General features: G+C 42.5%; 96 protein-coding genes (1 of these 96 cut by a window edge). 41 read left to right on the top strand and 55 right to left on the bottom strand.

Annotated features, from left to right (window positions below; all coding sequences use genetic code 11):
- Positions 1-96, bottom strand: the 5' end (the start) of a protein-coding gene (locus IEE83_RS18695) for a glycoside hydrolase family 125 protein (protein ID WP_194122035.1). The gene continues 1,320 nt to the left of window position 1, outside the view; the window shows 96 of its 1,416 coding nt (coding positions 1-96); the start codon lies at positions 94-96; its stop codon lies beyond the left edge, outside the window.
- 313 nt (positions 97-409) lie between these two features.
- On the opposite strand from IEE83_RS18695, the gene IEE83_RS18690 reads away from it, so the two are divergent.
- Both IEE83_RS18690 and IEE83_RS18685 read left to right on the top strand, forming a co-directional pair.
- On the top strand, positions 410-598 hold the full coding sequence (locus IEE83_RS18690) for a type II toxin-antitoxin system ParD family antitoxin (RefSeq protein WP_194122034.1): 189 nt from the start codon (positions 410-412) through the stop codon (positions 596-598).
- Between the two features lies 1 nt (position 599).
- Entirely contained in the window at positions 600-1,613 is a 1,014-nt protein-coding gene (locus IEE83_RS18685) for a DUF2341 domain-containing protein (protein ID WP_194122033.1), read from the top strand.
- Positions 1,614-1,698: 85 nt separating this feature from the next.
- On the opposite strand, the gene IEE83_RS18680 is transcribed toward IEE83_RS18685, so the two are convergent.
- Complete coding sequence (locus IEE83_RS18680; RefSeq protein WP_194122032.1) at positions 1,699-3,165, bottom strand: Gfo/Idh/MocA family protein; 1,467 nt, start codon at positions 3,163-3,165, stop codon at positions 1,699-1,701.
- 310 nt (positions 3,166-3,475) lie between these two features.
- Here IEE83_RS18680 and IEE83_RS18675 point away from each other — a divergent pair, with 310 nt between their 5' ends.
- The 3 genes from IEE83_RS18675 (at position 3,476) to IEE83_RS18665 (ending at position 7,730) form a co-directional block, all read left to right on the top strand.
- Positions 3,476-3,961: a cytidine deaminase gene (locus IEE83_RS18675; RefSeq protein ID WP_194122031.1), complete on the top strand. Its 486-nt coding sequence runs from the start codon at positions 3,476-3,478 to the stop codon at positions 3,959-3,961.
- Positions 3,962-4,122: 161 nt separating this feature from the next.
- The gene (locus IEE83_RS18670) at positions 4,123-6,483 is read left to right on the top strand and encodes an ABC transporter permease (protein WP_194122030.1); all 2,361 of its coding nucleotides are present in this window, start codon (positions 4,123-4,125) and stop codon (positions 6,481-6,483) included.
- Between the two features lie 377 nt (positions 6,484-6,860).
- The gene (locus IEE83_RS18665; protein ID WP_194122029.1) at positions 6,861-7,730 is read left to right on the top strand and encodes an exonuclease/endonuclease/phosphatase family protein; all 870 of its coding nucleotides are present in this window, start codon (positions 6,861-6,863) and stop codon (positions 7,728-7,730) included.
- Positions 7,731-7,770: 40 nt separating this feature from the next.
- Here the strand turns inward: IEE83_RS18665 and IEE83_RS18660 are convergent, their stop codons facing one another.
- The 6 genes from IEE83_RS18660 to metN all read right to left on the bottom strand — a co-directional run bounded on the left by IEE83_RS18660 (position 7,771) and on the right by metN (position 15,728).
- On the bottom strand, positions 7,771-9,915 hold the full coding sequence (locus tag IEE83_RS18660) for a hypothetical protein (RefSeq protein ID WP_194122028.1): 2,145 nt from the start codon (positions 9,913-9,915) through the stop codon (positions 7,771-7,773).
- A gap of 78 nt (positions 9,916-9,993) precedes the next feature.
- Positions 9,994-10,362 (bottom strand): nuclear transport factor 2 family protein, encoded by a 369-nt coding sequence (locus IEE83_RS18655; RefSeq protein WP_194122027.1) that lies wholly within the window; start codon positions 10,360-10,362, stop codon positions 9,994-9,996.
- Positions 10,363-10,456: 94 nt separating this feature from the next.
- Complete coding sequence (locus tag IEE83_RS18650; protein WP_228101873.1) at positions 10,457-12,907, bottom strand: PIG-L family deacetylase; 2,451 nt, start codon at positions 12,905-12,907, stop codon at positions 10,457-10,459.
- Between the two features lie 270 nt (positions 12,908-13,177).
- Positions 13,178-13,999, bottom strand: coding sequence for a methionine ABC transporter substrate-binding lipoprotein MetQ (gene metQ, locus IEE83_RS18645; RefSeq protein ID WP_194122025.1), 822 nt, complete (start codon positions 13,997-13,999; stop codon positions 13,178-13,180).
- 51 nt (positions 14,000-14,050) lie between these two features.
- Positions 14,051-14,704, bottom strand: coding sequence for a methionine ABC transporter permease MetI (gene metI, locus IEE83_RS18640; protein ID WP_194122024.1), 654 nt, complete (start codon positions 14,702-14,704; stop codon positions 14,051-14,053).
- On the bottom strand, positions 14,697-15,728 hold the full coding sequence (metN, locus tag IEE83_RS18635; protein ID WP_194122023.1) for a methionine ABC transporter ATP-binding protein MetN: 1,032 nt from the start codon (positions 15,726-15,728) through the stop codon (positions 14,697-14,699). Before metN ends, metI begins: the two co-directional genes overlap by 8 nt.
- Positions 15,729-16,145: 417 nt before the next feature.
- Between metN and IEE83_RS18630 the strand changes: the two genes are divergently transcribed.
- Positions 16,146-17,414: a dipeptidase gene (locus tag IEE83_RS18630; protein ID WP_194122022.1), complete on the top strand. Its 1,269-nt coding sequence runs from the start codon at positions 16,146-16,148 to the stop codon at positions 17,412-17,414.
- A gap of 37 nt (positions 17,415-17,451) precedes the next feature.
- Positions 17,452-17,694 (top strand): hypothetical protein, encoded by a 243-nt coding sequence (locus tag IEE83_RS18625; RefSeq protein ID WP_194122021.1) that lies wholly within the window; start codon positions 17,452-17,454, stop codon positions 17,692-17,694.
- A 24-nt stretch (positions 17,695-17,718) separates the two neighbouring features.
- Here the strand turns inward: IEE83_RS18625 and IEE83_RS18620 are convergent, their stop codons facing one another.
- From IEE83_RS18620 to IEE83_RS18610, 3 genes are all read right to left on the bottom strand, one after another.
- Positions 17,719-18,924 carry an MFS transporter gene (locus IEE83_RS18620; RefSeq protein WP_194122020.1) on the bottom strand — a complete coding sequence of 402 codons (1,206 nt, stop codon included), beginning with the start codon at positions 18,922-18,924 and terminating at the stop codon, positions 17,719-17,721.
- A complete protein-coding gene (locus IEE83_RS18615; RefSeq protein ID WP_194123464.1) occupies positions 18,921-19,292 on the bottom strand; it encodes a DMT family protein in 372 nt (123 codons plus the stop codon). Before IEE83_RS18615 ends, IEE83_RS18620 begins: the two co-directional genes overlap by 4 nt.
- 136 nt (positions 19,293-19,428) lie before the next feature.
- A complete protein-coding gene (locus tag IEE83_RS18610) occupies positions 19,429-21,861 on the bottom strand; it encodes a TonB-dependent receptor (RefSeq protein ID WP_194122019.1) in 2,433 nt (810 codons plus the stop codon).
- Positions 21,862-21,881: 20 nt separating this feature from the next.
- Between IEE83_RS18610 and IEE83_RS18605 the strand changes: the two genes are divergently transcribed.
- Both IEE83_RS18605 and IEE83_RS18600 read left to right on the top strand, forming a co-directional pair.
- Positions 21,882-22,406, top strand: a complete 525-nt coding sequence (locus IEE83_RS18605) for an EamA family transporter (RefSeq protein ID WP_228101872.1) — start codon at positions 21,882-21,884, stop codon at positions 22,404-22,406.
- Between the two features lie 106 nt (positions 22,407-22,512).
- Positions 22,513-23,037: a PPC domain-containing DNA-binding protein gene (locus IEE83_RS18600; protein ID WP_194122017.1), complete on the top strand. Its 525-nt coding sequence runs from the start codon at positions 22,513-22,515 to the stop codon at positions 23,035-23,037.
- Positions 23,038-23,133: 96 nt separating this feature from the next.
- Here the strand turns inward: IEE83_RS18600 and IEE83_RS18595 are convergent, their stop codons facing one another.
- Positions 23,134-24,513 carry a porin family protein gene (locus tag IEE83_RS18595; RefSeq protein WP_194122016.1) on the bottom strand — a complete coding sequence of 460 codons (1,380 nt, stop codon included), beginning with the start codon at positions 24,511-24,513 and terminating at the stop codon, positions 23,134-23,136.
- Positions 24,506-25,153, bottom strand: coding sequence for an RNA polymerase sigma factor (locus IEE83_RS18590; protein WP_228101871.1), 648 nt, complete (start codon positions 25,151-25,153; stop codon positions 24,506-24,508). The genes IEE83_RS18595 and IEE83_RS18590 overlap by 8 nt, the downstream gene beginning before the upstream one ends.
- Positions 25,154-25,363: 210 nt before the next feature.
- Here IEE83_RS18590 and IEE83_RS18585 point away from each other — a divergent pair, with 210 nt between their 5' ends.
- From IEE83_RS18585 to IEE83_RS18515, 15 genes are all read left to right on the top strand, one after another.
- Positions 25,364-26,509, top strand: coding sequence for a glycosyltransferase family 87 protein (locus IEE83_RS18585; RefSeq protein WP_194122015.1), 1,146 nt, complete (start codon positions 25,364-25,366; stop codon positions 26,507-26,509).
- Complete coding sequence (locus IEE83_RS18580) at positions 26,496-27,236, top strand: glycosyltransferase family 2 protein (RefSeq protein WP_194122014.1); 741 nt, start codon at positions 26,496-26,498, stop codon at positions 27,234-27,236. The genes IEE83_RS18585 and IEE83_RS18580 overlap by 14 nt, the downstream gene beginning before the upstream one ends.
- Before the next feature lie 155 nt (positions 27,237-27,391).
- Positions 27,392-27,982, top strand: coding sequence for a TetR/AcrR family transcriptional regulator (locus IEE83_RS18575; protein ID WP_194122013.1), 591 nt, complete (start codon positions 27,392-27,394; stop codon positions 27,980-27,982).
- A 68-nt stretch (positions 27,983-28,050) separates the two neighbouring features.
- Positions 28,051-29,106: an aldo/keto reductase gene (locus tag IEE83_RS18570; protein WP_194122012.1), complete on the top strand. Its 1,056-nt coding sequence runs from the start codon at positions 28,051-28,053 to the stop codon at positions 29,104-29,106.
- 42 nt (positions 29,107-29,148) lie between these two features.
- A complete protein-coding gene (locus IEE83_RS18565; protein ID WP_194122011.1) occupies positions 29,149-30,018 on the top strand; it encodes an SDR family oxidoreductase in 870 nt (289 codons plus the stop codon).
- A gap of 467 nt (positions 30,019-30,485) precedes the next feature.
- Complete coding sequence (locus tag IEE83_RS18560) at positions 30,486-32,807, top strand: arylsulfatase (RefSeq protein WP_194122010.1); 2,322 nt, start codon at positions 30,486-30,488, stop codon at positions 32,805-32,807.
- Positions 32,808-32,810: 3 nt separating this feature from the next.
- Positions 32,811-34,088 (top strand): FG-GAP repeat domain-containing protein, encoded by a 1,278-nt coding sequence (locus IEE83_RS18555; protein ID WP_194122009.1) that lies wholly within the window; start codon positions 32,811-32,813, stop codon positions 34,086-34,088.
- Positions 34,089-34,100: 12 nt separating this feature from the next.
- Positions 34,101-35,495: a sulfatase family protein gene (locus IEE83_RS18550; protein WP_228101870.1), complete on the top strand. Its 1,395-nt coding sequence runs from the start codon at positions 34,101-34,103 to the stop codon at positions 35,493-35,495.
- A gap of 242 nt (positions 35,496-35,737) precedes the next feature.
- Entirely contained in the window at positions 35,738-36,127 is a 390-nt protein-coding gene (locus IEE83_RS18545; RefSeq protein ID WP_194122007.1) for a hypothetical protein, read from the top strand.
- A 418-nt stretch (positions 36,128-36,545) separates the two neighbouring features.
- Positions 36,546-37,466: a family 2A encapsulin nanocompartment shell protein gene (locus IEE83_RS18540; RefSeq protein ID WP_194122006.1), complete on the top strand. Its 921-nt coding sequence runs from the start codon at positions 36,546-36,548 to the stop codon at positions 37,464-37,466.
- A complete protein-coding gene (locus tag IEE83_RS18535) occupies positions 37,450-39,504 on the top strand; it encodes a family 2A encapsulin nanocompartment cargo protein cysteine desulfurase (protein WP_194122005.1) in 2,055 nt (684 codons plus the stop codon). Before IEE83_RS18540 ends, IEE83_RS18535 begins: the two co-directional genes overlap by 17 nt.
- 113 nt (positions 39,505-39,617) lie before the next feature.
- Positions 39,618-40,463: a serine O-acetyltransferase gene (locus IEE83_RS18530; protein WP_194122004.1), complete on the top strand. Its 846-nt coding sequence runs from the start codon at positions 39,618-39,620 to the stop codon at positions 40,461-40,463.
- A gap of 65 nt (positions 40,464-40,528) precedes the next feature.
- Positions 40,529-40,789 (top strand): hypothetical protein, encoded by a 261-nt coding sequence (locus IEE83_RS18525; protein WP_228101869.1) that lies wholly within the window; start codon positions 40,529-40,531, stop codon positions 40,787-40,789.
- A 139-nt stretch (positions 40,790-40,928) separates the two neighbouring features.
- Positions 40,929-41,774 carry an oxidoreductase gene (locus tag IEE83_RS18520; protein ID WP_194122003.1) on the top strand — a complete coding sequence of 282 codons (846 nt, stop codon included), beginning with the start codon at positions 40,929-40,931 and terminating at the stop codon, positions 41,772-41,774.
- 144 nt (positions 41,775-41,918) lie between these two features.
- Positions 41,919-42,638 carry an alpha/beta hydrolase gene (locus IEE83_RS18515; protein WP_194122002.1) on the top strand — a complete coding sequence of 240 codons (720 nt, stop codon included), beginning with the start codon at positions 41,919-41,921 and terminating at the stop codon, positions 42,636-42,638.
- Between the two features lie 66 nt (positions 42,639-42,704).
- Here IEE83_RS18515 and IEE83_RS18510 read toward each other — a convergent pair whose 3' ends face one another.
- Positions 42,705-44,564, bottom strand: coding sequence for a glycoside hydrolase family 2 protein (locus IEE83_RS18510; protein ID WP_194122001.1), 1,860 nt, complete (start codon positions 44,562-44,564; stop codon positions 42,705-42,707).
- A 323-nt stretch (positions 44,565-44,887) separates the two neighbouring features.
- Between IEE83_RS18510 and IEE83_RS18505 the strand changes: the two genes are divergently transcribed.
- Together IEE83_RS18505 and IEE83_RS18500 are read left to right on the top strand one after the other, a co-directional pair.
- Entirely contained in the window at positions 44,888-46,069 is a 1,182-nt protein-coding gene (locus IEE83_RS18505; protein ID WP_228101868.1) for a BamA/TamA family outer membrane protein, read from the top strand.
- Between the two features lie 181 nt (positions 46,070-46,250).
- A complete protein-coding gene (locus tag IEE83_RS18500; RefSeq protein ID WP_194121999.1) occupies positions 46,251-48,617 on the top strand; it encodes a glycoside hydrolase family 127 protein in 2,367 nt (788 codons plus the stop codon).
- A 154-nt stretch (positions 48,618-48,771) separates the two neighbouring features.
- On the opposite strand, the gene IEE83_RS18495 is transcribed toward IEE83_RS18500, so the two are convergent.
- Positions 48,772-49,032 (bottom strand): hypothetical protein, encoded by a 261-nt coding sequence (locus IEE83_RS18495; protein ID WP_194121998.1) that lies wholly within the window; start codon positions 49,030-49,032, stop codon positions 48,772-48,774.
- 295 nt (positions 49,033-49,327) lie between these two features.
- A complete protein-coding gene (locus tag IEE83_RS18490) occupies positions 49,328-49,885 on the bottom strand; it encodes a hypothetical protein (RefSeq protein ID WP_194121997.1) in 558 nt (185 codons plus the stop codon).
- Positions 49,886-50,001: 116 nt separating this feature from the next.
- Between IEE83_RS18490 and IEE83_RS18485 the strand changes: the two genes are divergently transcribed.
- The 4 genes from IEE83_RS18485 (at position 50,002) to IEE83_RS18470 (ending at position 55,834) form a co-directional block, all read left to right on the top strand.
- Positions 50,002-50,889, top strand: a complete 888-nt coding sequence (locus tag IEE83_RS18485; protein WP_194121996.1) for a LysR substrate-binding domain-containing protein — start codon at positions 50,002-50,004, stop codon at positions 50,887-50,889.
- A 154-nt stretch (positions 50,890-51,043) separates the two neighbouring features.
- A complete protein-coding gene (locus tag IEE83_RS18480) occupies positions 51,044-52,465 on the top strand; it encodes a hypothetical protein (protein ID WP_310588528.1) in 1,422 nt (473 codons plus the stop codon).
- 89 nt (positions 52,466-52,554) lie between these two features.
- On the top strand, positions 52,555-53,865 hold the full coding sequence (locus IEE83_RS18475) for a dipeptidase (RefSeq protein WP_228101867.1): 1,311 nt from the start codon (positions 52,555-52,557) through the stop codon (positions 53,863-53,865).
- Between the two features lie 157 nt (positions 53,866-54,022).
- Positions 54,023-55,834 (top strand): glycoside hydrolase family 2 protein, encoded by a 1,812-nt coding sequence (locus tag IEE83_RS18470; RefSeq protein WP_194121994.1) that lies wholly within the window; start codon positions 54,023-54,025, stop codon positions 55,832-55,834.
- Between the two features lie 48 nt (positions 55,835-55,882).
- Here IEE83_RS18470 and IEE83_RS18465 read toward each other — a convergent pair whose 3' ends face one another.
- The 3 genes from IEE83_RS18465 to IEE83_RS18455 form a co-directional block, all read right to left on the bottom strand.
- Positions 55,883-56,326 carry a response regulator gene (locus IEE83_RS18465; protein ID WP_194121993.1) on the bottom strand — a complete coding sequence of 148 codons (444 nt, stop codon included), beginning with the start codon at positions 56,324-56,326 and terminating at the stop codon, positions 55,883-55,885.
- Positions 56,327-57,062: 736 nt separating this feature from the next.
- On the bottom strand, positions 57,063-57,872 hold the full coding sequence (locus tag IEE83_RS18460) for a helix-turn-helix domain-containing protein (RefSeq protein WP_194121992.1): 810 nt from the start codon (positions 57,870-57,872) through the stop codon (positions 57,063-57,065).
- Positions 57,873-57,925: 53 nt separating this feature from the next.
- Complete coding sequence (locus IEE83_RS18455) at positions 57,926-58,897, bottom strand: aldo/keto reductase (RefSeq protein WP_194121991.1); 972 nt, start codon at positions 58,895-58,897, stop codon at positions 57,926-57,928.
- Between the two features lie 384 nt (positions 58,898-59,281).
- Between IEE83_RS18455 and lpdA the strand changes: the two genes are divergently transcribed.
- A complete protein-coding gene (gene lpdA / locus IEE83_RS18450; RefSeq protein WP_194121990.1) occupies positions 59,282-60,688 on the top strand; it encodes a dihydrolipoyl dehydrogenase in 1,407 nt (468 codons plus the stop codon).
- 246 nt (positions 60,689-60,934) lie between these two features.
- Here the strand turns inward: lpdA and IEE83_RS18445 are convergent, their stop codons facing one another.
- Both IEE83_RS18445 and IEE83_RS18440 read right to left on the bottom strand, forming a co-directional pair.
- The gene (locus tag IEE83_RS18445) at positions 60,935-61,213 is read right to left on the bottom strand and encodes a hypothetical protein (RefSeq protein ID WP_194121989.1); all 279 of its coding nucleotides are present in this window, start codon (positions 61,211-61,213) and stop codon (positions 60,935-60,937) included.
- 27 nt (positions 61,214-61,240) lie between these two features.
- Positions 61,241-63,745 (bottom strand): ABC transporter permease, encoded by a 2,505-nt coding sequence (locus IEE83_RS18440; RefSeq protein ID WP_310588527.1) that lies wholly within the window; start codon positions 63,743-63,745, stop codon positions 61,241-61,243.
- A gap of 375 nt (positions 63,746-64,120) precedes the next feature.
- On the opposite strand from IEE83_RS18440, the gene IEE83_RS18435 reads away from it, so the two are divergent.
- Complete coding sequence (locus IEE83_RS18435) at positions 64,121-64,351, top strand: helix-turn-helix domain-containing protein (RefSeq protein ID WP_194121988.1); 231 nt, start codon at positions 64,121-64,123, stop codon at positions 64,349-64,351.
- A 941-nt stretch (positions 64,352-65,292) separates the two neighbouring features.
- Here the strand turns inward: IEE83_RS18435 and IEE83_RS18430 are convergent.
- From IEE83_RS18430 to IEE83_RS18395, 8 genes are all read right to left on the bottom strand, one after another.
- Positions 65,293-65,703 carry a response regulator gene (locus IEE83_RS18430; protein ID WP_194121987.1) on the bottom strand — a complete coding sequence of 137 codons (411 nt, stop codon included), beginning with the start codon at positions 65,701-65,703 and terminating at the stop codon, positions 65,293-65,295.
- Positions 65,704-65,948: 245 nt separating this feature from the next.
- Positions 65,949-66,872 carry a helix-turn-helix domain-containing protein gene (locus IEE83_RS18425; protein ID WP_194121986.1) on the bottom strand — a complete coding sequence of 308 codons (924 nt, stop codon included), beginning with the start codon at positions 66,870-66,872 and terminating at the stop codon, positions 65,949-65,951.
- A 17-nt stretch (positions 66,873-66,889) separates the two neighbouring features.
- A complete protein-coding gene (locus tag IEE83_RS18420; protein WP_194121985.1) occupies positions 66,890-67,816 on the bottom strand; it encodes an NmrA family NAD(P)-binding protein in 927 nt (308 codons plus the stop codon).
- A 6-nt stretch (positions 67,817-67,822) separates the two neighbouring features.
- Complete coding sequence (locus IEE83_RS18415) at positions 67,823-68,728, bottom strand: SDR family oxidoreductase (RefSeq protein ID WP_194121984.1); 906 nt, start codon at positions 68,726-68,728, stop codon at positions 67,823-67,825.
- A 564-nt stretch (positions 68,729-69,292) separates the two neighbouring features.
- On the bottom strand, positions 69,293-69,754 hold the full coding sequence (locus IEE83_RS18410; protein ID WP_379992151.1) for a hypothetical protein: 462 nt from the start codon (positions 69,752-69,754) through the stop codon (positions 69,293-69,295).
- Between the two features lie 35 nt (positions 69,755-69,789).
- Positions 69,790-69,942: a hypothetical protein gene (locus tag IEE83_RS18405; RefSeq protein WP_194121982.1), complete on the bottom strand. Its 153-nt coding sequence runs from the start codon at positions 69,940-69,942 to the stop codon at positions 69,790-69,792.
- Positions 69,943-70,085: 143 nt separating this feature from the next.
- Positions 70,086-70,640, bottom strand: a complete 555-nt coding sequence (locus IEE83_RS18400) for a dihydrofolate reductase family protein (RefSeq protein ID WP_194121981.1) — start codon at positions 70,638-70,640, stop codon at positions 70,086-70,088.
- Between the two features lie 307 nt (positions 70,641-70,947).
- The gene (locus tag IEE83_RS18395) at positions 70,948-71,844 is read right to left on the bottom strand and encodes a helix-turn-helix domain-containing protein (RefSeq protein ID WP_194121980.1); all 897 of its coding nucleotides are present in this window, start codon (positions 71,842-71,844) and stop codon (positions 70,948-70,950) included.
- Positions 71,845-72,005: 161 nt separating this feature from the next.
- On the opposite strand from IEE83_RS18395, the gene IEE83_RS33010 reads away from it, so the two are divergent.
- The 7 genes from IEE83_RS33010 to IEE83_RS18365 all read left to right on the top strand — a co-directional run bounded on the left by IEE83_RS33010 (position 72,006) and on the right by IEE83_RS18365 (position 75,846).
- Positions 72,006-72,374, top strand: a complete 369-nt coding sequence (locus tag IEE83_RS33010) for a cupin domain-containing protein (RefSeq protein ID WP_228101866.1) — start codon at positions 72,006-72,008, stop codon at positions 72,372-72,374.
- Complete coding sequence (locus tag IEE83_RS33005; RefSeq protein WP_228101865.1) at positions 72,358-72,513, top strand: cupin domain-containing protein; 156 nt, start codon at positions 72,358-72,360, stop codon at positions 72,511-72,513. The genes IEE83_RS33010 and IEE83_RS33005 overlap by 17 nt, the downstream gene beginning before the upstream one ends.
- Positions 72,514-72,525: 12 nt before the next feature.
- Positions 72,526-72,858 carry a carboxymuconolactone decarboxylase family protein gene (locus IEE83_RS18385; protein WP_194121979.1) on the top strand — a complete coding sequence of 111 codons (333 nt, stop codon included), beginning with the start codon at positions 72,526-72,528 and terminating at the stop codon, positions 72,856-72,858.
- Between the two features lie 142 nt (positions 72,859-73,000).
- Positions 73,001-73,591: a carboxymuconolactone decarboxylase family protein gene (locus tag IEE83_RS18380; RefSeq protein WP_194121978.1), complete on the top strand. Its 591-nt coding sequence runs from the start codon at positions 73,001-73,003 to the stop codon at positions 73,589-73,591.
- Positions 73,588-74,757, top strand: coding sequence for an NAD(P)-dependent alcohol dehydrogenase (locus IEE83_RS18375; RefSeq protein ID WP_228101864.1), 1,170 nt, complete (start codon positions 73,588-73,590; stop codon positions 74,755-74,757). Before IEE83_RS18380 ends, IEE83_RS18375 begins: the two co-directional genes overlap by 4 nt.
- Before the next feature lie 19 nt (positions 74,758-74,776).
- Complete coding sequence (locus tag IEE83_RS18370; RefSeq protein ID WP_194121977.1) at positions 74,777-75,262, top strand: cyclophilin-like fold protein; 486 nt, start codon at positions 74,777-74,779, stop codon at positions 75,260-75,262.
- An 8-nt stretch (positions 75,263-75,270) separates the two neighbouring features.
- Positions 75,271-75,846, top strand: coding sequence for a DapH/DapD/GlmU-related protein (locus IEE83_RS18365; RefSeq protein ID WP_194121976.1), 576 nt, complete (start codon positions 75,271-75,273; stop codon positions 75,844-75,846).
- 126 nt (positions 75,847-75,972) lie between these two features.
- On the opposite strand, the gene IEE83_RS18360 is transcribed toward IEE83_RS18365, so the two are convergent.
- The 5 genes from IEE83_RS18360 to IEE83_RS18340 form a co-directional block, all read right to left on the bottom strand.
- Entirely contained in the window at positions 75,973-76,821 is an 849-nt protein-coding gene (locus tag IEE83_RS18360) for a helix-turn-helix domain-containing protein (protein ID WP_194121975.1), read from the bottom strand.
- A 95-nt stretch (positions 76,822-76,916) separates the two neighbouring features.
- Complete coding sequence (locus IEE83_RS18355) at positions 76,917-77,822, bottom strand: alpha/beta fold hydrolase (protein WP_194121974.1); 906 nt, start codon at positions 77,820-77,822, stop codon at positions 76,917-76,919.
- A 208-nt stretch (positions 77,823-78,030) separates the two neighbouring features.
- Complete coding sequence (locus IEE83_RS18350) at positions 78,031-78,975, bottom strand: hypothetical protein (RefSeq protein ID WP_228101863.1); 945 nt, start codon at positions 78,973-78,975, stop codon at positions 78,031-78,033.
- An 87-nt stretch (positions 78,976-79,062) separates the two neighbouring features.
- Positions 79,063-79,386: a nuclear transport factor 2 family protein gene (locus IEE83_RS18345; protein WP_194121973.1), complete on the bottom strand. Its 324-nt coding sequence runs from the start codon at positions 79,384-79,386 to the stop codon at positions 79,063-79,065.
- A gap of 62 nt (positions 79,387-79,448) precedes the next feature.
- Positions 79,449-80,144 (bottom strand): SDR family oxidoreductase, encoded by a 696-nt coding sequence (locus IEE83_RS18340; protein WP_228101862.1) that lies wholly within the window; start codon positions 80,142-80,144, stop codon positions 79,449-79,451.
- Positions 80,145-80,366: 222 nt separating this feature from the next.
- Here IEE83_RS18340 and IEE83_RS18335 point away from each other — a divergent pair, with 222 nt between their 5' ends.
- Positions 80,367-80,729: a winged helix-turn-helix transcriptional regulator gene (locus tag IEE83_RS18335; protein WP_194121972.1), complete on the top strand. Its 363-nt coding sequence runs from the start codon at positions 80,367-80,369 to the stop codon at positions 80,727-80,729.
- A 449-nt stretch (positions 80,730-81,178) separates the two neighbouring features.
- On the opposite strand, the gene IEE83_RS18330 is transcribed toward IEE83_RS18335, so the two are convergent.
- From IEE83_RS18330 to IEE83_RS18255, 16 genes are all read right to left on the bottom strand, one after another.
- Positions 81,179-82,681: a glycoside hydrolase family 32 protein gene (locus IEE83_RS18330; protein WP_194121971.1), complete on the bottom strand. Its 1,503-nt coding sequence runs from the start codon at positions 82,679-82,681 to the stop codon at positions 81,179-81,181.
- 131 nt (positions 82,682-82,812) lie between these two features.
- A complete protein-coding gene (locus IEE83_RS18325) occupies positions 82,813-84,522 on the bottom strand; it encodes a RagB/SusD family nutrient uptake outer membrane protein (RefSeq protein WP_194121970.1) in 1,710 nt (569 codons plus the stop codon).
- A 13-nt stretch (positions 84,523-84,535) separates the two neighbouring features.
- Positions 84,536-87,694 carry a SusC/RagA family TonB-linked outer membrane protein gene (locus IEE83_RS18320; RefSeq protein ID WP_194121969.1) on the bottom strand — a complete coding sequence of 1,053 codons (3,159 nt, stop codon included), beginning with the start codon at positions 87,692-87,694 and terminating at the stop codon, positions 84,536-84,538.
- A gap of 20 nt (positions 87,695-87,714) precedes the next feature.
- The gene (locus IEE83_RS18315; protein ID WP_194121968.1) at positions 87,715-88,596 is read right to left on the bottom strand and encodes a carbohydrate kinase family protein; all 882 of its coding nucleotides are present in this window, start codon (positions 88,594-88,596) and stop codon (positions 87,715-87,717) included.
- Between the two features lie 19 nt (positions 88,597-88,615).
- Entirely contained in the window at positions 88,616-89,938 is a 1,323-nt protein-coding gene (locus IEE83_RS18310) for a sugar porter family MFS transporter (RefSeq protein ID WP_194121967.1), read from the bottom strand.
- Positions 89,939-90,205: 267 nt separating this feature from the next.
- Positions 90,206-92,803 carry a substrate-binding domain-containing protein gene (locus tag IEE83_RS18305; protein WP_229251492.1) on the bottom strand — a complete coding sequence of 866 codons (2,598 nt, stop codon included), beginning with the start codon at positions 92,801-92,803 and terminating at the stop codon, positions 90,206-90,208.
- Positions 92,804-93,215: 412 nt separating this feature from the next.
- The gene (locus tag IEE83_RS18300) at positions 93,216-94,064 is read right to left on the bottom strand and encodes a DJ-1/PfpI family protein (protein ID WP_228101861.1); all 849 of its coding nucleotides are present in this window, start codon (positions 94,062-94,064) and stop codon (positions 93,216-93,218) included.
- Positions 94,065-94,073: 9 nt separating this feature from the next.
- Positions 94,074-95,036: a GlxA family transcriptional regulator gene (locus tag IEE83_RS18295; RefSeq protein WP_194121965.1), complete on the bottom strand. Its 963-nt coding sequence runs from the start codon at positions 95,034-95,036 to the stop codon at positions 94,074-94,076.
- Positions 95,037-95,649: 613 nt separating this feature from the next.
- The gene (locus tag IEE83_RS18290) at positions 95,650-96,564 is read right to left on the bottom strand and encodes an AEC family transporter (RefSeq protein ID WP_194121964.1); all 915 of its coding nucleotides are present in this window, start codon (positions 96,562-96,564) and stop codon (positions 95,650-95,652) included.
- On the bottom strand, positions 96,548-98,068 hold the full coding sequence (locus IEE83_RS18285) for an FAD/NAD(P)-binding protein (protein WP_194121963.1): 1,521 nt from the start codon (positions 98,066-98,068) through the stop codon (positions 96,548-96,550). The genes IEE83_RS18290 and IEE83_RS18285 overlap by 17 nt, the downstream gene beginning before the upstream one ends.
- Before the next feature lie 523 nt (positions 98,069-98,591).
- Positions 98,592-99,017, bottom strand: coding sequence for a hypothetical protein (locus tag IEE83_RS18280; RefSeq protein ID WP_194121962.1), 426 nt, complete (start codon positions 99,015-99,017; stop codon positions 98,592-98,594).
- 1,042 nt (positions 99,018-100,059) lie between these two features.
- The gene (locus IEE83_RS18275) at positions 100,060-101,139 is read right to left on the bottom strand and encodes a hypothetical protein (protein ID WP_194121961.1); all 1,080 of its coding nucleotides are present in this window, start codon (positions 101,137-101,139) and stop codon (positions 100,060-100,062) included.
- A gap of 412 nt (positions 101,140-101,551) precedes the next feature.
- Entirely contained in the window at positions 101,552-101,758 is a 207-nt protein-coding gene (locus tag IEE83_RS18270; protein WP_194121960.1) for a hypothetical protein, read from the bottom strand.
- A 187-nt stretch (positions 101,759-101,945) separates the two neighbouring features.
- A complete protein-coding gene (locus IEE83_RS18265) occupies positions 101,946-105,074 on the bottom strand; it encodes an efflux RND transporter permease subunit (RefSeq protein ID WP_194121959.1) in 3,129 nt (1,042 codons plus the stop codon).
- A gap of 43 nt (positions 105,075-105,117) precedes the next feature.
- Positions 105,118-106,188 carry an efflux RND transporter periplasmic adaptor subunit gene (locus tag IEE83_RS18260; RefSeq protein WP_194121958.1) on the bottom strand — a complete coding sequence of 357 codons (1,071 nt, stop codon included), beginning with the start codon at positions 106,186-106,188 and terminating at the stop codon, positions 105,118-105,120.
- A 12-nt stretch (positions 106,189-106,200) separates the two neighbouring features.
- Entirely contained in the window at positions 106,201-107,556 is a 1,356-nt protein-coding gene (locus IEE83_RS18255) for a TolC family protein (RefSeq protein ID WP_194121957.1), read from the bottom strand.
- A 511-nt stretch (positions 107,557-108,067) separates the two neighbouring features.
- Here IEE83_RS18255 and IEE83_RS18250 point away from each other — a divergent pair.
- Entirely contained in the window at positions 108,068-108,556 is a 489-nt protein-coding gene (locus IEE83_RS18250) for a DUF4890 domain-containing protein (RefSeq protein ID WP_194121956.1), read from the top strand.
- A 30-nt stretch (positions 108,557-108,586) separates the two neighbouring features.
- On the opposite strand, the gene IEE83_RS18245 is transcribed toward IEE83_RS18250, so the two are convergent.
- From IEE83_RS18245 to IEE83_RS18225, 5 genes are all read right to left on the bottom strand, one after another.
- Positions 108,587-109,303 carry a LytR/AlgR family response regulator transcription factor gene (locus IEE83_RS18245; protein ID WP_194121955.1) on the bottom strand — a complete coding sequence of 239 codons (717 nt, stop codon included), beginning with the start codon at positions 109,301-109,303 and terminating at the stop codon, positions 108,587-108,589.
- The gene (locus IEE83_RS18240) at positions 109,296-110,417 is read right to left on the bottom strand and encodes a sensor histidine kinase (RefSeq protein ID WP_194121954.1); all 1,122 of its coding nucleotides are present in this window, start codon (positions 110,415-110,417) and stop codon (positions 109,296-109,298) included. Before IEE83_RS18240 ends, IEE83_RS18245 begins: the two co-directional genes overlap by 8 nt.
- Before the next feature lie 90 nt (positions 110,418-110,507).
- Complete coding sequence (locus IEE83_RS18235) at positions 110,508-111,440, bottom strand: DUF4249 domain-containing protein (protein WP_194121953.1); 933 nt, start codon at positions 111,438-111,440, stop codon at positions 110,508-110,510.
- Between the two features lie 12 nt (positions 111,441-111,452).
- On the bottom strand, positions 111,453-113,858 hold the full coding sequence (locus tag IEE83_RS18230; protein WP_194121952.1) for a TonB-dependent receptor: 2,406 nt from the start codon (positions 113,856-113,858) through the stop codon (positions 111,453-111,455).
- Positions 113,855-115,105, bottom strand: a complete 1,251-nt coding sequence (locus IEE83_RS18225) for an alpha/beta hydrolase family protein (RefSeq protein ID WP_194121951.1) — start codon at positions 115,103-115,105, stop codon at positions 113,855-113,857. The genes IEE83_RS18230 and IEE83_RS18225 overlap by 4 nt, the downstream gene beginning before the upstream one ends.
- Positions 115,106-115,343 lie beyond the last annotated feature (238 nt).

The following is a 115,343-nucleotide window of genomic DNA, read 5'->3' as shown; positions in this document are numbered from 1 at the left end:
AACCGGAAAATCAGGGTTAGCAAATGCCGGCATTTTGCCAATCATTAGACCAGTGCCCAGCAGGGCGGAACTCTTTATAAACGTGCTTCTTTTCATATAAAATTGTAAAAAATAAAATTCTGGACGCGTTGGTTGTTATCCGCAATCCACTAAAATAAGATGCTATAATGGGGAGATGGCTTTAACATCACAAATAACGTATTTAAAAAAATTAATGGGTAGCCGAATTGAACATTTTATTTTGTTCAATGAAAGGATTTGTACTGGCAGAAGGTTCTGAAAAGATATGTGTGCTATTTAAAAAGGCTAATGTGGAGATAGATGACTCACTAAGAATTAATAAACAGAGTAATAAATGTAATTATCAATTTTTGCTAACTTAAATTTGATAAACAAAGGAAATTAAGTTATGGATAAAAATAAATTAGAAGAGCAAAAACTAAGATTATTAAGACAAGCACTTATTGAAGGAGAAGGGAGTGGTTGGATAGAAAATTTTGATCCAGTAGACTTTAAAGCAAAATTAAAGGAGAATCTTGCGGCCAATGCAAAGGCAAGTCGTCTTATAATTTTTAATAAATACAGTGAAGCAAAATAAAATGACCCGAAAATTTACATGCATTGCCGTAGTTCTCACGTTTCTTTTCCTACTAAAATCTGAAAATCTCCAAGCTAAAATTCCTCTTACAAAACCAAATACTACGAGGGTCAAAGTTGAGAAATGGCAATTTAAAAGAGAGATCACAATTGATAATAAAGGCGATGCGGCAACAGATGTAGTAGTCCAAATTAAATTCAGTACCAACGATTTCGATTTTTCAAAAACAAAAGCGGAGGGTTCTGATATTCGTTTTTCTACATCCTCTGGAAAGCTCAAAGACAGCGGTTTGGCTTATTGGACTGAGCAATGGAATAAAGGTGGGAATACCATTATTTGGGTAAAAATACCAGTCCTAAAAGCTAAATCACAAAATTCAATTTTCATGTTTTATGGAAATTCGAAAGCCGCGCCGGTATCAAACGGAGATAAGACTTTTCTTTTTTTTGACGATTTTGAAGATGGCGATTTTACCAAAAAATGGACAAATACATCCATAGGTGAGATTATTGAAAAAGATGGTTATTTAAAACTCAAAGAAACTGATGGACAGGACGGCGTTGTGACTGCCAATTTTAATGTCACAGGAAAAATGATCGTTCGCACATTGTATCAACGGGAAGGTGCGGACGGTCATTGGGTGAGAGCAGGTGTGGGAGGCTGGAATAACTGGCTTGCCTTTGGCGATCACACGGATTGGGCCGCAAGCGGAACAAATTATGTAATGTTATTTGACAGCGCCAGCATTGGAAGTCTCAAAAGCGCACCTTTAATAAAATTACCAAATACTATTATTACAGATCAATGGAGAAGGGCTGAATATTGGTTTGATGGTAAAAAACTTTTCGGAAAACAAGACGAAGTGACGGTTGAAATTCCACTTAAAAATGCAGTTTCAAAGCTGGCTTTAAGAACATTGGATAATGATAGCTGGGATAATTTTGCTTATATCTCGGTAAGTAAATATTCAGGTCCTGAACTGAAAGCTGTGGTAGGAGTGGAGCAGAATAATTAAAGATCTTCAAACAAAGAGAGGCTGAATCCTCTGGGAATTCAGCCACTCTTCTAAAATATTTAACTGACAAAGCGCTAGTCAAAGCTTAAACACCCAAACTCCAACCCTCGCGATACGTACGTTTTACATACTGATTCACATCATCGAAGTTGGTCACTTTCATGTTTTTGTAATCCCAAAGCATCTTCAGATTAGCACCAGGGTAGTCATATCCTTTTCCATTTTCTCTTGGTTTTGGCATATCGGCGCCTCTGATTGCCAGGTTGGCCATTAGAATTGCTTCGGTCAATGGGCCTGCAAGTTCAAAAGGAGAGCTAAGTTCCATATTGCCATAACCTGCAATAGCACCTTCTACCCACTGGGCATAGTGACCTTCTGCACTGCCTGGTACACGCGCAAACTTTTGTTTTACTTTTACTTCCTCCATCCTTGAAAGTGGCAACAATCTTGGATTAGCGGCATATTCGCTGGCCATCATTTTACCTTTGGTACCAACAAATAAGATACCGCTATTGCCGTCACCAAATAATTCGTTTGGCCCTAATTCTTCCGGACGTTCAGGTTTTATACCGCCATCCATCCAGTGCATGGTTACCGGTCCTTTTGTTTTTGCTGTTTTCGGGAAAGTTAATGTAGCGTGACTTGATGGCGGACAACTGTCCGGGAAAATTCCTCTTTTACCAAAATCAGTAAATACACTACTCACACTTGCCTGTACGTCAAGGGCATATTTTAGTCCAAGAACACGGAAAGGTGCTTCCATTAAATGGCAGCCCAAATCACCCAAAGCGCCTGTTCCATAATCCCACCAGCCTCTCCAGCTTCCCGGGATCAGTTTGTCAACATAAGCTTTTTGAGGTGCTGTACCCAGCCATAAATCCCAGTCAAGTCCTTGTGGAACTGGTGGTTTTTCAGTTGGCCATGGAATGCCCTGTGGCCAGATCGGCCGGTTTGTCCAGATATAAACGGTGTGAACTTTACCAATCGTTCCGGCATCGTACCACTCATGCAATTGTCTTACGCCATCACCAGACGAACCCTGATTTCCCATTTGCGTCACCACTTTATAACGTGCAGCTGCTTCTGTAAGCTGGCGTGCTTCGTAAATATCGTGTGTCATTGGTTTTTGCACATATACATGTTTGCCAAGCTGCATGGCACCCATGGCAATTACCGCGTGCATGTGGTCAGGCGTCGAAACGGATACCGCATCAAAATTTTTCGATTCTTTTTCAAACAATACCCGCCAGTCTTTGTAATATTTTGCTTTTGGGAAATTCTTGACACTTTCGGCAGCACTTCTGTCATCCACATCACATAAGAAACCGATATCTGCTTTTCCGCTTTTGGCAAAATTGTTAATATCAGATCTTCCTTTTCCGCCGACACCAACACCGGCAACGACTAATCTGTCGCTTGGTGCCAAAAAGTCTTTTCCGCCAATTACATGGCGTGGAACGATCATAAATGCGGCTGCTGCCAAACCGGATGTTTTGATAAAATCTCTTCTGGAAGAAGCCATTTTATCATTTCCTTTACTCTTTTCCTGCATTTTAAGATTCTGGTTAAGTGGTTTATATTAGGAGGACTCTGTGTCCGACATTAAAAGTTGATGCTAGGCTTTCTTTTGCTAAGCAGGATATTATATTTTTTTACTCAAAAAATTCAATTTTCCTGTGTCCTTTAATACATACTGATAAAATATATTTTCAGGCCTCAGATGATCTGAAAAAATATCAGGAATACTGCTGGATTGATATTTTTAGAATGAAGGATTGAAGATTTGTTTCTTAAACAGATTAGCTTGCAGATGTTTGGCATGAATGACACAGCCCATAATAAACCTGAAAATAAAGCCACTAATGAAAATACAACTTTCCTTTGAATACCAATTATTTGAAAATGACCAGCAACTGGATGGAAATTTGCAAAAACTTCTAAAAGCATCGAAAGAAGCTATAAATCTTTCTTACGCGCCGTATTCGAAATTTCATGTGGGCGCAGCGCTTTTATTGTCAAATGGTGAGATTGTAAAAGGAAGCAATCAGGAAAACGCATCTTTCCCGGCCGGAATTTGCGCTGAACGTGTAGCGTTGTCGGCTGCATCTTCTTTCTTTCCAAACGAAAAAATTGTGGCGGTTGCAATTTCATATCACAATAGCGCCGACGATAGTTCGACCGAAAATATTTTATCTCCATGCGGGATTTGCAGACAAAGTCTACTTGAAGCCACGCAGCGTCAGCAAAGTCATATTGAAGTTATTCTGAGCAATCCACAGGGGAAAATTATCCTTCTCGAAAGTGCAGATAACCTGCTTCCTCTGGCGTTTTCTTCTGATCATTTCTAAGTAAAAATTCAGAGTAAAAAGCCTGTCCAGTTCTGAACAAGAATGTCCGGTTCTGAACGTTTTTGTTTCTTCTAATTTTTGTAAATATCTGATTACCAAATTGGCATAATTTTGTTCGGTAGGGCTGCGTATTTCGATCGATCAATAAAATTGCTATACCTATGTTTAAGAACTACTTCAAAATTGCGTGGCGAAATCTTATCAAAAACAAGACTTTCAGCCTGATCAATATTCTTGGACTTTCATTGGGTATGGCGTGCAGCCTGCTGATCATGCTTTGGGTGCAGGACGAGTTGAAAATGGACAGGTTCCATGCCAACGACAGCCGTCTTTTCTACGTCATGGAAAACCAGCATTATTCCGGAGCTATTAATACATATGCATCAACACCGGCGATCCTGGCTGAAAATATTACAAAGGACATTCCTGAAATAGAAAAAGCAAGTCAGCTGCTTTGGGAAACTCAGCCTGTTTTTAAAGTCGGCGATAATTTTGATAACGAAAAAGGACGTTATGTGCAGGGGGATTTTTTAAGTATGTTCTCTTTTGGGTTAAGTGAAGGAGATCCCAAAACAGCGCTTAATCGTCCGGATGGCGTAGTTATTTCAAAAAAGCTTGCGGATAAATATTTTAAAGGCGTCGATCCGATGGGCAAAACCATCCGGATTGATAATAAAGAAGACAAGATCGTCACCGGAATACTGGAAGAAATTCCATCCAATTCTTCCATGAAGTTTGATTTTCTGATGAATTTTGACCGGTGGAAGAAAGACCAGAAATGGGCGCAGGAATGGGGAAACAATGGTCCGCAGTGCATTGTATTATTGTCAAAAAACGCGTCGGCGGATAAAGTTTCTGAAAAAATCAGAGGGTATGTCAAGACAAAAAATAAAGGCAGTAATGTTGAGCTTTTCCTTATCAATTATGGCAATACTTATCTGTATTCAAAATGGGAAGCGGGAAAACAAAATGGCGGAAGGATTGAATATGTGCGTCTTTTTACGATTGTTGCGATTTTTATACTTGTCATTGCCTGTATCAATTTTATGAATCTGGCCACTGCCCGGTCTGTGAAAAGAGCTAAGGAAGTGGGTCTGCGTAAGGTGGTTGGAGCTTACCGGACAAGCCTGATAGGCCAGTTCATGGGCGAATCAGTTATGATCACTTTTCTGGCGCTTATTTTTGCCATGATAATCGTGCTGGCTATGCTTTCTTCTTTCAATGAATTGACTGAGAAGAGTTTACGTTTTGATATAACAAGCCCTTACCTGCTGTTTCTTCTGCTTGGTTTAACGGTCGTCACAGGAATCATCGCAGGCAGTTATCCGGCCTTGTTTATGTCATCACTCAATCCTGTATCGGTATTAAAAGGTGCACTGAAATTTAAACCAAGCGCTGCTTATTTTCGCCAAGGACTTGTTGTTTTCCAGTTTGGATTATCGATCCTGCTAATTTTATCAATGATCGTTGTCTACCGCCAGATTCAGTATATTCAGACAAAAAACCTTGGCTTTGAGCGGGAAAATCTGATGTACATATCGGACATCGATAAAAGTATGGAGAAAAATTTCGCTTCATTCAAACAGGTGCTCGAAAATGAGCCAGGTATCAAATCAGTTTCCCTTTCACAGGCAAACCCATTAAATTATGGAAGTTCAACCATGGGTGTGACCTGGCCAGGCAAGGACACCACTCAGGAGCTTTTGTTCAATGTTAATCCCGCGGGTTACGACTTTATCAAAACGATGGGTATCAAACTGGTAGACGGACGGGATTTTAGTCCATCTTATGGTACTGATTCAACAAATTATTTGGTAAATGAGGCAGCCGCTAAAAAGATAGGGTATAAAGATCCGGTTGGAAAGGAGCTTACGCTTTGGGGCAAGAAAGGAAAAATAATCGGGTTGATGAAGGATTTTCATATTGGATCGCTGCATGTGGCTATCGAGCCCTTGATCGTTGGCCTTCAATCTAAAAATGAAACTTACGGCGCGGCCATAATCCGGACTCAGGCCGGACAAACGAAGCAAGCCATAGCAAGCCTTGAAGAAGTATTTAAAAGATTTAACCCGGCTTTCCCGCTCAAATATCAGTTTGCCGACCAGGAGTTCGGCAAGCAATACAAGTCTGAAAAAGTCGTAAGCCGGCTGTCAGGTTACTTTGCTTTTCTGGCCATTTTTATTTCATGCCTTGGTTTATTCGGACTGGCCGCATTCACGGCCGAACAGCGGACAAAAGAAATTGGTGTCCGGAAAGTTTTGGGTGCAAGTGTCCCTAATCTGGTAGGAATGCTCTCGGCAGATTTTGTCAAGCTGGTTGCGATAGCAGCATTAATTGCTTTTCCAATTTCCTGGTATTTTCTAAAAAACTGGCTTGAAAAATACGCCTACCGAATTGAGATGGAGTGGTGGTATTTTGTAGTCGCGGGTATCGCTGCTCTCGTTATTGCCCTGATCACTGTAAGCTTTCAGGCTGTCAAAGCTGCATTCATGAATCCTGTCAAAAGTTTAAAAAGTGAATAACCTTCGAATAAATCAGTAAATGATATCTTAATTTCTTTGAGTTAGAATATTAACGAAAAGACAGATCACCGATTTTTAAAAAACCGGTGATCTGTCTTTTCGTTTGCTTCGTAGGTATGTTGTGACCAGGTGGTAATTAACCAGGGCACAGCGAAACACATTTAATAATTCATTAACATTTATCGCGACTGCTGTTCATGTTGAGAAGCTAATTTCGTATTCCCTTTAAGAAGCGAAAGATGCATTTTCTAGTTTGGCAAAACAGGCGTGATAGTATTTTGTTTTTTAAGCTGTTGATTACCCTGTTGTTATGGGAATCGGCGATCTCATTAAATTGTTTGGCTCAAAATTCTAAAAGCATTTTATTTTCTTCTGAAATGAAAATGACGGAGGCAGGAGCGTTTACGGTGATCACTTATAATATCGCCGGTTTGCCGGAATTTATTTCCAGTGCGGTTACTAAAAGATCTTCGAGTATTGCTGAAATAGGAGAGAAGTTGAACGGCTTTGATATAGCGCACGTTCAGGAGGATTTTAACTACAATAAATACCTTTATAATTCAGGAAATAAGCATCCATTCCGGACAAAAAACAAAGGAAAAGTACCTTTTGGAGATGGATTGAATACACTTTCAAGATTTCCCGTTCACGATTTGCAGAGAATTCGCTGGAAGGATTGCAGCGGAACGGATTGTCTGACACCCAAAGGATTTTCGTTCAGCAGGATTGAAGTTGCGAAAGATGTCTTCATCGACTTTTACAACGTACACGCCAACGCCTGGAATCATAATTCAGCATCTGCGGCAAGACGGAAAAACATTACACAGTTATCTGATTTCATCAAGCTGAATTCTTCTGAAAACGCTGTCATTGTAATGGGTGATCTTAATGCCCGTTATTGTTTTTTCAATGATAATATCAGTTTGCTCAATACTGAAAACGGGCTTACCGATGTCTGGGTTTCTGAAAAAAATGAAGGAAAGTTTCCTGATCTGTTAAAAGATTTTCCCTCGGAAGATATTCTATCCATTACCGATTCCTGTGAAACGGTAGACAAAATTCTATTTAAAAGCAGTAAGGATCTTGATCTTAAAGTGACAGATTACAAATTTGAGAATCTTCTTTTTTCCAATAAAGAAGGATTACCTCTTTCAGACCATATTCCTGTAAGCGCCAGATTCCACTGGAATATCCACCGTAATGTCAGAAAAGGTATTGAGACGATACTTACCAAAAACGAAAAGTAACTTTCCGTTTTTGGTAAGATGTAAGCGTCGAATCACGCTGTTACTTTCCTGTACTTGTCACGTTTCCGTTCCCTAATAATCCGTGGTAGTAAGCCATATAATAGGGCAGCAAAAAGAAAGTTCCTTCATGCTCGTCGTGCCCGTCACCCTCGGAAGCAAGTAAGGCAAAACCATCTCGGTCCTGACGCACATGGCCGCGCTCGTCAACTGGTAAGGCGTAACCATCTGTCCGCCAACCAGTATTTTCATTTTGTAAAGGTGAAGAGTCAAAAACGACATCCAGGCGATGTGTATTATCCATCGTATAACCGATCAGATCCAGCGGGATTTTTTGAAGGTTTTCAAGAATGAAATCCGGGTTATTACTGGCTTTGTACATGCTTTTAACCACTTTTGGAGCATAAAGCCGATTTTCTGGAAACAGGTTTTTGTTATCGAAAAATTTCTGGTCTGCAAGTGCTGTGAAACGGTTTGCCAATGATGCGTAAATCGCATCCCAAAATGCATTTTTCTGCTTACTTATATGCTGCCAGGCAATTTCCAACGACTGACGGTACATTAATAAAAGCGAAGGATCTGTCTCGTAATTAATCAATCCGTACATACTCATCAGACAAAGATTGTTGTCCCAAGGCACCACATTTTCCGGTGGAAAAAACTCTTTCGGATGCATCGCGTTGATATGATAATTGTATTTATCACGAAGGATTTTTGCTTCCATATCATACTTTACATCGCCTGTTACGTGTTTGGCCACATTTAAAAATGAGAGCATGATCATGGAATTAAGACCGCGCTGATCATATCCATAAACAGAATTGAAATATTCAGGCGAAAAATCACCCCAGCGAGTTACTTTTCCGTCATGATCGACAAGCTTATAACCGTGACGAATCATATGATCCATGATATCACCTACAACTTCCCTGACTTCTTTTTTCTCTTCTTCCGTTTTCGCCACCAGATCATAATAAATTCCGTAAAAAAAGAAATGCCCTGCGAGCTCGTCAGAACTGGTATCACACTTCCACATAAATTTGCCGTCCTTGCTTTTTGGAAAACGCGGATAAATACTTTTCCACATCGGATCCTTCTGCTGGTGTCTAAGATTAGCTTCCTGACTATAAATTTCGTTGACAGGCTCATGCCAGTCGACAGGAATAATAACGCGCGCAGGAAAACCTTTTTCATGTGTGATATCAACAAGCCATTTGCAGGCTTTAAAACTTCTTTCTGCCAAGGCTTTCGCTTCCAGATCACCGGTTGCGGCATATCGAAATGCATTTGCCGCACCATACATGGACGTGTACATACCATCATTATCAGAAATCGCAACTTCGGAAGACGCCGGATTGAACTGTTCTTTTAGGTGACTGGGCGCCACAAAACCCATCCGGTTGTGTTTCTCTTCAACCTGTTTGGTCAAGATTTTCGCCTTGTCTTCCAGTGAAATTTCAGCCGGAACAATCTGGCTTATTCCATTATTCGTGGCAATCCAAACTGTTCCGTCTGCCTGCACAGCAATGTCATTTACAAAATCATCCGGCATCCAGCGGCGGCTAAAACGGTATTTGAAATAATCATTTTTTACCTGGATAGCTCCTTTTTCTGTTCCAAACCATACAATTCCATCCGGCCCGGCAGCAGCGCAGGTAAATTTATTATAGGGCAATCCTTCTTTTCCGGTAAACAGTTTCCAGGATTTCCCATCCAGATAAGCGACACCTTCGTCTGCTCCGATCCAAAGTCTGCCTTTTGAATCAATGACCAGTGCGGACACATTTTTTAAAGACCAGTCGTATTTATCACTTTCCGGGAAGATTCTCTCCGGTTTTTTTCCGTTGCTTACAAAGTAAAGTCCCTCATCACAGCCATACATATGACCACCTTTATAAACCACGGAAGAAAGTACTTTTCTGCCCGGGATTGTTGGTGACTTTTGAAGGGATTTGAATTCGGAATTTTTCCCTGTTATCCATTTTCCATTTTGAAACTGAACTTTCTGTTTCAGGATTTCGGCGACAGGAAGTCCGTTTTGAAAATATATCTTATCAACCTTTCCTTCCGGCAATCCGTCCTTTACAGAATGGATGGTTACAATTTCCTGGATGAATTTTTGATCACCGATGGATTGTGCCGATAAATAAAACGGAGTGAGGAGCAACCAAAAAAATATAAATCTCATGCAACAAGCGGTTATAACATTGCCAACTTTGACAATCAACAGCATTATTACTTCTCTGGCCGGTAAAGAGACTATGAATTATTTTTTATTAGAAGCTTCCAGTATTGGACGCGGGTCAAAAATGACTTTGAGTGAGCTGATTTTTCCATATTTCAGGTGATACCAGCCGCTGGTTAATGCTGTTGCACTACCCATATCTACATCATAAAACAAACAAACATCGTTTCCGTCACTGAAAACTTTATGGACTTTATACTTGAATTTCATTTTTTCCATGTCCTTGAAATAAGCGTCGGCGCCGTCTCTTTTCCCAAGAACGCCGTCAAAAGTCAGGTCGTGATTAACCAGTTTTCTTGCGGCTTCAAAATCTTCATCGTTCAAAGCTTTTATGTAGGCCAGCACAACTTCTCTGGCTTTGTTATCTGATGTTTTATGTTGATTTTCCATACGGTTGAAAATTAATTTTTCTAAGTTTTATTCAATATGGTTTGTTGAAAACTCAGAAAAAATTATGCCGTAAGAGACTGGAATTCAATCAAAATTATCTTCCCAAAGAAATCAAATTTGAAAAAATACGGTAAGCACCCGGAACGCCAGCCGGTAATTGTCTGAACCAGCTCATGGTTGTATAGACGTAATTTCCTTTACCATATTTGGCAATCAAAATTCCGCCATCAAGTTTCTCACTGCCCGGATCGTTGCAGGAAATCACGGTTTCATACTTCTCTGACCAGCTTTCAGGTTGGTATAAGCTGCGTTCCTGCACCCAGCCGTCAAAATCTTTTTGTGTTATTTTGTTGGGATAATTCAGCGCCTGGCAATCAGGTTTTATAAACCGAACTTCTGCGCCTTCCACTGTTACCCGTTTGCTGGAAACCTTGAAAGGGTAGGGCCCGAAATTCTGCATCAAAAGTCCCTGATCCGAATTATACTGAACAATCAGATTGCCGCCGTTCTCCACATAATGAAGCAAAACGGGGTTAATCACTTTTAATCTTTCTACAATATTATAAGCCTTTACGCCGATAACTACCGCGTCGTATTTTTGGAGTTTTTCGTCCGAAATATCGCTGTCCTCCAATAAAACAACATTGTAGCCAATCTGTTGAAGGCTCGCCGGAACAAGATCACCTGCACCTTTGATATAACCGATCAATCCGTTTGTTTTGCTAATGGTAACCTTTACAACCTTGGCTTTTGCCTGCGGAAAATAAACCTGAGATGGTATGTGGTTATAACTTATTTGGCCAAGACTTCGGTCATAGGTTTTATCTTCAAAACTGGCCTCGGCAATAATTTCACCTTCACTGGCTTCTTTTGGCGGAAAAAGCTGGAAATCTGCACATTGCTCGGCTCCTTTTGTTTTGAGATTATACGCAAAAGAAGAAGGAGTAACCCGCCAGCCTTCCGGAATTTTCAATCTCACATTTCCTGAAACATTATCTTTCCCGGCTTTGATCACCACATTTACTTTCTTATCGATCTGTTTGTCAAATAAATAAACCTTTTCACTAACCGAAACATAAACCGGCGGCGTAATCACAACGGGCTGATAAACTTCACCTAATATCGGATCTGTTTTTTGATAAATTACAGGAATTTTATAGGAAACTGAATGACCGGAAATTTCCAGATTAAAGGTCAGTTCAGCAACCGGCCTGTTTTCGGGCACACCCCTTTCCTGTTGTTTGTCAATTACAAAAAGGCCAGGACCAACATCTTTTTTCAACCAGTAAGGCTGGGAATAATCTGCTTTCTGAGGAATTTCAACGAATTCAGAAAGTGTGAAATCCTGGTTGTGAGCCAGTTCTGAATTGATAATCGAATCTTTTTTATCAAACGGAAAACTTATTTTCTTAATAGTAACCGGGATCGAAGACCGGTTGATCGCTTCAACCTGAAATTGCATTTTCTGACCGGGCGTGTAAGAATTGTCTGATGAGGTTACCTGAATAAATAACCCGAGCGCATCCTGGATTACTTTGTTCAGATCTTTTAGTTTGGTCTGTTTCCAGTAACCATCAGGTAATTTTTCAAGCGCGTTTTTTATGGTCAAAAGTTGAGGAACAACCAGTGACGGATTGGTAAGTTTGAAAGAATCTTCTGCTTTTGAAATCAGTCTGCTAATTTCCTGCGCTCCCTTGACACGCGTCCAATTGGTAGAAATGCCATCCATTAAATCATGTGAGGCTTTTACACCCTTCACATGCGCGAAATATTCTGTCAGGCTTCCACGAAAACCTACCGTTCCAAATCCCTGGCTTCTGTGCAAGCTGCGACTTTCTGCGGCAATTTCTCCGTAAGATTTTCCAAGCAAAGGATTAAATCCGCCAACATCCAGTTTGATATATTCCTGCGCTTCTTTTTCATCAACTTTATCCCTTCTCTGATTCCACCACATACCAGCATTCCAAACCAGTCTTTTTGCTTTCCAGACTTGAACAAATTGTAATTGTTCAGGAAATCTGGCCGGATCTCCGGCAGCTTCAAAAGCTTCTTCAACAAGAATGGCTGAGGCGATATGCTGACCATGGCCAGCTCTTTCATCAGGCGGAAAACGGCTGATGATCAGATCCGGTTTGAATTTACGGATCACCCAGACTGCATCAGAAAGTATCTTTTCTTTATCCCATATCGTGAAAACCTCTTCTGCGCTTTTTGAAAAACCAAAGTCAACGGCGCGGGAAAAAAACTGTTGTCCGCCGTCAATTTTTCTCGCCTGCAAAAGTTCCTGAGTTCTTAGTATGCCAAGATTCTCCTTCATTTCACTGCCAATCATATTCTGTCCGCCGTCACCGCGCGTCAGGGAAAAATAGGCTGTGTTATAAAGTTTTTCATTGGCCATGTAAGCAATGAGCGTGGGATTTTCATCATCCGGATGCGCTCCGAAATAAAGAACATTACCAAGCACATTGAGTTTTTGTATGCTTTGCAGAATTTTGGATGATGAAGGTTTATATAATGCCTGTGCGTGCAGCTGGATGGGAGTCATAATCTTTATTAGTAAAAATCCTGTTAGCAAAAATCTTTTCATACCTGGTTGCATAAGTTTCGCATATTTTTTCAGCATGAGCCGGTCTGCCCGGGTTTATACAAAGCGGAAGAAATGTATTTCCCGCTTTCAAGTGCAATATAGTCAATTTGATTTGCAGTCTATAAAGTTAATAGGATAAGTATATAAATTAATCAAATAAAAATCCCGGAGTACCATTTCATTAAATGAAACAGCACTCCGGGATTTAATATTTGATTATTTCGAATTTTACCAGCCTTTAATCTGGCCTCCTTTGAATTCAATTTCAGCTACTTTTGCTACTTCGTCAGACTGGTATGCCTTAACGAATTTTTTAATTTTTTCCTGATCTTTATTGTCCTCCCGGGTTACAATCAAATTCACATAAGGCGAATCGCTGTCTTCAACCATAATGCCATCACGTTTGGCAGTCAGACCGATCTGACCGGCAAAAGTATTGTTGATAATGGCAATAACGACTTCTTTATCGTCCAAAGACCTTGGAAGCTGCGGAGCTTCGAGTTCAAGAATTTTTAGCGATTTTGGGTTTTCCACGATGTCCGTAACTTTTGGAAGTAAACCAACGCCATCTTTCAATTTCAAAAGACCGTATTTCTGCAAAAGCAGCAGCGAGCGTCCGCCGTTTGTCGGATCGTTAGGTATGATGATCGTACTCTCAGGTTTTAACTCTGAAATGTTTTTGATTTTTTTGGAGTACGCAGCAATCGGATAGATGAAGGTTTTTCCAACTATGGCCAGTTTGTAGCCGCGCTGCCTGGCTTGTTCATCCAGATATGGTTTGTGCTGAAATGCATTTGCATCAATGTCGCCCTGGTTCAACGCTTCGTTTGGCATAACGTAATCTGTAAATGCAACAAGCTCAACTTCCAGGTTGTATTTTTCTTTGGCAACTTTTTGCGCAGCCTGCGCTACCTTAAATTCCGGACCGGCAGAAACACCCACTTTTATAAAATTCGGATCATCCTTTTTAGAATTCCCAGCGCAACCAAAAAGTGAGATCGAAGCTGCTATTGATAAAATGAGAGAAAGGTTTTTCAATTTTAAAAGCATAAATTTTTATTTAAAGTATTGTTAATGAGTTTTATATCAATGCTACTAATCTTATCTATGATCTACACTTTTTGAAATCCTGTCTCCTGAAAACTGAATCAGGAAAACCAGTAAAACAAGCAGGATCAGTACCGTATTCATGATCACCGCATCATATCCGATATAACCATATTGATACCCGATCTGTCCCAAACCACCGGCACCCACAGCGCCGCCCATGGCAGAATATCCCACGAGTGTAATTAATGTAATGGATGCAGTATTGATCAAAGAAGGAAGTGCTTCCGGCAGTAAAACCTTCCAAACTATCTGAAAAGGTGTTGCACCCATGGCTCTGGCCGCTTCAATAAGTCCGGACGGAACTTCGATCAAGCTGTTCTCCACCATTCTGGCAATAAATGGAGCTGCCCCGATACTCAGCGGAACAAGCGCAGCACTTACACCAATAGAAGTCCCAACCAATGCCCGGGTGAAAGGTATCATCCAGACAATTAGTATTATAAATGGGATCGAACGGAAAATATTTACAATAACCGAAAGTACCCGGTTGAATATTTTATGCTCTAAAACCTGTCCTTTTCGTGTCAAAAAGAGAAGAATTCCGACAGGCAGACCCATGGCAAAACCAAAAAATCCTGAAACGAAAGTCATCACCACTGTTTCCAGCGTTCCTTGCAGTACCAGGGTTGTCAATGAATCATACATAACCTACAATTTCTACAATAATGTGTTTATCAATAAAATAATTAATCGCCTCCTGGCAGTTTTTCGCGTTTCCGGAAAGCTCGATCAGTATCACACCAAAACTTGCTTCACCTGCCTGATCCATTTGTGCGGTAATAATTTTGGTATCCACATCAAATAATCTTGCAGCTTGGGACAAAATGGGCTCATCAACAGATTTTCCGGTTAATTCCAGTTTCAAAAGCGGATGATGATTTTTTAAACTGGTATGTTCCAACCTGTTTTTATACAAAACCGGTACTTCAATATTTAAAGATGAAGCGATAAATTCTTTGGCAAGTTCAGTTTTGGGATGAAGGAAAATATCTCCGACGGAGCCCTGTTCGATCAGTTTTCCATTGCTGATCACAGCCACTGAATCACAAATGGATTTCACCACATTCATTTCATGTGTGATAAGCAAAATCGTAATGCCGAGCCGCTGATTGATATCCTTTAATAAATTCAATATGGATTTTGTCGTTGCGGGATCCAGCGCGCTTGTGGCCTCATCGCAAAGTAATACTTTTGGATTACTGGCTAATGTTCTTGCAATGGCTACTCGTTGTTTTTGTCCGCCGGATAAATTGGCAGGATAATCGTCCGCTTTTTCAAGAAGTCCAACCAGTTTCAATAAATCGAAAACTCTTTCCTTGATCTTGTCTTTGGGCATGCCGTCCAGTTCGAGCGGGAAAGCAATATTTTCAGAAACGGTTCTGGAAGAAAGTAAGTTGAAGTGCTGGAAAATCATTCCGATATGCCTTCTCTCTTTGGCAAGCTGCGAAGAAGAAAGATTCGTAAGATTAACGCCATCTACAATAATTTCTCCCGAAGTGGGTTTTTCAAGCAAATTCACACAACGGATCAGGGTACTTTTGCCAGCCCCCGAAGTTCCTATAACACCAAAAATCTTTCCGGCCTCAACGATTAAGGAAACGTTGGAAAGCGCATCAATCTGTTTGTCTTTTTGATAAAAAGTTTTGGTAACATTCCTTAATTCTATCATTTCTATTTTGCGGCAGGTGAGTGCAATAATCCGTGCAATTTAAGCAAACTTAATTCCGAAATATAAAAACTGCTTAATTACTATATTAAATAAGTAGACTATGTTTTTTGCTTATTAATAAAACACCGGAAAATTATATTTTCTTCGTTAATTGCTCTTGTGAAAATTTACAACTTCTCTAAAATCAAACAAATTACCAGGTGTCTGGTGGTATGAATCCAGAATACTCTTTAAAACTCTACTGACTTTATAGAGTAAATAAATTTCTTCCCATATCTTTGTCTTACGCTTAACCAGCGAATGATTAAAACCACCTTGATTAGCTTGATGATTTTACCGGAACAAAATCCGGGAATTTTCCTGCGCGCCCGGTTTATTGCTCAGTACTGATTTGTCAGGTCTAATCAAAACCAAGGAATGAAAAAAATAGTTATATCCGCGTTTGCCTTAATTCTTTCACTGAATTTTTCTTGCAGTAAAAAGACTTCTGACGAACCCTCTGAAAAGGAGTTGACCAGAATTCATGATTCTGTGGTAACGATTGATACGCATATTGACATTCGTGATGATTTTGATGCCAAAGGAAATGACGCCGGAGCAGAAACTGCCGATCAGATTGATTTGGCGAAACTCGAAAAAGGACAACTGGACGTGGCCGCATTGGCACTTTTTGCAGATCCGCTAAGAAGAACACCCGAAAATATAGCTTTGGCCAGAAAACAGGTTGATGCCAAACTGGCTGTGATTGAAGATTTTGTCAACAAACATCCGGACAAACTGGAATTTATTAGATCATCACAGGACATTGAAAAAACCGTAAAAGAGAAAAAGCACGGGATTTTGTTAAGTTTTCTGAATGCACTTTCGCTTGGAAAGGATACCTCCCTGATTGAGCATTATTACAAGCACGGCGTCCGGCTTTTTGGTTTTTCACACGCTGGCAATAACGACTGGACGGATTCTTCAAGGCCGAATGAAAGTTTTGGTGATAAACCTGATGAAGCCGGCGGGTTAACGGCAACTGGTAAGCAGGCCGTACCCATTTTAAACAGGCTCGGTATAATCATTGACGTTTCGCAGCTTACTACCAAAGCGCTTAACCAAACCTTGGAACTTAGTAAAGCCCCGGTGATCGCTTCACATTCCGGACTAAAAAGTGTTGTGGATAATACCCGGAATCTTTCGGATGATGAATTAAAAGCAATTGCAGCCAAAGGCGGCGTGGTTCATATTGTTGCTTTTGCTGCGTATTTGAAGGATACGGCCGCATTCAAGGAAGATTATCAAAAGAAAATTTTTGAACCGCTCGGACTCGTAGCCGGGAAAGATAATCCGAAAGAAAAACTGGATTCGGCCGGTTACGCAAGATATAAAGCGGCATATCTGGATTTTTCAAGAAACGAATGGAAGTATGCAACACTTTCGGAATACATCAATTCGGTGGACCGTGCTGTAAAACTAATCGGAATCAATCACGTGGGTTTCAGCTCAGATTTTAATCATGGCGGCGGGGTCAAAGGTTATGCAAATGTGGGAGAGGGGCTGAATATTACCAGGGAATTGATCAAACGGGGCTATTCAGAAGAAGATATTAAAAAACTCTGGGGAGGGAATTTTATCAGAGTTTTTAAAGAAGTTGAAAAAAATGCCGGGAAGAAATTATCACCGGAAGTAGCAAAAAATTAATTGACAGTTACAAACCTTCATCATAAAAAACAGACGTATGAGCACTTACCAGATCAGTCTAATTTATCCTAATACGATCAGTCTTTACAGAATAACTTCACTTGTCGAATCTGTAAGTGGTACAAGAATCCAGCACCTGAATTTCACAAGCCAGGGAAAAGATTTGGTAGGGACATTGATTGTTGAAACATCTGACAGAATCGGATTTGACTCCGTAGTAAGACTAATGCGTGCAAGCAAAGGATTGCTTTCCGTTGTTGAAAAACAAAATGTTGCCTGAATTTTAAATCATTGAAAAAACCGCTCAGGAATCCGGATTATAAGTTTCTTTCATAAAATACAGACAAATCACAAATGCCAAAGCAGCCACGGCACTTAAAAACAAAAATGCGATTTTAAATGAAAAAACATTGGCAATATAACCTGCGGCCACGTTACTGAAAGACGCGCCAAGCCCGACAGCTGTGATCAGAATTCCGTTGGCAAGATTGAAATGACCTGATCCTTTTGTAAGATCGGCTATAATAAGTATACTGACTACGCCGAAAATACCGGCGGAAATGCCGTCGAGAACCTGCACGGAAGTGATAAAAAATGGATTCGCGCTAAAAGTATATAACAAACCGCGGATTGGTAAAATTGCAAAACAGACAAGCATGAGCCATTTTCTTCCATCAACAGCTTTTCTGCTGCACCAGGCGGCTGTTGGTACCATAAATAATTGGGCTATAACGATACAGGCTGACATGTAAACTGACGCGTCAACTTTATTTTCTGATACAATATATTGGCCCGCCATGGGCAGCATAGCCGCATTGGCAAAATGGTATAAAACGCAGCAAACCGTGAAAATAATGAATAGAGGCTGACGCAGTACTTCCGCTGAATCACCTGAATTTTCGGATTCATCTTTCGCCAGACTACCCCTGGAAAGTTTATAATCAATCTCATCGTTATCAATAAGTTGCAAACAAATAACGCTGACAATTGATAGTACCAGAGTAAAAATAAATATTCCCTTCAAACCAATATAATAGCCAATTAAACCGGAAATCAACGCGGACGATACATTTCCGCTGTGATTGAACATTTCATTCCGGCCGGTTCTGGCTTCCAGTTTTTTGTATCCCACCAGTCCGAGGGTCATGGCTGCTACGGATGGGCCTACGAATGTTGCCGCTATACCCACAATCACCTGACTGACAATAACAACCGAATAATCTGGTTTGATAAGGATCAGTAATGTTCCAAAACCAATCAATAAACTGGCTATGGCCAGAATTATTTTTTTGTTTTTAAAGCGGTCAGTGAAAGCGCCGGCGGGTGTTTGGACAACAACGCCCGCAAAAGTAGCAATGGAGGAAACGATGCCAATATCTTTCAGATTCCAGTGATGAACTGAAAGTAAATAAATACCCAGAAACGGACCGATTCCGTCCCTGACATCGGCCAGGGAAAAGTTGATATAATCCAGTCCCCTCAGAGACCGGGATTTTAGCTGACTCATCATCCTTTAAAAATAAAGTAAACGGCTCCAACCAAAAGCGCAAAGCCAATCAGGTGATTTTTAGTGAACTGCATATTTTTAAATACAACCACAGAAAAAATCATGAAGATGATGAGCGTAATTACTTCCTGAATAATTTTGAGCTGCACCAGAGAAAACGGTCCGCCCATTTCAGAAGAACCGATCCTGTTGGCCGGAACCTGAAAGCAGTATTCGAAAAATGCCAGTCCCCAGCTGAGCAGAACAATGGCCCATAACGGTGTGGTACCGTGGGCACCATCTTTACTGAAAAATTTTAAATGCCCGTACCAGGCAAGTGTCATGAAAGCGTTGGAAAGAATCAACAATCCGATCGTGTAAATGTATTTCATCATCGTAATTTTTAAATGAACAAAGCAACAATTATGCCGCTAAATACATTTAAAAACTACACGTAAGTTGCATTATCAATGAAAAGTTTGTTGAAATTTCTACACTATTATTCCTGGGAGTTTTAAAAGTTGTGAATTAGATTTTGAATGGAATTATCACTTTCACACTGAAATTTCTTCCCATATTAAAAACACCCATTCTGCCGGTGACATTATTTACAGCCGTGTATTTGAGCCGGCTCAAATGATTCTGGTAAGCGACGTCAGTGATGTTATTTGCCGATAAAAAGATACTCAGAAATGTTCTTTGTTTGCTAACCAGATCACCACCCAGTCCGGCGTTCAATAAACCGTAACCTGCTGTTTTTGTCTCCGTGTTAAAACCTGTAAAGGGATGGTTTTGAGCAAAGGTATTGTCCAGTTCAAGTTTCAGATAAGCGTTGCGGAGTTTTTTATTGTTTTTGCCAAATTCTGCTTTTATCGTATTGATCAATCTTCCGGAAGGAATCAGCGGGAGATTTTTGCTGCCGTCCTGCGCCTGGCTAAGCGTCGCTCTTACATAAGAAAACATGCTTTGGATATGCAGCCAGTCGAGCGGGTGGGGATGTATATCGATGCTGATTTCACCGCCGTAAAGATTTGCTTTGTTCTGGGCGTATTGGTAGGCGATCAACTTTTCGGTTCCGTCTAAAACAATCGAATCTGAGCCTGAGCCGGATACCAGTTTTCGGTAATAAATGAAATTGCTGATCGAATTATAAAAAGCGTAGGCCGAAAGCGTCAGGTGCGAAGTAGACATTTCAATGCCGCCATCCAGTTGCAGACTGGTTTCTGATTTCAGGTTTTGCTGACCGTGCACATAACGGTTTGTTCCTTCGTGCGCGCCATTACTTGCCAGTTCAGGAATATTGGGAGCGCGAAATCCTCTGGCGATATTGAATTTCAAAGTAGCCGCTTTTGACAAAGCATAACTCAAACCTGCGCTGGCAGATACGTTGGAGAAATTCCGCTTGAAGGATTCGAATTTTAGCGCTTCGTCCAAGAATAATGCGTTACTGTTCAGGAATCTGGCATCAAAACGGATTCCACCGCTGATCGTTAATTTGTCAATTCTTTTTTGGGTGTAGAAAAAAACGCCTGCGTCGAAAAGAGAATATTCAGGGATCAAAGCTTCAACGCCCTTATTGCGGTTTGTCTGCTGCATTCCGTTAATTCCAACCGAGTTTTTCCAACCGTTATTTTCAGAAAAATGGTACCGGATATTGTAATTTATCGTGCTCAGATCAAAATAAAGGGCTTTTTCTCCCGGATCCAGGACATTACCAAATTCCTGACGGCGGTTGCGCTGATAGGCAATTGTAGCGGCCAGACGGTTATTGCCAAGATAAAAACTGTTATCGGTGGCCAGTTTAAAATGTTTGATTTTTTGGTAGGGAATGACAGGATCCGAAGTATTAAAATCTTTTGAATTAACCGTAACCTCTTCCTCGGTCCCATTATTGTTAACGAGTTTTGTAAATTTTCCGGTAGCCTCGTCGCGGTCGCCCTCAATCAATCCGACAGTCTGATCGAAACGTGTCAGATACAAATGAGTGAATCCCCAGCTTTTATTTAGCCCGATATAAGTACCAAAGTTTTTCTCGTTGAAATTGGAATTAAAAACCTTTCCGTCGTATTTATTTTTATAATCATCAGCCGCTTTATAGGTGCCATTCAGGCCCCAGACCAGGCCATTTTTGTTTCCATTTACTTCCCCATGCACACCACGCAAATTATTATTTGACTGGTAAGTAGTCAAAATGCTTCCGCTGGTTTCTCCTTCCGCCGCTGTTTCGATGGATGTAAAGTTGATTACGCCGGCCAGCGCATCACTTCCATACATAATCGAGGCTGGCCCTTTTAGAACTTCCGCCCGGCTTATGCTGTATTCGTCAATTTCAACACCGTGCTCATCACCCCACTGCTGTCCTTCCTGTCTGATTCCATCATTGACTACCACGAGACGATTGTATCCAAGTCCGCGGATAATAGGTTTGGAAATAGCAGCTCCCGTTGAAACCTGGGAAACGCCAGGAATTTTTGTTAATGCATCAATAATATTGGTTGAAGTTCCACGGTTAAGATCTTGTTTTTTGATAATAGTAACCGGAATTGGCGTTCTTTTAACAGAAGTGGCCGAAGAAACGCCTGTGATCGTCACGGCTTCCGCTTCCACTGCTGTTGGTGAAAGGGTGAAATCTTTTGTCATATTTCCTTTCAATTCAATCGTTTCCAAAATTGAGCTGAAACCGACAAAAGTAATTTCGATCAGATATTTTCCTTCCGGCAGATTTTTGAAAGCATATATTCCCTGGGCATTTGTTGTTCCACCGATTTTCAGGTCGGGAAAAATAACGGATGCGCCCGGAAGCACCTCTCCGTTTTCGGTATTAGTGATTTTTCCGCTCAGAATATTTTTAACATTTTCAGCCTGTGGTAAACTGTTGTCCAACTTAACCTGAGCGCCCACATTTAAACTAAATATGATTCCTGCAATAAGAAATAGAACTTTCAGTAAATCAGACTTCATATTTTATATTTTAGTGAGTTTTGAAGTTAAATTACACAAATTATTCAAAGATTACCGCTCTGGCCTGGGATCAACTATCACTTGGAAAGCGAATAATTGAATTGATACTTTGGGGGCTAACACGTGAAAATATGTGGAAATACTATGCTGTTTTGTCGGCGATTTTTGCAGCTTTGACTGCTATTTTAGCTAAAATCGGAATCAAGGGAATGAATGGGAACGTCGCAACGGCAGTCCGTACGGTTGTTGTGGTTTTTATTGCCTGGGGCATTATTCTTGCCAGCGGGGAGATCAGGGAGGTTAAATTACTGAATAGAAATAATCTTATTTTCCTTGTACTTTCCGGTGTTGCCACCGGACTTTCCTGGATCTTCTATTTTAAAGCGCTGGAAACCGGAAATGTGTCCAAAGTTGCTCCTATTGATAAGTTAAGCGTTGCGATCGCTATGGGGCTGGCTTTTCTTATTTTAAAAGAACCGATCGACTTAAAAACACTGATAGGAGGATTGCTGATCTTGGCAGGAACCATTGTGATTATCTTGTAGCGACCGTTACTAATCCTGATAATTTAACAATTATCAAAATATATTTGTATCAAGCTGGTGACACTTTTTAACTTTTTATTTATCCATATTAAATCAAAAAAACTGCATGAAATTCTATTGCCTTTTTATACTTCTGTTTACCGTATTTCCAGTGTTTTCCCAGGTAACTACGCCATCGAAAATCAATGCTTCTGATCTTGACTATCGTAAAGATGGGGATAACTACTTGTTAGTGATCAAACGCGGACAACCACTTATTGCAAGTTTGACGGCTTTTATGGAAAAGGAAAAATTGCCGGGCGCCAGTATTTCCGGAATTGGTGCGGTTCAAAATGTAGAGGTGGCCTATTACGATCTGAATGAAAAAAAGTACAAGTATAAAAAGTTTGAGCCATCCATGGAGGTGCTTTCATTGAGTGGAAACCTTGGATATTTTGAAAACAAGCCAATCGTTCACGCGCATATCGCCCTGGGCGGATCGGATTTCAACGTACACGGCGGACACGTGAAAGAGGCGGAAGTATCACTGATTCTGGAAATCTTTATCACGCCAACTACAAAACCAATCACCAGAGAATGGAATAAAGATCTTCCTGAACTTCGGACGATGACAACAGTTCGTGAACAGTAATGGCGTTCACGCAAAGCAGATAAGATTTCGCAAAGTGCGCCAACAGAAATCCTGGCGCACTTTTCTTTTTTTTCTTTTTTACTTTTTGTAAAATCTTTACTTATATAAATTTAACCATAACGACGCTCTTAATCCCAGATTACTGCCAGACGGTGTATTGACAATGTTTCTGAAATCATACACATAGAAGGGAGAAAGCTGGGCCAAAATTCTTGATTTTCTGTATTGAAGACCTGCGCCAAACATCAGATTGTGGAAGAAATTAGGCTTGGCATCGGTCTCAAAAGTATTTCTTCGCTTAGACTTATTCAGATAACTTTCAAAGTCAACCTGCTGATAGGCTGTCAGATCCAGGCTCGTTCCCGACTGCACAAACAGCGATATATTCTTTTTTAGAGGAATATAATATTTAAGGCTGACTGGCATACTGATCACAGAAGTATTAATTGAAATATCCTCGATTTTGTCAAATTTGGAAGGGAGATAACTGCGGTATTGCACCAGAAAGAGTTTACCGGTAGCAGAATTATAATCCCTGAGCGCTTTATGATTTTCAGCTTCCAGCGTTGATGCCTGAATGCCAATAGAAATTCCCAGGTTTTCAGTAGGGAAGAATTCAACCACAGGGCCGATGCCGTAACTGTGGGGAGAAAGCAAACTTTCCATGCCCAGACGTGGCTGTAAAGAAGAAAGTCTAAAGGACGGTCTTTTGGGTTTAATAACGGGTGATTTTGATTTTTTAGCTGATAGTGAATCTACAAGGGCAGCCAGAACTTTGTAATTGTAAGCCTGAATGGCCCGGTTAGAATCCAGCAAAGTTGCAAAGCGGTCTTCATCGGTTATAATATCTGATGTATCAGAAACAGTACTTGTTTCGGTTTGCGAAGCAAATGAAATCGGGCCTTTTTCTAAAACCTTAATTTCAACTGTTTCCTGCTGATTTTCTGACGCGGCTTTTTTAGTAAGTAAAGTTTCTTTATCCTGATTGGTGCCGTTTATTTCTGAATTTGCTGGTGATGTGGTAAGGAAAGCTTCCGTAGTATTTTTTCGATCCGGATCTTTTTCATTTTTCGCTGATCTGTTTTTTGCATCAGGTGGCATATCGTAAAAATGTCTGTGCTCGATAATGGTTTTTTTGACAATGTAAACCGTATCGGTAACAGGTTTTTTTGCCGTGCTGACCTGGTCGGGCGGTACCGGTCCTTTTACAGCATTATTTTCATAAGCCATATTTCTGCCCGGGGTATTACTTAATTGCCTGATCAGCTCCTGATTTTCTCTTAATGAATAAAGTGTGGTAAACCATCCGGCCAGCATCATGGCAGCCAGCGCCCAGCCTCCATACTGCTGTACCCAGGGCAGAAAACCAACAGCGGGCAGTTTTTTACTGAACCGGTCCCAGGCGCCCGGCCGGTATTCCGGCCGTACAGATTCCAGATTCTTTTTTATCAGTTTATCGAAACGTTCACTAGACATAGTTTCGTGTGTTTATAGATCCGTTTGAGACCCAGTTAATGAGTAGTTCCTGTAATTTAATTCTGGCTTTGGCCAGATTGGAACGGGAAGTTCCTTCGTTGATCCCAAGCATTCCGGCAATTTCGGCATGCGAATAGCCATCAACAACGTGTAAAGAAAAAGCTGTGCGGTAGGATGGAGGTAGAAGCTGAACAACTGTCAGTATTTCTTCAGCTGATAACCGCTCAATAAGTCCCTCATCCTGACCAATATCATATGCCTCCTCAATATCAGCAAATGTTACTTCTGACTTGTTCTTGCGGTAGTGGTCAATAGCAGATCTGATGATTACAGTTCTAAACCAGGCATCAAAAGGCTGGTCCGGATCGTAATAACCTATTTTGTTTAAAACTCTAAGAAAGCCGTCATCAAACATTTCTTCTGCCTCTTCCCTGTTGTCGGCGTAACGCATGCAAATATTGATGCCAAAGCTGTAATAGGCTTCAAACAACTGTTTCTGTGCGGCTGGTTTCTGGTTGCGGCATCCTTCCAGTATTTCCGTCAACGGTAAGGTTTTGGATCTTCTAAAAAGCACAGATTCGTCAATAAGTAAGTTCCATTCTTTTCTACGTAAAAAAGCAACTGTCTCGTTGCCTGACAAAGATAAATTTTTTTTTCTTCCCTAGTCAGGCAACGCCGGTGCAAGGAATTGCCGTAAGTATTATTATAATACTTATAACATTCATTAAAATAATTAAATACTGAAAATCAATACGTTACACAAGACCTGACTGAATTAGTCTATAAAAAAATGATTGCCGGAATCAGCGTATAACGCAGTTTCAATCCAACCCTAACAATAAATTTTTTAATGAAACGTATTGCCGAATTTTTTTCAAGGGAAAACGTAATTCTATTTGTTTACATTTTAATCAGTATCGTTACCGGCATTCAGGATTATGTCAGGGGGCCGTTGAAGTATAATAACTACATTATATTTCGTCAGTCACTGTTTCATTTATTAAACAGAACAAATCTGCATCTGGAATATCCGAAGGAGTATTTTGATCTGTTTCTTTATCATCCTTCTTTTTGTATCATGTTCGCACCGTTCAGTCTGATGCCCGTTGTGGCCGGACTGTTTTTCTGGTTGCTGTTTTGTTCCCTTACCCTCTTTTATGCCATACGAACCCTTCCTCTTTCTTACAAACACAAAGTTTTTTTCTGGTGGTTTATTCTTTTGGAACTGAACACATCGATTCACAATGAACAGACAAATCCGGTGATTGCGGCGCTGGGTTTGCTCACATTTTCATTACTGGAAAAAGGTAGAGTAAAATGGGCAGCACTGCTTCCTGTTGTGGCATTTTGTATCAAGGGATACGGGCTGATTTTCGCTTCCTTGTTTCTTTTTTATCCCAAACGCGGGCAGTATGTTCTCCACTTTGTTTTCTGGTTTGTGGTTATGTCGCTTCTGCCGTTACCATTTGTGGGCATGAGCTATTTTCAACAGCTCTACCAGGATTGGTATACCTGCATGATTGATGACCATAAAATCAATTTCGGGCTTTCCATTATGGGGCTTATCAAATTGTGGTTTCCTTCATTTACCGACAAAGGTGTAATGCGCGTGCAATATTTGGGCCTTCTGCTGTTTGCCATTACCTGGATGTGGACCCTGGTCAGACAGCATTTTACCAGCCAACAAAATCGGTTTCTTTTACTGGCCTACGCATCGCTATGGGTGATTATGTTTAACCACGCTGCCGAATCTCCTACCTATGTAATTGCCATACAGGGAGTAGTATTATGGTATGTTACCAGCCGGGAAAGCTTCGGATATCCGGCCAGGTTTCTTGTCAGCAGTGTTTTTCTGTTCAGTATTCTGGCGCCGACAGATGTGTATCCGGCCTTATGGCGCCATGAGTTTTTAGGTCCGAATCTGATCAAAGTGATCCCTTGTTTTATAGTATGGTTTGTATTACAATTTCAGTTATTAAGCCTTGAAAAAAAATAACCTCCCTCCGTTAATCAGTGTCGTGCTTCCCTGTTACAATCCGGCAGAAGGATGGTGCCAGACACTGGAAAATAATATTACAGAGTTGAATGGCAGGCTGCCATTTAACAGGATTCAGTATATCATTTCGAATGACGGATCCACGCGCCTTGACAAAAGCAAAGTTTGTGTGCTTACTGCCAGCGACAATGTCGTTTTTCTTGATAGTATTGTCAATGAAGGCAAAGGCTCGGCTATTCGTAAAGGAACGATGCGGGCAGATGGTGATATCATCATCTATACCGATATAGACTTTCCTTTTGGCACCGATCCGATTGTGGAAATGGTAAAAATATTTAATGAAAATCCGGACTGCTGGTTTGTATACGGCAACCGGACAAGTGAATATTTTAAAAAACTGCCTTTGAAAAGACAATTAATTTCGAAGGGACTTCATCTGCTGAACCGTCTCTTCCTTTCCGGCCACATTACCGATACCCAGGCGGGAATTAAAGGTTTGAGACGTGAAATTCTGCCAGACGTGCAGCGTACCAAGACCAATACTTTTGTTTTTGAAATTGAACTGATCAGAAAATTGATCAAGAAAAAAGTTGCTATACAATCCGTAAACGTGTTCGCGAATCCTTCCATTATTTTCAGTGATTTCAGCTTTAAGGTTTTATTGAAAGAAGCTGTCAGTCTCAGCCGTATTTTTATAATGAGCTGGGTTTGGAACGATGTATTATAAAAGCAATCTGTTATTACAATTATTTTAACCTGGCTAAAAGTCCTTTTCCTGGTGAAAATCAGGAAAAGGCATCGAATTTTCATTCTGAATTTCAAATAAAAATTAATTTGCGCTGTTCGTTTGCTTTTAAATATAACGATCGGTATATTTGTAGTATGAAATTTGAACCAAGATCAGAAACAACCAGAAAATTCATCACAGAAGCCACCGCGGATCTGTTTAACAAGAAAGGTTATGCAGGCACCTCTGTTGCCGACCTGGAAAAAGCGACCGGGCTTACAAAAGGAAGTATTTATGGAAATTTTGAAAATAAGGAAGATGTAGCGCTGGCTGCGTTTGATTATAATCTGGCCAGATTAAGAAACCTTATTCAGGAAACGGTTGACAAATGTGATACCTGTAAAGAAAAACTTTTAGGCCACATTGCGGTCTATTATGTCAAATCAACAAACAGCGGCGGCTGCCCGATGCTTAATACCGCTGTTGAAGCCGATGATACCAATGAAACATTCAGACTCAGGGCCGCGTCGGGACTGATGCTGTGGAAGTCTGATCTTGTTGATATTATCCAGAAAGGTATTGCCAGTCATGAATTTAAAGCGGATACCGACGCAGATAAAACGGCATTGGTTATCATTGCCCTGATTGAAGGCGGGATACTGCTTGGGAAAGCAACCAAAAATTATGTTCACATGGACACCGTTTTTGATGCAGCCAAAAATACAATCAGACAAATCTGTGTCTGATATTTTTTTAAATCTTCATATACCGATTGTTATATGAAAAAATATTTTAAACTAAACATAGCAAAATCATGAAATACAAGATTTTTGGAAAGAAAACCGGCCTTCGGGTATCCGAACTGGCTTTGGGTACCGGCGCATTTGGCACACGCTGGGGACATGGTGCTGAGCCCGCTGAATCGCGTAAAATATTTGACAGATTTCTGGAGGCTGGTGGGAATTTTATTGATACTGCGGATGGATATCAGGTAGGTGAGTCAGAAGAAATACTTAGCGAATTGATCCGTGATAAACGCGATTCGCTGGTACTTGCTTCAAAATATTCAATGGGTGAAAAGCAGCTTTTAACTTCCGGAAACAGTCGTAAAACGATGGTACGGGCGGTGGAGGCCAGTTTGAAACGATTGAAAACGGACCGGCTGGATCTTTACTGGGCGCATCTTTCGGACGGACAAACGCCTATTGAAGAAATTGTCAGGGCTTTTGATGATCTGGTCCGGGATGGTAAGATTTTGTATGCCGGTTTTTCCAATTTCCCTGCCTGGCGCATTGCCAATGCTTCACTGCTTGCCGATCTGCGCGGCTGGTCGCCGGTTGCGGGAATCCAGATCGAATACAATTTAATTGAACGCACTGCCGACCGCGAATTATTACCGATGGCCGAAGCTTTGGGGCTGGGTGTTGCCTTTTGGTCGCCACTGGCTGGCGGGACATTAACCGGGAAATACCGCTTAGCACAAAATGACGAAAATAACCGCCAGCAGGCCTGGAAAGGCAATTTGGTGAAAGCGGAAACTGGAAACCGGGAAACGCAAATTTTGAATTTACTGGAAATTTTCGCCAAGGAATATCAGGTAAAAGTGCTTGATGTGGCATTGGCCTGGATACGTCAGAAACATGATCAGTCGGCACTTTCTACGGTGACGATCATTGGTCCACGCACAACAGAGCAGCTAAACGATAATCTTGCATCACTTGCGCTGACACTTTCGGATGAACATATTCAAAAACTGAATGAAGTAAGCGCCATCGATTTAGGCTCTCCGCACGAAATCATCGCAAAAAGCAGCGCTTCATTGTTTGGAGCAGGTTCAGGACTTATTGCGCTGAATCATCCGGTTGCATAATTAGACCAGCAGTCAACAGTAATTCATTTTAAATTTCAAAATATGATTTTAGTAACAGGCGCAACGGGCGGACTGGGTAGATCCACTGTGGATGCACTTTTAAAGAAAATGCCGGCAAAGGAAATTACTGCTTTGGTGAGAGATTCTGAAAAAGCCGCAGATTTGAAAGAAAAAGAAGTAGTGGTCAAAGAAGGTGATTATTTTAATTATCAGTCTCTTTTAAAGGCTTTTGAAGGTGTTGAAAAAGTCGTACTAATTTCCGCGCCAACTTTTACCGACCGCATAACGCAGCAGACTAATGTGATAAATGCGGCAAAAGAAGCGGGCGTCAGCCATGTCATCTACACCGGTATTCAGCGGAAAAAAGACGGCAGCTGGATTGTGCCGATGGTTACTGAAAGTGATAAAATTACAGAGCAGCTGCTTATTGAATCGGGCTTGAATTATACGATCGTTCTCAATAATGTTTACGCTGACGTAATTCCCTTTTTTATTGGTAATCCTGCTGCTATTTCCGAAGTAAAATATCCGTCCGGCGATGCAAAAATCAGCTTTGTCGCGCGTGAGGAATTTGCAGAAGCGCTGGCAAATCTGGTTATCCAAAACGGTCATGAGAATAAGATTTATACGCTGTCAAATTCAGAAGCCTGGTCATTTGCTGATATTGCAGAAATTCTGACGGAAATATCAGGAAGAAAAATTGACTTTATAAATGTTTCCAAAGATCAATATATCAGTCTGAAAGAGAAAGAAGGATATCCAAAACCCGCCGCTGAATTTGCGGTGGAATGGGCCAATGCAGCTTTGGCAGGCGAGCTGGATGAAATAAATCCGGCTTTGGAAATACTACTGGGCAGAAGACCTTCTTCACTAAAAGATTTTTTGAAAAGATATTTTCAACCGGAGAATTAATCGTAAAAATCGATTTTAATTTAAGACAACCCTGCCGATTTCGGTTTCAAAACCCAGTTAGCAGGGTTTTGTGTTTTCCACCTGTGCAATTTTGATTTTCTAAAACAGAAAAATATTTTGGTAATGTATTTTTAATAAACTTACTTTGTCTATCAATATAGTAGGATATTGATCTTTTTATTAACCACCAGTAAGAAGAGTATTTCGAACTTTTATTCTTAACAACGATGAATACGAATTCTTCGACTCAAAACGCTATGCGTGGGGTGGTTAATCTTTCTTCCTTTTATTCTTCTCTCTGTTGTAGCTAACCATCTGCGTCTGCTATCCTGATTTTTAATTCTTTGATCCTTGGTTCAGCACGGATTAGAAGTCCAGGCTAATAAAATTTTCATTACGGACATCAAAAAAATTGATTTTTGCGAGATTACGTATATACCTTTTAGTTACCAAAATCTAACAGAGAAATGAATCTATCCCTTACCAATAAATATAAACCGTTTTTAAGTTTAGTATTGATTTTTGCTTCCACGGCAGCTTCTTTCGCGCAGCATGATCCTGTTCAGCCCTTCAAGGGGAAAATCGGAAAAACGATTGAAGAAACAGAGCAATGGTGGCAAAAACAGCCCGAAGCGCCAAAAGGTGCACCCAATGTCGTCTGGATTTTGCTGGATGATGTAGGTTTTGGCGCCACTTCTGCTTTTGGCGGATTGATACAAACCCCTAATTTTGAGAAGCTTGCAAATAACGGTCTTCGTTATACCAATTTTCACACCACCGGAATATGCAGTCCTACAAGGGCGGCGCTTCTGACCGGAAGAAATGCGCACAGCGTTGGTATGGGCCATCACGCGGAACTGGGCATAGGAACGCCCGGATACAACGGGAACATTCCTTTTGAAGCTGGAACAGTTGCTGAAATATTTAAGGAAAACGGCTACAATACTTTTGCTTTGGGGAAATGGCACGGAAATCAGCCGAAAGACCTGACGATTGCAGGTCCCTATAACCGCTATCCGACAGGGAGAGGTTTTGAACATTTTTATGGATTTTTGGGCGGCGCAACAGATCAGTGGCATCCGCAATTGGTAGAAGAAACTTCGCCGGTTGATATTGAACCCAACACCAAACATTTAAATCAGCTCCTTACAGACAAGACGATTTCTTACATCGCCAACCAGAAATCGGCAGATGCAGACAAACCGTTTTTCATTTATTATGCTACCGGAGCAGCCCACGCGCCGCACCATGTTTCAAAAGAATGGAGCGATAAGTACAAAGGGAAATTTGACGGCGGCTGGGATCAGTACCGTGAAGAAGTTTTCAAGCGGCAAGTGGCACTTGGCCTTGTGCCAAAAGGAACCAAACTTCCGCCGCGACAGACAGGCATAAAACCCTGGGAAACTTTGTCTGCTGATGAAAAGAAAATTTATGCCCGTTTCATGGAAGTTTATGCAGGATTTTTGTCTTACACGGATTACGAAGTTGGCCGGGTTACGGATTATTTACAGCAGATCGGGCAGCTTGATAATACTTTGATTTTTTTGATTGTTGGTGATAACGGTGGAAGCAAGGAAGGCACTTACAAAGGAACAGCCGGCATTGCTGAAAAATCCGAAGGCGATGATGTTAAATTTTTACTATCTCAATATGATAAAATCGGAACCGAGTATAGCTACCCGAATTATCCTTTGGGCTGGTCGCAGGCTACCAATACGCCGTTCCGCTATTGGAAAAGTGATGTGAATGCAGAGGGGGCTTCTCATACTACACTGATCGTTCATTATCCAAAAGGTATCAAAGAAAAAGGTGGACTACGCGCACAGTATACGCACGTAACAGATATTCTACCAACTACGATTGAACTGGCAAATCTGAAAGTGCCGGAAGTGATTAATGGTTATGCGCAGCGCCCCTTTCATGGAACTTCGCTGAATTATTCCATAGCGGATGCAGGTGCACCCACGCGTCATACACTGCAATATTATGAACTGCACGGCGGCCGCTCCATTTATAAGGATGGCTGGAAGGCAAGTGTTTATCATCCAAGAAATGTTTTTGGCGAAACGACAACGGATATCAATTTTATAGCCGATTTTAAAAGAGACAAATGGGAGCTTTATAATCTGAATGAAGACTATAACGAGATCAATGATCTGGCGGCTAAAAATCCTGAGAAACTTGAAGAGCTTAAAAAGATTTTTGATCAGGAAGCGCAGAAATATGACGTGTACCCGCTGAGAAATTTCCGGGCAGGACTTGCCGCGCCGGAAGTAAAAACAAAGTCTGTGATTTATGAAGGTACTACGATTAAAACACGGATTTATGTAGGCAAAGGTGCGGTAACGATCACGGCAAATGTTGATATAAATAGTAAAAATCCGGAAGGCGTTATTTTTGCCAACGGCGGTTTAATTGGCGGAACCAGTCTTTTTGTAAAAGATAATAAACTGCAATATCTTTTGAATGACGGGGTGCATACCGTTTTATTAACCTCTTCCAAAAACCTGAATCCCGGTAAAAACACGATCAAAATTGAGTTTGCCGATGATACAAAAGTTGCCCTTTATGTAAATAATGAAAAAGCCGCTGAGCAAAGTATCAACAATAAAAACAATAAATATTTAAGCTCAGCTTCCGCAGACGGTTTCAGCGTAGGAAAAGATTTGAATTCTCCTGTGACCAAAACTTACAATGGAAGCTTTGCATTTTCAGATGCTGTAAAAAGTCTTGTCATTGACCAGGTGGTGGAAAAACAGGAAAAGGTGGGTCTTTTGGAAAAGAAATAAGCAATGAAAGGGTTCAAAGAAACAAACCGGCATTTTAGCTTCTGCAAATTCATTTTGGCAGTAATTGCGGTAACATATCTGACTCTTTCGGCTCAGACGCAAAGCACTGCAATCTGGAAAAGACATGCGATTGATAACAGTCTTAAAGGTGCTGACGGTGTGCGTTTTGAAGATGCCAATGGCGATGGATTACAGGATATTGTAACAGGCTGGGAGCAGAGCGGTCTTGTTCGTATTTATTTTAATCCAGGCAAAACCCAGGTTAAATCAAAGTGGAATTACGTAACAGTAGGCCTGGCTCCCAATGTGGAGGATGCCGTTTTGGTTGATTTGGATGGTGATGGTTCCAAAGACGTGATCAGCAGCTGCGAGGGAAATACCATGCGCGTGAATGTGCACTGGGCGCCTGCGCCAGGGAAGAATTATTCAGATTCCACGCTTTGGAAAACGGAGATTTTTCCGGTTACCGAAGGTAAATTTCAATGGATGTTTGCCGTGCCGCAGCAAATTGACGGAGTCAACGGAGTTGATCTGATTCTGGGCGGAAAGAAGGATAGTGACAAGTTTCCGCAGCCTTACATCGGCTGGCTGAAAGCACCGAAAAACCCAAGAAAATTATCCGAATGGCAGTGGATTCCTCTGGCAAAAGTAAGCTGGGTTATGTCCATTTTAATTGCTGATATCAATGGTGATAAACAGCCTGACATTTTTTATTCTGACCGGAAGCAAATTCCGCAAGGCGTTAAATGGCTTGAAAATCCTGGCAAACCTGCTATAAATGGAAAGTGGAAAAACCATATCGTTGGCGATAGTACACATATCGTAAAGTTTATGGACCTGAACGATCTTGATTCTGATGGAAAGGAAGATGCCGTTGTTGTAACAGAAGATGACCAGATTCATTTTTATAAAAAACTTGATAATAAGGGTCTGCACTGGGAAAAACATGTGATCGATTATCCTGACAATGTGGGTGGAGGAAAAGCTGTTACTGTGGCTGATGTGGATCAGGACGGAAAAAAAGACCTGGTAATTTCCTGCGAGGGTGCAAAGGGTGGAAAATCCGGGGTGTACTATCTTCGGTATGTTAATTCTGTTTTTGATAAAAAATGGCAGCGAAATGAAATCAGCGGTCCTGAGGGTATTAAATATGACCTGATTCCTGCTTTTGATTTTGATCAGGATGGAGATCTTGATTTTGTTTCAACCGAAGAAAATAATAATTCAGCCGGAGGTTTCGGCGGACTGGGGATTATCTGGTATGAAAATCCTTTAAAATAAATGATAAAGAAAATGAGATTAGTCAGTAGAGTAGCAGTAATTTTTATATTGTTTTTCAGCAGTTATCTGGTAACCAACGGTCAGGTTTCAAATCGGAAAGCCAAGCCAAATATTGTCATTATCATGGCCGATGATCTGGATAGCAAACAGCTAAGCTGTTACGGCGGGCAAAATATTCAAACTAAAAACATCGACGCGCTGGCGAAAAATGGTTTGAAATTCAATCATATCTACACCTCGGAAGCCATGTGTGTTCCTACGCGGGCTTCGCTGTTTACAGGTTTATATCCGGTCAGAAATGGCGCATTTCAAAATCATAAACCGGTTTATGACAACCTGCAAAGTGTCGGTCATTACCTGGCTGATCTTGGTTACCGCGTCGGACTTACCGGAAAGGATCATGTGACCAAGCCAAAATCTGTTTTTCCTTTTGATATCATCAATGGTTTTGAACCTAACTGCGTTTCGGCCACTGATGATTACCAGCTTGAAGATGTAAAAAAATACATCACTCAGGATGAAAAACCATATTGTCTTTTTGTGATGAGTATTAATCCGCATATGCCCTGGACGGTTGGTGATTCGACAGAATTTGATCCGGATAAATTAATTCTTCCCAAAAACTGGGTTGATACCAAAACCACACGCAGACAATTTGTCAAATATCTGGCAGAAGTAAGAAGACTTGATGACCAGGTTGGTGATATCACAAAACTGCTGAAAGAGACCCGACAGGATAAAAATACAATTGTCATGTTTCTGGGAGAGCAAGGCGCACAATTTCCCGGAGCCAAATGGAATTTGTGGGATGCAGGTCAAAAAAGTTCTATGCTTGTGCAGTGGCCTGAAAATGTGAAACCGTCTTCTCAAACAGATGCATTGGTTCAGTATGAAGATATTACGCCAACACTGATCGATATAGCCGGTGGAAAACCGGTTTCAGGTCTTGACGGTAAAAGTTTTTTGCCGGTCGTTCTCGGGAAAACAAAAGATGCCAGGGAATATACTTACAGTATCCATAATAATATTCCGGAGGGTGATCCGTACCCGATCCGAAGTATCCGCGACAAACGTTTTAAACTGATTTTAAATCTTACGGCTGATAAAGATTATTACAACCGCTTTATGATGAACCCCAAAAGCACGGATCGTAATTCTGTCTGGTTTTCATGGACTGCCGAGATTGGGAAAGATCCGCAGGCTGAAAAAATCACAAACCGTTTTGTAAAAAGACCGCCCGTAGAATTTTACGATACAACGAAAGATCCCTGGGAATTCAATAACCTGGCCAGTGATCCGGCTTATCAAAAAATAATTGAGAAATTCAAAGAAAAACTATACGCCTGGATGAAACAGCAGGGTGATAAAGGAGCGGAAATTGATATGGTCTACAACAAAAAACCATAAAGACAAACAGGATTTCTATTGAAAACTGACAGGCTTTATAGTTAATTCATAGCAAAAAGTAACTATATTTTTAAGTCAGGTTTTGAATTATCATGTTTATGGCATTACTTTGTCTATAAATTTACTAGACTTCTAATTCCTAACGCAACCCACCCGTTGAGATAAAATTTGGAGTAAGATGTAGGCGGAACAATGAAGGATTTAAAATTCATTCTGGCGGGTGACAATCAACATAATGCAAGATGATTTACGAGAAGAGATTTATACTGACAGTGGGCAGAGAAGCCAAAATTATTCTGAAAGGGGATATTGAAAAAGACAGTACAGATGTGCTGATTGATTTTGAGTTTTTGATAAAGGATTCACATGAAAATGATTTTCATGATCCGATCACAAGCAATCATCCCCAGTACTGGAAACTAAAAAAATCAACACCGCAGAAGGCGCAGCTTTTGCAGATGGAATACAGCGGTGTTTCAAGGAAACAGCTTCACTCGGCTATCAATGAGTTCAAAAACCGTATCGGCCATGGGTATGACGTTCACTGCGATATGATCATTGAGGAAAGAATAAAATACCTGAAAGGAGTCAGAATTAGTGCTTTGAACAGAAATATGCTTGCCCAAATGTAATGTTTTGGAATCATTCGATTTGAAAACGGGTTCAAATTGGCGCCTGAGAATTCAAAGATTGAACATGCACAACCGTTTTACTGTACGTATAAAGTGAAACGGTTGTGGTAATCTACCCGATTTTTAATTCTATAAAATCTATTAAAACGATAGAATTATACGAAGAATTATCTTTCCTTTTTGAAGGTCTTTGCGAAATTATATTTCTGTTAAGGCAGGATATTTGTAAAAATAATTTTAATAAATTGCACTGAGTTGAAAATGGAGGAGGTGTAAATAAGTTTGTAGTGGTAGGCTGCATTCTTCTTTCAGTGGTAGTAAAAACATTGATGTAAGTTTGTAATACGGCTTTTAACATCTTGTGTAAAAGTACTTTCCGTCAAGAAAATTTACCCGTTACATTTAAATTTTAAGCAAAATGCCAAAATTAAACGAAAAGCAAACTGCATTAGGTGACGTAGCAGCCAGGCAGTTAGCCATCGCAACGCGTACTGTTCCCCAGATGGGCGCAATCACTCCGCGTTGGCTGACTCATTTATTGAACTGGATTCCTGTTGAATCAGGTGTTTATCGCCTTAACAAGGTGAAAGATGGCAGCACAGCCGAGGTTGATTGTTCAGGACGTGACGAGCGCGAACTTCCTCATACTTTTATTGATTACGTTGAAAATCCACGTGAGTATAATCTGAATGCCGTTAACACGGTTTTGGATGTGCATACAAGGGTTTCGGATTTATATAGCAAGCCTTACAACCAGATCAGCGAGCAGCTTCGCCTGACGATTGAAAGCATTAAAGAACGCCAGGAAAGTGAGCTGATCAATAACGAAGAATACGGTTTATTGCACAGCATCGCACCTTCTCAAAGAATTTCTACAAGAAACGGAGCGCCAACACCGGATGATCTGGATGAGCTTATTTCGAAAGTCTGGAAAGAGCCGGGTTTCTTTTTGCTTCATCCCAAAGCAATTGCCGCCTTTGGCCGCGAGTGTACCCGCAAAGGCGTACCACCGCCGACGGTTTCTCTTTTCGGATCACAGTTTATTACATGGAGAGGTATTCCGCTTTTCCCTTCTGATAAATTACCGATCGAAAATGGTAAAACTAAAATTTTACTTCTTCGTACAGGCGAAAGTCGCCAGGGCGTCGTAGGACTTTATCAGCCGGGTCTGCCGGGCGAACAGTCTCCCGGGTTATCGGTACGCTTCATGGGTATTAACGACAAAGCAATTGCGTCTTATCTTGTTTCCCTTTACTGCTCGCTTGCGGTTTTGGTGGATGATGCGATTGCCGTACTTGAAGACGTAGAAATAGGAAACTATCATGAGTATAAATACTAATCAATTTCCTGCTGGCGGAGATATTTCCGGTTTGCCGGACACAGCCGAATTGGAAAAACTGGCTAACGAGCTTTTTTCATTGCTTCCCAATGAAATGCCCAAAGCCAATTTTTCTCCGGATCTTGCTGACCATCCCAGGCTGGAAAAGTCGCTTAACCTTGTTCATGACAGACTTCCTTCTTTATTTACCAAAGGAGAAGGGTTCAATGTGAACAATCCGCAGACGAGTTTGCCTGATCCGCATTTTCCAGTGGAAAGAACGCCTGCGTCTGGTTTTGGAGCTTCGCCATCGGCTTTGCGTCCTGGAAGTGAATTAATTTTGAATCAGCCGGTTAGTCCAAATAGTATCACAACAAACACAGATTATCCGGGTCTTGATCACAAGCAGCCTTCTGTTGCCGGAAGTGGAATTTCACCATCTGCCGCGCATCAGGGAAATGCCGTTAATTTGCAAGATCCGCAAACCAGCTTTCCTGATCCGAATGTTGGATCTTCTGTTGGTTTGGGACATGTTCCTCATTCTGTTGCAGGAAAAGGCGTTTCTCCATCTGTTATTCAAAATGGCCCGGATTATGCGGCTTCATTTCCTTTTTCGCCAGATACCGCGTTCGAGCCGGATTTGAATAATCTGTGGTCAACAATTAATACTTTTAAAAGCACACCGCAAATTCCAGTAATTCCCGGAACAGGCGGTGCGCAGTATTACTTTTTGCAAGGTGCAGGTTTCAAGGGAAATGATCCGTTTAGTGTGAATCAAAACCCGGCTTCGCAGCTGAATGGAAAAACATTTCCGCATATTCAGAATGGGGCAGCAGGTGCTCCCTTTGACGTAAATCTGATCAAAAAGGATTTTCCGATTTTGCAGGAACACGTTAATGGCCGCCCGTTGATCTGGCTGGACAACGCAGCCACAACACAGAAACCGAAATCAGTCATTGACAGGATCACTTATTTTTACGAACATGAAAATTCTAACATCCACCGCGCTGCCCATGAACTGGCTGCACGAGCGACGGATGCTTATGAAAGTGCGCGTAAGAAAGTTCAGGCTTTTCTGAATGCTGGCTCTATCAATGAGATAATTTTTGTCCGCGGTGCGACCGAAGCCATCAATCTTGTTGCAAAAACCTGGGGTGAACAAAACCTGAATGCAGGCGATGAGATCATTGTCAGCAATCTGGAACATCATGCTAATATTGTGCCCTGGCAGCAGCTTGCTGCTAAAAAAGGTCTGAAACTTCGGGTCATTCCGGTGGATGACGACGGACAGATCCTGCTTGATGAATATGCCAAATTGTTGAATCCAAAAACAAAACTGGTTTCTTTTACCCAGGTGTCCAATGCGCTTGGTACGGTTACGCCGGCCAAACAAATTGTTGACATGGCACATCAGGCGGGCGCCAAAGTATTGGTGGATGGAGCTCAGTCTGTTTCCCATTTGCGCTCTGATGTGCGGGCTTTGAACTGCGACTGGTTTGTTTTTTCAGGCCACAAAGTTTTTGGCCCAACTGGTATCGGTGTGCTTTATGGAAAAGAGGATTTGTTGAACGAAACCCAGCCATGGCAGGGTGGAGGAAATATGATTCAGGACGTAACATTTGAGCATACCAAATTTCACGATGCACCAAACCGTTTTGAAGCGGGAACAGGAAACATCGCGGATGCTGTCGGACTAGGTGCTGCCATTGATTATGTCAAGAAAATCGGAATTGACGTCATTCATCAGTATGAGCATTATCTTCTGGTGTATGCTACAAATCTGATGAAAGATATTCCGGGACTTCGTTTAATTGGTACTGCGCCGGATAAAGCGTCGGTTTTATCTTTTGTTTTTGCAGGTTATAAAACAGAAGAGGTAGGTGCAGCGTTAAACAATGAGGGAATAGCGGTCCGCTCGGGACACCACTGCGCGCAGCCTATTTTAAGAAGATTTGGTGTGGAAACTACGGTTCGCCCGTCACTTGCTTTTTACAATACCTGCTCGGATGTGGATGTACTGGTTGAAACATTATATCGTCTCAGAGGCGCCAAAAGATAAGTTTCGCACAAAAATTATATCAGGCAAACGGCTATCCGTAAACTTTCCTTTTTATAACCGAAACCGGCATTCAGGGAAAATTCACAGATAGTCGTTTGCATATTACCAAATTCATGAGCAATAATACCAATACGCAGTCGCTGATTAGTCTTTTGAGGCAAACACATAACGCAGAATGGGAAGCAACTCCTTCTTCGCATGATGCGATTGCCTGGCTGAATGATCTTGTCCAGTTTCTTTTTCCAAGTAATCATTTGCCCAAAAAGTCTTCTTATGAAGGTATTTTAAAGAAAAACCAGATTGATCTTGAAAATATTTTGCTGAGTTATCTTGAACCTTCGGGACTGGATATTGTCGGCGTGGTCAGTGATTTTTACAACTCGCTCGAAAATATTTACCAGAATTTAAGGCTCGACGCCAGTAAAATCTATGAATATGATCCGGCTGCGACCAGTGTGAATGAAGTAATTGTTTCCTATCCCGGATTTTACGCCATCACGGTTTACCGTATTGCGCACAAGCTGACACAGCTCAATATTCCTGTTCTGCCGCGTATTGTCAGTGAATATGCGCATGGAAAAACCGGGGTTGATATCCACCCGAATGCTCAGATTGGGGTGCCCTTTATGATCGACCATGGGACTGGTATCGTGATTGGCGAAACTACGGTGATCGGCAAAAATGTTAGTATTTATCAAGGTGTAACCCTGGGGGCTTTGCAGGTTGCCAAAGATCTTGCAGATATCAAAAGGCATCCGACTGTTGAAGATAACGTGATCATTTACGCCCGGACAACGATTCTTGGCGGCGATACGGTCATTGGAAAGGACAGTATTATTGGTGGAAGCGTATTTCTTACCAAAAGTATAGAGCCCAATTCCCAGGTTTTTAATACGCACCAGTTAAGAATTACGAATCGGGAGATTTCGGCTGAAACGAATAATAGCAATGGGTTGTAAGTTTTAATCAAAATCCGCATATGATTCCGTAATTTTAGCCATACCGGAAAAACAGTAATTTTTTGATGTCGGGTTTTGTTATGGAAGATATTTTTGAGATTGATGTTGAATATAAAGGAGAAATCAGGGAATTTGAAGGACGGCTTGTCCTCTCTGGTTACGAGCACAAAATAGAAATTTTTATTGAAGATATTTCCGTGTTTTTTGAGCCGGATGAAGAGCGGAATTACCGCGCTATTGTCAGTCTGGATCAAATGAGCAACAAAAATCTTACTCCCGGATTGCTGCAGGCCATTGCCCATAAGCTTGAATCTTTACTGAAATAAAGCAGGGATTTCAGGATTCTAAGTCCTCCCTTACAAAATCGAAAAGTCTTTCAGTGTTTTCTGGGTAACATCAGGATTGGAACGCTTTTTATTCTGATAGATAAAATCAGATTATTGTTTCAATATAAAATGATGGAAAATGGACGAAAATAATGTTCCTGTTTGGCTGATCACCGGTTGCTCAACAGGATTTGGAAGAGAGTTGGCCAAGTTAGTCTTAGCCCGGGGCTGGAAAGCAGTTATTACGGCAAGAAAAATAGATCAGATTCACGATATCGCAGTTGGGTTTGAAGAAAATACGCTGGCTTTGGAACTGGATGTAACAAGTAAAGAGCAGATCGAGTCTGTCGTTTCCAAGGCCGAAAAGACTTTTGGTAAAATTGATGTGCTTGTCAATAATGCCGGCTACGGTTATTTTACAAGCATTGAAGAGGGGGAAGACGACCAGATTAAAGCACAATTTGATACCAACGTTTTTGGATTGATACACATGACGCAGGCGGTTCTGCCGGTGATGCGTAAAAACAAAAAAGGTCATATCATCAATTTTTCTTCAATCGGTGGTCTGGTTGGTTTTACAGCGACGGGATATTATCACGCGACTAAATTTGCAGTAGAAGGACTTTCGGAGTCGCTGGCTCAGGAGGTCGCTCCGTTGGGTATAAAGGTAATTATTGTAGAACCCGGGCCCTTCCGGACAGACTGGGCCGGAAGATCACTGGTCGAAACGCCGGTAAAAATCCAGGATTATTTTGATACCGTGGCCAGCCGGATCGAAGCCAGTAAAAAACGCAGCGGACAGCAGCAGGGCGATCCTGTCAGAGGTGCTGAGGCGATCATTACCGCAGTTTTATCCGAATCCACTAATCTGCGTTTACTGCTTGGTAAGCCAGCGCTTGATATGGCTTATGAAAAACTGGAAAAAATGAAGGCGAATTTTGATGCATGGAAAGAATTGACGCTAAGTGCTGATTTTCCTGAATAAATTGAATTTGTTAAAATAAGAACAGGATTCTTCGGTTTATTTCTGACCGGTGAATCCTGTTTTAGTTATTTCAATTCCTAAATTGAAATTGTGTTTCAAGGAAAACAGAAGTAACTTTCCAAAGTTATCAATCAACAAAAAAACGTGAAAAAATCAATTCTTGCCATTATCCTTTGTTTCCTGTCTTACCAGATTTTCGCGCAGACTTCACTCCAAAAAGATTTATCATTATCCTATCTGGTAAGCCAGCCAAAGCCGAAAACTGTAAAACCGAAAGTGATTATTTTGCTGCATGGTTACGGAAGCAATGAGGCGGATCTGTTTGAATTGAAAAATGTACTTCCTGATAATTTTATAATTGTTTCAGCCAGAGCTCCCTTCACAATAGCACCGAATGCTTTTCAATGGTATGGCAATGAAAATGTTAACGGGGTTAAAAAGGAAAGTGCAAAGGATCTGAAAACCAGTACGGATCTGATCAAGGCTTTCATCAAAGAAATTGTTAAGAAATATAATGCCGATGCTTCCCAGGTTTATCTGGCAGGATTCAGCCAGGGAGCCATGATGAGTTACCAGGTCGGTCTTACCGCACCAGAACTTTTAAGAGGAATAGCGCCACTGAGCGGAAGGATTTTTGATTCTTTAAAACCTGAGATCAAATCCGCAGCTGCGTTTAAGAACTTCAAAATTTTCATTGGGCATGGTACTGCGGATGACAGAGTTCCTTACGCTTCGGCTACACAGGCGGTTTCTTTTCTTAAAGGTAAAAATATCAACGCCACGCTTCATTCCTATCAAAGCCTGCCGCATTCGATAAGCGAGCAGGAACTAAAAGATCTGGTGGATTGGCTCAATGAAAAATGATTTGTTACCGAAAAAACGGATTCAGCTATCATCATTTTAGATAACTGAATCTGTTTTCTTTTCAGATTAATCTGCTTGGTTTCCGGGATACTCAATTTGATTCTGCTGCGTATTTAAAAGTCCTGCCGGAACATTTAAATTTCCAGTTTCAGCATCAAGCAACCCGTTTTTCTCATCTTCAATATTGGTTGCCTGTGTGTAAATATCTCCTGCAAAAGATCTGTTTCTTAACTCCTGTTTAAATTTTCTGATCAGATCAGCACGGTCATCATCATCTTTCGGGCCGCCATAATTATCAAAACCAAAACCTCCCCATTCGCTGACAATCAGTGGAACCTGATTGCGGTAAAAGAATGGGTCGCCCACAACCAGTGGAAATGCAGCTACACGGTCAAGTTCCCCTGCTGAAAGCTCATCAAGAACCTGGTTCCATCTTTGCAGATCCGAGGTATACAAATGAGCCGTCAGCAAATCAGATTTTAATCTGCCTTCAAACGAAATGTGCTGCCAGCCATCGTTGTCCACGACAAGAAACTGCGGATAGGCAAGCTGCATGTAATGATAGGTATCGATAATGTATTGTCTGGTTTCCGGGTTTGTGGCAATATCCTGGGCACCCCAGTCTTCGTTGTACAGACTCCATATAATTATTGACGGATGTGTGCCGATCAAGGCAAGCATCCGGAATAATTCACTACGGTGGTTTGTCCTGCTTTTCTGGCTGGATTGATGCGGACTGGGAACTTCGACCCAAAGCAGCATCCCGATTTTATCGGCCAGTTTATATATCCTGGGATCAACGCCGGCAATGTGAATTCTGACCAGATTACAACCAAGCTCCTTCATCGCATACATGTGTTTCCGGATCTGTTCATAGGTCGAAGCGCCAGGCTGATACAGGATTCCATCCAAATACACAGGTTTGTTGTTCAGATAAAGACAGCAGCCGCGCGCTTCAATTTTTCTCAGGCCAAATCTTGTTTCAATTTCTGCGGCATAATCATTTTCATCAACGAGTTGGGCGACCAACCGGTACTGATGCGGATTCTCGATCGACCAAAGCTTTGCATCCGGGATTCTCAAAACAACGCGCTGGGATTTTTGTCCCGCCTGAAGCATCAGAGGATATTCATCTTCGGCCACAGGATTCGCCTTGTCTTCTTTATCATCATAAACCTTCAAACGAATCTTATACGAGCCAGGATCTGAAATGCGCGTGGTCAGATTAAAACGGACCAGATTATCTTCCACGCTGCTGACAACCCCGACCCTGGAACGAAGCCTGTTTCTTTCTACGGTTTCAATCCATATGCTTCGTACCGCTCCGGTGTAGGTCTGGTACCAGATTCCGCCACGTTTATAAACATATGATTCCTGTTTTCCGCGGGTAATATCAGCGTCCATTGAACTTTCAATCCTGACCGTAATCCTGTTAATAGGCCTTAGCATTTTTTCATCCAGTTCATAAGAAAATGAGGTGTACTCGCCCAAATGTTTCTCTTCTCCCTCAATGGTAATAAGGGCAAATCCGTTAAGCCAAACCTGTGTTTCATAGCCGCAGGCCCCAAAAGAAAGCTGCATCAGAGCATTTGCATTGCCCTTTGCTTCTGTTTTTGGCAGAGTAAATTCCCGTTCATACCAAACCACAACTTTATCCTGCCATGGTTTTTCAGATTTTAAAGCGCTGGCTATGTGCTGCTCCACACTTCCGGGCCAGTGCGCTGTCTGATCATAATGGTGACTTACAAACCAGTTTTCCGATAGCCCTTTATCAAGAATATCATGGGAAAATTTCCATTCGCCATCCAGTAACATATAATCATTGGGACGTATAACTGCCCTCGGAAGCGCGTCCGCATTATCGTCAAATCCCTCTTCTCTTGATTTTGAAAGTCCGTAATTAATGTGATTCTCTGCTGCGCTCATAATCGTCTGTTCACTTGATGTCCCTGATTGTCTAGCAGACCACTATAATTACCATTCCAACGCCGCAGGTCACAAATAAAAAATCACCGGTTTTTTAATTTTAAGTTATTGATTTTCAATATACTATTTGCATTGTAGCAATTTTTTTTAGTTTTATTTTGATTAAAACCAATTTTGGAGGTTTGAAGGTATACTTTTAGTAACAGTTGCATTGTTTTAATTACTTCCTCATCAATGGCAGGTTTCCGGTAACTATGTTTTCATCCCGAAACGATATTTTTTTTATTTGTTTTTTGCTCATGGTTACCTTGTGGCCGTGTTTTTTGCGTGCACAAAGTCCTGGTAATGTGCTTGAAAGAGATTCTACGGTAAGAGGGGATACCAGTAAACTTTACGATCTGATTGATGTGGGTAAAAGATTGCTGCACATCAAGCCCAAGAAAGCTGAATCAACTCCTGGAAAAACGATTTATTTTTCTGTTTTGCCATTTTCCACACAGGTGCCCGGTGGAGGAACAGCGCTGGTAACATCGACAACAGCCGGATTTTATCTGGGTGACAGAAAGGACACCTACATGTCGCGGGTGACCTTTACACCTTACTGGAATTTTAAGCAGCGCTTCGGGCTACCAATCCGATCCTACATCTGGCTTGATAAGAACCGATGGGTAATCAGCGGCGATACCCGGCTGATGGTTTATCCGCAGTATACCTGGGGTTTGGGAAGACAGTACAAGGAGGGAGACGAATTGCTAGTTAATTATTCCTACCTGCGCTTGTACCAGACACTTCTTAAACGCCTGTCACACGGTTTTTTTGCAGGTATCGGTTATCATATCGATTACAGGGTTCATATACATACTGATGAGGGCTCGCCGCTTCTGGCAGATTATACCGGATACGCCTACGGCACGGCGCAATCTGCAAATAGTTTTTCTTCCGGGCTGAGTTTAAATGCATTATTTGATACCAGAAATAATTCCATCAACCCATGGGATGGATATTATGCGAGTATACAATACCGTTTTAATCCGACCTACCTTGGAAATCCCAATTCCTGGAAATCCATTTATATTGATTTTCGAAGATACATCCGTTTTGACCAAAACCGGGAAAGACAAAATATGCTTGCAGTCTGGACCTATCTATGGAAGGTTTTTGACAAAAAAGTACCTTACCTGGATCTTCCAAGTATAGGCTGGGAAGACTACAACCGATCCGGACGCGGCTTTGACCAGAACCGATACCGCGGACGAAATCTTCTGTATGTGGAAACAGAATACCGCCGTGATATTACCAACAATGGCTTTTTAGGTTTTGTAGTTTTTGCCAATGCCAATACAGTCAGCGGCCCTAAAAGTCTGTTTCTGTTAAACTGGAATCCTGGCGGCGGGGCAGGTCTGCGTATCAAAATGAACAAAAGATCCGGCACGAATATCGCCCTGAACTACGGATTCAGTAAACATTATTCCGGTTTAAAACTTACACTCGGGGAAGTGTTTTAATAGTCCTTCCCAAGTTGCCTGCGTTTTTGAACATACCCTGCATTTGTTTGTGCTGCCGGCTGCTTATCTTCAAGGTTAAAATGGGTCAACGATACGCTAATTGAGATCAATTAGAAATGTGATTGTCAGCTTAATTTTGTCAAGAGCTAAATTTAACGGGCGCCGGCTGATACTGATCAAGATGAAAAAAATACTTTCCTTCTGTTTTACTTTGGTTCTGTTTTTAGCCTTCGGCCCGTTTTCGTCCGGCCAGTCTTATATGCCGGTAAGAAATGATAACCGTTTTAAAATAAAACCTGTGATTAAGCTCCAGGCTTACGGTTTTGCGCCCTCGGACGTCAAGCTTTTGGAAGGCAGTGTTTTTTACAATGCCATGCAAAAAGACGCCGCCTATCTTTTACAAATCGAACCGGACAGATTGCTAGCCAGATTTTATGAAAATGCAGGACTTCCCGTCAAGGCCCAGGTTTACGGGGGCTGGGAAAGTGAAGGTTTACCGGGCCATACACTTGGGCATTATCTTTCTGCCATCAGTCTGATGTATGCTTCCAGTGGTAATGCCGAATTTAAAAAGCGGGCTGATTACATCGTTGCAGAGCTCGCCCGTTGCCAAAATGCGCGCGGCTCGGGTTATGTGGGCGCGATTCCCAATGAAGACAGTTTATTTTACAAGGTTTCAAAAGGTGATATCCATTCGTCGGGATTTGACTTAAACGGAGGCTGGGCTCCCTGGTATACGGTTCATAAAGTAATGGCAGGGCTTTTGGATACCTATTTATATTGTGGCAACAATCAGGCGCTGAAAGTAGCCACCTCCATGGCAGACTGGGCTGAGAACATTCTCAAAGATCTGAGCCTTGCGCAGATGCAAAAGATGCTGCGCTGCGAGTACGGCGGAATGAATGATGTACTCGCTCAGCTTTATGCGATCACAGCAGATAAAAAGTATCTGGATTTGTCATACAGATTCTATGATGATTTTGTTATGCAGCCCCTTTCGCAGCGGATCGATCCGCTGCCGGGAAAACACGCCAATACCAATGTGCCCAAAACGATTGGAAGTGCATCGCAGTATGAGCTTACAGGTAATAAGGGCGACAGCACCATTGCAGCCTTTACCTGGAATACGCTGGTAAATCATCACAGCTATGTGATAGGGGGAAACGGGAACTATGAGTACCTGGGCCCTGAGGACAAATTCAACGACAGGTTAAGTGACAATACCGCGGAAACCTGCGTTTCCTACAATATGCTTAAGCTGACAAAACATTTGTTCAGCTGGCATCCCAGTGCAGGTCTGGGTGATTACTATGAAAGAACGCTTTACAATCACATACTGGCCTCTCAGCATCCTGAAACAGGCATGATGTGTTATTTTGTGCCTTTAAGAATGGGTTCGCGTAAAACTTTTAGCGGCCGCTTTGATACATTTACCTGCTGTGTTGGCACAGGGATTGAAAATCACGCCAAGTATGCAGAAGATATTTTTTATGAATCGGCCGATGCAAAAAGCCTTTTTGTAAACCTTTTTATTCCCTCCCAACTTAATTGGAAAGCCACAAAAACAACAGTAACCATCAGGACCGGTTTTCCCAATCAGGATCAGATCAACCTTCTGATTCAGCCTTTGAAAGATGTTAAATTTGCTTTGAAGTTAAGAAGACCCTACTGGGCCGAAAACTTTGAACTTGAAGTAAATGAAATAAAAATAAAGCCCCAGATAAACCAGGATGGATTTTTAGTTATTGACCGCGTCTGGAAAAAAGGGGATCAGGTAAAATTTACTCCGCATAAGGCCCTTCATGCAGAAGCCCTTGCTGACAACGCTTCAAGGATCGCTTTGATGTATGGCCCGATTGTTCTGGCTGGTGATCTGGGTGATACACTGCCCGATGCAGCGTACGGCACCCCGGTTCTTCTGACCGACAACCGAAATATCGGAGACTGGATTTCGCCGGTTCCGGATCGTCCCATGCATTTTAAAATGAAAGGCGTTGGCAAACCTTATGATCCGGAGCTGAAACCGTTTTATGAATCCAATGATAATTATTACAGCGTATACTGGGATTTTTTCACCCATGATGGCTGGACGTCGCGTCAGAAGGACTATCAGACAGAAAAAGAGCGTCAGAGAAAAATTGGCGAGCGCACGATTGATGAATTCAGGATCGGTGAAATGCAGCCCGAAAGAGATCACGAGCTGAAAGCCAGCGCAAACAGTTACATTGATCCTGCCATTGGAGTAAACGGCCGCGAGGCCAGAAGCAAAGGTTTCTTTTCCTTCAAAATGAAGGTGGATCCGTCTTTAAAAAACAATCTGTTATTGACCTACATTGGCGATGATAAAAACAGAAAATTTGATATTCTTGTAGATGGGACTGTGATTCGGACCGTGGAGTGGGATGGCGGTGAAACCGGAAAATTCTATGACTTTGAATACGGGATCGATCCTGGGCTTCTTAAAGATAAAACCTTGGTTCGAATTGGCATTGAAGCCAATTATGGAAAAACTGCCGGCCGTGTTTTCGGTGTTAAGATTGTAAAATAAAAAGACTTTTTCATAAGGCTGGGGCTTGAACACAAGCCTCTTTTTTATCCGTCTGCAAAATAATAAGCCAATAGCCTCTAAAAGAATTATAGCGGCTATTGGCTATTGACCGGCAGTTCATACATTACCCTAATGGTCTGGCTATAAGCAGATTTCACTCTTCCTCAGCAAGATCCACATTTGGAATGGTGATCTGGTTTTCAGCGCTAAGCCCAATAATTTTGTCAAGAACCGATCTTGGCGAATCCTGGGTGAATCTTAAAACCTGGTCATAAACAATTTCATCCTCCCCTAAATTATCGGTTATTTCATATTCGGTGGTCAGAAGCTCTTCGTATGTAATGCCTAATAATTCAGCAAGTTTCTTTTCAAATCTTTCCGATTCGTCATCGATTATTGAATCTTGTTGTGACATGTTTCAGTGATTTTGTTTTAAATAATTAAAAGTATTTTCTCTACTAGTTTTATGCCAGACAAAGTATACCGCGGTACAAGCTAAGAAGATCACATCCATTTTATCCTGAAATCTGAAACCTCAAGGCTGGGTTTAAATAGATTTTCCATTGTAATAATAGGCGGGAATCTTTACAGAAAAAACTGCCATAACATGATGGCAGTTTTTTCTACAGAATTTTTCGAAATTAATTTTTGCAAGAATGGCCGGCTTCAAACTACTGATGCCTGGTAAGCAGATAAAGGTGGCTATCAGGCTAGAAGGGCTGATTATATTTTCCTGTTAATGCCTTGTTTTCGATGCTTTTGGCAAACAGGGGTGTTTCTTCGCGGTTATGTTCGTCGGAAGCCAGTTGTCTTGCCTGATGTGCTTGTTGCAAACTGACATGATGTTCTTTGATAAACTCGAAAAATTCGGGTGTAGCCGTGGCATGAATTGTATTGCTGTATTCGCAGGTGTTATCATCTATTTTCGTTGCACGAAGTTCCCACAAAACCTGCACTTTGGTTCTTCCGTTCGAAGTAATCGCGTCGGATATGGATAACATTCTGCAATAATCCGGCTGATGCACCAGCGCCACGTAATGTTGTACCATAAGCGCGTCTCCGATGGTTTCAACATTAAGAGAAACCGGCTGGCCGTCGAATGTTGAAGATATCGCAGCACCAATGTGTTTGGTAGAGCAACGTTGATACTCTGCATCAGGAAGATTTAGTAACCAATCGGCAATATTGACTTTTTCGATAGGAGCGTTGATGATTGCTTTCACTTCTGATTGTGATAGCGCATTTTGGGATGTTTGTATGATTTCCATAGTCTTTTGTTTTTGTTTGCTCAAAGGTGCGAACGAAAAATCAATCGTCTAAACTCTTTTTTTCGATCAGATTGATCGGTATTTCCGATAAGAAAATAATTTCTTTATCTTCGGAAATGGAATTAAGACAACTCAGATACTTTATCAAGGCGGCCGAGCGGTCGAATTTTACCGAGGCTGCATCAATTTTAAATATCAGTCAGAGCACTTTGTCCCAGCAGATCAAACAGCTCGAAGATGAGTTAGGCGTTCCACTTTTTGACAGGATTGCCAAGCGGGTGGTGCTGACGGAAGCAGGCAGGCTGTTTTTACCACACGCGATCCATACCGTCCGTAAGTCAGAGGACGGGCGCGAAATGATCAGAGACCTTGGCAATATTCAGGCAGGATCCTTGACAATCGGGGTGACTTACGGTCTTTCCCAGCTGCTTACCCAGGCGTTAATCTTATTTTCTGAAAAATATCCAGGGATTGGGATCACCATTGAATTCGGCACTTCCGATCATCTTTTAGGGCTGATTGCAGCATCGAAACTGGACTTCGCACTGTCTTTTGTGCCAGCCGGCAAAACCCAAAATTATATTGCTTATCCGCTTTTTGAATCCGTCCTGTCACTGATCGTACACAAAGATCATCTCTATGCTTCTTTTGAAAATATCAGCACTGCCGATTTAGCCGGGCTGCCGCTTGTGCTTCCGGTCAAAGGATACAGTATCCGTTCATTTTTAGAGAAAGTGCTTTTTGAAGCAGGTGTAGTCGTCCAGACAGCTATTGAAATAAACGATATTGATATGCTTCTGAAACTTGTCGATACGGCCAGGTGGTGCACGGTGCTAATGAAGACTTCGCTGTTTAATTATCCTTCACTCAGAGCCGTGCCGATCAGCGGAAAAGAGATGGAAAGACAAGCGACAATTGCCTGGCCTATTGATGTTTACAAGAAAAAATCTGCAATCGTATTTGCTGGTTTTCTGGGCATGGCAGATTTGCCTGATCAAGGCTAAGTAATGCACTTTGGTTAAAGAACCGTTTGTAAGCGGGAATTGCAGTTTAGATCCTACCCGTGATCATGGATGAATGAAGTAAAAAAATTACTGTTGATACCTTTTAAAATCACCAAAGTGTAAAACACTCCTGTTTTGTTATTTGTGTAGATTTGTGCTGACTGGCAGGGGCGTATTATCATTCCTAAACACTACTTTTCATATGTTACCAAATAAAAAATCCGAAGTCAGTGCCCTAGCGTCAGATTCTGCTCTGCACGCTCAAATCATGGAGCCCGGTTCGCTTCTGACCCGGCGCGCAATGCTTGCAGTAACCGGTATGGCCGGTTTAACTGCTTTGACCGGGTCCGCAGCAAGTGCTGCTGCTGTTCAACCAACCGAGAAACGGCCGCGTATCGCTTGCCTTGTTAGCTACTGGGGTGCTACAAGGTCCCATGCGGACTGGATCATAACTAAACTTTTGGATGGTTATTGGTGGCAGGGTGCGCACACTGGCTCGCGGGTTGAGGTGGTATCGGTTTATATCCATCAGTTTGCGGAAAGCGGACTGGGACAAAAAATTTGTAAATCGAAAAATATTCCAATATTTAATACGGTCGGGGAAGCTGTTACCCTTGGCGGGAAGGAACTGGCAGTGGATGGTGTTGTCATTGTTGCAGAGCATGGGGAATATCCAACCAATCTCAAAGGCCAGTGGCTGCTGCCGCGCTGGTGGATTTACCAGCAGGTTATCCGGGTTTTTGAGCAAAGCAAACGCTCGGTACCTATCTTTAACGATAAGCACCTTTCGTACAGCTGGGACGAAGCCAAGTGGATGTTTGACAAATCCCGTGAACTAAAATTTCCCTTAACCGGAGGTTCGTCCATACCGACTTACTTCCGAAAACCCGAGGTAGAACTCGATATAGATACGCCCATCAAGGCGTCTGTCGTAGTCGGAGGCGCCCCTGATGAAGGAGCCCTTTTTCACTGCGTAGATGTGCTTCAGGCCTTTGTGGAGCGGCGAAGGGGCGGTGAGACAGGCGTTAAGTCTGTGCAGAGCATCCGCGGGGCTGAAACCTGGAAGTGGACAGAACGCAATCCCTGGGCTGGTAAGCTGCTTGAAGCGGTACGGATAAGTTTTGATCTAAAGCCCGGGCACTTTCAGGATATCACCAAACCAAACGTTTGTATTGTCGAGTATAATGACGGCACAAAGGCTGCGGTATATTCGGGGCAGGGTGTAGGGTGGACTTACGCCGGTGAAATCGAAGGACGCAAAGATCCGGAAATCATTTCGATGCTTGGCTGGCCTGGTCCCTTCGCGCAGTACCATGCTTCTAACTCCCAGCCGCACTGGATCACCGAGATGATGGTGAGTGGGAAAGAACCTTTTAATGCGGAAAGGCTGCTTTTGTCTACGGGAATTGTGGCCTACACCATGGAGTCAAACTGGGAAAACGGCCGTTACGCTGAGATGGGCCGGCGTATCGAAACCCCATTCATGAATATGACCTACCGCTCTACAAGAGGCCCGCAGTTCAGCAGTGGAGAGCGGCCGCCGGACACGCCGTATATCAGAGGTTTTGCTCAATAAACTTCGCATATCAATTTGGCGAAGAAACGAATTTGTGTGATTACCAGAGCCGTTTTAGAAAATACTTAAATACTGCAGCCATAGGACCGATGGCAGAACGAATAATTTATACCAGACCAATGAAGCGCAGAGACGTTATAAAAAGCTTGACATTTCTTCCGGTTGCCGGAAGTGTTTTTCCAATGCAATCCGTGTTGCCGGCTCCTGTTATTAAAAATAATCCGCCCTTGACTTTTGAAACTAAACCGATGCCTGATCTTCACCGGGACGCATTTGTCATGGACGGGCATACCCATGTAATGAGCCGTGAGCTTATGCTGAAAACCGATATAGGTCAGCGTTATGCAGATGGCACCGTCGATCTTCCAAGGGCTAAGGAAGGCGGATTAGACGCGATGTTCTTCTCGGTTTATACGCCTGAGAACTACTATCCGGGAAGGTTTGAGACGAAAAATACATTTCGTGTGGTTAACCTTGCGCTGGACCAGATCAAAAAGAATCATGCAGTGATCGAGCTTGCGCTCACCGCTTCTGACATTGAACGGATCAACAAAAAAGGAAAAATGGCCGCTTTTCTTGATTTGGAAGGAGGCTATGATCTTTATGGTGATCTTGACCTTTTACGCGCCCTTTACAAGCTTGGCCTTCGCTCCATGCAGCTGACTGCTCACAGTACTACAAATGCTTTTATTGACGCATGCAACGATGTTCATACCTGGGGAGGCATTAATGATCACGGCAAAGCGGTGATTAGGGAAATGAATGATCTGGGTATGGTCATCAATGTGGCCCACGCGTCTAATGAAGCCATTATTCAAACAGCAGCCGCCAGCCGTCATCCCGTAATTTACAGCCATGGAGGCTTTTATAAAATTGTCGATCATCCCCGCTGCATTTCTGATGAGGCGGCAAAAGCAATTGCCGCAAAGGGCGGGGTCATTGGCGTGCATTTTGGCAGCCTTTTCAACAATCCAAAATACTGGGCGTGGCAAAAGCCCAACAACCCAATCCGCGTGCAGCCTGATCCCCAGCCTAAAACTCCGCGGATATTTACTGCTCAAATTACCACCCAAACCATTGAAGAGGTAGACAAGGAGTTTGCCAAAGAGCTTCCATTTACCTACAAAGGAACAATCCCTGATCAGTACTGGATGCATGTAGATCAGCTGGCGAAAGTGATTGACTATGGTGTACAATTGGTAGGCGAGGACCACATAGCGCTGGGTTCAGATTTAGACGGTGGCCCGGAGCTGCCCCGAGAAATTAAGGATATCAGCGATTATCCACAGATGACTATGGCGATGCAAAAGCTGGGTTACACCGATCAGCGCATCAAAAAGATCCTTGGCTTAAACTGGCTCCGTGTAATTCGGCAGGTTACCGAAGGGAATAAGGGATAAAAATAAGGCAGTGTTAAGAATTTAATTTGTGCAGGTGACGCTTACAATTCAGGATTATTGTGAGCAGACCAGTTCGGGTTTGGTACTAAGTTTTTTGACAAGCCGTCGTAAACAATAAAAATTAGCAGTTTTCAGCATCATTAGATAAAATACGTTCATGAAACATAATGCCCGGGTTTACTTTTTCTTTTTTCTATTTTTGACTTTTAGTGCTTTTGAAAGCTTGGTTGCCCAGGTGATTAAATTACCCACCCGGTGGACAAAACAGGCAATGGAGTCCAACGTCCCGCTTTCCGAGTATCCGCGCCCTCAGTTACAGCGAAAAGACTGGATGTGTTTAAATGGCAAATGGGATTATGTGGGCGGCCAAAAAGCAGCCAGCGCGCTTTTTCCTTCACAAACCATCAGCTTCGAAGGCAGCACTGAGCAAATACTGGTTCCTTATTGTCCGGAGTCTGTCCTTTCCGGCATTGAGCGCAGTCAGCAAATCAATATGTGGTACCGCAGGCGGTTTGAAATTCCCTCTGCCTGGAAAGGCAAGCAGGTCATTCTTCATTTTGATGCGGTAGATCATGATGCAACAATATTTGTAAACGGAAATAAGGCAGCTTCGCATTCTGGCGGTTATGATGCTTTCAGTGTAGATATTACATCCTTTTTAAAAACAGGCCAAAACACCCTGGTTGTTGCCGCGCATGATCCCAATGACGGCATGATGCCTTCGGGTAAAAACGGGCCAAGAGGGGATTATACCTTTACCTCCGGTATCTGGCAAACCGTGTGGCTTGAACCGGTAAACAAAAACTACATCAGCAGTATCCGCCTGCTGCCTGATCTGGAAAACAGCCGGCTGAAAATTTTGGTAAATGCAGGCCCTGGCACGGTTTCAGCCGCAGCCTTTGATGGCCAGAAAGCAGTTGCCCAGACAAAAGGGGAAGCGGGTACTTTGTTTTACCTTCCGATTCAAAATCCGAAATTATGGTCTGCTGACCAGCCTTTTCTGTATGATCTTAAAATCAACCTGCAAGATAAAAATGGCAATGTAACTGATGAGATTGTCAGCTATTTTGGCATGCGTGATATCCGGTTGGGAAAGGTCAACGGCGTTGTCAGACCTTTGTTAAATGGTAAGTTTGTCATGCAGCTGGGCCTTCTTGATCAGGGCTACTGGCCTGATGGTATCCTGACTGCACCCACTGAGGAGGCGCTCAAATCCGACATTGAATTCACCAAGAATGCAGGATTCAATCTGATCAGAAAACACATGAAAACCGAGCCGAAGCGGTTCTACTACTGGGCGGACAAGCTGGGTTTACTGGTTTGGCAGGATATGCCTGCAATTTGGTATCCCGACCAGGACACCACAAAAACAAGAACTGCTTTCCGAAGAGAACTAAAAGCGATCATCGATGATAATTACAACTCCCCATCGATTATCACCTGGGTTCCGTTCAATGAGAACTGGGGCGCTTTTGATGTGAAAGAAATTACGGATTGGGTAAAAAAGTACGATCCATCCAGGTTGGTTAATGGCAATTCGGGCTTTAACAATAATCCAGATTATCAAAAAGCTTATGGTGATCCGGGAAACGGTGATTTTGTTGACACCCACATTTACATAGGACCAAAGAATGCATCGGTGCCGGATGATAAACGTGCTGCATCGCTAGGTGAGTTCGGCGGACTGGGACTTTTTGTGAGAGGTCACATGTGGCCGGTAGAAAACAATGCCTACGGTTATGAGCCGACAAAAGCTGCGCTGACTGACCGCTACATTCTTTTAATGGACCAGGTTGAACAGCTGATGAAATATAAGGGGCTTAGCGTTGCCATCTACACGCAAACCACCGATGTGGAGCATGAAGTTAACGGGCTATTGACCTATGACCGTGCTTTTGAAAAAATGCAGCTTGAAAGGATCAAGGAGGTCAATCAGGCAGTTATCCAAGCAGGTGGCAGTATTAAATAGAGCTATTTTTGTTTAAGGGAAGATAGGGAAATGATTCCTTGCGGCAGGTCAGGGCACATCAAGATAAAAATCGGCCTGCTGTTTTGTCCAGTCTGTTGTTATTACATTTTTAATAGTCTGTCTGTACTGGCTCAGTGACGAAGGTTTGGTAATGTAACCATTTGCACCCAGTGCTTTGGCCATGGCAACGTGCTGTTCTGTATTTGAAGTTGAAAGCATAATGACCGAAACGGCCCATGACTGTTTGCGTATTTCGCTCAGACATTCAAAGCCATTCATCAGGGGCATGTTAATATCAAGAAAAACGATATCGACCTCCTGAAGGCTGCTCAGCAGCTCGATTGCTTCTACGCCGTCTTTTGCAACGCGCAGATTTATTGTGATTTGAAAATCGGAGATTACCTCCTTGAAAACCAAGATATCCTCACTGTCATCTTCAGCCAGCAAAATTGTCAGGGTCTGTAAACTGAATGATTCTGTAAAAATGTCCAAACGATGTTTAGCTAGATTTTAAATACTAAATTTAACAAAATGACGGCTGCTTTCCAAACCGGAATGGCCATTTCAAAAGAGATTAAAAGAAAAAATAGTTTCAGTAATACAATTGTGCCCGGTATGATTAATTTTCACAGATAACAACAGGCATTGCTATGAGATTTATTAAAATAGTGCCAAACGTGTTTTAAAAGACATCAAAGATGCTTTGAAATTATTAGTGAATAGTCTTCAGTTCAGTATACCCATAATGAAATGAAAGCAGCTGGTCGTTCTGTGTGATTGAAAAAGATAGGCCTCGAATCAATATTTTCCAATGACGAAAGCCTGGCAAGGGAGCACAATCCAGAATTCAGACCCCTTACAGAGGATATCGAAGCCGTTCATCAAAGGGTAGTTTCTAAACATGCGGGGTTTCTTCATCCCAATTTGAAATCAGTAACGCTGCGCGGGTGGGGAGCAAAAGAATTTGCTTTGATGGATAAGTAGTTAACAGTCATTTTTGGCCGTGGTAGCGGGCAGGCAAGGCTTAAATGTGGAGGCGTTTAGTACCGAAACTGTCTGCGCTGATTTTGAGGGTGAATGCTGTGAGCGTGTTACCGGATTACAGCTGTGTGGCTGGCACTGCTTTCGTTTACTAGACTTTCGAAAGCATAAAAGGCGTAAAAATTTTGCAGCAATTACAGGCTACTCTGCAAGCGGGCCGGGTATTACAAAACGCCAAATGACTTAGCTAAAAACTTTCGGTAGGCGCCTTGCCAAACCTTTTTTTAAATGCGTGTGAGAAATGGGAAAGACTTTCAAATCCCAGATCAAGATAGAAGGCAGAGGGTTTCTTGTTTTTGTTTTCAATTAAATGCCGCGCTTCGCTGAGGCGCTTTTCCTGAAGCCACTGCCGGGGCGGCATTCCAAATATTTTATGGAAATCACGTTTAAATCCTGCCAGGCTTCTTCCTGTAAGCTGTGCAAATTTTTCGACCGGAACATTAAAGTGATAATTGCCCAGCATGAATTTTTCCAGGTCGATCTTGTAGGGGTCTGAAAAGTCGAACAAGAATTTTGCGAGTTCCGGCATCGTATGCAGCAGCAGCTTCACCGCCTCATTAATTTTCAAAATACCCATCGCATTCGGTATTTTTTCTGCGGGGTTTCGCACATAGGGTATTATCGATTGAAAATAACCCCGCAGAAAATCGTTACCGGGAATAAGAATATTCGGTGGCCCGTTGTATTTTCCTTCTATTTCTATTTTCTCTTCGAGAGCGATCTTTCTGAGAAGATCTTCTTGCAGTGAAATGACAATCGTTTCATAATCTTCATCCGGCAGCGGCCTTTTGGTGATTTGTCCCAATTGATTTTTTCCGATAAGCAGCATTTCACCACGTTTCATCGAAACTTTTTGGCTGGATGTTTCCAAAAGAAACTGCCCGGAGACTTGCAGCACAAGCGTATTGTGCGTCAGAAATCCTACTCTTTCCTTCCGCATAGTTGACAGGTAAGAATAAAAAATTACTCCGGGAATGATTTCGGTTGGATTTGTCATTAGCTTAAAGGTACAAAAAGAAAAAGCAAAAAGGTTATTTACAGCGGCCGGTATTACCGTTGAAGGTATGTGCCACCCAGTATAGCGCCCTCAGCAAACTCTTTGTCAAGGATTTGCATCTCCTCAGCTGTGAATACAAGATCCATGGCCTGCATATTTTCTGGCAGTCTAGATCTTCGGCTCATACTTACCAATGGCATGATATGGTCGCCTTGCGAATTTACCCAGGCAATGGCCAGTTGGGTAGGCGAGCATCCCTTTTCTTTCGCAATCTGTTTTAAAATGTCTACTTTTTGTAGATTTTTTATCAGATTTTCTCCCTGAAAACGTGAGAAGTGAATATGATAATCATCAGCCGCAAGAGGTGCTTTCATCTCACCGGTCAGTAATCCTTCTGCAGTATTGGCAAAAGCCACAACACCAATACCCAGCTCCTTGGCCACCGGTAAAAGGTCACTTTCAATCTGACGGTCGGCCAGTGAATATCCTATCTCCAGTGCACTTACAGGGTAAATGCTATTGGCCGAGCGAAGCTGATCAGCTGTGATTTCAGAAACACCCAGATGACGAACCTTTCCTTCTTTGATCAGGTCTGCAATTGTACCGATCACATCTTCAATGGGAACGCTGCCATCAAGTCTACATGGCTGATAAAGATCAATGGTATCTATTCCCAGACGCACCAGTGAGTAATTAATAAAGTTCTTGATCGCTATGGGGCGAAGATCCAGTCCGATCCATTGCCCGTTATAAAAGATTGCGCCAAACTTGACGCTAATGAAGGCATCATCTCTTCGGCCTTTGATGGCTTTTCCTACCAAAAGCTCATTGTGTCCGCTTCCGTAAAAGTCCCCGGTGTTCAAAAAATTAATACCGTTGTCCAACGCACTCTGGATCGTGGCAATACTTTCACTTTCATCATTTACCGGGCCTCCCCAAACGGCGGACATCCGCATACAGCCCAGTCCAAGTTTGGATACAAGAGGGCCGTTTTTACCAAGCGTTATTTTTTTTATTGTTGTCATTGCAGTTATTTATAGATTACCATACAAAGGTCATCTATTCTGTTCTGTAACTGCTTTCTTATACGGCTCATTTTACTTGTCTGAATGGCTCATGGGGTATAGATACACTTGGATTTTCGCGCTGATTTCTAAAAAGCGTTTCTGTTTATTCGTTTGCAAAAGCAGGTTTACAACTTTTTAAAATTAAAATTTTAAAAAGTTAATTTAAAAATAAGACAAATTAAATCTTTAAATATACATTGACACGGCATACTTAATCCTGTATTTTTGAACAGAAGCTGCTGCGCTTAAAATACATAAAAAGTATTTTTAAAGGGGTGGAAATCAAATCAGCTTTCAGTAAAAGAATATTTATCATAATTCCTGATTTATAAAACCTGTTTAATGGAAAATTCATTTGATATCGTTGTCATAGGGTCCGGGCCCGGTGGTTATACTGCTGCGATCAGGGCTGCCCAGTTAGGGTTCAAAACTGCTATTATCGAAAAATACAGCAATCTGGGCGGTACCTGCACCAATGTTGGCTGTATTCCTTCAAAAGCTTTGCTGGATAGCAGCGAAAATTACCATGCCGCAAAAACAAAGTTCGCCAATCAGGGTATTGAAGTGGGATCTTTAAAACTTAATTTTCAGCAGATGTATCTGCGAAAAAGTGAGGTAGTCAAGCAGAATGTTTCAGGGATCAACTACCTAATGAAAAAGAACAAAATAGAAATTATTTATGGTACTGCCTCCTTTCTTTCCAACAATGAGCTGAGTGTCAAGGCGGCTGACGGCTCTGTGAATTCGGTCAGAAGTAAATATTTTATTGTAGCCACAGGGTCAAAACCTTCCTCGATTCCCGGTGTTGAAATTGATAAAAACAGGATCATTACCTCGACCGAAGCGTTATCGTTAAGCGCAAAACCTGAAACCATCGTTATTATCGGGGGAGGTGTTATCGGTGTGGAAATGGCATCGATCTTTGCGCGTATCGGTGTGAAGGTAACAATTATTGAATATGCAGACAGCCTGATTCCGACCATGGATAAAGAGCTTGGCAAAGAGCTGCAAAAAGTTTTGACCAAAACCGGAATTACCGTGCTTGTCAGTCAGAAAGTACAATCGGCCAAAAATAATGGCGAAAGTGTAACGGTAAAATATCTGGATGCCAGTAGCGCCGAAAAGGAAATTTCCGCAGAATACTGTCTTGTGGCAGTGGGAAGAAAATCTTATACCGAAGGGCTGGGCCTGGAAAATACCAAAATTGAGCTTGACCCCAAAGGCAGAATCAAGACAGACGCGCAGCTTCGTACAGCAGAAGAAAATGTTTATGCGATCGGGGATGTGATTGAAGGTGCTATGCTTGCACACAAAGCAGAAGAAGAGGGTGTTTTGGCTGTTGAAGTCATCCACGGTGAAAAGCCGCATATTAATTATAACCTGATCCCGGGCGTCGTTTACACCTGGCCGGAAGTTGCCAGCGTTGGTTACACCGAAGAACAGCTGAAAGAAAAAGGAATTGCCTACAACAAAGGAAAGTTTCCTTTTTCTGCCAGTGGAAGAGCGCGGGCTTCTGGTGATACGGAAGGTTTTAGCAAAGTGCTGACAGATCCTAAATATGGGGAAATACTTGGCGTCCACATCATCGGCGCAAGAGCTGCTGATATTATAGCTCAGTCTGTTGTATCGATGGAATTCGAAGTGACTGACAGTGCATTGGGAAAAATATCCTATGCGCATCCAACGTATTCGGAAACTTTGAAAGATGCCTATTTGATTGCATCGGGCAGCGGCGCGTTAAACATTTAACTGGATATTCAAAGATGCCGGGCGTGAAGATTGATGATTTATTTATGTAAAATATTTTCTTTCACTATTTTTATTCTGCGTAGCTGGGCAAATTTTTGGCCAGCTACCTACCTAGAATGGGACAGGGTCTTCTGACCAAATCAAAAAAGCGCTCGTTGAGCTGGAAGCGAATTTGGACAGCTTTAAAGCTCATCAAAAATATACATATGCGAAAGGTTATGGCAATCCGGAACTTTTGAATTAGTATCAGATCTGGATGAGCAAATATCTAAAAAACGTAAATATCCTCTTAGCGATTGGTACGATATACCATAATGCTGAAATGCCGCAGACAAAAGATTTTTTGCTGAAAGCTGCCTCAATAAATCCTGAAAATGCGGAAGTATGGTCTATGCTTTCAGCAGATGCCAAAAGGTGACTTGTCTGTGAATACATCAAAAAGGCGGCATTGGCCGATCTTTCAAATGCCGGATATGCATACGGCTGCCTGACTTCTTTTGAAAATGGCGATCCTGAGCTGAGCATCCGGAATAAATCATTTTTTAATCAACCTTAATCGCTCTTTAGAACCTCTACCGGGTTACGCCGCGCTGCTTTAAGCGTCTGTGATCCGATCATGCAAAAGGCGAGCAGAAGCACAGCCAGAAGGCCGGCAGATAATTCGGCAATTTGCACAGGCGTATGGTACGGGAAATTCTTGAGCACCAATTTTTCGAACAACAGATAAGTTGCAGGCAGCGCTATGATCGCTGAAATGGATAGTAGAAGAAGAAATCCCCGGCTCAGCAGATAGATAAGACTGCCGGAACTAGCGCCCATGACCTTTCTGATGCCGATCTCTTTTAGTCTGGTTTCAGTAGTAAATACTACCATTCCAAACAGTCCCATGGACGCGATCGAAATGGCAAGGAAAGAAAGAAAGCCGATGATCTTGATCATCATAGAAAATTCACTGTATGCGTTTTCTATTGCCTCGTCATAAAATTCGGCCTTGAAAGGATGCACCCGGTCGATTTTTTTCCATAGGGACTCAATTTTGTTTCTTGTGGCAAGCATGTCAGTGCTTTTTATTTTGGCATTAAGAACCGCTCCGTCCTGGGGTGTCCAGAACATGAATGCTACCGGCTCGATAAGATTATCGGCCTTGCCGTAGTGGAAATCTTTCATGACGCCTACAATCGTCATCTTACGTTCTTTCATACGAAAACTGCTGAAAGTGATCTGCTCTCCGATTGCTTTTTCGGGTTCGTTGACATGGATACCAAACCGCTTTAAAACTTTCTGATTAACAATCACCTCGCTGGAAGCCTCTGCTGAGGCGGGTCGTGTAAGAAAATTTCCGCCGGCAATAAGCTTGTATCCATGCAAAGGCAAATAGTTTTCGTCAACATGATTAGTCAGTACCAGCGCAGAGTCCTGTGAGTCTTTGTATTTCATATGACCGCCCCAGGCATTTCCAACGCTTGTGACAATCAGCGACCGGGACACAGCAGTTACCTCCGGCATTTCACCGAGTTCTTTCATAAGCGCACCGGGTTTGTTGCCCTGCATATTGATGTTCAAAATATTTTCTGTGTTAAATCCCAGATCGAGCGCAAGTATGTTTTTATACTGCACATAACCGACAGCGGTCGTTGTAATAAAAATGAGCGTGACTGTATACTGGATCACAATCAAAATTTGTCTGATTGTCAGGTGTTTAAATCCTTTCAGCATGGAGACATTTCCCAGCGCATGAATGGCGCTGATCCTGGAAAAGAATACTGCGGGCATAAGTCCTGCGATGACACCTACACAAATGGAAAAAACAACAAAGACTATCGCCATTGAAGGGGTTAGATCCAGCTTTACGGTGCGCTGCAGCTGCGGGGCCATCTTGATCAGCTCAGGCCGCAGCAAAAGAAATATGAAATAGGAAACAACAAGAGCAGTCAGCGAGATCATCAAAGCTTCTATGAGAAACTGCTGCCATATCTGGCTTTTTTGAGCGCCGATTGCCTTACGAAGACCTACCTCCTTGAAACGGCGCATGGCGCGCGCCAGTGAAAGATTGGTATAATTAAAACATGCCGAAAGTATTACGACCAGCGCTAAACCGCCAAGTACCCAGAGCAAAGCAGTAGGAACATGCGGGCCGACAGCGCCGCTCATGGAGCCTGAGCGCAGCTCCGGACCGACAACGATATCATACAAAGGGAGCAGCTCGAGCTGTATCTTTGTATTTTGATCTACCAGATTCTCCTGTTTGGCGATGGCATCGAGCTGAGACTGGATCGAAGCCCGGCTGGAAGCTATTTCGGTGTTTTCTGGCAGCAGCACATATACCGAGCTTGAAAATATATTGGTCCATGCCTGAAAACTTTTGTCGTTTTTGCCAATTTGTTCAGCTGTGGAAAGCGAAACCAGAGCTTCAAAATTGATATGTGAAAAGAATGGAATGTCCTTAATTACACCAGTCACCTGATAATCGAGTGAATCTAATTTGACTGCCTTACCAAGGGCTGATACTTCACCAAATAGTTTTTTTGACGCCGTCTGTGTAAGAACAACCGAGTAAGGGTCACGCAGCGCTGTTTCGGGATTGCCCTCCAGCATCGGAAAGGTAAATATGCTTAGCAGCGAAGGTTCTGCCCAGTAACCCTTGACAGGAAGCGTTTTGCCATCAACGCTCGCATCCTTCGAAAAGTCATTGCCAAGAATAGCCACCTGCTTAATGCCGCTTACCTTCTGACGGATAAGCCTTCCGGTCTTTACGGATGCTGATGCGTACTTACCTCCCTGCTCTCCTTTGAAAGCTGCCACACTGGTGATCCGGTAAATCCTTTCGCCATTTTTGTTGAAGCGGTCATACGAGCGTAGCTCCAGAAGAAAAGCGATCAGAAGCAGCCCGGTAGACATACTAATGGCAAGGCCGGCAATGTTGATGCAGCTGAAAAGTTTATTGCGCATTAAACTTCGCGCTGATGTCTTAATATAGCTTCCGATCATGGTGCTGATGATAAATGTTTGTACAATAATCGTTTTTACACGGCGAACTATTTCAAATACATCGGGCACTATGCTAATTGTCTTGTTTTTATAGCAGTAATGCCTCGCTTGGTCAAAGGTATTGATAGGGTAATCAACGCTGTCTAAATCGACTGTTATCAAGGCTGGTTAGAAGACACATTCAAAAAATATACCAGTTATGTAAATATTTAATTACCAGCGTTTTATCATTGCTCATCTGTCCATATTCGGACGGATTTGTTCGTTTTAGGACATCGCTATTCAATAAGAATAGTTTTTTCATTTTAAATAGGGAGTCCGCTATCTGGAATTTGTAAATTGAGACACTTCTTTTGGTTACACTTAAATAGTTACGAAGGAACTTTCTTCTTAGTTACTTAAATACCAGACATTTATATAATTATATGCTTAAACATATAAACTATGGAAAAGTTGGCAGAATTTGTCAAACAAAAAAGAAAGCAGGCGCAGTTAACACGGGAAGACCTCGCTTCAAGGGCCGGAGTTGCACTTACAGTGATACGGAAGATCGAACAGGATAAAGGTAATCTGAATCTTGAAAAAGTGAATCAGGTACTTCGTATGTTCGGACATGAGCTCGCCCCTGTCAATAGTAAAGATCTGAACCTGTTAAGCATGCCAGAGAGGCCATGAATCTTTATTCCATTAACACGCTACTTGATCTCCTATAAGCGATTTCCAATAAAAAGACATTGCTTTTCAATGGCTGGATCTTTCATTTCTCTTTGATGAATACGAAGAATCCTACAAAGCATTGATGGAGCAGAGTTATTCCATTTTAAAAATGTGAAGGTAATGATCTAGATTTCAAGCGCCCAATCCCTGAAATTACAATTGAAATCACTTCCATATATTGACCAAAATCATTTTTTCGGATATCTTTACAAAGTAAGTCCTGTCTACTTTTCTTCATGATTGAATCACATGTATTTTTTGGTAAATGGAAATCTTTAGAGAATTTCGTTCATTTCGAAATGCCTCCCAGTCACGACCTTTGCTTTCTGACTAACAAAGATGAACTTCAAACCTATGTCCTTTGCACGGACCCCAGGATCGTAACACGGTTAAAAATACATTTTGATCTTGTGGAATCAGAGATGGATACCTCCATGTCCTATAAGGGGTGGACCAGGCGGGGAAACAAAAATCTTCTGCCCGAGATAGATTTTTAGGCCAGTAGTAGGGTGAGAGTCTGAATTTCAGAAAAGCGTTTTTCCGTGGGGACCATAGACTGGAATGCGGCTGGAGGAAAATTGCATTCCGATTTTGGAGAATGTAAAAGTCAGGAAATGACATTTCCGGTATAATGAATCTTCCCTATATAGGCTTAATGCCGGCTTTAATGATCGGTGCAGTTAAAAGAGACTTACTCGATACCTGATATCTGTAAAAATAGATTCAAATTCGGCTTGCATACGATCTAACTAAAATGGCAAAACTTTTCGCTAATCAAGTCTTGAGGTATTTTCAAATATTTCGATTGATGGCCTTCCGGTTTAAAGAAATCCAAAACAGATAAATCTATTTTTCTAAAAATGAAAGCAATTTTTTGGTTGTTTCAAATTGCCTGAAAATTAGGCGACCCCAAAATCAAAGAAACGTCCAACGATATCGTTTGCAATCTCGTTAAGCACTCTGATCGATGTTGGTTTTGTAAAAAAATCATTCGCCCCGGCTTTTATAGCTTCCAGTTTTAATTTGGGGTCGTTGGAGGTTGTTAGCACCAGGGCTGGAAGACTCGAACAGCGCGGATCTGATCTAAGCGCCTGAATAGTTTCCAGTCCGTTCATAGAGGGCATATTCATATCGACAATAACCACCGTTTCTGACAAATCTTCCGAGTCCTGAATGTTTCTTAAAAGCTCCAATCCATTTTCAGCTTCTATGATATAGACATCAGCATTAGCTTCCTCCAATGCCTCTTTAATCATATTACGATCATCTTCATCATCATCCGCCAGATGGATAATTTTATCTCCAATCATATGTCAATTCTTTTCTACAAAATTTGGCAACTACCTCTACAAAGATAGAAATTTTTCTATTGGAATAAAATTGTCAGTAGGCTTAAATATTTGGTTAGCTTTTTAAATTGTCAACAGATTGGATGTTATAAAGGTTAACGATGTTTATACTTTCATTCTTTTAAAATACAGTTTTTAAAATTTCTCCCAAAACTTCCGTTAGACTCTTGGTACCGATGTACTGCAACCGCAGTGCAATTAACGTTTCAATTAAAAGAATGACGGAATTCCATGGGCGAGAGGCTGGTTTTGGTCTTGAAAAGTTTACTGAATGATTGCAGGTGTTCAAAACCAAGTTCGTAGGCAATCTCGCTTACTGTTAGATTAGTTGTGGAAAGTTTTTCTTTGGCAAGTTCAATTAATTTGTTGTGAAGGTGTTGTTGGGTATTCTGCCCGGTCAAAGATTTGAGCAGGCCGCTCAGATACCCCGGAGAGATATTTAGATTTTCAGCGATGTAAGTGACGCTGGGCAGTCCTTTCTCAACAAGCTGCCCGCTGTTAAAGTAGTGGGTAAGCAAATCTTCGAGCTTGCTTAGAATTTCGTGGCTGGTGATCTTACGGGTGATGAACTGGCGTTGGTAAAACCTTTCTGAATAGGTCAGCATTAATTCCAGTTGGGCAATAATTACGCTCGCACTGAACCGGTCAATATTGGCATGGTACTCCTGTTCGATATTTTGCGCGATACTTGTGAGCATCGTTTCTTCTTTGTCTGAAAGGTAAAGCGCCTCATATACTGAGTAATTAAAAAATTCGTATTGTTTAATGTTTTTGGCCAGCGGCGTGTTCCATAAAAAATCCGGATGTATTAAAATCATCCATCCTTCAGGAGCGTGCATCACACTTCCCTTTTCAATTTCCACACCAAAAACCTGACCTGGCGACATAAAAAACAGTACACCCTCATCAAAATCACTCGCCTGCTGGCCGTATTTGAATTTGGTGTTCTTCACCCTTTTCATTGAAATCGAGTAAAAATCATAGATCAAACTGAATGAGCCTTCGGCCAGAGGCCTTTTCAAATCTTCCATGTGTACAAGGCTGATCAGCGGGTGCGCCGGCTTAGGCAGGCCCGCAGCCCTGTGGTATTCAGTGATCGTGTGAAAACGGTAAAGCGGGTGCGTATTCATATCGGAAATAAAGATCGTTAATTTTTGTGATAAGCTATGGCAAACTCTTTCGCAAAATCCGCAAGTTTTACTTTACCCATCTTTGGCTGGCTCCGGTGAAAGTTCTCCAAGGTCTTTCCACTATGCATGGCTGCCTGCATTTCGACCAGGCTTTCTGCCAGCTTCTCGGGCAGTTTGGCCATCTTGAGTCCCTGGAGCATTTCTTTATCTGAGAGCAGAACCCATTTTAACCAGGGTTTACCAACGGCGGTTCCGATAATCTTGGCCGCTTCATTACAGGTCAATTCCTGACTGCCAACATAACGGATAGTTTTCTCTTTGGGCATCAATTGCAATTCCTCTGCCACAGCGTCGGCGATATCCTTTGGAGATACGAAAACAATTCTGTCTTCCCCGCCATAATTTCCCATCAGAAGACCGGTCTTGCCGGTAAGCAAAGCCCAAAAACCGCTGTAACGAAGCGTCAGAAATTTGCCCATAAATCCTTTGGCTTTGATCAGGTCCATAGACTGGTAGAAGTTGGTATAAAATGCGCCTGGACGCAAGATCGTAACAGAGGCCGTAAGCTGATCAAATAGGTGTTCCAGGTTTTCATCTTTGAGAAGATCCGCTGCCCAGCCGCTGAGCAGTACAACCCGTTTGGTTCCAGCTTCCTGAAAAGCCTCTACATAATTTTGCGCTATCTGGCGCATGTATGCGCCTAGGTCAGGCTCAGTAAAACTTAGCGGAATCATCGTGTAAACTGCGTCGGCGCCTTTGAAACTATCGGTAAGAAACTTAACATCGGACATTGAGCCAATGGCCGGTATCGCGCCTAAATTTTTGATAGCTTCCTTTTTTTTAGGATCGCTGCTGATAACGGTTACCGAATGCCCCTGGGCGATCAACATGTCTGTCAGCGGCTGGCTTATGTTCCCTAAGGAACCTGTTACTATAATTTTCATGGTTTTTTATTGAGTGTAAACACCGTTCTGAATATCTGCAATCAATTCTGAATGCGTTGGGTGCCAGTTTAGTTGCTGCTGGGTCCAGCTGCTGGACGCAGGGCAGTCAATCAAAGCCATCTGAGAGAACCAGCCAAAATGTTCAGCGGCTGCCTGCGGTGGCAGCGAAACAACCGGAATATTGAGCTGGTTTCCTATCGCTTCTGCGATGCTTTTAACTGTAATGGCCTCTTCGGCAGAAGCATGAAAACGTGCGGCTGGAGAAGAAGTTCCCGGTGCGGTGTTTTCCAGGGCCAGCCTGAATAAATGGGCTGCATCCAGACGGTGCACGGCATTCCATCGGTTGAGCCCTTCACCTATGTAGGCTGAAACTCCTTTCTCACGGGCAATATTAACCAGTATGGGTATAAATCCATGTTTGTCCTGATCTCCATGTACCGAAGGTGATAAGCGGATAACCGCGGCACGTACCCCCAGTGCAGCTACGGCATCAGCAGCCTGCTCGGAAGCCCGTGGCCAGGCCGGATTAAAAGGCGGAATTATATCTTCGGAGGCCAGTTTCCCAGGGCTTACAAGCGCGGTGCCAGAGGTTACAATAAAAGGCCTGTCAGAACCTGCCAGTACTTTGCCGATGGTCTCAATGGCTGTTTGGTCTACCCGACAAACCTGTTCAAAACGGGTAAAGTCGTGTATGAAGCCGGCATGGATCACCCCTTCTGCCAGTTCGGCCCCACTGCGCAGGCTGTCAAGATCTTCCAGCTCACCCCGGTGCACTTGTGCGCCGGCATCGATCAGTTTTTGGGCGGATGCATCCGAACGGGCCAGCCCCAACACCTGGTGGCCGGCGCCAGTTAATTCCTGCACAATGGCAGTACCAATGAAGCCTGTGGCTCCTGTAACAAATACGCGCATAATAGTTTTCTTTTTTTGTTGATACAAAGATCACATGCTTTTGCCGGCAGAATTTATCCAAATCTGCGTTTGGTTTAGCCAAATCCGTAAAATGTTTATGAAAGTTTGGAAACGTACGGGCTGCGACTCTTCTGCTTGTAATTAAAACAAAGCATTTGGTGGTAGCCTTCTAACAAAGGGAAAGAAGCTGAATTTTTCCGCCGCAGCTTTTTTGGTGAAATCTCTGGGTTTAAAGCAAGGCAGGCAGAGGGCATTGAGACTTTCCCAGCGTAAATGGTTTTGCGCTGGGAAACATTGCGGAAGCTAGTTAATCTTGATTTCGCCGGACTGCTGAAAGGTAAGTAATCCGCCTGTATGATCAAGGTCCCGCAAATGCTTACAAGCCGGGTTACTGATAGATATTTTCCTTTTGGTTCATCAGTTCCGAGGGCCGCAGTCCAAAGGATTTTTTGAAGGCAGATGAAAATGGGAGAAATTTTCAAAGCCCACTTCCAGATAAACTTCTGAGGGGCGTTGTTTTTTTGAAATCAGATAATACGCCTGCTCCAAACGTTTTTGCTGCAGCTACTTTTCAGGAGATAGAATGCAAGTTTTGGCAAAGTCCCTTTTAAACGACGAAAGGCAACGGCCCGTCAGTTTGGCGAAGGTTGCCAACGACACGTTGTATTTGTAATTTATGTTCATGAAGGCCTCCAGATTTATTTTATGCGGCTTTTGAAAATCAAACAAAATATTTTCAAAGCAATCATCCTTTTGCAGCAGCAGTTCAATGGCCTCCTGTGTTTTAAGCGCCGAAATTTTTTTGGTGAGTTTTTGCGGATTATCTATGTAGGGCATCAAAGAATCAAAGAAACCTTTCAAAATGGCATCAGCCGAACGGTCAATTACCGGAGAACCTTTGTACACTCTTTGATGACAACTATTATTTTCTGCCACATACTGATGTAAAGTATTCTGGTCTAAAATAATACCAACCAACTTAAATGGTTCTCGTGTCGCTGACGGTTTGTTGTATTTTTTTAACAACTGATTTCTACGGATAAAGTCTACGGAGCCTTCTTTTAAAAGAAAGTTCCTTCGTTCATATAATACTGCGCTTCGCCGGACAATGTAATTTCAAAAGCGTGCTCGGAAAGAAACTGCTCTGAACTTTGTTCTTTTTGAAAGGAATAAGCATGTAAGATATTATGGTGAAGCCTTTGATCTTTATCCATAAACTTTTATTTCAACTGGCTCATAATTACTCTATCCATCAGTTTATCAGGTAAGATCTTTCCTAAAAATAATACCGCAGAAGTTTATATGCTGAAAAGGTCAGATGTGAATCGTCAGCAGAATCCCTCATTTAACTTTTACCTCACTGTTTCAAATAATGAAGCGCCACACATCCGCTGGATTTGAAAGTCAGGGTATCAACCAGCTTTAAATTAAGTTTTTCCTGAAGGCTTCCATCATCCAGCAGTCGCCTTCCTTTCCCTGCAATACCTGGGTGAATTACCAAATGAAATTCATCGATAAGGCCGGCGCCGATCAATTCTGGAAGGAGGCTTACGCTGTCCACTGATATTTTTTTTCCTGGCTGCTGTTTTAATTTGAGCAGCTCCTGGGAAGGATTGCTGTGAATAATCCTGGTTCCATCTTCCAAATGCTCTAATGATCTTGAAACAACAACTCTGTCGATCGCAGTAAGTTTTTGGGCAAATCGGTTTTCATGTTCGCTTCCCGATTGTTTTTTTGCAACATCAGCCCAGTACGGAAACATAAGCTCATACATGACACGGCCGAAAAATAGCAGATCGACCTCATCCATCTTACTTGTGAAATAATCATGAATCTCTTTGCTGGGATTGAAAATAGTGTGATCGCAATACCCATCTAAGCTGATATTCATACCAAATGTTACAGTTCTCATCTTGACGCTTTGTTTTGATTTTAGAATTGGTCAAAAATAAGCGGTTGCATGAATTAGTATGGTGGCAATCCAGGTCAAAAAAGAGGGCATTTGAGCCAACCGGATAAGTTTGTGAACAGTTCTCAACGATGATATGATAAATCTTGATTAATCATGGCGATGGGGTAACAAGTTAACAATATCCCTTCTGTAAGCTAATCATTAGAGAAAAATATTTCTTCGCGTTCACGCATTTGGTGTGAAGTATGATTGATGAACAGGTGTCCAGCGTTCAGCATCGGACTTTAAAGATTAACAGCTTCCGCGGTCAGTTCAAATTCCGGTATTCATTAGGGGTAAGGCCGGTCTTCTGCTTGAAAAGCCGCGTGAAATGCTGCTGATATTTGAATCCAAGTTGAAAGGCAATTTCGCCAAATGAAGTATTGGCTTCGAAAATCTTCACCTTTGCTTCCTCGATTAACCTGGATTGAATGAAATCCAGCGCTGTGTTTCCGGTTTCTTTTTTAATAAGGTCTCCAAAATAATTTGGTGACAGACAGAGTATTTCCGCGCAGTAGGCCACACTGGGCAACCCCAGAGTCTGGGCCTTAGAGGATTTGAAATAATCGTTTAATAAATCTTCAAACCGTACCAGAATGTCTTTATTCGCGTTGGTTCGGGTGATGAACTGACGGTCATAAAACCGCATGCAATAATTAAGAAACAGCTCAATGTTTGAAACAATCAGGGTTTTACTATGCTTGTCGATATTTTGATCGATCTCAGTTCTGATCTTTTCAAAACAATCCACGATCGTTTCTCTTTCTTTTTTTGACAAATGAAGTGCTTCATTGACTTCATAGGAAAAGAAAGAGTATTCTCTAATCATTTTTCCCAGATGTGTTCCAGTAATCAGATCAGGGTGGAAGATCAGCGCATAACCAGAGGGTTTCATCGACTTGCCTTTGCTGTCAATTCCATATACCTGCCCCGGAGAAACAAAAACCAAAGTTCCGTCCTCGTAATCGTAGGGCTGGCAACCATAAATCATATCACCGCATTTGATGTTTTTCAAAAATACAGCGTAAATGCCCATATAGCGCCTGAAATGTTGTATGGTGGGAATTTCGTTAAAATTAACCACACTTACCAAAGGATGCAGCGTATCGGCGCCCACCCAGTTGTTGTACTGTTTAACCGTATCTATTCTTTCTACCTGATCCATATCTCGTCTGATTACAAGGCAAATATAATAATTCAGAATCACCCGAATCTGTTCTACAAGCCGGATCAGTAAAAGTGGTAAATAAACCTGTAATCTGTATAAAAATCTGCCTGGCTGTATGCGCGACCTTTGTTATGTGAAAAAAAGTTAAAAAATATTTCATGAAACGAAACTTCAAATCCATTCTTTACGCGCTTCTGATTGCAGCAGTGCTACCATGCACAGCTTACAGCCAAAATAAAACTTTAACAAAAATGACAGATAATCAAAGCAAAGCACTCTTCCCAATAGGTGACAAATTGACAAACGGATATTTCACGGGGGACGTCTATTTGAAACCGCTTCTTGCAAGAGACAAAAACAACAATTTTGTAATGGGTAGTGTAAGCTTTGCATTGGGCGCCAGAACAAATTGGCACATGCATCCGAAAGGACAGGTTCTGATTGTAACAGAAGGTGCCGGGTTCTTTCAGCAAAAAGGAAAGCCAGCGCCAGCCCATTCAAAAAGGAGACGTGATCAATATTGCTGAAAATGTTGAGCACTGGCATGGAGCCGCCCAAACTACAAAGATGACGCATATCGCGATCACGAATTTTGAGGGTGATACCAATGTGATCTGGCTTAAACCGGTTTCAGATCAAGAATATAACGCAGTTAATAAACAATAAACAGATTATGCCATGAGCCAGGCCAAACCATTTTCATGTGCGCTTCTTTTGGTGCTCATGTTCGCTGTAACTGTAACGAAAGCACAAACCTCTATGGATCAAAAAAAAGAGCTAAACCTTCAACAACAAAGCATTGTGGCCATTTCGGCCCTGACAGCCAGCGGGGATCTGGAAAATCTGTCAAAGCAGTTGGACACCGGGCTTGATGCAGGATTGAACGTTGAACAGGTCAAGGAAATTTTGGTGCAGCTGTATGCATATTGTGGTTTTCCAAGAAGTCTGAACGGCATCAGCGCGCTGATGGCTGTCACTGAAAAAAGAAAGGGGGAGCGGTATTACCGATAAGCAGGGAAAATCCAAGGTCTTAAAAAAATCTGCCAAAGATAAGTACGAGCAAGGAAGGAAGGTTTTAGAAATACTGACAAAAGCATCACAGTCAAGGCCGGCGCCGGGATTTGGAGAGTTTGCACCGCGTATCGACGTGTTTTTGAAGGAACATTTGTTTGCCGATGTTTTTGAAAGCGATGTGCTGACCTTTCAACAGCGTGAACTGGTAACCATTTCTGCTCTTGCAGCGATGCCCGGTGTAAGAACACAGCTGCAGTCCCATGTGAAAATGGGAATCAATACCGGTATCACAGAAAACCAACTAGCAGAACTGGCAGACCTGATTGAAAAATTTGTCGACAGGACACAGGCCAATTCATTAAGGGAAGTCCTGGCAAAACCAGGGGTCCCTATCATTGAACCCGGTATGCTGGTTCGCATTTCAGAAATCGAAATTCTGCCCGCTCAGCTGACTGAATATCATGCCATTTTAAAAGAAGAAGCGGCAGCATCGATTAAAAAAGAACCAGGTGTACTCGCCATTTTTCCCATGAGCATTAAAGAGCAGCCAACCCAGATCAGGATTATCGAGATCTATGCCGATAGTGCTGCCTACCAGTCCCATTTAAAAACACCTCATTTCCTGCATTACAAAACAACAACGGTGAAAATGGTCAAGTCATTAAAACTGGTGGATATGAATGTGCTTGACGCAGAGACCATGTTGCAAATCTTTAAAAAACTCAAATGATGAAAAAGACATCAAGAAGAAAGTTTATGAAGCAAACGGCCATAACAGGCTTAGTCGCTTTTAGTCCCTTGCAGCTTTTTTCGCAAAGCCAGGTATCAAAAAGTATGCGCAGTAATGTAAAAACAAAGGGGTTCGCAGGAAAGGACAAACACGGTAAACTGCAGCGCTGGAATTTTGAAAGGCGTCAGGTTGGTGATAACGATATTCTGATCGACATTAAATATTCTGGGATTTGTCATTCCGACATTCATACCATTCGCGGTCATTGGGGGCCACAGCAGTATCCGCAGGTTCCGGGTCATGAAATTGCCGGGATTGTAGCAGCCGTGGGTAAAAACGTTACCAAATTCAAGGTGGGTGATAAAGCCGGTGTTGGCTGTATGGTCAACAGCTGTATGCAATGCGAGAGCTGTAAAAAAGGAGAGGAACATCACTGTGAAACCACCGGTATGACCGGAACCTACGGCAGTCCTGAAAAATCATCACCAACTGGGATTACCCAAGGAGGATATGCCAGTAATATCGTGGTCACCGAGCACTTTGCTATCAAAATTCCGGTAGCAATGGATTTGAAATTCGCCGCTCCACTGCTTTGTGCCGGCATTACAACCTATTCTCCACTGATGAGAGCCGGAATAAAAAAAGGCGATAAAATTGGTGTGGTGGGCATTGGTGGTTTGGGCCATCTGGCTATCAAATTGGCAGTTTCAAAAGGAGCCGATGTTTACGCTTTCACGACATCGGAAAGCAAACGCTCAGACATTCTTTCGTTTGGAGCTAAAGAGGTGATTGTCGTAAAAGGAGCGGATGATCTGAAACCCTGGTTTGGAAAGCTGGATTTTATGATTTCAACCGTTCCTTACGCCTATGATATGTCCAGTTACATTTCCTGTGTAAAACCCTACCGATATTTCACCCAGGTCGGCCAGCCGGTAAACGGTGAACTTGTGATCAATAATTTCAATATGATTTTTAACCGCGTCAATTTCAACGGTTCGCTGATTGGCGGAATATCTGAAACTCAGGAGGTAATGGATTACTGTGCGAAGAACGAAATCTACCCGCAAATACAAATCATCAAAGCCCAAGAGATCAATGATGCCTGGGATAAGGTTATTGGCAAACAGGCCCGTTACCGGTATGTCATTGATGCGGCAACCATTTAATCCCTTGAATACCCAAAATATGAAACAGTCTATGCTGGTTTTATTTCCACTTGTCATTCTCTTAATTGGTTTCATGGCTTGTAAAACAGCTAACGATAGTAACATTACCCAAAACAAAGAAGAAAGAAACGTTAATGCTGATACTTCTTCTGGCGGCGGCCGGTTAAAAATCAGTATTGGTTCAAAAACTTTTAAGGCTGCACTGGGCAGTAACCAGGCTGTTGCCGCATTTAAAGCCAGAATGCCAATGACCGCTGTAATGAGTGAATTAAATGGAAATGAAAAGCTATTTAATTTTTCATCAAAGCTGCCAACCAATGCATCAAACCCTGGAACAATTCATGCAGGAGATTTGATGATTTATGGTTCGAGTACACTGGTGCTTTTTTATAAAAGTTTTCCAACGCAGTATTCCTATACACGTCTTGGGCGCATTGAGGATGCATCAGGTCTTGCAAAGGCAGTCGGTGCTGGCAATGTGACCATTACTTTTGAACTTGAATAAAATGACAAATGATTGATCAACAGAAACAAAATAATATTTTCGAAAGAATGAAGGCGGGCACGCCCATCAGCAAAGATGATGCAGATTACAGCAAGTTTGCTGATGTGGTCTCACAGACCATAAGGCTATGCGTTGAAATGAATACTTCGGCAACCGACGTGGAGCAGGTACGCGCTAAGCTGAGCGAAATAATGGGGACCAAAGTTGATGATTCTACGATGATATTTCCTCCATTTTACACCAATTTTGGAAGATCAATAAGCCTTGGTAAAAATGTATTTATTAACCATGCCTGCTCTTTTCTGGATATCGGAGGGATTGTCATTGAGGATGATGTTCAACTTGGTCCGAGAGTAAATCTTACTTCGGAAAACCATCCGATTGATGCCGCAGACCGAAAAACGCTCATTTTAAAACCGGTCATCATCAAGCGGAATGCCTGGATAGGTGCCGGGGCAACCATTCTGGCAGGCGTTACAGTTGGAGAAAACGCCATTGTAGCTGCCGGTGCAGTAGTGAGCCGGGATGTTCCGCCCAATACGATCTTTGCAGGTGTTCCTGCAAGAATGATAAAGACATTCTAAAATTTACGGCGTCAGCTTTTGGTAAGCGGTTTGAGCATTTCTGTTATATTAAATTACTGTAATTATACGAACGGACAGCGTTCTTGTTAGCTTATTTTGTTCAAAAAAGCAGAGGGAAATCAGCTATTATCCCAAAAAGTTTGCCCTGAAACCCGAGGGTGATTCGCCTGTTTTCGTTTGAAACAGTCTGCTGAAATAAGCCGGGTCGTTATAGCCAAGTTCATAGGCAATTTCCTTTGCCGTAAGGGAAGTATGAACCAGCAACCGTTTTGCTTCCAAAATAATCCGGTTCTTGATTACCTCATTGGGCTGTGGCAGTTTTAGACGGTTGAATTTATGTGTGATTGTTTTTGGGGCCATGCAAAGAAAATCTGCGTAATCGGCGACGGTGTGTTTGGATTTATAATGCTCTTCGACGAGCCTGGTGAATTTGCGGAAAAATTCAAGATCGCTTTGCTGTTCAGTCACTGCATTTTTCAGATGCTGTCTTTTCCACGAGCGCGTCGCCCGAATGAGCAGTTGTTTGAGGTAGGTCCTGACCATTTCCTCCAGCGAGCTATCATTGAGTTTGAATTCCTGGATCATTTCCTTGAATAAGCTTTCTAAAAAAGCGGTTTCTTCCTGGGAAGCCTCTACTTTGGGCATATTTCCGATATTGTTGAACAGCAGGCCATCGCAGGCCACTTCCTGATCATGGATCTGAATGCAATAAAAATCACGGTTGTAGAAGATGAAATAGCCGCTTTGCTCTCCTGCCGATTCTATTTCAAGATATTGGTTAGGACTAATAAAGAATAGTGTCGGCTGCTGCGTGTCGAAACAGGAAAAATCTACCCTGATCTTGTATCCGGCCGGCAAATAAAGGATTTTGATGTACTGCTTATAGTCAGGGCCGTTAATGATGTCTGTCTGCTGCTGACTTACTTTCAGTAATCCCAACGTTCTTAAATTATTGTTGAAAACGGTTGAACTCATGGCGGCATACCCGGATTGAGAAGAATGATTTTTTAATACAAGCTAATTGAAAGTCCTGTGAGGCAACTAACAGCTTCACAGGAACTTCCAGGAGTTTATTTTCTTGCAAATTTTTCGAGCTCGGAGTTAAATTTATCCTTTTCCTCCAAGAATAATCCATGTCCGCCCTTTTCAAATTTCACGATGTAGGAGCCTTTGATGGCTTTGTTCAACTGTTCGGCCAGAGAAAAGTCACACAATTTATCATTTACCCCATGAAATATTGCAACGGGCATATTAATTTTTGATAATTCAGCACGCAGGTCCAGCTCACCAAGTGCAGTAATGGCCTGTGTGGTAGCGTAGGGCGATGCATTCAGATTGATATTTTCCAGCCATTTGATCGACTCCTGGGAAAGTCCGTCTTGTTGCCCCTCAAAGGCTTTTCCAAAACCTGCAACCAGTTGCTCACGGTTGGTTTTGGTCTGCTTGATCAGGTCAGCCGCAGCTTGGTCGGTGATGCCATAAGGATAGCCTTCGCGTTGCTTCCATGAGGGGCCGGTTGCACCGAATAGGGCTAGTTTGCTGATATGTGCTCCTTTATATTTGGTCACAAAGTGAAGTGTCACGGCACTGCCCATCGAAAAGCCTCCAAGGGTTGCATTTTCAATTTTTAATTTTTCGAGCACCACTTTGATATCGTCGGAAAATGTGTCGAAGTCGTATTTTCCGTACGGCCTGTCGGATTTTCCAAAACCGCGCAGGGAAATGCCGATAACCCTGAACCCTTTTTCAACCAGGTACTGGTATTGATATTCGTACATCTCATTGTTCAGCGGCCATCCGTGTATGAGTACTACCGGCTGCCCCTGGCCAAGATCTATTACATGAAGTTTAACATTTTTTTCAACTTCAATGTACTCTTCCCTTCCCAGGGATGCGGGCTTGCGTGTTTGTGCAAATAAAAATTGACTTTGGAAAAGCATTAAGATAAATCCGATGGTCAATGCAATAGTTTTCATTTGAGTAGTAAGATTGAGTGTAAAAGATAATCAACTAACCCCTAGTTGATTGTCGTTGTTTTGACATCACAAAGTTGGCATATCAAACAGGGCGGAAGAATGGATAAAAGGCAAAGCGCCTTGTACATTTTTCCCTCAGACTGTTTTAGCAGCAGCACAGTGATGATAAAAGCCGCATCGGGCAGCTGTGAAGGGAAGTAATATTATATCACTTCGCATAAAAGATCGCCAACTGATCCAATCGCTTTTTAACCCGTCCGTTTTTCATTGGCTCGAATCTTGCCAGCTCGGTATTATTTTTGGTAACAATGACAAGGAAGGGTTGACTAAGCTTGTTCGTGAGGTGATAGATTGTAGCAAGCTCGGCGATATCCTCAAACCATGCTGCCATGGCATACAAAGAAGGGTAGGGTGTCTGCGCGAGCTTTTGATAGACTTCCGGGGCAAGTGAAATCGGCACCGGCTGACCGCTTCGGAAGCGGGTTTTTTCCAAAAGAGAATCAATATATGGATCGGCAGGCACGTTCATTTTACGCCAGATGTCCTTTGTAAATAACGTTGGTTTCACCACTGAATCTGATTCGGCAGGATGAGGGGTGATCTCCAGCATTGCATCTATAATATGCGTGGCCTCATGCATCAGCACATAAACGATCGCATCCATGTTTCCGCCTTCCACCTGCACTTTATAGCCAAAATCAGCTGCCGGCTTAAAACAGGTGTTTTCTTTCCAGGTTGCCCACTCTGAAATGGTCTGATCCAGTAAACCTGCACGAAAAGTAATGTTGAACATTTTTAGTCCACGGGACGGGTCCACTGGCGATGTCAGCGCCGTGTTTGGCATATTATCCATGAAGCTGATGCTTTGCAAATGTTGTTTTAAAATCCGCTGGTGCAAAGGTGGCAACAGTGCAAAAGCATTGCTTACCTTTTTCATTTGAGCCGGCGTCAGCTTGTGGTCAGCGGGTTTCATTCCGGCCTCTCGGAAACTTTTAAAGACACTTTCAGGGGCAATCCTAATCCGCCTGAAAATCTCACTATCCTTAGCGTAGTCTAAATTTTGAGCCGAAGTCAGGTCTGAAAAAAACAGCAGCGCCAAAGCTAAGAATGCCAGTTTAAGCACCGGTTTGCTGATTAAATAGGTATGCAACATTTGCGTTTATTATCGTTTCCCAGGTTGGCTCGGTGATCAGATACGCCTTTTCCCTAAGCAATATCTGCGAAATTATACATTAAACCTTTAAGCAGTGATTTTTAAAGAGCTGATCAGTTGATCATTCAGTTCCAGGTGATATTGCATCAGGGCAGGACTTCCCGGAAATGTGCCGGCTACTTCAACAGTGAGCTTTCCCTTCGAGCCGGTTTGCAGGAAGTCGACCGCTTTCAACTGCATCTTGTACTTTTCAGTCGCCTGCTGTATCCAATCCCTAATTTCGTCTCTGCCTGAGTAAGATGATCCTTCATCGAAAACGGTTGCCTGTTCTGTAAAATACGCAGCAAATGCATTGCTATCGAATTCGTTCTGTGCCTTGATGAGGCCTTCAATGTTTTCAGGGAGTTGCATGATATTATTTTTTATTTAAAAAAATGATTTTTGTATTACATAATGGTTTGATAAATAGATGATTAGATCGTAGGTATGGTGCCGCATCCAATCACATATTCTGTGCCAGTCAGGTATGCTGCCCTGGGAGAAACAAGAAAGCCAACCAGCTCGGCCACTTCCTTCGGCCAGGCCGGTCTTCCGAAAGGGATGCCGCCCAGCGCGTTCATTACGCTGCTTTCAGCTTCTTTTAGCGTGCCGCCCGAGCTTTTTGATATCCGCTCCATCATCTTGCCGGAGGCTGTGGTCATAATCCAGCCAGGCGATACGGCGAGCACGCGAACTCCTTTGGACGAAACTTCATTGGACAGGGTTTTGCTGTAATTGACAAGGGCGGCCTTCGCTGCCGCATAGGGTAGCGTGGAATCATATAGCGGCAGTTTGGCCTGAATGGATGCAATGTGGATGATGACTCCTTCTGCGCGCGTGATCATGCCTGGCAGAAAGCTACGGTCCAACCGCACAGGTGCCAGCATGTTGGTCTGAAAAGATAACTCCCAATCCTGGTCTGAAAGCACTGCAAATCCGCCGCCGGGCGTTTCTGAACCGCCCATATTATTGATCAAAATATCCAGCCGACCAAATTTATCGATCACTTCGTCGACTACTTTCCGGGTTCCCTGGGGTTTGCTTAAATCTGCCGCGATGAAATAAATATCATTGTTTTCCGGCTCCGGCTTATTTCTGGCGGTAATGATCACCTTAGCTCCCGCCTGCAAAAAGGCGATCTGGAATTGCCTTTCCTGCTCCTTTACTTCCTCCGGTTACCAGCGCAATTTTACCCGCCAGCTCGTTTTCAAAATTCATGTCCATGACTTTGTTGTTTTGTTTAGGACAAATTTCGGCAGTATGTTAAATGCTGACAAGTACGGATTTACGATTCATATAGGGATAAATTTATCCCTATTGAACTGATGAAAGCATATATTTATATTTGCAATATGTACGAAAGAAAAACATTACCCGACCTGAACTGCGGGCTAGACCTGATCGGTGAGGTGCTTTACGGCAAATGGAAAATGCGGCTTTTGTGGTTTATAAACGAAGGTTTTCAACGTCCCAGTGAGCTGCAAAGAAAAATTCCGGGGGCATCCCGGCGCGTGTTGAACGTACAGTTAAAGGAACTGGAAAGCCATGAGCTTGTTGGAAAAATCATTTATCCCGTTGTGCCGCCCAAAGTAGAGTATTATCTCACTGATTTCGGAAAATCGCTGATTCCGGTTATCGGAGCAATCGGGCAGTGGGGCGATGCGCATGACCAGCGCCTTCGGAGTCTTATTGAAAAGAATATCCAGCATAGTTAGCTGAAATGATGCTATCTGTAACGTTGGACCAATTTGACGTAAGCCAAATCTGCCCTAGATTTCTCTAAGGCAAGAGGACTTTATTTTCATACAAGAAACACGATTGGCTCATGGCTCGCGGAACAGTGCCTTCTTTGGTATTTCGCTGATAAGCTTAGCCTCATTTACTCCGAAAATTTTCTGATGAAGCCATTATTTGTTCGATTTGGCTTTCACTATGTGCACTGAGTAAAGTATCAAGATATGTAATGTTTCGTAATATCGTGGTGAGCAAATCCAGACCCAAGCGAATGATTTGAGAAAAATCTGAATATTCAATCTTAAAAAAATTTGAAAGGTTCGAATATCAGGCAAAAAAATATTTGTTTGTATTCGAACCTCTAAGTGTTAATTGAAATTGTTTTCTATATGCTGCGCATTATATATGACGAAAGGATAGGATACATTTGTTATTTCACCGCGGATTTTAAAACGGCATATTTTAAACTGTCAACGGTAATACCCGAAACAGATTTAACAGACAATTTGGACATCGGATTTTCGGGAAAGAAAATATCAGTCATTACGGTAAGTCCGTTGTCGGCGAATAGTTCAATCGAAGCCGCGTCGGCAATTAATGTAAGAGGAATATTGCTCGCTTGCGAGAACCTTGGCGCTACGTGTTTTGCTGCGAAACCTTTTTCAAAACCCAAATTACCAGATTTCGATCGGTCAATGTAAAACTGGTTTGCGGCTTTATCATAGCCGACAATAACTTCGTTTCCCTGCTGATTTGACAGCACAATTGAAAAGTCTGTTCTACTTTCCATTGTTAAATCCAGTCGGAATAAGCCCGTATTATTCTTTGTTTTATCTGTCAGGTCCAGTTGCCCTTTAACTTTTACTTTTTTTAGAGAAAAGCCTGTGGTATTTAAAACGTCCAGTTCTTGCACAGGAACTGATGTCAGATAGAGCTCTTTCCCAACTGTTTTCAAGCCTAGCTGCCGGGCGATGGTATTAGCGCTTCGCCAAGGGTCTGTTGGAACCTGATTGGCATATTGCCAGTTGCTCATCCAGCCCATTAAAATAGTACGATCACCGGTATTAGCGAAGGTGACCGCAGCATAATTGTCTGTTCCATAATCTAGCCATTTTGTTTCTTTTGAATTCGAAGTGAAAGTTTTACCGTCAAAGTTTCCCAGAAAGTACTGGCCCGCAGAGCCTTTATTTGGTCCGCCGGGATTGATATTGACGATCAAAACCCAGATTTCTTTCCCCTCATGTTTGATCGGAAACAGATCAGGACATTCCCATACACCGCCATGACCACCTTCATTGACCCCGAAATCACTTTCACGCATCCATGATTTCAGATCAGCGGAAGAATAAAATGTTATCCGGTCTTTTGTCGCTAAAGTCATGACCCATTTTTTTTGCGGCTCAAACCATCTGACCTTCGGATCTCGGAAGTCACTGATGCCCGGATTTTTAATTACCGGGTTCCCTTTGTACTTCGTCCAGGATTTGCCTTCGTCCAGACTATAGGCGATGCTCTGCGACTCATGTTTTCCGGTCTTTTGCTGTTCCAGCACCGGATCATGGTGTGTGAAAATGGCTATAAGAGCATCTTTCCCAAATCCGGCTGTATTGTTTTTATCCACTACTGCACTTCCGGAAAAAATATAGCCGAGGCTGTCCGGATACAAAGCAATAGGCTGTTCTTTCCAAGAGATCATATCAGAGCTAGTCGCATGTCCCCAGTGCATGGGACCCCAAATCTTGTCATTTGGATAATACTGATAGAAAAGATGGTAAGTTCCGTTCAGGTAAACCATGCCATTAGGATCGTTCATCCAGTTGGCTTTGGGTGTAAAATGGAACTGTGGCCTGTATTTTTCCTGAAAGTCCTGCGCCATCAAGAAAGGTCTGGCCAGTGCGCAAATAAGCAATAGGCAAATGATAATTTTTTTCATGTTATGTTGGTTGGCTTTCCCTTTTCGGTAATCGTAGGTTGATTTTTGAAATCCTTTTTTTGAAACACTAGTTCTTTAAAGAACTCGGTCAGATAAGCCGGCTGCCTATTTTGGCAGCCGGGGCAGGATTTTTAGAATCCCGGGTTCTGTTTGTATAGGCCTTTGGTAAAGCTGATTTCTCTTTGTGGAATCGGCAGATACTCGTCACGGCCCGCAGTGAATTTCGCCGTTGCTAAAAATTGTCTTCGTGTTTTTTCCTTATCAAGGTAGGCATTCAGCGTCTTTTCAGCAATACCCCAGCGCACCAGGTCAAAGAATCGTGGACTTTCGGTGGCAAATTCCAGTCTTCTTTCCCATTGCAATGCTTTTCTGGCATAATCCTGTGTCCAGCCGGATGCGTATTCTTTAATATTATACTTTGAAGGCAAGGTTCCGTCCGTTTTTTTCAACCGTCCTGTGCTTGCCGCTGCCCTTCTTCTGATCTGGTTGATCAGTGGAAGGGCAAGTGCCTGCTGTCCCAGTTCAATATAAGCTTCTGCCTGCATCAGCAGTACATCGTCGTAGCGGATAATATCAATGTTTTTAGACGTGCCAATAAAAGGACCTTCTTTGTGATAAGACGCGCTTGTGGCTAGCTGCTGCTCTTTCATCGTATGGAAAAAACCGTAAACGCCAGGGTCACGGATCCAGCTATTGCTGAATGGTTTAGTTGCATCATATTTGTAGGGATGTCCGTCAATTCCAATGGTGTGATCTACGCGGGGATCGACCGTTTCCGTATTAAAATCAACGTTTTTATCATTGAAAGTATCAAATAAGGGTAGTCCGTCGCTTCCCGTTTTATAAGCGTTGGCAAGATTCTGGCTCGGCTGATGAAAGCCGCAGCAACCGTACTGAGGTGCTCCGTGTGGATAATTCAGGCCAGTCACATAACTCAACCTGCCTGCTGCGGTGCCATCGTTGATCGAATACTGGATGGCAAAAATAGACTCGGGGCCATTCTCTGTTTCGGCTATAAAGTTTTCTGCAAAATCCGGCTGCAGGCTGTACTGACCCGAGGAAATAACCTGTTGGGTGAGTGTCACCACTTCCTGTAAACGGGTTTTATTGATGTTTGTCACTTTGTGGTTATCATCCTGCTCGTAAGCCTGGTACAGTCTTAGTTTTGCAAGATAAGAAGCCGCCGAAAGTTTATTAGCCCGGCCCACCTGGTCTTGTTTCTGAGGCAGATTATCGATAGCGAACTGAAAATCTTCCCCGATTTTATTCCATAGTTCGTCATTTTTATATTTGACGTTCGACTCTTTCAAAATATCCTCACTACTCATCGTTTCGGTAATGTAGGGAATATTTTTAAATAGCATTTTCAGCATAAAATGTGAATGACCTCGCAGGAAGCGCATTTCAGCTTCCCTTGTTTTTTTCAAAGGAAATTCGGTCTCATTTACAGCGTTTAAACTGGCCAGCGCGGCGTTGGCCCTGGAAATCGCTTTGTAAAAATTCTCCCAGGTGTAAGGATGCATAAAAGTCAGATCCGGCCTTGTCAGGTTGTAATGCTCGTAAAAATCAATTTCGGCCACATCTGAAACCCCGCCACCTCCCTTGTAGGCATCATCCGAGCGGACACTCCCGTATACCCACATGCTGGTCATCGGGCCGATCATTTCATCATTTCCAATGCCTGCGTAAGCGGCCGTCACCAGCGATTCTGCGGCGGATGCTGATTTAATATTGTCCGAGGACAAAAGGCCCTGCGGCTGGTAGTCAAGGTAATCCTTGCAGGATGAAGTGATTATCAAACTGCCAGCCAGTACTAAGGAATAGATATATTTATTTTTCATTGTTGCGAAAAGGTTAGAATGAAACGTTTAGCCCGACAGTAAGCGTGCGGGGAATCGGAATCGCGTTGATATCGGTGCGTTCAGGATCTGGTCCAAGGAAACTTTTGGATTTGACAAGGAACAGGTTTTCAGCCATCACATAAAGCCGAATGCGTTGCAGCTTGATTTTTTCTACAAATGCGGAATTGATCGCATAACCCAGTTGGATGTTTCTAAGCTTAAAGTATGAGGTATTGACGTTAAAATAATCCGAAGTCCGTGTTTCGTTATTGGAATCAGACAAGGAAAGCGCAGGGATTTTTGACCCTGTATTCGTTGGCGACCATGCATCAAAAACGCCTGGTCCAACGTTATCACGACCCCTGATGAAATTGTTATAAAAAGTATACGAATCAAATCCTTTTCTTCCCGCAATACCTGAACCGAAAACTGACAGATCAAAGTTTTTGTAAAACACCTCTACCTTTAGATTGTACTCAAATGCAGGCAATGTCGTTCCAAAGAAAACCCTATCCAGGTCATCAATTCTGCCATCGCCATTGGTATCCACATACCGGATTCGGCCAGGGCCGGCGCCTACCTGTGTTGGTGCGGCATCCACTTCCTGCTGATTTTGGAAAAGACCATTTGTTTTATACCCAAACAAATCAAATTGGGAATGTCCAAGGATGGTGTTGAGCACGTTTCCGGCATAAGCTGCTCTGACTTCTTCGGGTAATTCAGTGATTTTATCACGGAAGCGGCTGATACCAGTCATAATGTTATAGGTAAAATCGCCTTTTGGTTTGCCGTAGTAGCCCAGGGAAAATTCAAACCCGCGGTTTGATTTTGCAGCGCCATTAACCACTTTGAGCTGTCCTTCTCCAACGGCTGAGGCAATAGGTGGCGTAATGAGAATGTCGCTGGTTTTGCGGGTGAAATAATCAAATGAACCTTGTATACTTCCATCCAGGAACCCGAAATCCACCCCAAAGTTTGCCTCATTGGTACTTTCCCATTTCAAATTCGGATTGGCTCCCTGAATGGAAACGATACCTGATGGAAGAATTCCTGTATTTGCCCCGTTTAGATCATAAGCGGTTCCGATGTTGTAGTATTGATCAAAAAAGCTGTTGTGCCCGTTTGAAAATTGGGACTGTCTTGTGCCGTAGCGCGTGTCATACAAACCGAAACGGGCAAGGTCTCCGATTTCCTGATTTCCCACGCGGCCCACACCAGCCCTTACTTTCAGGTTACTAATCTTTCTGACATTTTTAAAGAAATTTTCTTTATCAATTCTCCATCCAACCGAAGCTGCCGGGAAAATACCGTACGCATTTTGGCTACCAAAACGTGAGGAACCATCCCGGCGAATCGTAACTGCGGCCAGGTAGCGATCCGAAAAACCGTAGTCAACCCGCGCAAATTGTGACAGCAGGCGGCTTCCCGTTCCTGTCCCGGTCACGTTTGTATTCCCCGTACCGGCATTAAGCACAAAATAATCCTTGGTTTGCACGCCAAATCCTTCTTTTCTTGCAATCTGGTTGTCAAGCGTATTTTTGATTGCTTCGGTACCAACCAAAAATTTCAGGTGATGATTGCCAAGATCCAGATTATATCTTGCCGTGTTGGACCAGGTTAGACTCAAATAGCGGTTTTCATCCAGTGTAAGGCTGTTACTGGTACGGCCAAAAGATCCCTCCTCAAAAGCCTGTTCAATATTTTTAAAGCGGTAATTGGCATTATCAGCCCCCAGACTTGTTTTTAAAAACAGGTTTTTAACCGGTTGGATTTCAACAAAAACATTACCAAAAAGTGTCATCCGGTTGGTATTGTCCCATTTGTTAATATCTTGCATATGAAGCGGGTTATTGCGATCCGAATAGCCCGAACCAATCGCTCCGCCCCATGAGCCGTCTTTGGCATAGACCGGAATGGTAGGGGCCAGGGTCACGGCAAGACCCGGTGTGAGCGCGCCGCCGATATCGGTTGAAGCAAGCGTTTCATTCGATGTAGCCAGCTGCACATTGGCGCCAATTTTTAGTTTTCCATCAAAAGCACTGGTTAAAGCATTGATACGGCCGCTGATTTTCTCGTAGTCTGTGAAACGCAGCATACCCGTATTTTTGAAATAGCCAAGGTTTACTTGCAGTGATGAGGTCTTGCTTCCGCCTGAAATCGTTAGCTCGTTGTTGGTAACAATTCCTGTTTTGTACAGCTGTTTTTGCCAATCTGTATCACCGGCCGGCATATTCGGGTTACCGCCTACAAACGGCTGAACTGTTACACTGTTTAAGACGGGATTTTTAAAATCCTTGTTCCAGTCAAATGCATAAAGCGCACCATAGCCGTCTTCGGGATTTACGCCGTCATTAACCGATGCGCGCCATAATGCACGGCCTCTGTCAACTGCGTTAAGCATTTTAAACCGCGCGTATTTTTCAGACTGCGCCGAAACGCTGCTGTTAAAATCAATGTTGATCTTGCCATTTGAATTTGCACCGTTTTTAGTCGTCACAATAATAACGCCGTTGGAAGCCCTTGATCCATAAATCGAAGAGGAAGAAGCATCTTTCAAAACCTGGATTGATTCGATGGAATTCGGATTTAATCCCTGGAAAACTTCCGGTCTTTTGGTAGGTACACCATCAATGATGTAAAGCGGATCGGTATTTCCCAGTGTATTGGCACCGCGGATCAGTATCCTTGAATTCGTACCGTTTGGCGAACCTGTTTTTTCAATATATAGACCCGGCACACGTCCTTGCAAAGCCTGCATCGGGTTTCCCGAGCTGATATTTTTCAGTGGCGCCATATCCACAACAGCGATTGCTCCGGTTAAATCTTCTTTTTTGGAAGATGTATAACCTACCACAACGACCTCACCAAGATTTTTTGAATCGTATTGCAAGATCACATCCAGTTTAGAGTTGTTGCCGACCGGAAGTTCCTGGGCGAGCATACCCACATAAGAAAATACCAGGGTAGCCGCAGAGGAAACAGAGATCGAATATTTTCCATCCACATCAGTTATCGCGCCGTTGGTCGTTCCTTTTTCAAGAATACTCACCCCCGGCAAGCTTAGACCGTCAGAGGCTTTGACCGTACCGGTAAGGGTACTTTTGGTTTGTGCCCACACAATTTGCATGGAACACAGGATGGACAGTACCATCAATCGTAGTTGTTTTTTCATAAATTATAGATGGTAATCGGTTAGTTATTAAGGAATTCTTCAAGTTCGATATCTGAAATAGAGGGGGTTGCGCCCTGATAGGTAGCGACCATAGCGCCCACAGCACAAGCATTTTTCAGTGCCAATGAAACAGGTGAACCGGCCAGGATATGTTTGAGAAACATGGCCAGAAATGAATCCCCGCTGCCGATCGTATCCTGCACTTGCACTTCATATCCGCCCTGGCTTGTGAAACCATCCTGGTCAAGTACTACCGCGCCATTAGCGCCCAGTGTCAGACAGATCGTTTGAAGCTTAAATTTGTCAGCCAGAAATTTCATCTGCGTCTGTGGATCGGGAAGGATTCCATACCACCCGGCAACGATGGCCAGCTCATGCTCATTGACTTTGACGATGTCCGCTTTGGAGAGTAAATATTCTACCGTCTGACGGTCATAATGCGGAGGACGCAGATTTACATCAAATACTTTCAGCGGTGCTTTTTCCAGCAAATGATACAGGGTGTCTTTGGTCTGCTGATTTCTGACGGCCAGACTTCCGTATAAAAAAACATCGGATTTGGCCACTACTGCATCCACCCCTGGGTCGGGCTGGATATAATCCCAGGCAACGGGCTGGACGATTTTATAGGCCACTTCTGTTTTATCGGTAAGGTTTACTTTGACAATCCCGGTTAAATGCGTTTCTCCGATCTGCACAAATTCTGTTGACAAGCCTTTCCGGTTAAGATAATCGGTCAGTTCTACACCCAGATCGTCTGTTCCTACACGGCTGATGAAGGTAGGGTTCAGGCCAAAGTTTTTTAAATGAATCGCCACATTCATGGGCGCCCCTCCGGGTTGTTTACCGGATGGAAGCATATCCCAGAGCATTTCTCCAAAAATTACAATAGAAGGTGTCATATTAAATTAAAGAGTTGAATTAGTGTAAAACCATTGTTTTTTCAAGGCGCTCAAGAGAGGTTCCTTTTGTTTCCGGCATCACGCGCCAGACGAAAATGAGCTGAAAAACCATCATGACCGCAAAAAAGGAAAAGGTGATACCGCCGCCCAGATATTCAGAGATGATAGGAAATGAGAAGGCAACAACTGCGGCCATAAACCAATGCGTAAAACTTCCTAGCGCCTGACCGTTTGCACGTACTTCATTGGGGAAGATTTCCGAAATAAATACCCAAATCACGGCGCCTTGTGAAAAAGCGAAGAAGGCAATGTAAACAAAAAGGAAAATAGGGACGCCTGAAAAATCCTCAATAAAAAAGGCGCGGGCAACAAGACTTAGTGTAACGATCAGTCCGACAGAACCGATCAGCATCAGCGTACGTCTACCGAAGCGGTCAATAAAATTAATGGCCAGTAATGTAAATGCAAAGTTTACCAGCCCTATTCCTGCGGAGGAAAGAAAAGCCGACTTCGTGCCAAGACCGGTCATTTCAAAAATACGCGGACTATAATAAATAATTGCGTTAATGCCTGATACCTGGTTAAAGATTGCAAACATCACGGCCAGTCCGGCTGGTGTTTTGTATGTGGCAGAGAATAATTTCGCTTTTGGTTGACTTTGCCTGTCGTTGGTGCTCTTTAGAATATCAGACAACGTTTCTTCGCTGTTTTTTGGATCAATCAAACCCAGTATTCGCCTTGCTTCATCAAGTTTTCCTTTTTTCATGACCAGCCAGCGCGGGCTTTCCGGTACGTACAGGATTGCTAGAAGGAAAATTATTGACGGGACAGCCTGTATACCCAGCATCCACCGCCAGGCATGTTCGCCGAGATCCTGCATGAAATAATTGGAAAAGTAGGCGATCAGAATACCAAAAACCACATTGAACTGAAACAGTCCTACCATTTTTCCACGTGATTTGGCGGGAGAAATTTCAGATATGTACAAAGGTGCTGCAACCGAGGAAGCGCCTACGCCAAGACCACCCAAAAACCTAAACAAAAGAAACAAATACCAGTCATTAGATAAAGCTGAACCCAGAGATGATACAAGATATAATACCGCAATCCAAAATAAAGTCTTTTTTCTGCCAAGTCTGTCGGCCGGAATACCGCCAAGCATGGCCCCGATGACTGTGCCGATCAGAGCGATAGATACGGTGAAGCCGTGCTGGACGGCTGTGAGTTTCCATAAAATCTGGATCGCTTTTTCTGCTCCTGAGATCACCGCTGTGTCGAATCCAAAGAGAAAACCTCCCAGTGCCACAACAATTGACCAAACTAAAACTTTGCTATTCTTCATTGATAGTTTTGATTTTTTTTGTCAAAACTACTTGTTGAAAGTGCTATGAATAACTAAATAATATCTCAAAAAAGTTAAACTTTGATACAATGTAACTTTATAGGGGTAGACGAATCAAAATCAGCATTTTAGAACAAATTCAAGGAAAAATTGCAGTGCCGTTCTTTCAGTTTTGATACGCCACATTTAAAAATTGTTACATGAAGTCAGTTGCTATTTTTAAAAATAGTACAATGCACGGAAAGGATGATACAAAACTTAAACTGTTCACGCGTTTTTGTATTCCAAAGGCGTCTGGTTATACTTGGCTTTGAAGGCGGTTGAGAAGTAAGTGGGTGAGGAGAAGCCGACGCTGTAAGCAATATCGGCCACAGTCAGATCATTTCGTCTGAGTAAATAACGCGCTTTGTTTAAACGAATTTGCTGGATGTATTCATTCACACTAAAACCAAGCAGCGCCTTGACTTTTCTATAAAGCTGCACACGAGACATGCCCATATCTTTGGCAATATCCTCCACGTTCAGATCAGAATTTCCATAATGCTCCTCAATGTATGCGGTAAATGCGGTGACAAATTTCTTATCGAGTTTACTTGCATTACCAGCAGATGCTGTCACGATCGGCAACTCGCTGGTATAATGTTCACGAAGTAGGGAGCGGTTTCGCAGCAGCGTTTTTATAGTTTCATCGACAAATTTTAGATTAAAAGGTTTCGTGATGTACGCATCGACGCCGGACTGTATGCCTTCAATCTGCTGCTCGGTTGTACTTTTCGCTGTCAATAAAATGATCGGTATGTGTGAGGTGCGGAAATCCGATTTTAATACGGATGCCACCTGCAGACCATCCTTTCCTGGCAGCATTATATCACAAACAATAAGATCCGGAATCTGGTCAAAAGCCATTTTTAAACCATCTTCTCCATTATTTGATTTAACGATCAGATAATTTTCTTGCAGTTTTTGTTCCACCAGACGAATCAGCTCCTCATTATCTTCAATCAGCAATACGGTGTGTTGATGCTGCACGGCTGGTTTTATTTCCTGTGATTCAGTGAATTCAAGTTCGGGCAGCTCCATACTTCTCAGGAGCGATATCTCGTCAGTCGGCTCATCCCATATTTCGCTCGGCTCAAAATGAGCTTTTCCAAGGGGGAGTTCAATGGTAAATTTTGTCTCTTTATTCTGCTGACTTTCTACTGAAATTGTTCCGTGATGCAAATTAATGAGCTCTTTTGAAAGGGCCAGTCCCAAACCGGTACCGAGCGTCTTGTAACTGCCCTCTCCCTGATAGAAGATTTCGAAAGCGTGCTCAACCTCTGACGGTATCATACCCTTTCCGTTGTCTTCAATTACAATTTTAATTCCATCACCAATGATCTTAACGTAAATATATATACGTCCTTTGTCCGGGGTAAACTTAAAAGCATTGGAAAGCAGGTTAAACAGCACCTTGTCCAGCATATTGGCATCAAACCAAACTATGACTTTCGGCTCGGAGGTGACCAGGCGAAAATCAATTTTTCTTTTCACTGCTGTTTTTTCAAACGAGGTCATGATGTCTTTTAAAAAGCTTATCAGATTATGCTCACTGGCCCGGATCATCATTTTATGGCCTTCGATTTTTCTAAAGTCCATCAGCTGGTTCACCAGGCGAAGTAGCCGGAATGCATTTTTTTTAATCAGGTTTAATTCCTGCTGAACCAGCGAATCCTTAATTTTTCCATTGTCCAGCAAATCCTGCACCGGTGCTAAAATCAAGGTCAGAGGCGTTCGGAACTCATGAGAAATGTTGGTGAAAAATTTTAGTTTGGCTTCATGCTCCACGGTTGCTTTTTCAGCCATTTGTGAAATCTGATCTCTTTGATTCAGGATTTCATGATTCTGTTTTTCAAGTCTTCTGTTGATTTTCCTGTTTTCACGTAACGAGTAAAAAGACAGAGCTCCGAAAAGTAAAGCCAGCGCAAGGGTAATGGAAATTGCATAGATAATACTGGACTGATTTTCAGAAATAGCTCGTTGTTCCTCGATTTTACGCTGCCTTCTTTCGATATCTTCCTGCTGGGCGGTCACCTTCTGATTTTGCAGCTTCATGATTCTGACGTTTGAGGAATCGATCAGTGTACTTTGCAAACGGTTTTCCCGTTTGAAGGGCTGTTTTTCCAAAATATTAATCGCAGTGCGAATGGATTCTTCCCCACCGGTCGGGTAAATAATGGTGGCGTTCAGAATAGCTCTGTCAACCAGATCAATGCCTTCATTTTTACCATTAAGCCCGTCGACGCCGATAATCTTAACACGTTTTTCAAAGCCCAGTTTTTTACATATTTCAAAAGCAGTGATCGCCCGGCGGTCATTCTGACAGTATATAAAATCCATCCGCCGATCACTTTTTAAAAGTGCCGTCAGCTTATTCTCAAACGAGTATTTATCCCAGTTGCCATCCAGCTTGGCTACCAGATGAATTTTGGGAAACCTTTTGATCGTCTCTATAAAACCTTTATGACGGTCAATGTCCGCGGAAGATCCGGGCAGCTCACTTATCTCTACCACATTACCCTTTCCTTTAAGTACGTTATTAGCATAAATTCCGGCTGTTCTCCCTACTTCAATATTTTCAGCGCCCACATAAGCCGTATATTGATCGGACATGGTTCGCCGGTCGAGGATAATGACTGGAATACCTTTTTGATAAGCTTTTTCTACTATGGGGGTAATTTTTTTGGCCTCGTTAGGTGATACGATTAGAAGATCTACTTGCTGATCTATCAACTGCTGAATCTGCTCAATTTGTTTAGCACTTTGCCCCGCTGCGTCTTTCATCACAAAGTTAATTTCAGGATGAAACGACAGTTCCCGCTGCATGTTTTCGTGCATCGTTCTGCGCCAGTTGTCCGAGCCTGTGCACTGGGAAAAGCCTATGGTGAACTGTTTTGGCTGCTTTTGAGAACAACCCAATGTTATAAATATGATAAATAGGATTACCGCAGCAGATTTCAATTTTTTATTGTATTCATTCTAAATATTGCAAGGGTTAAAAGTATTACATTTTATCGGTTGAATCAAATGCAGGCTTATTAGCATATAAGCTATTTAGCAACGGAACCTGTGATTTCTGTTTTTTTCATCTTGACTGAACGTTTCGCTATTGCCTACTGGGAGCATATAGTACGGACTTGCACGCGAAGCCACCATATATTTGATGGTACAAACGGAGGTAGGAATTTTTGTATTAACAACCTGCTTGTCAGTTTCGCTTACCCAGTCATCAAATACATTAGTTATCCGATTGCTTCACAATCAAGCCTTCCTCAGGCTTCCATTTATCATACTCCATATAGCGAGCCGTTTGGGTGGCTATGACATTACCTTTTAATTTCGCAACCACATGCAAGGCGCCATCGATACCCGCCGAAACACCTGCGGTGGTAATGATTTGTCCGTTGTCGACAAAACGGGTGTCACTCAGAATCCTGGCATTGGGTGTCGCCCGTTGCAGCGGCTCAATATAAGAATGAAAGGTAGTAGCCTGTTTACCATCGAGCAGTCCTGCTTTGGCCAGCAGCCCGGCACCGGTACAAACTGACAGCATCACTTCAGCGTGGGTTGATGAGCTTTTAATCCACTCAATCAGCGGTTTATTTTCGATGAAAGGGCCGGTTTCCCCGCCAGGTAAAACCACAATATCAGGTTTGGGACAATCCGTCAGGCTATAGGTAGGTGTTATTTTAATAAATCCCTGACTGATGATTGGTTCTTTGGATAGCGAAACTGTGTAGACATTAAACCCTTCGGTCGAAGCAAAGACCTCGCTGGGTCCTGCAAAATCCAGAATCTCGACGCCATTATGAATGAATATGGCCACATTTCTTTTTTTAGCTTGCTTCTGATCTTGCTTTAGTGAATCTGAAAGGGTAATACTGCGTTTTATCAGTGGCATCCCGCAATGCTGGCAATTGCCAGACTTTTCGTGCCTTTCCAGATCACATCCCTTCCCACAGGGCGTACAATAATAGGCCAGTGGCTTTTCGTTTGGGCCCACTTTCCTTGCCGAAACTGGACCACATGCGATGGCAAGCCAGCAAGCTGTGAACAAATAAAACCGGTAATTGTGAATGCTTTTCATGGTTTTGAATTAAGTTGAAATAAATGATCTTGTGTTGATTTTAAGCTCGTCTTTCTGCCAGATTCGGCGTAGCTGCCGTGCATCCTGAAAACCACACTTCTCTGCAATCGCTTCCATGGTCATGCCAGGATTGTGCTTTAAGGTACGGGCCAGTTCAAGCCGCAACAGCGTGGTGTATTCATGAATAGAGATTCCCGTCTCTTTTCGGAATGTCCTCGTCAGGTTGCGGGTACTCATGCCGGCTACTTCCGCGAGTACGTCCAAAGTAAACCTGGTTTTTAGGTTAGCAATCAGCCAGTCCTGCAACTGGTGAACCGCTACGTTCATGTGATTACGGTAATCAAGGTAAACGCTTTTCTGAGAATGTTCAGGGCCGCGGCGTAAATAAACGACAAGCTCACGGGCTATTTTGGAGGCAAACAATGGTCCATGCTGTTCTTCCAGAATCGCAAGTGCCATGTCTATTCCAGCCGTAATTCCGGCGCTGGTATAAACACCGCCATCGCTAACGAATAAACGATCGTGCTGGGCTAAAATTTGCGGATAGGTTTTTTGCAATTCCTCAACCCGCTTCCAGTGGGTAGTGCATTTCCGGCCATTCAGAAGGCCAGTTTGAGCCAATATAAACGCGCCTGTGCAGACCGAACATATGACAACGCCCTTGTGATGCTGGGCAAAAAGCCAGTCAAGGAAATCCTGCTGTGCTCTGAACGCTTCTGATCGTATGTAGTGCATATCCATACCCGGGATAAAGATCAGATCACCACGTTGAGGCTGCAACTCCGTAAAGTACTGAACAGACCCCATCGGCAGTCCTGATGAGCTCATTACCTGGTTTTGGAAAGAGCAATACCGTAATTGATATGGAGCACCATAATCAGCGGCTTCGTAAAAAACCTGAACAGGTCCGCTCAGATCTAAGACGTGTACATAGGGTGGTATTACAAATATGACTTGTTGGGCTAGTGACATGATACTGCTTATTCAGGCTGTAAAAATAGATAACGCACAGCACTTATATCAGCCAAAGATCGGACATTTTAGGCCAGAAATAACCAGTTGGATAAATCCGATGTCCTGGTCTATTGAGGCGGATTAAGTTGGGAAAGTTGTTGCATGTGTGGTACATTAGGATTGATGGAGGCCTTAACGAAATATCCGTTCGTGTTTCAAGAAATCCATTTAAAGGCCTGATTACTGTTCATTTTTGCTTGAAAATCCGCGCCAATGATCTTCCCCTAAAAGCCCTGTCAACGATGTTAACTAGTTTCGCCAATAAGTTCGGTCATGATTTTTTGCTTTTTTATTTATTCTAGGTCAGATCTGGCGAGAAGTTAATTCCTTGAATCTTTACCAATTCCTTTTGAAAGCTTCGGCAAATAGAAGAATTGTATTCGATTAACTTTTTCCAAAGATTTATTTGAATGATTCAGCGGCTGATGACAGGATCCACTTTTTTAGCAGGATTTCTCACATTGGGCTGCCGGAGGCCCGCCATGGAAACTTTTGCCAAGTTATAGGAGTGAAGTATAGAATTACGATAACGTCTTCTGGAACCGCATTGCTTCTACCATTTCTTGAAGATTTACACAATAAGTAAGGCCCCAACTGATACTAGCACAAGGGATATCAAAGCAGAGATCGCCACAATGAGCGCAGGTTTTTGCTGCTCTGCATCAAGAAATGATGCAAAGACTGTTACATTGGTAGCGACAGGAAAAACAGAAACCAGAAGAAGCATTTTATAGTCATCTTGCTGCAAGCTATTAACAAGGCTGTATTCTAAAAATATCAAAATCGCCATGATCAGCATAGCTGCCACTGTTCTAACACCGATTAATTTAAGGTAATAAACTATTTTGATTTCTTTAATCTCCACAGCCGCCAGCTGGAAACCTACGATAAGCATGCCGGCACATGAGACGCTCAGACTGATAAATTTCAACCCGCCTTCGATGGCATCAGGCGTCTTCATTCCTGCGAATTTTGCAATGATACCTGCAACAAAAACATAAAGGAACGGTATCTTCATCACCTGCTTAAATGCCTCTGTGGTATCAAATTTTGTTTTGGCAACCTGAAAATAACCTATCGTATCCCCATAGAGCGCCGAGCCCAGATAAACACAGATCAGCGTACTTACTTTATCATCCCCGAATAGAGCGCTCACAGTAGGAATACCAAAAAACGCAATATTAAAAAATGAAAAAGAGGCACTCAGAAGCAAAGGATCAAAGTCAGAAGCCAGTCTTTTTTGAGCCAGTCTGGCAACCTGGGCCATGCCAAATGCAAGAATCAAAGTAAATATAGGAAGAATGTAAAGTTTTTCAGCTTCCGCATCCAGCATGTTAAAGAAAACAAGAATCGGTAGCAAAAACTTAATCAACGGCGTACTGACATATTCCGGTTTAATGTTAAACTTTTTTTTTAGGAAATATCCCGCAGGGATCAGAGCCAAAATAGGCAAGAGTTCAGCGTATAATTTAAATAGTATTTTCACTTAAAATCGTATGGATAAGATGATGGCTTAAGTTCCCAATCGTTTTTACATTGAACCAGACTGCATTTACATCAAGAAGACGACCATTTGCCAGGTGGCCAAGTGCATAAAAATTGGGGACAGATTTGCCTTTCTGAATAAGCTGCATGGTTTCTGTATTGATTTTGACACCACCGGTTTTTTCGGGCTCAATAAGACCAGATTGTGCCAGATTCTGGATCAGGTCGGATTTCATGTCCTTAACTGCTGCGGCCGGTCCGGTTGCATTGATTAGGTACTCAAACTTGTCCGATTTATTTTGATAAGAAAGTATGAAATTTTGATTCGATTTGTCGTAGCTCACATCATCAAGTGCTGATACGACATCAAGCTGACCACTGTTAAATAATTTTTCAATACGCAAAGCGTTGACCATCGGCATGCAATGGCGGTTGATTGCCCAGTAATTTCCCAGCCACTTCTTGAATTTCATCTTGGCCGGCTCGTCAAGAAGATTCCAGATCGGAGAGCTTTCATATCGTAAGGCGTAGGGAATGTTGATGAGCGCATCGCCGCCAGCTTTGGAAATAGCAATATCTTCTTTTAAGCATTGCTGAGCAGATTTTTCCTTCCGGGCTACCTTTTCCCAGTCTATTTTCTTTCCGGAAAAATGCTCAGCCTCCTTTATGAAGAGCCTGAAAAGCTCGCTGACAAACGGACTTCGTAATTTTGTACGCTGAATTTTATGAATGTTACTTAAAGTCAGGTATTGACACTCGTAAGGCTCTGGCTTTTCAACCTGAACCCTGGGGAGAAGTCCGTCCAAGGAATAAAAGGTGATTTTTCCCTTGTGATCATTGTCGGCAAGCGTCATCAGTGCATCAATGGCACTTAAACTGGAGCCCAGTATGGCAACAGGCTTATCTTTTGGCAAACTTTCAATTATTTTCGAAGAAGGCCAGGGTGAATCAAAGTAATTCTTATACTCAAGCAGTTCACCATAAAGGTTGGAAACAGGTGTTCCCAGCGCAAGCACGAGATACTTACAATTTATCGCATTTCCATCCGAAAGCTTAATTTGAAAAGTGTTACTCAGTTGAGATAGTTCAATAGCGCTGGCTTGGAGCAGTGTTACTTTCATGCCTTCTTTTTTTGCCAGCTCGAAATAATAATCGAATTGCTCCTGAAGGTAATCCCCATAAAGCCTGCGGGTAGTAAAGGCCTCATCCTGTCCCTGGTTATCCACCACCTCATTCTCCACACGTATGTTGTGCTCTTTTAACCAGTCACTAAAATGGGTCGGTTCTGCATGGTGAATGCCCATAAGCTGCGCCTGGGTATTGAGTATATGTCCGGGTTGCCTGGTTCCAAAGGCCAGCCCCTTTCCGACCTGCTCATTTTCTTCAATAATACTAATAGATATGTCCTGATGAATACCTGCAATACGTAATTGTAAAAATAGTTCAATGAATAAGGAGATTCCGCAGGCACCTCCACCGATGATTGTAATGTTTGTAGAATTCACGTTTTATGAGATGAGTGTTTATTTAAGAATAATTCATTTTAAATAACCGTGCTAATAGAATCTAAGTTTTGACAGTACAGGTTTGGACTTTGGAAGAAGAAGCATGTTTTTATACTGAGGATTAAACCGCCTACACGGATGAACCCAGGTAGCGAGACGAAATTTTTAATTATGGGAAGCTTGCCATAACGAATCAACGCAAACAGGGCGGAAACGATAAGTACAATCAGCAGCTGTGTCTGCGTAATTAACTTGCAGCAATGCATAAGCAGATCAATTGCTTTTTTAGCAATGAAGGCATTTGCGCAATCTTTCGTCTTATCGATTGTCGGTGAGCCCAGAATATCGAAGTAATTAAAAGATATTAAAAAATGGTGAATCTATTTAGATTCAAGTGTATAAGGCAGGTCGTGCGTATTTTATCTCGTAACAAATTTCACAGTATCATTCTTTCTGCGTTCTTGCAATTGGATAAACTCTTACTTTTTCGCTAAAAAAAGTAAGAGTTAAAACATTTAAACCACTATTTGGTTTTCAGTACCACCTGTCCGTCCGGATAGTTAAGATCCGCTTTGTTTTCTGCTGTGATAAAAAAACTTTGGGGCTCAAAGGGAGTTGCCGTGCTGAGCTCGCTTTTGAGTGATTTTGAAAAAAGACCTGATGCATTTTTTAGCTGTCCTAGATTTTTTATGCCATTGCCCGAGGTATTTGCCCACAAAACATAGGTATTACGCGATTCCACCAGATTATCTGCTGGTGCCAGGTTCCGCACAGCTACTTTTATTCCGTAATTTTCATTTTTATCTTTTTTTACTTTGATTGTACCTGCGGCTGCGGGAACAATAGCAGATCTGTCAAAAACATATTTTTTACTGCATGCACTGAAAAAAAGTATGATGGCAAAAAGCGTAGAGAAACGAAAGAGAGATGTATTGAATGGTTTGATCATTGTGTAATTTTAGTTTTCAAACTGTATTAAATTTTACAGGTATTGCCAATGGCAATACCATGTCAGATACAAATGTTATGCCAAGATGGTTGTGAAATGGTTTTCAAGGCAAAGGCTTGATGAGGCGGTTAGTTAAGAACAAATCTTAAGGTCATTTGGGCCTAAGCCTTGGCTTGGGGCAGCTGCTGCTGTTTTGCCAAGGACAGGTTTACCAGCCCGCTAGCGGGAAAATAGTTTACTAATGATTTGACTAATTTTGGCAAAGTTGTCGTGACGGCTTACCATACGTCTTTCTTTATGACTGGCCATGGGCTGACTGGCAGGGTAAATTAAAAGGAAATTATTTTCTGTAATGTACTGGTTTAAGAAATTTGTAGTCTGACCCATTTGGCTAAAATAGGAAGCCATCCCACGCTTTGCCATAAATATGGTCAGCCCGGTCATCCTTTGAAAGGTTGGTCGCTGATGCATTCTCAACAATGTTCCTGAGACGGAGCAGTGCATAAGAAATGCCCGCTTTCGTGCTGAGCTTTTTAAGGATAAGTACCGCATAATGCCGAACGTTAGCAATAGGTTGTGTGGCGCTATCGTCTAACGTATAAACATTATTATTTTGCAATTAAACATTGGGTAATTAGGAACAGAGGGTGGTGTAAAACCTTTTTAGGCATATGCCATGGAAGATGTCGATTTTGTATTCTCTTGATTTGAATAATGCGTCTTTCTTTGAAAAGCGGGTAAGTAGTAATTGTCTCACAAAGTCGGAAAGATCTAAGGAAGAATTGGATCTAAATAGTTTTTAGGTACAACCGCTAGATGATTGTGAATATGTATTATACGAAAAGCATTCAAAACGAGTTTGACGGGAAATTAAGAAGTTTGCTGAGAAGAAGTTTTGACACTTATATCCTTTTTAACTGAGATAAAGCGACGATTACAAGGCTTGGCTTGAGAACATACTATTATTCATCAAATAGGTTCAGAATCTGATTATAAAGAAAAATCTATTTTTAATGCAACAAAAGAATTGCATCTGCATCGTTTATTTTGGGAGGGAATCCTTCGGTAAATATATCCGAGTTCTGGATCCATATACTGAAATTTTCAAGCATACAAAGATAATTGCGGCAATGATCCCTGTCAAACTACCCAGCATTGTTCCTTTTTGTGAAATTGGAGTCATTGGTACCGGGTAACTTACCCCTTCAATGGTAACAAACAATGGTTCCTTTCCAACAAGTGCCATACGCATTTGTTCAGTTTCTGAAATTGTCGTAAAAGAAAGGTCTTGGAGAAAATCCGATTCTCTCTGCAATTTCTTGGTCATAATTTTCGCTTCCTGTGTAGTCAAATAAGAACTTTTATCTTTTTCTAGTGCCAGTACAGTCTGTTTGATTGTGATTAACCGAGCCAATGAATCTTCACGGTTCTTGTAAAGTAACAATACCTTTAGAGCTTTTTCTGACTGTTTTTCAGCGTATACCTCTTCAATAGTTTTAAGAAGGGTAGAACACCACAAAGCTGCTAATAATGAACTTTTCATCGACACAGATAGCTTTTTAAAAGATGATTTTCGTCCAAGTGAAGTTATTTGTGTTGACTTCAAAGCTTCCGATACAAGATTATTAAGTGCTATCCTTGACTTGATATCTAAGGCCTCAACGCCTACTGCCTTGAACCTGAAATTATGTAGATCAAGATCTTTTTTCCATTTTTCATCTTTTACTCCGCTCGAGTCAATAAAAAGGTTAGCCAGCAAAACGCTGTTACCCTTTATTTTTACGATTTTCATTAAGGTTCTTTCCAGTACTAGACGTGATTTGACAAAATAAAAAAAGTTTTCACCACTTAAGAGATTTTCATTAATAGCCATTCCTGCTCCAAAGGCGCTGGAAAGCGGTGTCCCACTACCATTATCTCTCCCGCCGGTTACATCAAATACAATTTCTGCACGGTAAAGATTATCGTTTTTTTTAAGCATGTCAATGGAAAAGCCAATTGTCATTCCCGATAAACAGCAAAGCGGAAAAGCCATCCAATTGTCCCGAAAAATTGCTTTTAAACTGGTGATAAAATGCATCGGCGCATGTTGACTGAATTGACTTTGGGAAAAGTTATTCATAAGATTACTTCAAGAAGAGCTAGGTATATAACCTGTGCATTAAGATTATTTTTTTCGCAGTCTTTGCTATTTTTAAATCATGTCTCCTGATATTAGGCATGAATTACTATGTAGTTGCATGCTCATTTTGATTTCCCGACGTTCCTTATGCAAGGAAGAAGCTGTTTTCTGTATATTCCTTGACAAATACTCCAGGAAAACTTGTTTACCTAAGGTCCCTTTGGGTTAAAAAAAATAGTGTATTAGTAACGAACATGATCTAGTGCTGCATTGGTGAAGGCTATTTGTTCACCGAGCACCCTTGCAAAAGTGCTCAGTGAAATTGGAAACCTGAATCAAAATCAGCATTCGGCTTTATGCAGGTCGGAATTACATAGAAGGCAGGGTAAAGCTTTTTGGATTACTGTCTCATTCAAATTTGCAAGTCATCGCTCAAATTCGAAATGCGTTTAACCGCTGCGCCGGGCTCGAACTCTCCGGCAATCCAACGAATAAAATTTGCGGAATGGGAAATGTAAATCTTTCGGGAAAGCGGTTTGATTCCACAGGTTTCTATTTCCAATCGGTAATTCGAATGCAGTTCCTTGAGGCGACGGAGTGTTTCAATGTCAGTTTTCATTTACGTTAACGGTTAAAGCTGCGATTAAAATATCAAGCTGAAAGTACCCGGTGTGTACTATTCACTTGATACGGATTTTGATTAGCCTAAAGCGGCAATGTGTAGAGAATTAGCCATTTCACGTATAGATCTCGGCGTAAACAGCCAAAGGAATTACTTAGCGAACTCTCACAGAAACAAGAGCTAACTACAAACCTGGATTTCTGGCCAGCGTGCTGTCTTTTTGAAAAATTGAATTAAAACGATCCTTCCATTTATCAATAATTGTATACATGACCGGCACCAAAACAAGCGTAAAAATCAGTGAACTTGTTAACCCACCGATGATTACCCAGGCCATGCCATTTTTGGTTTCTGATCCTGCATCTGTAGATAGGGCCATGGGCAGCATGCCCAGGATCATAGCAAGCGTGGTCATCAAAATGGGGCGCAGCCTTTCCCGACCCGCTTCAACCAGGGCATCTTTTACAGATTTTCCCTTCTGCTTTTCCTGATTGGTAAAGTCAACAATCAGAATGGCATTTTTGGCAACCAGTCCCAAAAGCATGATGATACCTAAAATCGAAAACAGGTTGATCGTATGCAGCGTAAGTGCCAGTGCCAGTATGGCTCCTATGATCGCGACAGGCAAAGAGAATAAAACCACAAAAGGGTATACAATACTTTCATACAGCGCCACCATGATCAGGTATATCAGAAGGATGCCCAGGCCAACCGCCATAAACAAGCTGCCGAATGCATCACTCTGGTTTTTACCGAACCCTGCCTCTACCACTTCGGCCCCCGCAGGGAACTTGACTTTTTTAAGCTCCTTTTTAATATCGTCTGAAATGCTGCCCGAGGCGCGGCCTACTGCAATGGCATTTATGGTGACTGAGTTGAGCCGGTCTTTTCGTTCGAGTACTGATTGGCTGGATGTTTCTGTAATGGTTGCAATTGCTTCAAGTGGAATGGTTGCCCCGCGGGAGTTTTTCACGTTAAACCTTTTTACATCTTCCATCGTAGTGCTGTTCGAACCGTCCAACTGGAGATTAATAACGTATTCTTCTCCGTCGTCTCTGAATTTAGCGTTGTCGCTGCCACTGAATGCGTATTGTACGGCACTGCCCACATCGTTCACTGTTACTGCATAACTCGCCATTTTATCATGGTCGAGCATGATAGAAACCTGGGGTTTGGCTTCTTTGCTGCTGTATTGTACATAATCGGTACCGGCTGTTTTTTCAAATATGTTTTTAACGATCGCCGCTGCCTTCATAATAGAATCTCGGTTCACACCCTGAATATCCATCTGAATATCAAAACTGGCATTGCCTGTCATACCCACAGTTTTTATGGTCGGTTTTACACCGGGTATCTGCATGATTTCATCCCTTACTTTCCTGCCAAAATTAACAGTGCTTATGGCCCGTTCGTTTACGTCGGTAAGCTGGATAGAAATTTCTGCAAGGTTGCTGTTTGATGAAGCGTTGGATCCCATCGAGGCGCCGCTTTGCGTACCCACTTTTGAAAATACATTGACAACTTCTGGGTGTTTGAGTATAATACCTTCTATCTGGGCAACTTTCGCATTTGTTTCTTTTAACGGCGTGTTGCCCGCCAGATCGATCTGGATATTGAGCTCACCACGGTCAGATTGTGGTATAAACTCTGTACCAACAAAACCGGCAGGGATCAGTGCGATAGAGCTGGTAATCAAAAAGGAAATCGCAATGATCACATACCTTTTATGGCTTAATGACCATATCAGGATCCTTGAATAAAACGCACGGAAATCGTCAATCAGCGATTCAAACCAGATATTGGTTTTACCCCACAAAGACGTTTTGCTCAAATGTGGAAGCTTTGCCAAACGGGATGCCAAAAGAGGTGTTAAAGTGAAAGCTACAAACAAGCTCATCAGTGTAGAAAATACCACTACCAGGGCGTATTCTTTCACAATATTACCAATCATACCACCCACAAATCCAAGCGGTAAGAACACCACCACGTCAACGAGCGTAATGGCCACTGCAGTAAAGCCTATTTCGTTACGTCCGTCCAGGGCAGCGGTGCGTTTATCTTTTCCCATTTCCATGTGACGGAAAATATTTTCCAAAATCACGATGCTGTCATCTACCAAAACACCTACGACCAACGAAAGTGCCATAAGCGTCATCATATTCAGTGAAAACCCAAATACCCACATCAGAATAAAAGAGGGTATCATCGCGGAAGGAAGGGCCACCAATACGAATGTTGAACTGCGGACGCTGTGCAGAAAGAACAGCATGACAAATGAGACGATGACAATGGCAAGTACCAGATCATGAACCACCGCGTCTGCCGAAGCCTGTGTGTATATGGACTGGTCGGAAGCAATATGATAATCGAAATTATCGGCTGCATAACTTATTTTAAGTTCTTCCAAACGTTGTTTGGCCAGCTTGCTTACCTGCACCGTATTGGCATCCGACTGTTTTTTTATTTCGATACCGATAGCAGGCTCACTGTTCAGGCGGTTCAATTGCGTAGCAGTTTCTTTTCCATCGGTTATGGAGGCCACATCTTTTAATAAAACCCGGCTTCCGTCCGTGTTTTGCCGTACAACCACATTTCTTAACTGCTCAACGGTTTGAACCTTCGCATTCAGATCGAGTGAATAGCGGTTGTTTCTGCTTTCAATTTTGCCGGACGGAAAAGTAGCACCGCTGGAACTTACAACCGAGTTAACCTCAAGCAGTGAAAGGTTGTATGCTTTTAGTTTATCATTGTCTATCTCCACGTTGATCTGCCTTTTGGTTCCGCCGATCACGCTTACATCTGAAACGCCGGGGACATTGGTGAGTAGTGGCTTTATTTCATTATCGATAAAATCATACAGCTCCGTGTCGCTCATGTCCGAACTGATGCTCAATTTCAATATCGCTTCATCGTCTGAACTCATCCGGCTTACCACCGGATCGTCAACACCCTGTGGCAGCGAGGACAATAGCTGGTTTATTTTTCTTTCCGCGTCGAGCTGCGCGTCACTGGTGCTGACACTGTTGGTTAATTCCAGGGAAATGGAGGATGAACCTTCCTGCGAGCTGGAGCTGATGGCGTCCACGCCTTCAACAGAAGACAACGCGTCTTCCAATGGTTTGGTAACGCTGGTAAGCACCTCTTCGGGCGATGCGCCAGTGTAGGTGGTATTAACCGAAACCATGTTGGTTGTAAATTTTGGAAGCAGATTCAAACTAAGCGAATTGTAGCTGATCAAGCCAAACAGGATGAGCGTTACAAATATCACCGTTATTAACAACGGACGTTTTATACTTAATTCTGTGATACTCATTTTGGAATTTTTTAGGGTATGTAGTAACAACCGGCCCCCCCGGTTATTTCACTTTTATAATTTGGGCCTTGCTCCCTTCTGATAAGTTGATCTGGCCGTTGGTGACCACTAATTCTCCCACCGATAAACCAGTTTTTACTTCGATGAAGTCTCCTTGTTCACTGCCAGTAACCAGTTTCCTTTTTTCAACCACACCATTTTTATAGACAAAGACAACCGGGTTTTTAACGCCTTCGGTCAACGCGTTTTTGTTAATCATCAGAAACGATTGCTTTGCTTTCGGGTATGTAAATTCAACATGGACATATAACCCGGCCTTTAACTGCACAGAACCGGTGTTGGTGATGGCAAGCTGTACCGCATAATTGTGGTTATCGTCTCCTTTCGGACTTACGTAATTTACGCTCCCGGTAAAACGTTCTGCGGGATAAGCGTCACTGGTGATGATTGCTTTCTGACCCGTTTTAATGTAGAAAACCTGGCTCTCTGGAACACTTACATTCGCTTTCAATGTATTTACGTTGGTAACGGTTGCTATTATGGTACCGGTTGTAACATATTCGCCCGCAATTTTTTGTCTATCGGTAATCACACCACTTGATGGGCTGATGATATTGGCCCTGCTGATTTGTGTACGGAGTTGGGCGGCTTCCAGTTTCTTGGCATCCAGCTCATATTTTGCATCTGTTACAGCGTTTGCATTGGTGGCGCTGCCGGCAAGCAAAACTTTACTTCTTTCGTAATCAGAGGTAAGCTTGGTAATGGAAAGCTCCGCCGCTTGCAGTTTTTGTTGGTTTTCGGTCACATCAATATGCCCGATTACCTGTCCTTTTCTAACAGAGCTGCCCAGCTCAATGCTCAGGCTGCTTATTTTGCCGGCGGTTTCAGCCGCGATGGTCGCAACGTTGTCTGTGATCAGCGTTGCAGGCTGTGTGACCGAGCCGTCCACCGTTTTTAATGAAACAGTATCTACGGTTACTTTAATAGATACATTGCTTCTGTCGACTGGCTTTTTGGCATCTTCCAGCTTATTTTTATTAACCGTTAATCTGATGATGATGGCGATCGGTATCAGGGCAATGATAAGTATGGTGATGATTCTTTTCGATTTCATTGAATGATTGTATTATTTAAGTTCTTCTACAAATCGTGAGATGGTTCCGGTATTTTTATAGTAGCTCAACTGGGCTTTCAGATAATCAAGAAGGGTGGTCGTATAGTTGGTTCTTGCTTCCTTGTAAGAATAATCAGCGTCCAGCAGGGAAGACAAAGTTGAGGTGCCTTCCCTGTATTCCACCGTTGAGGCGTCCATCATCTCCTTGGCAAGTATCAGATTTTCTTTGTTCTTTCTAAGATTTACATATGTACTGGTAATTTCACTGGCGGCATTTTCCACGTTCAGTTTATAGGTCTGCTGATTTAGTTTATTGGTGAGCTGCTGAGATCTGAAACTGAATTGGCTCTGAGCCAGCTGACTTTTCTTTTTAAAGCCGCTAAAGATCGGGATGGTAGCCTTTAAGCCAAGGGTTGAATAATCAAACCAATTGCCCAGCGCCTGCAGAAATTGGGTGCCGTACGCATTACCGCCATACTTCCCGTATATAGAAAACGTGGGAAGAAATGCGGCCTGCTTCTGGCGAACATCCAGATTTTTTAATTCAAGATTTTTCAAATCGATCTGAAAGTCAATTAAATTATTACTTTCAAGGCCATTTTGTTTCGGTAGAGACAAACCGCTCACATCCGCATTGCTGATGCTGTCAGCTATGGTGATTTGTGCTTCGAGTTGAAGACCCATATTATTTTTTAATGTATTGATTGCCAAATCGTATGCATTGCTATTGGCCAGTATTTCCGATTGCACATTGTTGTAATTCACCCTGCCACGGTCATATTCACTCTTTTTGACTACACCTTGTTCATAACGAACTTTGAGTATACCTACCATGGTTTCATATTGTTTTTCGCTTTCTTTCAGTAGCCGCCCCTTCTCCTTATACGTAAGCGCTTGGTAATAGGACGAAGCCGTATTGTAAATAAGGTTTTCATTTTCTTTGGATAGATTCAGATCCGCTACCTCTTTATTTACCTGCGACGTTTTGATGCCGATCGAAGCACTTTTGTCAAAAATATTTTGGTCTGCCTGAATAGATGCCGTGTTACTAAACTTATTTCCCAATTGCAGTTTGGTCTCTGTTGGCGAGAAGCTGCCTGCGGGAATCACACTGGTCTGAAGTTTCAGGTTGTAATCCAGCCCTAAACTGCCAGAGACCGATGGAAGAAATGCAGCTTTACTTTCTTTAATCTTAGCGGCGGCCGACTGGGCGGAATACCTGTAAATTGCCGTGTTGGGATGATGCTGCAGAGTATACTGGATACAGTCCTTAAGGGATAACATCTGGTTCTGGGACTTTGCCTGGAACGCCAGCGGCATGAAGGTCAATGCGCAAATCATGCATTTTCCTTTTAAACAGAACTTCATGTTTTTTTAGGTTGATTAGTGCTAAGGTTGATTGTGTCAATGATCGGTCGGGCTTTATTAACTGCCCGTTTTGAACCCTGTGTTCATTATATACTGATATGCGTTCATGGCAAAATTGATATTGAATGTGTATTGAAATTTTAGATTAATTTCTGTGGCCTATAACTGGCGCTGACAGAAGTGAACTGCTTACAAATACAGAAAGCCGCTGCGAAAAAGGAAGTTGTGTCTATAATCAATTCATAAGTGTAGATAACAGACTGTAATCATCTTGAAATGATTTAGTCTCAGGTATGCTTTTTCTTTTTGCGTTCAAAATAGCCGTACCCAAAAGTCATCCCAAAGTTTGCCTGGATAAGCTTCCAGCCGTCTGATCATCCTGCCTGATTGTATACAGAACAGGGCTTGATCTATGCACCTACAAAAAAAAGGCCACAATTTGCCAGTGGTGTCAGTATTATGGAATGACTGGAAAAAAATTAACCATCATTCCTAAAATTATCAGCCTTATATGCAAATTACTTTCTTGAAAAGCATCCTCATTTTATGTCTAGTGCTTGCTTTATTCAAAACGGGAAGGGCTCAGCCTCCGGGCGGGGCTGACGGAAATTTTCCACCCTTGGAATTTCCCGAAAATAAAACCGAGACTCCTGATGAAACCGCACGCAGGGAAACCAAGTGGATGAAAAAGAAACTTAGGCTCACAGCGCAGCAACTTGCTCCGGTGGAGGATATTAACTTTGATCATGCGCTTAAAAAACAGGACATTATTGACAATCTGATCAAAAAGGGCATCCGCCCAACCAGAGAACAGCTGCTTTTTAGCCAAAAGGCTTTTGATACACTGGCTGAGGATAAAGACAGTAAGCTCTCGAAGGTATTGACCAGTAAGCAGTGGGGTATTTATCTCTCAAAGAAAAAACAACTGGAAAATAACGGTCAAAATATGCCTTTTGCGACACCGCCGGGACGGGTAGGAAGCGGTTTTTCTCCGCAATGATCGTTCTTATACTGAGGAAATTCTTAAGGTCTATTCTTTTTTGAACTGGTAAATAGACTTTAGATTGTCAGTAAACTGATTTCCAATGGGCAGCTCTTTTTGAGCTACCCATATTTTCTTTTTTTGAAATGCCTCTATTTTTTCGATAGAAACGATGTAGGACTGATGAACCCGGCAGAACCGGTCTGCCGGCAAAAGGGCATAAATTCCTTTGACGTTCATCCGGGTAAGCACAGGGCCAGGTCTTGAAATAGTGAATATTTTAACATAATCTTTAAGTCCCTCGATATAAAGAATATCCGAGTATAGAATTTTAACCGTCTGGTACTCAGATTTTACATAGAGAGCGCCCTGCTGTTCTGCTGATTTTCGCTGCGGCATTCTCAGCTGATGAAGTGATAGCGCTTTACCAGTCGCGGCAAGAAGTCTTTCAAAAGAAATTGGTTTTAATAAATAATCGATGACATTCAGCTCAAATGCCCTGACCGCGTACTGCTCAAAAGCAGTTGTAAGAATGACCATGGGCGGGTTCTGCATTTGTGAGAGCAGCTGTAAACCTGACAGACCTGGCATTTGTATGTCTAAAAAAATCAGGTCGAATTCCTGAAATTCGAGCACCCTTCTTGCATCCAGCGCACTTCGGCATGTTCTGACCAGTTCCAGGGTTTCAATTTTACCGATGTCGTCTGCCAAAATTTCCAGGGCAAATGGTTCATCATCTACTACCAGACATCTGATCTTATCCATGCTTCAGGTTCAGTCTTAGTTCAACAGAAAAAAACTTTTGGTCATCGCGTATTGTCAGCGTATGTGTCTTCGGATAGTAAAGTTCAAGCCTTCTTTGCACATTCAACAATCCCTGGCCTGTTCCCTGTATGAGCTCGTCATCTTTGAAATCGAAATACTGATTTGTACAGGTAAAAACCAAATCATAACCTTTCACGCTTAGATTGATCACGACCTTCGAAGGTTCCTCGGAATGGATTCCGAACTTAAATGCATTTTCAACAAAGGGTATGAAGAGCAGCGGTTCAATTTTAATGTCCGGATCGTAGTTATCGCAGGTGAATTGGACCTGTGCCTTAGGATGAAGTCTTAGTTTCTGCAAATTTACATATCTTTTCAGATTCGTAACCTCATCCAGGAGCGCTACCTGGTGATGTACTACCTGGTAGAGCATATATCTTAAAATCTCGGACAGTTCCATCACCGAAGTTTCAGCCTGGTCGGATTTAATTCTGGCCAGCCATCGAATATTATTAAGTGTATTAAAGAGGAAATGAGGGCTGATCTGAAGACGCAAGACAGCCAGCTCCGCACTGGTCTTTTCATAAAGTATCTGCTGATTGAATTGCTGCTGATCAAGTCTTTCCGTTAAAACGGCCCAAAGCGAACTTGAAAGGACAATGAGTGCAAACAAGATCAGATTAGCCAAAAGCTGCCGCGGCGCCAGGAAATCATTTGCCAATATTTCTTGTAAAAAAGGATCGTTGCCTTCGGTTCTGGAAAGGTACATTTGCAGGTCTGCTCTGACGGCCTGCAGCAACAAATAATCCAGTAGCAGTACCATCACAAACAGTAACGGCAGGTATAAAAAGAACCGAAATGAATTTTTTGTCGATAATAACTGAGGCGTTAGATAGTGCAGGTTAAGATAAAACACAGCAATCAGCATCAGGTTGACAAAGGTCCTGGTAATGAACAGATAGTTGACATAATATTGAGGGAGCTGTTTGAAAATTGGAAGGGGCAAAATCAGGGGAGATGCGAAAAAAGCCAGCCACCCGGTTACATGCAGCCAAAACCGGTAATTCAACAAAAAGCGGGCAGATGTAAGTTTCAGTCTGAGTGGGGTGGACATATTCGCGTTTTATTTTTTGTAGTAAATACCCGGTAACGGCCTGTCTTGTTGCACAATGCCAGTTAATTTTCCCAGGGCAGGTGGAGTTGATCAGAAGTAAAATTTTTTTCCCAGTCCCGATACTGCAGCCACGTTGAAATACCCGACCACAGCTGACCCATTCTTATTTGAATTGACGATGTTTGTTGAGACATTGGCCAGCGGAGCAGAGGTGAAAAGCTCTGATATGCCGCCCATCCGGTCTGCCTGTGAGACGACCTCAGCCAGATAATTAAAAGATGAAAGATTAATCGAATGGATCTCGACATAGATTGAATCCCCGTTTGCCAAAGGAGAAACGGGTCTGTCATCGCTGTCCAGGTCATCTGCATTGACCCCCAACCTGACTGGTGAAATAAATGTTACCCCATCAAAGCCACTGCCTGAAGAAACCCCCGCATCATAGGCTGTTGTAATTTCACTCGCTTTATTGAGCAGTTTTCCGTTTTTATAACCTCTCATCCAGTAGGTGTCTCCTTTGCCAGCCGGATCTTTTGCCCAAAACTCTGCACTGTAAGTATCGTCCAACATACCTTGTCCCTCCCGGTAGGATAAAGTAAGACTGTCGACAATCGGAACGCGGTTCATCACAGATGTTGCGGTAAATGTTTCTCCCTTGTAGACTACTTTTAAGGTATAGCTTCTGCCTACGGCACCGAGTAATTCCCCTTTGGCCGGATACCAGCTGTAAGCTCCTGTCACACTGGTGCTGTCTTCGGCGAATTTAAATACATGGCCCTCGTTGTCTGTAACCGTTACCAAAGCCCCGGAAGCTACCGGAGGAAGGTTTTTATTGTCAAAATAGTCCTGTGAAAGCGTCAGGTAAATGTGCTGAGTTTCGGGTTTGTTATTGATCCAGGCATCAATATTCAGTACTGAGTCGGCCGAGGAAGTTTTTACATTGATTTCATCATCACAAGCCCACAAAAGCGGAATACTCAGTAAGCATAGTGGTCTTGCCAAAGTGCGGATGGCTGCTATCATAAAGGTTGTTTTTTAGAATTTAAAATTATAAGAGACCGATGGCACCATGGATCCAATGATCGACACCCGGTGCGCCTGCGTTTGTATGGGCTGATAGGAAGTTACACGGTCGGTCGATTGGGAGAAATAAGTGGAAAAGGCATTTTTACGGCCGTACACGTTATAAATCGAAAAAAACCAGAAGTCATGGTTTTTTCTTGCCAAACCTTTTTTGTTAAGTGTTTTGCCTTCCATTCTCAGCGATAGGTCAAGGCGATGGTAGGGCGTCAGGCGGGCGTCATTGCGTGCATTAGTTGTGTTGTAGGGTATGAGGATACCCTGCGAAAGATACCGCTGGTTGGGGTAAGTGGTAGGCGTGCCTGTTGTAAAGGCAAAATCTGCTGTCGTGGACCATTTCGGATTAATCGTATAGGAGGCTACAACTTTTAAATTATGGGTTTGGTCAAAACGGGTAGGGTACCATTTCCCATTGTTGATCCCATCTACTTTTAATTCCGAGCGGCTTAGTGTGTAGCTGACCCATCCAGTAATGAGCCCTTTTTTCTTTTGAAGATAAAGTTCCAGTCCATAGGCCCTTCCGTTGCCACTCAGCAAATCGCCCTCCAGACGGTCATTATTGAGCAGTTCGGCGCCATTGATGTAATCAATCTCGTTGGTAGTATTGCGGTAAAAAGTTTCAGCAGAAAACTCATATTCAGCACGCTGCCCAAGATCAGTGAAATAGCCCAGCGTGTACTGATTGCCCACTGCCGGTTTAATGTTATTGGTACTTGGCGTCCAGATATTTAGCGGATTAGAGGCGCTGGTATTGGAAATAAAATGCACGTACTGTGCCGTGTGGCTGAAACTTGCTTTGATCGATGCCTGGTCATTGATCTGATATTTGAAAGACAATCTAGGCTCCGGATTATTGTAAGATGCGATGGACTGCCCGTTTTTGTATTGGCGCTGGGCAACAGCGGTCCGCTTTCTGCCAGCGATGGTGTCGTTGTAGGTATAGGCGGTTCCTGGTCCCAGATAGTTAAAATAAGAAAAGCGAACCCCATATTGCACTTCCAGCTTTGAGCCCACTTTTAAATGGTGACTGACATAACCGGCCATTTCCAGTGCATATTTTTTTGGCTGGCTGCTATCGACAGTTTCTCCATTGGTTGTTCCTACCGTTTTGGATGGGTTGAACTGATAGTAAGAACTCTCGAGTCCGAATTTTAATTCTGAATTGCTATTGATGAAATAGCTGAAATCAGGTTTTAATACATAATTGCTGATTGCGGAGCTCCAGCTGTATTTATTGTTCTCATCCTGATTGAAACCAAGGTTGTAATTATAATTGCTGAATACCGCCGAAACATTGGCAAATAATTTGCTGTTCAGTACCGTGTTCCAACGCAGTGTTCCAGATTTGTTGCCCCAGTTGAACTTGGCATCATCGGAAAGACCAAAATTGTCACGGCCGAAAAAACCGGAAAGATACAAGCGGTTCTTCTGGTTTAATGTGTAATTGGTTTTTAGCGTTATATCATAGAAGTTCAGTCCAAAGTTGTTGCTGGTCAAAAGGGTAGAAAGGCCATCTATGTAGGATCTTCGTACTGCGATCAGATAGGACGATTTATCCTTAACCAGTGGTCCCTGAACGGCGAGTCTGCTGAAAATAAAACCTACGCCGCCATCGACTTCCGTTTTTTTACTATTGCCTTCTTTTAATCTGACATCCAAAACTGAGCTGATCCGGCCTCCATACTCCGAAGGGATAGCTCCTTTGTAGAGTTTTACATCTTTTACCGCGTCGGGATTGAATACCGAGAAGAATCCCAGCATATGTGAGGAGTTGTAGACCGGTGCTTCGTCAAGCAGCACCAAATTCTGGCCGACACTGCCACCTCTGACATTAAATCCTGATGAACCTTCACCGACCTGGCTAACACCTGGTAAAAATTGCAGACTTTTTACTATATCCACTTCACCCATCAGCGCCGGAAGTTTTTGGATGGTTTTTATATCGAGTTTATTGACGCTCATTTCAAAGTTGCGGGAAGTCGAAATCCGGCTTTCATCCACAATCTTGACTTCATCCAGCACCCTGGATGAAACTGGCAGTTCAATGTTCGCGGTGAGATTACTGGTTAGAACCAATTCTTTTACGATTTTATCATAACCTATGTAGGAATATTCTATGGTGTAAGAACCTTGTGGCAGGGTGATGGAATAGAAACCATAAGCATTGGTCACAGCACCCGATGATGGGCTCTGCTTCACATAGATGCTAGCGCCAATAAGCGTTTCTCCGTTGCTTTTGTCCTTCATTGTTCCACTGATTGTAAATTTGTTTTGCGCGGTAGCGGTGGCAGCGGCAGCCAGGACAAGCAGAAAAATGCCACAGTAAGCACCTGGTGAAAAGGAAATAAAATACTTGCTCATTTTTTATTACTAAGGGGAAAAGGTAGTTTTTTTAGACTGTTCGCATTAATGATGTAGCCTAAGCCTACATTCAGATTAAAACCTCGTATCGCGTCGACTTTTCCTGCACTTTCGAAATTGGCGGAATGGATATACCGAAGGTTGGCGCCAAGCGTGAAGCGCTTGGCAAAACGAAGATCAATACCGGTGCCGATTGTGGTATGAAAAACCATTCTAACTTCCGAATTCAGGTTGGGCCTGGCGCCAGAGCTCACCGCGCCGGGACTCATTTTGCCACCAAATACCAATACCTGGACTACGCCGGATCCCAGCAAAAAATAAGGGTGGGCCCTGACTCTGGGAAGCGCATATTTAAGACCAATGGTCAGCGGCATAACCATACCTCCACCGGTTCTCAAGCTTCCGCCTGCTGTCGTTTCCTGGGTTTGTGGTACCTTTAGTCTTCCGATATCTATAAACCAGGCAATCGAATCGTTCATCCATTTGGTAAGATGTATATCCAGAAAGGAGTGGGCATTGTACAGCTTCGCATAGGTTCCGTCTGTGATGCCTGTATGAACTGAGCCAAGCATCGCGAAACCACCGTATCTGACTTCCAATATCACCCGGTTATGTAATCTGTATTCCTTTAGAGAATCGATTGGATCCATCTTTTTTCTTACCGCTGGGTTATCCCATAAAGAATAGGTAGTGTCTGTCTTGACGGTTTTTTCAAGCAGGCTTTGGACACTGCCCAGTGCAGATAGACTGTCATTCTTATTTGTCTGTATCCAGGTCTGGTAATCGTTTAAAAGTTTAGGATACTTTTGCCGGAACTTTTGCGCAATACATTCACTGCTCTTTTCACTGAAAATGAATACCCGGTTTCGGTCGTGGTGAAAATTGTTATAAGTGTCCTCAAGAATGAATTTTAAAAACTCAATGTCATGATCTGCCGAAGCTTCGTCTTTGCAATCCCAGATCTTATTAACGGCGTTTGGGAAAATCAGAATCGTTGGTTCCTTTATATATTTCCATACCGTTTTTGCAAAAGCCTCCCGGGCCGTTTCTCCACTTTTATGCAAAATGATGACAACGGGCCTACTGCTGCGGTAGTCATTGGTACTGCTGTTGGAATAATAAAGAAAGCTCCTGTTTACACCTCCAATGGTATTTACAAAAATACGCTGTGCAGATGACTGAAATGAAAAAAGAAAGAGTGAAAATATAACTATTCCGACTTGATGCTTTTTTAGAATTAGGGCCATAATAAAGGGATGCAGTATTGCTTGATTCAATAGCAACAGGTACTTGCCTTTAAATATGAATGGTGAAAAGTGTATATAATAACAGGTCTTTTGTAGATATATGATCCTTTTATCGGCTCACCGCTTCCCTCAGCGCTTTATGGAGCACCTGAATAGTGCGATTATCGGCTTACTTTTGTACGGTGCACGTACTGTGCGTGTTCATGGGCCTAAACTGTAACTGCGGACGTTAAATTTC

The sequence above is a fragment of the Dyadobacter subterraneus genome (genome assembly GCF_015221875.1).
Lineage (GTDB): Bacteria > Bacteroidota > Bacteroidia > Cytophagales > Spirosomataceae > Dyadobacter > Dyadobacter subterraneus.
Note: the sequence above shows the minus strand (reverse complement) of the source record. Positions and strands in the feature narration are given on the sequence as shown.

Excerpts from the sequence above, each read along its gene's own strand:
- lpdA (WP_194121990.1), top strand. The coding sequence starts at position 59,282 with ATGGAAAATTCATTTGATATCGTTGTCATAGGGTCCGGGCCCGGTGGT.
- IEE83_RS18230 (WP_194121952.1), bottom strand. The coding sequence starts at position 113,858 with ATGAGCAAGTATTTTATTTCCTTTTCACCAGGTGCTTACTGTGGCATT.
- IEE83_RS18305 (WP_229251492.1), bottom strand. The coding sequence starts at position 92,803 with ATGCAGCGGGAACTGTCGTTTCATCCTGAAATTAACTTTGTGATGAAA.
- IEE83_RS18255 (WP_194121957.1), bottom strand. The coding sequence starts at position 107,556 with ATGAAGTTCTGTTTAAAAGGAAAATGCATGATTTGCGCATTGACCTTC.
- IEE83_RS18685 (WP_194122033.1), top strand. The coding sequence starts at position 600 with ATGACCCGAAAATTTACATGCATTGCCGTAGTTCTCACGTTTCTTTTC.
- IEE83_RS18325 (WP_194121970.1), bottom strand. The coding sequence starts at position 84,522 with ATGAAAAATAAATATATCTATTCCTTAGTACTGGCTGGCAGTTTGATA.
- IEE83_RS18560 (WP_194122010.1), top strand. The coding sequence starts at position 30,486 with ATGAATCTATCCCTTACCAATAAATATAAACCGTTTTTAAGTTTAGTA.
- IEE83_RS18265 (WP_194121959.1), bottom strand. The coding sequence starts at position 105,074 with ATGAGTATCACAGAATTAAGTATAAAACGTCCGTTGTTAATAACGGTG.
- IEE83_RS18555 (WP_194122009.1), top strand. The coding sequence starts at position 32,811 with ATGAAAGGGTTCAAAGAAACAAACCGGCATTTTAGCTTCTGCAAATTC.
- IEE83_RS18460 (WP_194121992.1), bottom strand. The coding sequence starts at position 57,872 with ATGACAAATCCAACCGAAATCATTCCCGGAGTAATTTTTTATTCTTAC.
- IEE83_RS18585 (WP_194122015.1), top strand. The coding sequence starts at position 25,364 with ATGAAACGTATTGCCGAATTTTTTTCAAGGGAAAACGTAATTCTATTT.
- IEE83_RS18565 (WP_194122011.1), top strand. The coding sequence starts at position 29,149 with ATGATTTTAGTAACAGGCGCAACGGGCGGACTGGGTAGATCCACTGTG.
- IEE83_RS18275 (WP_194121961.1), bottom strand. The coding sequence starts at position 101,139 with ATGAATAACTTTTCCCAAAGTCAATTCAGTCAACATGCGCCGATGCAT.
- IEE83_RS18425 (WP_194121986.1), bottom strand. The coding sequence starts at position 66,872 with ATGAATACGCACCCGCTTTACCGTTTTCACACGATCACTGAATACCAC.
- IEE83_RS18470 (WP_194121994.1), top strand. The coding sequence starts at position 54,023 with ATGAAACATAATGCCCGGGTTTACTTTTTCTTTTTTCTATTTTTGACT.
- IEE83_RS18490 (WP_194121997.1), bottom strand. The coding sequence starts at position 49,885 with ATGGAAATCATACAAACATCCCAAAATGCGCTATCACAATCAGAAGTG.
- IEE83_RS18445 (WP_194121989.1), bottom strand. The coding sequence starts at position 61,213 with ATGCTCAGCTCAGGATCGCCATTTTCAAAAGAAGTCAGGCAGCCGTAT.
- IEE83_RS18595 (WP_194122016.1), bottom strand. The coding sequence starts at position 24,513 with ATGTCTAGTGAACGTTTCGATAAACTGATAAAAAAGAATCTGGAATCT.
- IEE83_RS18315 (WP_194121968.1), bottom strand. The coding sequence starts at position 88,596 with ATGACACCTTCTATTGTAATTTTTGGAGAAATGCTCTGGGATATGCTT.
- IEE83_RS18520 (WP_194122003.1), top strand. The coding sequence starts at position 40,929 with ATGGACGAAAATAATGTTCCTGTTTGGCTGATCACCGGTTGCTCAACA.
- IEE83_RS18335 (WP_194121972.1), top strand. The coding sequence starts at position 80,367 with ATGTACGAAAGAAAAACATTACCCGACCTGAACTGCGGGCTAGACCTG.
- metI (WP_194122024.1), bottom strand. The coding sequence starts at position 14,704 with ATGTATGATTCATTGACAACCCTGGTACTGCAAGGAACGCTGGAAACA.
- IEE83_RS18690 (WP_194122034.1), top strand. The coding sequence starts at position 410 with ATGGATAAAAATAAATTAGAAGAGCAAAAACTAAGATTATTAAGACAA.
- metN (WP_194122023.1), bottom strand. The coding sequence starts at position 15,728 with ATGATAGAATTAAGGAATGTTACCAAAACTTTTTATCAAAAAGACAAA.
- IEE83_RS18430 (WP_194121987.1), bottom strand. The coding sequence starts at position 65,703 with ATGATTGGAGATAAAATTATCCATCTGGCGGATGATGATGAAGATGAT.
- IEE83_RS18415 (WP_194121984.1), bottom strand. The coding sequence starts at position 68,728 with ATGCGCGTATTTGTTACAGGAGCCACAGGCTTCATTGGTACTGCCATT.
- IEE83_RS18260 (WP_194121958.1), bottom strand. The coding sequence starts at position 106,188 with ATGAAATCGAAAAGAATCATCACCATACTTATCATTGCCCTGATACCG.
- IEE83_RS18365 (WP_194121976.1), top strand. The coding sequence starts at position 75,271 with ATGATTGATCAACAGAAACAAAATAATATTTTCGAAAGAATGAAGGCG.
- IEE83_RS18280 (WP_194121962.1), bottom strand. The coding sequence starts at position 99,017 with ATGATCAAACCATTCAATACATCTCTCTTTCGTTTCTCTACGCTTTTT.
- IEE83_RS18495 (WP_194121998.1), bottom strand. The coding sequence starts at position 49,032 with ATGTCACAACAAGATTCAATAATCGATGACGAATCGGAAAGATTTGAA.
- IEE83_RS18535 (WP_194122005.1), top strand. The coding sequence starts at position 37,450 with ATGAGTATAAATACTAATCAATTTCCTGCTGGCGGAGATATTTCCGGT.
- IEE83_RS18600 (WP_194122017.1), top strand. The coding sequence starts at position 22,513 with ATGAAATTCTATTGCCTTTTTATACTTCTGTTTACCGTATTTCCAGTG.
- IEE83_RS18225 (WP_194121951.1), bottom strand. The coding sequence starts at position 115,105 with ATGGCCCTAATTCTAAAAAAGCATCAAGTCGGAATAGTTATATTTTCA.
- IEE83_RS18370 (WP_194121977.1), top strand. The coding sequence starts at position 74,777 with ATGAAACAGTCTATGCTGGTTTTATTTCCACTTGTCATTCTCTTAATT.
- IEE83_RS18655 (WP_194122027.1), bottom strand. The coding sequence starts at position 10,362 with ATGGAAAATCAACATAAAACATCAGATAACAAAGCCAGAGAAGTTGTG.
- IEE83_RS18385 (WP_194121979.1), top strand. The coding sequence starts at position 72,526 with ATGAGCCAGGCCAAACCATTTTCATGTGCGCTTCTTTTGGTGCTCATG.
- IEE83_RS18575 (WP_194122013.1), top strand. The coding sequence starts at position 27,392 with ATGAAATTTGAACCAAGATCAGAAACAACCAGAAAATTCATCACAGAA.
- IEE83_RS18395 (WP_194121980.1), bottom strand. The coding sequence starts at position 71,844 with ATGGATCAGGTAGAAAGAATAGATACGGTTAAACAGTACAACAACTGG.
- IEE83_RS18620 (WP_194122020.1), bottom strand. The coding sequence starts at position 18,924 with ATGATGAGTCAGCTAAAATCCCGGTCTCTGAGGGGACTGGATTATATC.
- IEE83_RS18675 (WP_194122031.1), top strand. The coding sequence starts at position 3,476 with ATGAAAATACAACTTTCCTTTGAATACCAATTATTTGAAAATGACCAG.
- IEE83_RS18345 (WP_194121973.1), bottom strand. The coding sequence starts at position 79,386 with ATGCAACTCCCTGAAAACATTGAAGGCCTCATCAAGGCACAGAACGAA.
- IEE83_RS18670 (WP_194122030.1), top strand. The coding sequence starts at position 4,123 with ATGTTTAAGAACTACTTCAAAATTGCGTGGCGAAATCTTATCAAAAAC.
- IEE83_RS18550 (WP_228101870.1), top strand. The coding sequence starts at position 34,101 with ATGAGATTAGTCAGTAGAGTAGCAGTAATTTTTATATTGTTTTTCAGC.
- IEE83_RS33010 (WP_228101866.1), top strand. The coding sequence starts at position 72,006 with ATGAAACGAAACTTCAAATCCATTCTTTACGCGCTTCTGATTGCAGCA.
- IEE83_RS18405 (WP_194121982.1), bottom strand. The coding sequence starts at position 69,942 with ATGGATAAAGATCAAAGGCTTCACCATAATATCTTACATGCTTATTCC.
- IEE83_RS18610 (WP_194122019.1), bottom strand. The coding sequence starts at position 21,861 with ATGAAGTCTGATTTACTGAAAGTTCTATTTCTTATTGCAGGAATCATA.
- IEE83_RS18420 (WP_194121985.1), bottom strand. The coding sequence starts at position 67,816 with ATGAAAATTATAGTAACAGGTTCCTTAGGGAACATAAGCCAGCCGCTG.
- IEE83_RS18510 (WP_194122001.1), bottom strand. The coding sequence starts at position 44,564 with ATGAGCGCAGCAGAGAATCACATTAATTACGGACTTTCAAAATCAAGA.
- IEE83_RS18235 (WP_194121953.1), bottom strand. The coding sequence starts at position 111,440 with ATGATAGCAGCCATCCGCACTTTGGCAAGACCACTATGCTTACTGAGT.
- IEE83_RS18455 (WP_194121991.1), bottom strand. The coding sequence starts at position 58,897 with ATGACAACAATAAAAAAAATAACGCTTGGTAAAAACGGCCCTCTTGTA.
- IEE83_RS18240 (WP_194121954.1), bottom strand. The coding sequence starts at position 110,417 with ATGTCCACCCCACTCAGACTGAAACTTACATCTGCCCGCTTTTTGTTG.
- IEE83_RS18625 (WP_194122021.1), top strand. The coding sequence starts at position 17,452 with ATGAGCACTTACCAGATCAGTCTAATTTATCCTAATACGATCAGTCTT.
- IEE83_RS18665 (WP_194122029.1), top strand. The coding sequence starts at position 6,861 with ATGAAAATGACGGAGGCAGGAGCGTTTACGGTGATCACTTATAATATC.
- IEE83_RS18660 (WP_194122028.1), bottom strand. The coding sequence starts at position 9,915 with ATGAGATTTATATTTTTTTGGTTGCTCCTCACTCCGTTTTATTTATCG.
- IEE83_RS18530 (WP_194122004.1), top strand. The coding sequence starts at position 39,618 with ATGAGCAATAATACCAATACGCAGTCGCTGATTAGTCTTTTGAGGCAA.
- IEE83_RS18680 (WP_194122032.1), bottom strand. The coding sequence starts at position 3,165 with ATGCAGGAAAAGAGTAAAGGAAATGATAAAATGGCTTCTTCCAGAAGA.
- IEE83_RS18250 (WP_194121956.1), top strand. The coding sequence starts at position 108,068 with ATGCAAATTACTTTCTTGAAAAGCATCCTCATTTTATGTCTAGTGCTT.
- IEE83_RS18310 (WP_194121967.1), bottom strand. The coding sequence starts at position 89,938 with ATGAAGAATAGCAAAGTTTTAGTTTGGTCAATTGTTGTGGCACTGGGA.
- IEE83_RS18300 (WP_228101861.1), bottom strand. The coding sequence starts at position 94,064 with ATGAAAAGCATTCACAATTACCGGTTTTATTTGTTCACAGCTTGCTGG.
- IEE83_RS18570 (WP_194122012.1), top strand. The coding sequence starts at position 28,051 with ATGAAATACAAGATTTTTGGAAAGAAAACCGGCCTTCGGGTATCCGAA.
- IEE83_RS18295 (WP_194121965.1), bottom strand. The coding sequence starts at position 95,036 with ATGTCACTAGCCCAACAAGTCATATTTGTAATACCACCCTATGTACAC.
- IEE83_RS18245 (WP_194121955.1), bottom strand. The coding sequence starts at position 109,303 with ATGGATAAGATCAGATGTCTGGTAGTAGATGATGAACCATTTGCCCTG.
- IEE83_RS18650 (WP_228101873.1), bottom strand. The coding sequence starts at position 12,907 with ATGACTCCCATCCAGCTGCACGCACAGGCATTATATAAACCTTCATCA.
- IEE83_RS18360 (WP_194121975.1), bottom strand. The coding sequence starts at position 76,821 with ATGAGTTCAACCGTTTTCAACAATAATTTAAGAACGTTGGGATTACTG.
- metQ (WP_194122025.1), bottom strand. The coding sequence starts at position 13,999 with ATGCTTTTAAAATTGAAAAACCTTTCTCTCATTTTATCAATAGCAGCT.
- IEE83_RS18330 (WP_194121971.1), bottom strand. The coding sequence starts at position 82,681 with ATGAAAAAAATTATCATTTGCCTATTGCTTATTTGCGCACTGGCCAGA.
- IEE83_RS18615 (WP_194123464.1), bottom strand. The coding sequence starts at position 19,292 with ATGAAATACATTTACACGATCGGATTGTTGATTCTTTCCAACGCTTTC.
- IEE83_RS18320 (WP_194121969.1), bottom strand. The coding sequence starts at position 87,694 with ATGAAAAAACAACTACGATTGATGGTACTGTCCATCCTGTGTTCCATG.
- IEE83_RS18500 (WP_194121999.1), top strand. The coding sequence starts at position 46,251 with ATGAAAAAAATACTTTCCTTCTGTTTTACTTTGGTTCTGTTTTTAGCC.
- IEE83_RS18270 (WP_194121960.1), bottom strand. The coding sequence starts at position 101,758 with ATGAAAACTGACATTGAAACACTCCGTCGCCTCAAGGAACTGCATTCG.
- IEE83_RS18545 (WP_194122007.1), top strand. The coding sequence starts at position 35,738 with ATGATTTACGAGAAGAGATTTATACTGACAGTGGGCAGAGAAGCCAAA.
- IEE83_RS18525 (WP_228101869.1), top strand. The coding sequence starts at position 40,529 with ATGTCGGGTTTTGTTATGGAAGATATTTTTGAGATTGATGTTGAATAT.
- IEE83_RS18350 (WP_228101863.1), bottom strand. The coding sequence starts at position 78,975 with ATGTTGCATACCTATTTAATCAGCAAACCGGTGCTTAAACTGGCATTC.
- IEE83_RS18475 (WP_228101867.1), top strand. The coding sequence starts at position 52,555 with ATGGCAGAACGAATAATTTATACCAGACCAATGAAGCGCAGAGACGTT.
- IEE83_RS18540 (WP_194122006.1), top strand. The coding sequence starts at position 36,546 with ATGCCAAAATTAAACGAAAAGCAAACTGCATTAGGTGACGTAGCAGCC.
- IEE83_RS18355 (WP_194121974.1), bottom strand. The coding sequence starts at position 77,822 with ATGAAAACTATTGCATTGACCATCGGATTTATCTTAATGCTTTTCCAA.
- IEE83_RS18435 (WP_194121988.1), top strand. The coding sequence starts at position 64,121 with ATGGAAAAGTTGGCAGAATTTGTCAAACAAAAAAGAAAGCAGGCGCAG.
- IEE83_RS18375 (WP_228101864.1), top strand. The coding sequence starts at position 73,588 with ATGATGAAAAAGACATCAAGAAGAAAGTTTATGAAGCAAACGGCCATA.
- IEE83_RS18485 (WP_194121996.1), top strand. The coding sequence starts at position 50,002 with ATGGAATTAAGACAACTCAGATACTTTATCAAGGCGGCCGAGCGGTCG.
- IEE83_RS18630 (WP_194122022.1), top strand. The coding sequence starts at position 16,146 with ATGAAAAAAATAGTTATATCCGCGTTTGCCTTAATTCTTTCACTGAAT.
- IEE83_RS18400 (WP_194121981.1), bottom strand. The coding sequence starts at position 70,640 with ATGAGAACTGTAACATTTGGTATGAATATCAGCTTAGATGGGTATTGC.